106 protein-coding genes and 2 tRNA genes (2 of these 108 running past the window's edge) are annotated in these 115,343 nt (G+C 49.0%); 60 read left to right on the top strand and 48 right to left on the bottom strand.

The window, feature by feature from the left end; all coding sequences use genetic code 11:
- A protein-coding gene (gene ompR, locus Undi14_RS13015) for a two-component system response regulator OmpR (protein ID WP_186885495.1) crosses the window boundary here: on the bottom strand, window positions 1-399 show its 5' portion. Its footprint begins 372 nt before the window's first position; 399 of the gene's 771 nt are visible here — the first part of the coding sequence; it begins with the start codon at window positions 397-399; its stop codon lies off the left edge, out of view.
- A 242-nt stretch (window positions 400-641) separates the two neighbouring features.
- Between ompR and Undi14_RS13010 the strand changes: the two genes are divergently transcribed.
- Entirely contained in the window at window positions 642-974 is a 333-nt protein-coding gene (locus Undi14_RS13010) for a hypothetical protein (RefSeq protein WP_200180707.1), read from the top strand.
- A 27-nt stretch (window positions 975-1,001) separates the two neighbouring features.
- Here the strand turns inward: Undi14_RS13010 and smpB are convergent, their stop codons facing one another.
- The gene (gene smpB, locus Undi14_RS13005) at window positions 1,002-1,451 is read right to left on the bottom strand and encodes an SsrA-binding protein SmpB (protein WP_186885633.1); all 450 of its coding nucleotides are present in this window, start codon (window positions 1,449-1,451) and stop codon (window positions 1,002-1,004) included.
- Between the two features lie 111 nt (window positions 1,452-1,562).
- Between smpB and Undi14_RS13000 the strand changes: the two genes are divergently transcribed.
- Complete coding sequence (locus tag Undi14_RS13000; protein WP_186897266.1) at window positions 1,563-1,994, top strand: type II toxin-antitoxin system RatA family toxin; 432 nt, start codon at window positions 1,563-1,565, stop codon at window positions 1,992-1,994.
- Window positions 1,987-2,289 (top strand): RnfH family protein, encoded by a 303-nt coding sequence (locus tag Undi14_RS12995; RefSeq protein ID WP_200180705.1) that lies wholly within the window; start codon window positions 1,987-1,989, stop codon window positions 2,287-2,289. The genes Undi14_RS13000 and Undi14_RS12995 overlap by 8 nt, the downstream gene beginning before the upstream one ends.
- Before the next feature lie 15 nt (window positions 2,290-2,304).
- On the opposite strand, the gene Undi14_RS12990 is transcribed toward Undi14_RS12995, so the two are convergent.
- Window positions 2,305-2,805 (bottom strand): DUF4124 domain-containing protein, encoded by a 501-nt coding sequence (locus tag Undi14_RS12990; protein WP_200180703.1) that lies wholly within the window; start codon window positions 2,803-2,805, stop codon window positions 2,305-2,307.
- A gap of 105 nt (window positions 2,806-2,910) precedes the next feature.
- Here Undi14_RS12990 and guaB point away from each other — a divergent pair, with 105 nt between their 5' ends.
- From guaB to Undi14_RS12955, 7 genes are read left to right on the top strand one after another with little or no spacing between them, the layout of a single operon-like run.
- Window positions 2,911-4,371, top strand: a complete 1,461-nt coding sequence (gene guaB, locus Undi14_RS12985) for an IMP dehydrogenase (RefSeq protein WP_186897269.1) — start codon at window positions 2,911-2,913, stop codon at window positions 4,369-4,371.
- A gap of 28 nt (window positions 4,372-4,399) precedes the next feature.
- Window positions 4,400-5,446, top strand: a complete 1,047-nt coding sequence (locus Undi14_RS12980) for a GGDEF domain-containing protein (protein WP_200180702.1) — start codon at window positions 4,400-4,402, stop codon at window positions 5,444-5,446.
- Window positions 5,447-5,449: 3 nt separating this feature from the next.
- The gene (gene guaA / locus Undi14_RS12975; protein ID WP_200180701.1) at window positions 5,450-7,042 is read left to right on the top strand and encodes a glutamine-hydrolyzing GMP synthase; all 1,593 of its coding nucleotides are present in this window, start codon (window positions 5,450-5,452) and stop codon (window positions 7,040-7,042) included.
- Window positions 7,043-7,045: 3 nt separating this feature from the next.
- Window positions 7,046-7,681, top strand: a complete 636-nt coding sequence (queE, locus tag Undi14_RS12970; RefSeq protein ID WP_200180700.1) for a 7-carboxy-7-deazaguanine synthase — start codon at window positions 7,046-7,048, stop codon at window positions 7,679-7,681.
- 7 nt (window positions 7,682-7,688) lie between these two features.
- A complete protein-coding gene (gene queD, locus Undi14_RS12965; RefSeq protein WP_186885486.1) occupies window positions 7,689-8,132 on the top strand; it encodes a 6-carboxytetrahydropterin synthase QueD in 444 nt (147 codons plus the stop codon).
- A 23-nt stretch (window positions 8,133-8,155) separates the two neighbouring features.
- The gene (tadA, locus tag Undi14_RS12960) at window positions 8,156-8,671 is read left to right on the top strand and encodes a tRNA adenosine(34) deaminase TadA (protein ID WP_200180890.1); all 516 of its coding nucleotides are present in this window, start codon (window positions 8,156-8,158) and stop codon (window positions 8,669-8,671) included.
- A 9-nt stretch (window positions 8,672-8,680) separates the two neighbouring features.
- Complete coding sequence (locus Undi14_RS12955) at window positions 8,681-9,598, top strand: LD-carboxypeptidase (RefSeq protein WP_200180699.1); 918 nt, start codon at window positions 8,681-8,683, stop codon at window positions 9,596-9,598.
- A gap of 119 nt (window positions 9,599-9,717) precedes the next feature.
- On the opposite strand, the gene Undi14_RS12950 is transcribed toward Undi14_RS12955, so the two are convergent.
- A complete protein-coding gene (locus tag Undi14_RS12950) occupies window positions 9,718-11,382 on the bottom strand; it encodes an MFS transporter (protein ID WP_200180697.1) in 1,665 nt (554 codons plus the stop codon).
- Window positions 11,383-11,820: 438 nt separating this feature from the next.
- Between Undi14_RS12950 and Undi14_RS12945 the strand changes: the two genes are divergently transcribed.
- The 11 genes from Undi14_RS12945 (at window position 11,821) to Undi14_RS12900 (ending at window position 23,874) form a co-directional block, all read left to right on the top strand.
- Window positions 11,821-12,999 carry an acetyl-CoA C-acyltransferase gene (locus Undi14_RS12945; protein WP_186885483.1) on the top strand — a complete coding sequence of 393 codons (1,179 nt, stop codon included), beginning with the start codon at window positions 11,821-11,823 and terminating at the stop codon, window positions 12,997-12,999.
- Between the two features lie 130 nt (window positions 13,000-13,129).
- The gene (locus tag Undi14_RS12940) at window positions 13,130-14,947 is read left to right on the top strand and encodes an acyl-CoA dehydrogenase (protein ID WP_200180695.1); all 1,818 of its coding nucleotides are present in this window, start codon (window positions 13,130-13,132) and stop codon (window positions 14,945-14,947) included.
- A 153-nt stretch (window positions 14,948-15,100) separates the two neighbouring features.
- A complete protein-coding gene (locus Undi14_RS12935; protein WP_186897275.1) occupies window positions 15,101-15,892 on the top strand; it encodes an SDR family oxidoreductase in 792 nt (263 codons plus the stop codon).
- Between the two features lie 2 nt (window positions 15,893-15,894).
- Window positions 15,895-16,359: a PaaI family thioesterase gene (locus Undi14_RS12930; protein ID WP_186897276.1), complete on the top strand. Its 465-nt coding sequence runs from the start codon at window positions 15,895-15,897 to the stop codon at window positions 16,357-16,359.
- A 151-nt stretch (window positions 16,360-16,510) separates the two neighbouring features.
- Window positions 16,511-17,815 (top strand): serine hydrolase, encoded by a 1,305-nt coding sequence (locus Undi14_RS12925; protein ID WP_200180692.1) that lies wholly within the window; start codon window positions 16,511-16,513, stop codon window positions 17,813-17,815.
- 9 nt (window positions 17,816-17,824) lie between these two features.
- Window positions 17,825-18,826 carry an NADP-dependent oxidoreductase gene (locus Undi14_RS12920; protein WP_200180690.1) on the top strand — a complete coding sequence of 334 codons (1,002 nt, stop codon included), beginning with the start codon at window positions 17,825-17,827 and terminating at the stop codon, window positions 18,824-18,826.
- An 82-nt stretch (window positions 18,827-18,908) separates the two neighbouring features.
- Window positions 18,909-19,808 (top strand): SDR family oxidoreductase, encoded by a 900-nt coding sequence (locus tag Undi14_RS12915; protein ID WP_186885477.1) that lies wholly within the window; start codon window positions 18,909-18,911, stop codon window positions 19,806-19,808.
- A 101-nt stretch (window positions 19,809-19,909) separates the two neighbouring features.
- A complete protein-coding gene (locus Undi14_RS12910) occupies window positions 19,910-20,806 on the top strand; it encodes an alpha/beta fold hydrolase (RefSeq protein WP_200180688.1) in 897 nt (298 codons plus the stop codon).
- Window positions 20,807-20,877: 71 nt separating this feature from the next.
- Window positions 20,878-21,312 (top strand): thioesterase family protein, encoded by a 435-nt coding sequence (locus tag Undi14_RS18270; protein ID WP_234030586.1) that lies wholly within the window; start codon window positions 20,878-20,880, stop codon window positions 21,310-21,312.
- 6 nt (window positions 21,313-21,318) lie between these two features.
- Window positions 21,319-21,747 (top strand): GNAT family N-acetyltransferase, encoded by a 429-nt coding sequence (locus Undi14_RS18265; RefSeq protein ID WP_370589951.1) that lies wholly within the window; start codon window positions 21,319-21,321, stop codon window positions 21,745-21,747.
- 381 nt (window positions 21,748-22,128) lie between these two features.
- A complete protein-coding gene (locus Undi14_RS12900) occupies window positions 22,129-23,874 on the top strand; it encodes a methyl-accepting chemotaxis protein (protein WP_200180686.1) in 1,746 nt (581 codons plus the stop codon).
- Window positions 23,875-23,956: 82 nt separating this feature from the next.
- Here the strand turns inward: Undi14_RS12900 and Undi14_RS12895 are convergent, their stop codons facing one another.
- Genes Undi14_RS12895 through Undi14_RS12885 form a run of 3 tightly spaced genes read right to left on the bottom strand, consistent with a single transcriptional unit; the run spans window position 23,957 to window position 26,704 of the window.
- On the bottom strand, window positions 23,957-24,574 hold the full coding sequence (locus tag Undi14_RS12895) for a LysE family translocator (RefSeq protein ID WP_200180685.1): 618 nt from the start codon (window positions 24,572-24,574) through the stop codon (window positions 23,957-23,959).
- 8 nt (window positions 24,575-24,582) lie between these two features.
- Complete coding sequence (locus Undi14_RS12890) at window positions 24,583-25,392, bottom strand: alpha/beta fold hydrolase (protein ID WP_200180684.1); 810 nt, start codon at window positions 25,390-25,392, stop codon at window positions 24,583-24,585.
- A gap of 1 nt (window position 25,393) precedes the next feature.
- Window positions 25,394-26,704, bottom strand: a complete 1,311-nt coding sequence (locus Undi14_RS12885) for an O-acetylhomoserine aminocarboxypropyltransferase (protein ID WP_200180683.1) — start codon at window positions 26,702-26,704, stop codon at window positions 25,394-25,396.
- A gap of 153 nt (window positions 26,705-26,857) precedes the next feature.
- Here Undi14_RS12885 and Undi14_RS12880 point away from each other — a divergent pair, with 153 nt between their 5' ends.
- Together Undi14_RS12880 and Undi14_RS12875 are read left to right on the top strand one after the other, a co-directional pair.
- Window positions 26,858-27,307, top strand: a complete 450-nt coding sequence (locus Undi14_RS12880) for a CBS domain-containing protein (RefSeq protein WP_186885470.1) — start codon at window positions 26,858-26,860, stop codon at window positions 27,305-27,307.
- Window positions 27,308-27,394: 87 nt separating this feature from the next.
- Window positions 27,395-28,387, top strand: a complete 993-nt coding sequence (locus tag Undi14_RS12875; RefSeq protein ID WP_200180681.1) for an NAD(P)/FAD-dependent oxidoreductase — start codon at window positions 27,395-27,397, stop codon at window positions 28,385-28,387.
- Between the two features lie 175 nt (window positions 28,388-28,562).
- Here the strand turns inward: Undi14_RS12875 and Undi14_RS12870 are convergent, their stop codons facing one another.
- From Undi14_RS12870 to Undi14_RS12845, 6 genes are all read right to left on the bottom strand, one after another.
- Window positions 28,563-30,359 carry an ABC transporter ATP-binding protein gene (locus tag Undi14_RS12870; RefSeq protein ID WP_200180679.1) on the bottom strand — a complete coding sequence of 599 codons (1,797 nt, stop codon included), beginning with the start codon at window positions 30,357-30,359 and terminating at the stop codon, window positions 28,563-28,565.
- Window positions 30,360-30,469: 110 nt separating this feature from the next.
- Complete coding sequence (gene lysS / locus Undi14_RS12865) at window positions 30,470-31,999, bottom strand: lysine--tRNA ligase (RefSeq protein ID WP_234030585.1); 1,530 nt, start codon at window positions 31,997-31,999, stop codon at window positions 30,470-30,472.
- A 127-nt stretch (window positions 32,000-32,126) separates the two neighbouring features.
- A protein-coding gene (gene prfB, locus Undi14_RS12860) for a peptide chain release factor 2 (RefSeq protein ID WP_186885467.1) occupies window positions 32,127-33,231 on the bottom strand; the annotation gives its coding sequence in 2 pieces (ribosomal slippage) (window positions 32,127-33,149 and window positions 33,151-33,231; 1,104 coding nt in all).
- A 112-nt stretch (window positions 33,232-33,343) separates the two neighbouring features.
- Window positions 33,344-33,634: a hypothetical protein gene (locus Undi14_RS12855; protein WP_186885466.1), complete on the bottom strand. Its 291-nt coding sequence runs from the start codon at window positions 33,632-33,634 to the stop codon at window positions 33,344-33,346.
- A 159-nt stretch (window positions 33,635-33,793) separates the two neighbouring features.
- Window positions 33,794-36,028 carry a YgiQ family radical SAM protein gene (locus tag Undi14_RS12850; protein WP_234030596.1) on the bottom strand — a complete coding sequence of 745 codons (2,235 nt, stop codon included), beginning with the start codon at window positions 36,026-36,028 and terminating at the stop codon, window positions 33,794-33,796.
- A gap of 176 nt (window positions 36,029-36,204) precedes the next feature.
- Window positions 36,205-36,633: a ribonuclease HI family protein gene (locus Undi14_RS12845; protein WP_200180676.1), complete on the bottom strand. Its 429-nt coding sequence runs from the start codon at window positions 36,631-36,633 to the stop codon at window positions 36,205-36,207.
- Between the two features lie 143 nt (window positions 36,634-36,776).
- On the opposite strand from Undi14_RS12845, the gene Undi14_RS12840 reads away from it, so the two are divergent.
- The 4 genes from Undi14_RS12840 (at window position 36,777) to Undi14_RS12825 (ending at window position 41,885) form a co-directional block, all read left to right on the top strand.
- Window positions 36,777-37,736 (top strand): glyoxylate/hydroxypyruvate reductase A, encoded by a 960-nt coding sequence (locus Undi14_RS12840; RefSeq protein WP_200180675.1) that lies wholly within the window; start codon window positions 36,777-36,779, stop codon window positions 37,734-37,736.
- A 263-nt stretch (window positions 37,737-37,999) separates the two neighbouring features.
- Window positions 38,000-39,391: an MBOAT family protein gene (locus tag Undi14_RS12835; RefSeq protein ID WP_200180674.1), complete on the top strand. Its 1,392-nt coding sequence runs from the start codon at window positions 38,000-38,002 to the stop codon at window positions 39,389-39,391.
- A gap of 8 nt (window positions 39,392-39,399) precedes the next feature.
- Window positions 39,400-40,674 carry a DUF459 domain-containing protein gene (locus Undi14_RS12830; RefSeq protein ID WP_200180672.1) on the top strand — a complete coding sequence of 425 codons (1,275 nt, stop codon included), beginning with the start codon at window positions 39,400-39,402 and terminating at the stop codon, window positions 40,672-40,674.
- Complete coding sequence (locus Undi14_RS12825) at window positions 40,671-41,885, top strand: SGNH/GDSL hydrolase family protein (RefSeq protein WP_200180670.1); 1,215 nt, start codon at window positions 40,671-40,673, stop codon at window positions 41,883-41,885. The genes Undi14_RS12830 and Undi14_RS12825 overlap by 4 nt, the downstream gene beginning before the upstream one ends.
- A gap of 191 nt (window positions 41,886-42,076) precedes the next feature.
- Here the strand turns inward: Undi14_RS12825 and Undi14_RS12820 are convergent, their stop codons facing one another.
- Both Undi14_RS12820 and Undi14_RS12815 read right to left on the bottom strand, forming a co-directional pair.
- Window positions 42,077-42,295 carry a hypothetical protein gene (locus Undi14_RS12820; RefSeq protein WP_200180667.1) on the bottom strand — a complete coding sequence of 73 codons (219 nt, stop codon included), beginning with the start codon at window positions 42,293-42,295 and terminating at the stop codon, window positions 42,077-42,079.
- 41 nt (window positions 42,296-42,336) lie between these two features.
- Complete coding sequence (locus Undi14_RS12815; RefSeq protein ID WP_186885458.1) at window positions 42,337-42,591, bottom strand: hypothetical protein; 255 nt, start codon at window positions 42,589-42,591, stop codon at window positions 42,337-42,339.
- A gap of 700 nt (window positions 42,592-43,291) precedes the next feature.
- On the opposite strand from Undi14_RS12815, the gene Undi14_RS12810 reads away from it, so the two are divergent.
- Window positions 43,292-44,686: a GGDEF domain-containing protein gene (locus Undi14_RS12810; protein ID WP_234030584.1), complete on the top strand. Its 1,395-nt coding sequence runs from the start codon at window positions 43,292-43,294 to the stop codon at window positions 44,684-44,686.
- A gap of 178 nt (window positions 44,687-44,864) precedes the next feature.
- Complete coding sequence (locus Undi14_RS12805; RefSeq protein ID WP_234030583.1) at window positions 44,865-45,383, top strand: hypothetical protein; 519 nt, start codon at window positions 44,865-44,867, stop codon at window positions 45,381-45,383.
- 58 nt (window positions 45,384-45,441) lie between these two features.
- On the opposite strand, the gene Undi14_RS12800 is transcribed toward Undi14_RS12805, so the two are convergent.
- Window positions 45,442-48,579, bottom strand: coding sequence for an EAL domain-containing protein (locus Undi14_RS12800; RefSeq protein ID WP_200180665.1), 3,138 nt, complete (start codon window positions 48,577-48,579; stop codon window positions 45,442-45,444).
- A 721-nt stretch (window positions 48,580-49,300) separates the two neighbouring features.
- On the opposite strand from Undi14_RS12800, the gene Undi14_RS12795 reads away from it, so the two are divergent.
- A complete protein-coding gene (locus tag Undi14_RS12795) occupies window positions 49,301-49,915 on the top strand; it encodes a LysE family transporter (RefSeq protein ID WP_200180664.1) in 615 nt (204 codons plus the stop codon).
- A 68-nt stretch (window positions 49,916-49,983) separates the two neighbouring features.
- Here the strand turns inward: Undi14_RS12795 and Undi14_RS12790 are convergent, their stop codons facing one another.
- Complete coding sequence (locus Undi14_RS12790; RefSeq protein ID WP_200180663.1) at window positions 49,984-50,733, bottom strand: tetratricopeptide repeat protein; 750 nt, start codon at window positions 50,731-50,733, stop codon at window positions 49,984-49,986.
- Between the two features lie 85 nt (window positions 50,734-50,818).
- A complete protein-coding gene (locus Undi14_RS12785) occupies window positions 50,819-52,894 on the bottom strand; it encodes a bifunctional 2',3'-cyclic-nucleotide 2'-phosphodiesterase/3'-nucleotidase (protein WP_200180662.1) in 2,076 nt (691 codons plus the stop codon).
- 468 nt (window positions 52,895-53,362) lie between these two features.
- Here Undi14_RS12785 and Undi14_RS12780 point away from each other — a divergent pair, with 468 nt between their 5' ends.
- Window positions 53,363-54,217, top strand: coding sequence for a patatin-like phospholipase family protein (locus Undi14_RS12780; RefSeq protein WP_200180661.1), 855 nt, complete (start codon window positions 53,363-53,365; stop codon window positions 54,215-54,217).
- Window positions 54,218-54,342: 125 nt separating this feature from the next.
- Here Undi14_RS12780 and Undi14_RS12775 read toward each other — a convergent pair whose 3' ends face one another.
- Window positions 54,343-54,885, bottom strand: coding sequence for a C40 family peptidase (locus Undi14_RS12775; protein ID WP_186885452.1), 543 nt, complete (start codon window positions 54,883-54,885; stop codon window positions 54,343-54,345).
- 176 nt (window positions 54,886-55,061) lie between these two features.
- On the opposite strand from Undi14_RS12775, the gene Undi14_RS12770 reads away from it, so the two are divergent.
- The 4 genes from Undi14_RS12770 to greA all read left to right on the top strand — a co-directional run bounded on the left by Undi14_RS12770 (window position 55,062) and on the right by greA (window position 60,723).
- Window positions 55,062-55,469, top strand: coding sequence for a heme-binding protein (locus Undi14_RS12770; RefSeq protein WP_186885451.1), 408 nt, complete (start codon window positions 55,062-55,064; stop codon window positions 55,467-55,469).
- A gap of 273 nt (window positions 55,470-55,742) precedes the next feature.
- Entirely contained in the window at window positions 55,743-56,897 is a 1,155-nt protein-coding gene (gene carA, locus Undi14_RS12765; RefSeq protein WP_200180886.1) for a glutamine-hydrolyzing carbamoyl-phosphate synthase small subunit, read from the top strand.
- A gap of 5 nt (window positions 56,898-56,902) precedes the next feature.
- A complete protein-coding gene (gene carB / locus Undi14_RS12760) occupies window positions 56,903-60,121 on the top strand; it encodes a carbamoyl-phosphate synthase large subunit (RefSeq protein ID WP_200180660.1) in 3,219 nt (1,072 codons plus the stop codon).
- A gap of 125 nt (window positions 60,122-60,246) precedes the next feature.
- Window positions 60,247-60,723 (top strand): transcription elongation factor GreA, encoded by a 477-nt coding sequence (gene greA, locus Undi14_RS12755; protein ID WP_186885449.1) that lies wholly within the window; start codon window positions 60,247-60,249, stop codon window positions 60,721-60,723.
- 65 nt (window positions 60,724-60,788) lie between these two features.
- Here the strand turns inward: greA and Undi14_RS12750 are convergent, their stop codons facing one another.
- Window positions 60,789-61,262, bottom strand: a complete 474-nt coding sequence (locus tag Undi14_RS12750) for a YhbY family RNA-binding protein (protein WP_200180659.1) — start codon at window positions 61,260-61,262, stop codon at window positions 60,789-60,791.
- 99 nt (window positions 61,263-61,361) lie between these two features.
- Between Undi14_RS12750 and Undi14_RS12745 the strand changes: the two genes are divergently transcribed.
- The 5 genes from Undi14_RS12745 to Undi14_RS12725 all read left to right on the top strand — a co-directional run bounded on the left by Undi14_RS12745 (window position 61,362) and on the right by Undi14_RS12725 (window position 66,501).
- Window positions 61,362-62,006, top strand: a complete 645-nt coding sequence (locus Undi14_RS12745) for an RlmE family RNA methyltransferase (RefSeq protein ID WP_186885447.1) — start codon at window positions 61,362-61,364, stop codon at window positions 62,004-62,006.
- Between the two features lie 121 nt (window positions 62,007-62,127).
- Window positions 62,128-64,017, top strand: a complete 1,890-nt coding sequence (gene ftsH / locus Undi14_RS12740; protein ID WP_186885446.1) for an ATP-dependent zinc metalloprotease FtsH — start codon at window positions 62,128-62,130, stop codon at window positions 64,015-64,017.
- Between the two features lie 61 nt (window positions 64,018-64,078).
- Window positions 64,079-64,921, top strand: a complete 843-nt coding sequence (folP, locus tag Undi14_RS12735; RefSeq protein ID WP_200180657.1) for a dihydropteroate synthase — start codon at window positions 64,079-64,081, stop codon at window positions 64,919-64,921.
- Between the two features lie 61 nt (window positions 64,922-64,982).
- The gene (glmM, locus tag Undi14_RS12730) at window positions 64,983-66,320 is read left to right on the top strand and encodes a phosphoglucosamine mutase (protein ID WP_200180656.1); all 1,338 of its coding nucleotides are present in this window, start codon (window positions 64,983-64,985) and stop codon (window positions 66,318-66,320) included.
- Between the two features lie 104 nt (window positions 66,321-66,424).
- Window positions 66,425-66,501, top strand: a tRNA-Arg gene (locus Undi14_RS12725).
- A gap of 199 nt (window positions 66,502-66,700) precedes the next feature.
- Here the strand turns inward: Undi14_RS12725 and Undi14_RS12720 are convergent.
- From Undi14_RS12720 to Undi14_RS12700, 5 genes are all read right to left on the bottom strand, one after another.
- A complete protein-coding gene (locus Undi14_RS12720; RefSeq protein ID WP_200180655.1) occupies window positions 66,701-67,501 on the bottom strand; it encodes a sulfite exporter TauE/SafE family protein in 801 nt (266 codons plus the stop codon).
- Window positions 67,502-67,519: 18 nt separating this feature from the next.
- Window positions 67,520-68,380 (bottom strand): MBL fold metallo-hydrolase, encoded by an 861-nt coding sequence (locus Undi14_RS12715; protein WP_200180654.1) that lies wholly within the window; start codon window positions 68,378-68,380, stop codon window positions 67,520-67,522.
- A 23-nt stretch (window positions 68,381-68,403) separates the two neighbouring features.
- Entirely contained in the window at window positions 68,404-68,784 is a 381-nt protein-coding gene (locus tag Undi14_RS12710) for a rhodanese-like domain-containing protein (RefSeq protein WP_186885441.1), read from the bottom strand.
- A gap of 185 nt (window positions 68,785-68,969) precedes the next feature.
- Complete coding sequence (locus tag Undi14_RS12705; RefSeq protein WP_370589950.1) at window positions 68,970-69,161, bottom strand: DUF2892 domain-containing protein; 192 nt, start codon at window positions 69,159-69,161, stop codon at window positions 68,970-68,972.
- Window positions 69,162-69,279: 118 nt separating this feature from the next.
- Window positions 69,280-69,642 (bottom strand): ArsR/SmtB family transcription factor, encoded by a 363-nt coding sequence (locus Undi14_RS12700; RefSeq protein WP_370589949.1) that lies wholly within the window; start codon window positions 69,640-69,642, stop codon window positions 69,280-69,282.
- Window positions 69,643-69,769: 127 nt separating this feature from the next.
- Between Undi14_RS12700 and Undi14_RS12695 the strand changes: the two genes are divergently transcribed.
- From Undi14_RS12695 to Undi14_RS12665, 7 genes are read left to right on the top strand one after another with little or no spacing between them, the layout of a single operon-like run.
- Window positions 69,770-70,828: an efflux RND transporter periplasmic adaptor subunit gene (locus Undi14_RS12695; protein WP_200180653.1), complete on the top strand. Its 1,059-nt coding sequence runs from the start codon at window positions 69,770-69,772 to the stop codon at window positions 70,826-70,828.
- Between the two features lie 11 nt (window positions 70,829-70,839).
- A complete protein-coding gene (locus Undi14_RS12690; protein WP_200180651.1) occupies window positions 70,840-74,043 on the top strand; it encodes an efflux RND transporter permease subunit in 3,204 nt (1,067 codons plus the stop codon).
- Window positions 74,044-74,053: 10 nt separating this feature from the next.
- On the top strand, window positions 74,054-74,263 hold the full coding sequence (locus tag Undi14_RS12685; protein WP_200180649.1) for a DUF2892 domain-containing protein: 210 nt from the start codon (window positions 74,054-74,056) through the stop codon (window positions 74,261-74,263).
- A 35-nt stretch (window positions 74,264-74,298) separates the two neighbouring features.
- A complete protein-coding gene (trxC, locus tag Undi14_RS12680) occupies window positions 74,299-74,727 on the top strand; it encodes a thioredoxin TrxC (RefSeq protein ID WP_200180648.1) in 429 nt (142 codons plus the stop codon).
- Between the two features lie 39 nt (window positions 74,728-74,766).
- Entirely contained in the window at window positions 74,767-76,041 is a 1,275-nt protein-coding gene (locus tag Undi14_RS12675) for an NAD(P)/FAD-dependent oxidoreductase (protein ID WP_200180647.1), read from the top strand.
- A gap of 13 nt (window positions 76,042-76,054) precedes the next feature.
- Entirely contained in the window at window positions 76,055-76,381 is a 327-nt protein-coding gene (locus Undi14_RS12670; RefSeq protein ID WP_200180646.1) for a rhodanese-like domain-containing protein, read from the top strand.
- A gap of 9 nt (window positions 76,382-76,390) precedes the next feature.
- Complete coding sequence (locus Undi14_RS12665; protein WP_200180645.1) at window positions 76,391-77,032, top strand: class I SAM-dependent methyltransferase; 642 nt, start codon at window positions 76,391-76,393, stop codon at window positions 77,030-77,032.
- A 119-nt stretch (window positions 77,033-77,151) separates the two neighbouring features.
- Here Undi14_RS12665 and Undi14_RS12660 read toward each other — a convergent pair whose 3' ends face one another.
- The 9 genes from Undi14_RS12660 to Undi14_RS12620 form a co-directional block, all read right to left on the bottom strand.
- Window positions 77,152-77,463 carry a high-potential iron-sulfur protein gene (locus Undi14_RS12660; protein ID WP_186885434.1) on the bottom strand — a complete coding sequence of 104 codons (312 nt, stop codon included), beginning with the start codon at window positions 77,461-77,463 and terminating at the stop codon, window positions 77,152-77,154.
- 190 nt (window positions 77,464-77,653) lie between these two features.
- A complete protein-coding gene (locus Undi14_RS12655; protein ID WP_200180644.1) occupies window positions 77,654-78,004 on the bottom strand; it encodes a TrbG/VirB9 family P-type conjugative transfer protein in 351 nt (116 codons plus the stop codon).
- A 79-nt stretch (window positions 78,005-78,083) separates the two neighbouring features.
- Complete coding sequence (locus Undi14_RS12650; protein ID WP_200180643.1) at window positions 78,084-78,449, bottom strand: hypothetical protein; 366 nt, start codon at window positions 78,447-78,449, stop codon at window positions 78,084-78,086.
- Window positions 78,442-78,957 carry a hypothetical protein gene (locus tag Undi14_RS12645; protein WP_200180642.1) on the bottom strand — a complete coding sequence of 172 codons (516 nt, stop codon included), beginning with the start codon at window positions 78,955-78,957 and terminating at the stop codon, window positions 78,442-78,444. The genes Undi14_RS12650 and Undi14_RS12645 overlap by 8 nt, the downstream gene beginning before the upstream one ends.
- A 5-nt stretch (window positions 78,958-78,962) precedes the next feature.
- A complete protein-coding gene (locus Undi14_RS12640) occupies window positions 78,963-82,049 on the bottom strand; it encodes an efflux RND transporter permease subunit (protein ID WP_200180640.1) in 3,087 nt (1,028 codons plus the stop codon).
- The gene (locus Undi14_RS12635) at window positions 82,039-83,202 is read right to left on the bottom strand and encodes an efflux RND transporter periplasmic adaptor subunit (RefSeq protein WP_200180638.1); all 1,164 of its coding nucleotides are present in this window, start codon (window positions 83,200-83,202) and stop codon (window positions 82,039-82,041) included. The genes Undi14_RS12640 and Undi14_RS12635 overlap by 11 nt, the downstream gene beginning before the upstream one ends.
- Window positions 83,199-84,584: a TolC family protein gene (locus tag Undi14_RS12630; RefSeq protein WP_200180636.1), complete on the bottom strand. Its 1,386-nt coding sequence runs from the start codon at window positions 84,582-84,584 to the stop codon at window positions 83,199-83,201. The genes Undi14_RS12635 and Undi14_RS12630 overlap by 4 nt, the downstream gene beginning before the upstream one ends.
- A 120-nt stretch (window positions 84,585-84,704) precedes the next feature.
- A complete protein-coding gene (locus Undi14_RS12625) occupies window positions 84,705-86,093 on the bottom strand; it encodes a sensor histidine kinase (RefSeq protein WP_200180634.1) in 1,389 nt (462 codons plus the stop codon).
- 5 nt (window positions 86,094-86,098) lie between these two features.
- Window positions 86,099-86,767 (bottom strand): response regulator transcription factor, encoded by a 669-nt coding sequence (locus tag Undi14_RS12620; protein ID WP_200180633.1) that lies wholly within the window; start codon window positions 86,765-86,767, stop codon window positions 86,099-86,101.
- Between the two features lie 187 nt (window positions 86,768-86,954).
- Between Undi14_RS12620 and Undi14_RS12615 the strand changes: the two genes are divergently transcribed.
- From Undi14_RS12615 to Undi14_RS12575, 9 genes are all read left to right on the top strand, one after another.
- Window positions 86,955-87,377, top strand: coding sequence for a DUF2946 domain-containing protein (locus tag Undi14_RS12615; RefSeq protein ID WP_200180632.1), 423 nt, complete (start codon window positions 86,955-86,957; stop codon window positions 87,375-87,377).
- A 300-nt stretch (window positions 87,378-87,677) separates the two neighbouring features.
- Window positions 87,678-89,789 (top strand): TonB-dependent receptor, encoded by a 2,112-nt coding sequence (locus Undi14_RS12610; protein ID WP_200180631.1) that lies wholly within the window; start codon window positions 87,678-87,680, stop codon window positions 89,787-89,789.
- A gap of 83 nt (window positions 89,790-89,872) precedes the next feature.
- On the top strand, window positions 89,873-91,240 hold the full coding sequence (locus tag Undi14_RS12605; RefSeq protein ID WP_200180630.1) for a PepSY domain-containing protein: 1,368 nt from the start codon (window positions 89,873-89,875) through the stop codon (window positions 91,238-91,240).
- Window positions 91,241-91,338: 98 nt separating this feature from the next.
- Window positions 91,339-91,761, top strand: a complete 423-nt coding sequence (locus Undi14_RS12600; protein ID WP_200180629.1) for a DUF2946 domain-containing protein — start codon at window positions 91,339-91,341, stop codon at window positions 91,759-91,761.
- Window positions 91,762-91,941: 180 nt separating this feature from the next.
- On the top strand, window positions 91,942-92,217 hold the full coding sequence (gene cydP, locus Undi14_RS12595; protein ID WP_200180627.1) for a cytochrome oxidase putative small subunit CydP: 276 nt from the start codon (window positions 91,942-91,944) through the stop codon (window positions 92,215-92,217).
- A complete protein-coding gene (locus Undi14_RS12590; protein ID WP_200180626.1) occupies window positions 92,214-93,833 on the top strand; it encodes a cytochrome ubiquinol oxidase subunit I in 1,620 nt (539 codons plus the stop codon). The genes cydP and Undi14_RS12590 overlap by 4 nt, the downstream gene beginning before the upstream one ends.
- 1 nt (window position 93,834) lies before the next feature.
- Window positions 93,835-94,971 carry a cytochrome d ubiquinol oxidase subunit II gene (gene cydB / locus Undi14_RS12585; protein ID WP_200180625.1) on the top strand — a complete coding sequence of 379 codons (1,137 nt, stop codon included), beginning with the start codon at window positions 93,835-93,837 and terminating at the stop codon, window positions 94,969-94,971.
- Between the two features lie 22 nt (window positions 94,972-94,993).
- Window positions 94,994-95,107 carry a cytochrome bd-I oxidase subunit CydX gene (gene cydX / locus Undi14_RS12580; RefSeq protein WP_200180624.1) on the top strand — a complete coding sequence of 38 codons (114 nt, stop codon included), beginning with the start codon at window positions 94,994-94,996 and terminating at the stop codon, window positions 95,105-95,107.
- A 40-nt stretch (window positions 95,108-95,147) separates the two neighbouring features.
- Window positions 95,148-95,762: a Crp/Fnr family transcriptional regulator gene (locus tag Undi14_RS12575; protein WP_200180623.1), complete on the top strand. Its 615-nt coding sequence runs from the start codon at window positions 95,148-95,150 to the stop codon at window positions 95,760-95,762.
- A gap of 149 nt (window positions 95,763-95,911) precedes the next feature.
- Here the strand turns inward: Undi14_RS12575 and Undi14_RS12570 are convergent, their stop codons facing one another.
- The 5 genes from Undi14_RS12570 to Undi14_RS12550 all read right to left on the bottom strand — a co-directional run bounded on the left by Undi14_RS12570 (window position 95,912) and on the right by Undi14_RS12550 (window position 103,185).
- Window positions 95,912-97,918 (bottom strand): bifunctional diguanylate cyclase/phosphodiesterase, encoded by a 2,007-nt coding sequence (locus Undi14_RS12570; protein WP_200180622.1) that lies wholly within the window; start codon window positions 97,916-97,918, stop codon window positions 95,912-95,914.
- A 193-nt stretch (window positions 97,919-98,111) separates the two neighbouring features.
- Complete coding sequence (locus Undi14_RS12565; protein WP_186885415.1) at window positions 98,112-99,443, bottom strand: sigma-54 dependent transcriptional regulator; 1,332 nt, start codon at window positions 99,441-99,443, stop codon at window positions 98,112-98,114.
- Entirely contained in the window at window positions 99,436-101,316 is a 1,881-nt protein-coding gene (locus tag Undi14_RS12560) for an ATP-binding protein (protein WP_200180620.1), read from the bottom strand. The genes Undi14_RS12565 and Undi14_RS12560 overlap by 8 nt, the downstream gene beginning before the upstream one ends.
- A gap of 294 nt (window positions 101,317-101,610) precedes the next feature.
- A complete protein-coding gene (locus Undi14_RS12555) occupies window positions 101,611-102,915 on the bottom strand; it encodes a dicarboxylate/amino acid:cation symporter (RefSeq protein ID WP_200180619.1) in 1,305 nt (434 codons plus the stop codon).
- Window positions 102,916-103,029: 114 nt separating this feature from the next.
- Complete coding sequence (locus tag Undi14_RS12550; RefSeq protein ID WP_200180617.1) at window positions 103,030-103,185, bottom strand: hypothetical protein; 156 nt, start codon at window positions 103,183-103,185, stop codon at window positions 103,030-103,032.
- 766 nt (window positions 103,186-103,951) lie between these two features.
- On the opposite strand from Undi14_RS12550, the gene Undi14_RS12545 reads away from it, so the two are divergent.
- Window positions 103,952-104,197 carry a hypothetical protein gene (locus Undi14_RS12545; protein ID WP_190477961.1) on the top strand — a complete coding sequence of 82 codons (246 nt, stop codon included), beginning with the start codon at window positions 103,952-103,954 and terminating at the stop codon, window positions 104,195-104,197.
- 179 nt (window positions 104,198-104,376) lie between these two features.
- Here the strand turns inward: Undi14_RS12545 and Undi14_RS12540 are convergent.
- Window positions 104,377-104,453, bottom strand: a tRNA-Pro gene (locus tag Undi14_RS12540).
- A gap of 237 nt (window positions 104,454-104,690) precedes the next feature.
- Here Undi14_RS12540 and Undi14_RS12535 point away from each other — a divergent pair.
- Together Undi14_RS12535 and Undi14_RS12530 are read left to right on the top strand one after the other, a co-directional pair.
- Complete coding sequence (locus Undi14_RS12535; protein ID WP_200180616.1) at window positions 104,691-105,815, top strand: M14-type cytosolic carboxypeptidase; 1,125 nt, start codon at window positions 104,691-104,693, stop codon at window positions 105,813-105,815.
- Window positions 105,816-105,950: 135 nt separating this feature from the next.
- Window positions 105,951-106,421 carry a CYTH domain-containing protein gene (locus Undi14_RS12530; protein WP_200180614.1) on the top strand — a complete coding sequence of 157 codons (471 nt, stop codon included), beginning with the start codon at window positions 105,951-105,953 and terminating at the stop codon, window positions 106,419-106,421.
- Window positions 106,422-106,502: 81 nt separating this feature from the next.
- On the opposite strand, the gene Undi14_RS12525 is transcribed toward Undi14_RS12530, so the two are convergent.
- The 6 genes from Undi14_RS12525 to Undi14_RS12500 form a co-directional block, all read right to left on the bottom strand.
- Complete coding sequence (locus tag Undi14_RS12525; RefSeq protein WP_200180612.1) at window positions 106,503-106,955, bottom strand: MaoC family dehydratase; 453 nt, start codon at window positions 106,953-106,955, stop codon at window positions 106,503-106,505.
- 10 nt (window positions 106,956-106,965) lie between these two features.
- Window positions 106,966-107,430 carry a MaoC family dehydratase gene (locus Undi14_RS12520; RefSeq protein WP_186885405.1) on the bottom strand — a complete coding sequence of 155 codons (465 nt, stop codon included), beginning with the start codon at window positions 107,428-107,430 and terminating at the stop codon, window positions 106,966-106,968.
- 218 nt (window positions 107,431-107,648) lie between these two features.
- Complete coding sequence (locus Undi14_RS12515; protein WP_200180610.1) at window positions 107,649-108,788, bottom strand: acyl-CoA dehydrogenase family protein; 1,140 nt, start codon at window positions 108,786-108,788, stop codon at window positions 107,649-107,651.
- Window positions 108,789-108,798: 10 nt separating this feature from the next.
- Window positions 108,799-109,989 (bottom strand): acyl-CoA dehydrogenase family protein, encoded by a 1,191-nt coding sequence (locus Undi14_RS12510; protein WP_200180608.1) that lies wholly within the window; start codon window positions 109,987-109,989, stop codon window positions 108,799-108,801.
- 315 nt (window positions 109,990-110,304) lie between these two features.
- A complete protein-coding gene (locus tag Undi14_RS12505; protein WP_200180606.1) occupies window positions 110,305-111,531 on the bottom strand; it encodes a DUF2863 family protein in 1,227 nt (408 codons plus the stop codon).
- A gap of 66 nt (window positions 111,532-111,597) precedes the next feature.
- Complete coding sequence (locus Undi14_RS12500) at window positions 111,598-112,290, bottom strand: glutathione binding-like protein (protein WP_200180605.1); 693 nt, start codon at window positions 112,288-112,290, stop codon at window positions 111,598-111,600.
- Between the two features lie 194 nt (window positions 112,291-112,484).
- Between Undi14_RS12500 and Undi14_RS12495 the strand changes: the two genes are divergently transcribed.
- Window positions 112,485-113,369 (top strand): DMT family transporter, encoded by an 885-nt coding sequence (locus tag Undi14_RS12495; RefSeq protein WP_200180604.1) that lies wholly within the window; start codon window positions 112,485-112,487, stop codon window positions 113,367-113,369.
- Between the two features lie 108 nt (window positions 113,370-113,477).
- On the opposite strand, the gene Undi14_RS12490 is transcribed toward Undi14_RS12495, so the two are convergent.
- Together Undi14_RS12490 and Undi14_RS12485 are read right to left on the bottom strand one after the other, a co-directional pair.
- Complete coding sequence (locus Undi14_RS12490; protein ID WP_200180603.1) at window positions 113,478-114,737, bottom strand: acyl-CoA dehydrogenase family protein; 1,260 nt, start codon at window positions 114,735-114,737, stop codon at window positions 113,478-113,480.
- 84 nt (window positions 114,738-114,821) lie between these two features.
- Window positions 114,822-115,343 carry the final stretch of a phosphotransferase gene (locus Undi14_RS12485; protein ID WP_186885396.1) on the bottom strand. Its footprint extends 552 nt past the window's final position, so 522 of the gene's 1,074 nt are visible here — the last part of the coding sequence; its start codon lies beyond the right edge, outside the window; its stop codon occupies window positions 114,822-114,824.

The following is a 115,343-nucleotide window of genomic DNA, read 5'->3' as shown; positions in this document are numbered from 1 at the left end:
ATTGATGCGGGCAACCAGTTCACGTGGATTGAATGGTTTCGGCAGGTAATCATCGGCTCCCATTTCCAAGCCGATAATCCTGTCCACTTCCTCGCTTTTTGCCGTCAGCATGATGATAGGCGTTTTGTCGCCTGCACCGCGCAGCCGGCGGCAAATGGCGAGCCCGTCTTCGCCCGGCAGCATTAAATCCAGTACCAGCATATCATAGCGTTCACGCATCCAAAGTTTATTCATGGTCTGCGCATTCTCTGCCCCGACAACATGAAAACCTTGTTCGGTCAGGTAACGCCGCAACAGTTCGCGGAGTCGTAAATCGTCGTCCACAACCAGAATTTTTGCTTTCGGTGCGTTGTTGGCGGGAGTCGGAGTGTTCTCTGTAGGTGTTTGAAGATTTGTCATGTCTGTAATGGTACTGGCATCGTTACCGCCTGGGAACAGTCAGGCAGAGAGGATTACAAAGAGTTACATACTTTACTTCTATGGGAAAGGAATAACAATGTAATTAAATTAAACTACGATGACAATCTGATCATTGGTCATGCGTTTTCTGTTTTTTGCCGTCGTTAGAGTTGACTGGAGCAAGCGCCTGATGCAAAAAATGGTGGTATCAAATTCTATGCTGCAAAAACTGAAAACAGTGAATGAATAAAGCTCTCGCTATATTTTTTGCCATCTTGCTGGTGCTGTTGTCGATAGGTTCCGTGATCGCAATACCGTCGCCTGGCTCCGGAGCCGCAAATCCGAACTCTGGCTTTTCCGCTGGAAAGCATACGCAAGCCAGTGTTGCTGATGTTTCTTTATCTGCGACAACGATGGACAAACACAAAAACTGCGGTTTTAAAAAAATATCCGCTACATCTTCCTGTGAAAGTCCTTTGGCTGATGTCAAGAAAAATAAGCTCAGCGTGGATGAGAGAAAGGTGCTGCGTCGGCAAATTCGTGACGTTGAACAAGAATTTGATGCCGCCAAATAGCCAGCCAGAAAAAACCTTGTGCCGATATTAGCGGCGATGTTGTTTCATTATCTTTTGCTGTTCACGCTGCCAGTCTTTTTCTTTCTCTGATTCTCGCTTGTCGTGTTGCTTTTTACCTTTGGCAAGCCCTATCTGACATTTGATTCTGCCATTGCTGAAGTGCATGTTGAGCGGCACCATCGTATAGCCAGAACGTTCGACTTTGCCGATTAATTTGCTGATCTCTGCTTTGTTCAGCAATAATTTGCGTGTACGCACCGAGTCGGGATGTATGTGTGTTGAGGCGGTTGGCAGTGCACCAATGTGTGCTCCAAACAGAAAAATCTCACCATTACGCACAATCACGTATGCTTCTTTTAATTGAAGACGTCCAGCACGGATTGCTTTGACTTCCCAGCCTTGCAACACCACACCTGCCTCGAATTGTTCCTCGATAAAGTAATCGTGGAAAGCTTTTTTGTTATCAGCAATACTCATGTAATAAGGAAATTGGTTATCTTGCCGTTTCAAAATTTCTTATGATAATTTCGATACGGTGGCGACTCGGTTAAAATGCGAACCTGTGATTCTACCAAATGGTTTCTTTAGATGGCAGTCGTACATAAAACAGTTTTTATCGGATACAGCGCCGCTCAGATGTTTGCGCTGGTTGAGCAGGTCGAAAAATACCCTGAATTTTTGCCTTGGTGTGGCGAGGTTAAGGTAGCAGAGAGATCGGAAACGAATCTGATTGCAACCCTTGCCATTAACTTTCATGGTATCAAACAAAGCTTCACCACAAAAAATATCAATCAGCCGCCGCATTCTATGCAGATGAATCTCGTAGATGGCCCGTTTAGGCAACTGACTGGCGGCTGGAAGTTTACTGAATTGCGCCCGGATGCCTGCAAGATCGAGTTCGACCTCAATTATGATTTTTCCAGTAAGTTATTGGAACACTTGATTGGTCCGGTATTCAGCAAGATTGCAAATAGTTTCGTTGATTCATTTTGCTCCAGAGCGGAGGCGATTTATGCCTGATGAAAATAAAATTCAGGTGCAGGTTTGCTATTCATCCGGTGACGCTGTCAGTTTGCTCAATGTCAGTGTGCCTCTTGGTGCCAGTGTTCGTCAGGCGATCGATTCCAGTTGTATTTTGGAGCGGCATCCTGAGCTGAATCTCAATACCCTCAAAATAGGGGTCTACGGCAAACTGAAAGATGAGAGCGCGGTTCTTCATGAGGGCGACAGGGTGGAAATCTATCGCCCCTTGCTTGCCGATCCTATGGAAGCCAGGCGGCGGCGCGCGCAGAAACAGCAAAAATTGACAGTGTAACGGTCATTACTGAAATTACTGACAGCCAGCCAGTGCTTTTTTTACATCCGCAGCTTCTTTTTCCCGCTGTGCATCTGATAAGTAGTTGCGCTCACCGTTTTTATCGGTAGTCGCTACCCGTTGTCCAGATTCCAGGACTTTCTGATACGACCTTGCGCGTTCACAATTTTTCTGTTTATCAGCATTGGCCTGTTGATCCTCACTTGCTTTCTTGTCTTTTTCAGCTTGTTCAGCGCGGCGTTTATTGAAATCTTCGTTTCTCGCTGACGTTGTCATTGGTTTTTGCTGCGCATTTGCCGCGTCTTTTGATGCGCTCGCGGTATCGCTGGGTTCTGCTGGTTTTGTTGCTGACTGTCCTGGCGATTTAATGATACGGTTTTTTGGGGTCGATGCCGGAGGAGGGGTGTCAGAAAACTGTTTATTGCCCTTTTCATCCACCCATATATATTGAGCAAAAGCGCTTGCGCAGGTGAGCGTGGCAATGATAAATCCACTGATAAGCTTGAGTTTTAACATGAAGTCATTCTTTCAAAGAGGGCAAAAGATGCAAGAGTTTTACACGTAGCGAGACTACTTCGCAAGTTTTCTGTATAATTCACTTTTGCGCCTATAGGAAATAGTATGCGTTTACTTCAAAAAGCACTCACGTTCGATGACGTGCTCCTCGTTCCGGCATATTCGGACATTCTCCCGAAAGATACCTCTCTTGCGACTAAATTGACGCGTAATATTCATTTGAATATACCGTTGGTTTCTGCTGCTATGGATACCGTTACTGAAGCCAGACTGGCGATTGCCATGGCGCAGGAGGGTGGTATCGGTATCATCCATAAAAACCTGACCGCCAAAGAGCAAGCGCGTGAAGTGGCGAAGGTGAAACGTTTTGAATCCGGGGTGTTGCGTGATCCGATCACGATTCCACCTGGTATGAAAATCCGTGAAGTGATTGCCTTGTCTCAACAACACGGTATCAGTGGTTTTCCTGTCGTTGAAGGTAAAGTTGTCGTTGGTATTATCACTAATCGCGATCTGCGTTTTGAGCAGGAGCTGGATGCGGAAGCCCGCACCAAAATGACTCCACGTGAAAAGCTGGTGTGTGTCAATGAGACGGCCGACCTGGCGGAAGCAAAACGGTTGATGAATAAACATCGCCTTGAACGCGTTTTAGTTGTGAATGACGCTTTCGAGTTACGTGGCCTGATTACCGTTAAAGACATTCAGAAGTCGACAGAACATCCATTTGCATCGAAAGATGAGCATGGGAAATTGCGTGTTGGTGCCGCGGTTGGCGTTGGTGTCGATAACGAAGAACGTATCGATCTGCTGGCAAAAGCGGGTGTGGACGTGATTGTTGTCGATACTGCGCACGGCCATTCTAAAGGTGTGCTGGATCGTGTTCGCTGGGTGAAAGACAATTACCCTCATATTGAAGTTATCGGTGGCAACATCGCAACGGCTGCGGCTGCGCTGGCGCTGGTTGAACATGGTGCAGATGCGGTTAAAGTCGGCATCGGCCCTGGCTCTATTTGCACGACGCGTATCGTTGCTGGTGTTGGTGTGCCGCAAATCACAGCGATTGCAAATGTGGCAAATGCACTCAAAGGAACAGGTGTGCCGTGTATTGCTGACGGTGGTGTTCGCTTCTCTGGTGACGTGTCCAAAGCATTGGCGGCAGGTGCGTCAACCGTGATGATGGGTAGTATGTTCGCCGGTACGGAAGAAGCACCGGGTGAGGTGATTCTGTTCCAGGGACGTAGCTATAAATCCTATCGTGGCATGGGTAGTCTGGGTGCTATGGCGGATGGTTCTGCTGACCGTTATTTCCAGGATGCGGCTAATAACGCAGATAAGCTGGTGCCAGAAGGTATTGAAGGTCGTGTTGCATATAAAGGCAGCGTGCTGGCGATTCTGTATCAACTGGTCGGTGGCGTCCGTTCGTCGATGGGATATTGCGGTTGCGCGACGATTGAAGATCTTCGGACTAAAGCTGAGTTTGTTGAAATCACTTCTGCCGGTATGCGTGAGTCGCATGTGCATGACGTGCAGATTACGAAAGAAGCTCCGAATTATCGCGCCGATTAATATCTGAACGATACGCCTGGGGTGTTGCATGTCTTTGAATTCGACAGATTTTGGTTTGACAACGCTTCAGGTTAATTCTGGTTTCAGTAAAATATTAGCTGAAAAATTTGAAGCAAAAATTGCCCGCTTTGAACGTGTGGGCATGGGGCTGTTTGGTGTTGCCAATTGTTTTGTGACATTTGGTCGCGTTGTTGGTCGCTCCGGTCTTACTGAGCGTTCCATCACTGAAATGGAAGCTGCGTTTTCTGACGAATTCCTGTTGAGTGACGAAGTGTTGGTTTTGTCTGACCTTAATGTTCATGGCGAATTCGGGCAGCACCGCTTTGTTGCTGGGCCACCAATGATCCGGTTTTTTGCTTCGTTTCCTGTTTACGGTCAGGATGGCAAACTGGTGGCGTGTTTGCGTTTGCTGGATTATCAGCCACACATTTTTGATGATGAGCAGCGCTTGTTGTTGGCTGATCTCGCGATTATGATCGAGCGGGAATTGGCGTTGAGCGCCGTTTGCCAGAATCAACTTGAATTGATGAAGCAGAACCGGCGCTTAAAGCGGGATACCTTGGTTGATCCCTTGCTCGGCACCTGGAACAAGCCTGCCATCATACGTTCTTTGCGTCTGGAAATGGAACGCTGTGCCAATTCGGGCAAACCAATGTCCTTGTTGTTTTTACTGCCGGATCAGATTGCTGAATTACGGGCAAAACACGGCATGGTTCTGACTGACCAGATCTTGGTGCGAATGGTGAGCCGTATTCGTTCTTGTATTCGTCCATTTGATGCTTTAGGGCGGTTTGATAACGATCAGTTTCTGATTGTGTTGCCTGGAGCATCGCGTTTGGTCGTGATGGCAGTTGCAGAAAGAATCAGGCTGTCAGTCATGATGCATTCCGAATGGATAGAAAACGCGGAAGTTTCATTGACGGTTTGCGTTGGATTGGCATCGACTGATGTGTACCCTGATGCGGATCCGGAAATATTAATCAGCTTAGCTGAAAAAGCCCTGCTCTCGGCAAAGAGAGCAGGAAACAATACTGTTGTACAGGCTACGCCCGGGCAACCTGACATGATGATTTGATTTATGCACTCAAAAATTCTTATTCTCGACTTTGGCTCTCAAGTCACTCAATTGATCGCTCGCCGGGTCCGCGATGCCGGTGTTTTTTCTGAAGTTCATCCTTACGATGTCAGTGACGAATTTATCCGCAATTACGGCGCTGCAGGCATCATCCTGTCAGGTGGCCCTAGCAGTGTAACCGAAGGTGATACGCCACGCGCGCCGATGGCTGTATTCGACGCCGGTGTACCGGTGCTGGGTATCTGCTACGGTATGCAAACCATGGCAGAGCAACTTGGCGGTAAAGTAGAAAATGGTCTGGTACGTGAATTTGGTTACGCTGAAGTTCGTGCCCGCAGCCATACAGCCTTGTTAAACGGTATCAATGATTTCGTGACACCTGAAGGCCACGGCATGCTGAAGGTCTGGATGAGTCACGGCGATAAAGTCAATGAAATGCCACCGGGTTTCAAGCTGATGGCATCGACGGATAACTGCCCGATTGCAGCAATGGCGGACGAAGAGCGCCGTTTTTACGCTGTCCAGTTCCATCCGGAAGTCACGCACACTGTGCAAGGTGAGGCAATTATTGGCCGGTTTGTACATGAAATCTGTGGCTGTAAATCTGACTGGAATATGCCGGATTACATCGCCGAAGCCGTGGCCGCAATCCGCGCTCAGGTTGGTACCGATGAAGTGATCCTCGGCTTGTCCGGCGGCGTTGACAGCAGTGTTGCTGCTGCGCTGATTCATCGCGCTATCGGTGATCAGCTGACTTGCGTGTTTGTTGATCACGGCTTGCTGCGTCTTGATGAGGGCAAGATGGTGATGGACATGTTCGCCAAAAACCTCGGTGTCAAAGTTATCCATGTTGATGCGACTGCGCAGTTCATGGGCCACCTGACCGGTGTTACCGATCCTGAGGCAAAACGTAAAATTATCGGCCGTGAATTCGTTGAAGTGTTCCAGGCAGAATCAGCCAAACTGAGCAATGCCGAGTGGCTGGCGCAAGGCACGATTTATCCTGACGTGATCGAGAGTGCTGGCAAGGGAAAAAAAGGTTCGCATACCATCAAGAGTCACCATAACGTCGGTGGTTTGCCGGATACCCTGAACCTGAAACTGCTGGAACCACTGCGCGAACTGTTCAAAGACGAAGTGCGTAAGCTCGGTGTTGCGCTGGGTCTGCCGCATGGCATGGTATATCGTCATCCGTTCCCTGGACCTGGTCTCGGTGTGCGCATTCTTGGCGAAGTCAAAAAAGAATTTGCCGATCTGCTGCGTAAAGCCGATGCTATATTTATCGAAGAATTACGCACGAACTTCGTTGATCCAAACGCTGAAAAACCAGTCAGCTGGTATGACGCGACTAGTCAGGCATTCGCGGTTTTCCTGCCAGTGAAATCGGTAGGCGTGATGGGCGATGGTCGCACTTACGATTACGTTGTCGCATTGCGTGCGGTACAGACGCAGGATTTCATGACCGCACACTGGGCACATCTGCCGCACGAGTTATTGGGCAAGGTTTCCAACCGGATTATTAATGAAGTGCGTGGCATCAATCGCGTTGTCTACGATATTTCCGGCAAACCACCAGCAACAATTGAGTGGGAATAAGACGTGACCTATAGTGTCAAAGAAATTTTTTACACTTTGCAGGGCGAAGGCAATCATGCTGGTCGTCCAGCAGTGTTTTGCCGTTTTTCCGGTTGCAATTTATGGACAGGCAGAGAAGAAGATCGTGCATCAGCGGTCTGTCAGTTTTGTGATACGGATTTCGTCGGCACTGACGGTGTTGGTGGCGATAAATTTAAATCTGCACAAGATCTGGCTGCAGCGATTAATGCCTTGTGGCCAACTTCATATACCGCCAGCAAATATGTGGTGTTCACTGGCGGCGAACCGTTACTGCAACTCGATGCAGACCTGATTGCGGCGATGCATGCTGTCGGCTTTGAAATTGCGATTGAAACCAATGGCACCTTGTCTGTACCTGAAGGCGTTGACTGGATTTGTGTGAGTCCCAAAATGGGCTCGGAGCTTGTAGTTCGCAAGGGCAATGAAATCAAGGTCGTGATTCCGCAAATCGGGCAGGACATGGCGACATACGCCAATCTTGATTTTGAACATTACTTCGTGCAAGCGATGGATGGGCCATTAAGAGACGATAATCTGCGCCGTGCAATTGATTTCTGCAAACAGCATCCGCAATGGAAGCTGAGTTTGCAGACACATAAACTTCTACAAATTCCTTAAGCTTTACATGTTAACGATTACCCGAAAAATGGAATTCGATGCAGGCCATCGTATTCCCGATCACAGCAGCCAGTGCCGTAATTTGCACGGTCACCGCTATACTTTGCAAATCACGCTGACTGGCGATGTGGTGCAACAGGACGGTGAGTCCGATAACGGCATGATTATGGATTTTGGCGATATCAAGGCGCTGGCAAATCAGCATCTGGTGGGTCTGTGGGATCATTCCTTTATCGTTTATGAAAACGATCATGTGATTAAGAATTTTCTTGCGCAGCTTCCCGATCATAAAACGGTCGTGATTGATCGCGTTCCTACCGTTGAAAACCTCGCGAAGATCGCTTTTGATATTCTCAAAGATGTCTACCATGATCGCTTCGGTCGTAGTCTGAAACTGACCAAAGTGACTCTGTACGAAACGCCTAATTGCTGGGCAGAGATAGACGGCTGATCGTGACTGATGCGTTGACGACCATGCAAGCTGAGTCGGATATTGCATTTATGCGTCTGGCTTACGAGCAGGCAAAGCTCGCATGGGCGGCCGGGGAGGTGCCGGTCGGCGCTGTGGTGGTAAAAGAGGGCGTGGTGATCGCAACGGGCTACAACCGTCCGATTGTGGATCATGACCCTACCGCGCATGCCGAAATCATGGCCTTGCGCGCTGCCGCAGATGTACTCGGAAATTACCGTTTGCCCGGATGCGAGCTATACGTCACTTTGGAGCCTTGCGTGATGTGTGCCGGCGCGATGATGCATGCGAGATTGTCCCGTGTGATTTTCGCTGCACGGGATCCGAAAACCGGGGTCGCCGGATCGTTATTGAATATCTTTGATCAGACGCAGTTAAACCATCACACACAAGTGACGCCAGGCGTGCTCGCTGACGAATGTGCGGCACTGTTGAAAGATTTTTTTGCCAGTCGTCGTCAGGCGGCAGCGGCTCAGAAATTACAAGCGAGGGCGACCGTGTCGCCCTCTGTCCCCGAATAGCGGAACATCATGCAATTCACACTTCCTACATTAAAAGCGCCGGTTGGCATTGCTGTCGTCGCACCAAGTGGCGGGCCACTCGATGATGCTGCGGTTGTCCGCGGTCTCGACACTCTGCAGCGGCAAGGTTTTGTCGTGCAGAGTTATTATCAGCCAGAACAACGATTTCAGCGTTTCGGTGGCAGTGATGAGCAACGTGTCGCGCAGTTACACGCAGCAGCAAGTAACCCTGATGTCAGTATCGTGATGGCGTTGCGCGGCAGCTATGGTTTTTCACGGCTGTTGCCGCATCTGGACCTCGATTTGCTGGCGAATAGCGGCAAGGTGTTTGTCGGTTACAGCGATTTCACCTTAATGCATCAGGCTATGCTGGCGCGCGGAAGACTCAGTATTGCCGGGCCTATGCTGTACGGCGATTTCACCAGTGACAAACTGTCGGAATACACCTTATCGCAATTCATTCAGTGCATTTCTCATCAGCGTCATCAGGTCGGGTTTTCTTGTGCGGAGTCGTCTGCAATTGAAGTGCAGGGGCGTTTGTGGGGCGGCAATCTGGCGATGCTGACCCATATTATAGGAACGCCATACTGGACAGAAGTGGAAGATGGGATATTGTTTCTGGAAGATATAGGCGAACATCCTTACCGCGTAGAGCGCATGCTATTGCAAATGCATTTTGCAGGTATTCTTGAAAAGCAAAAAGCGATCGTATTAGGTGATTTTTCTGGCTATCAGCTGGCCGCGCATGATCGTGGCTATGATTTTTCTGAGATGCTCAACTACGTGCGCAGTGTCGTCGATGTGCCGGTGATTACAGGCTTACCTTTCGGGCATATTCCTGATCGCGCAAGTCTGGTTGTCGGCAGTGCGGCCACATTAAAAGTTGCTGATCAACAGGCACAACTCATCATGGATTATCAGTTGTAATTTTTTGTTTCAGTGCTACTGGAATAAGCCGTGACAGAATAAAAAAGCCGCCCAAATTATTGGGCGGCTTTCTCTTTTTACCGGTAGGTTATCGCGCAATTACTTGCCCGTTTTGAGACTTAATCGTCAGCGTAAATATCGTTATCTTTGGTTTCCTTGATGAACAAGGCGCCAATCACAAACGTCATCAATGCAATTACGATCGGGTACCAGAGGCCGTAGTAAATATCGCCTTTGAATGCCACCAGTGCAAACGCTGTTGTCGGCAGCAAACCACCAAACCAGCCATTACCGATGTGGTAAGGCAAGGACATGGATGTGTAGCGTATGCGTGTCGGGAACATTTCCACCAGCATCGCTGCAATAGGGCCATAGACCATGGTGACATAGATCACCAGAATGACCAGTAACACCAAGACCATCGGCTTATCGATCTGTTTTGGATCGGCTTTTGCAGGGTAGCCAGCAGCTTTGATTGCATCAGCCAATTCTTTGGAGAATGCTTTGTCTTTTGCTGTAGCTTCTTCTTTTGGCAAACTTGCTGCATTGAAAGAAGTAATGACTTTGTCACCAACTTTGACAGTAGCTTGCGTACCTGCAGGGGCAACTTCATTGGAGTAGTTGACCGATGCTGCCGCCAGTTTTGCTTTCACGATGTCGCAGGAAGAAGTGAATTTCTTCGTACCTGTCGGATTGAACTGGAATTGGCAATCGGCAGGATCAGCTGTCACAATCACTGGCGCATTTTTCAATGCAGATTCCAACGCTGGATTTGCGTAGTGTGTCAGCGCGTTGAAAATCGGGAAGTAAGTTACTGCAGCAATCAGGCAACCAGCCAGAATGATAGGCTTACGACCAATTTTATCGGACAGTGAACCGAACACGATAAAGAACGGTGTACCGATGACCAGGGAAGCGGCGATCAACAGATTCGCTGTCGCTCCATCGACCTTCAATGTTTGTTGCAGGAAGAACAGTGCGTAGAACTGACCTGTGTACCAAACCACTGCCTGACCAGCTGTCAGACCAACCAGAGCCAGAATAACGATTTTCAGGTTTTTCCATTGACCGAAAGATTCAGTCAGTGGTGCTTTTGATGTTTTGCCTTCAGCCTTCATTTTCGCGAACGCTGGCGACTCGTTCATGGACAAGCGAATCCAGACGGAAATCGCCAGCAGGAACACAGACACCAAGAACGGAACGCGCCAGCCCCATGAAGCGAATTCTTCTTCGCCGATTGCCTGACGAGTACCGAGAATCACCATCAATGACAGGAATAAGCCAAGTGTTGCTGTGGTTTGTATCCATGCAGTGTAAGCACCGCGTTTGTCATGCGGAGCATGTTCTGCAACGTATGTTGCCGCGCCGCCGTATTCGCCACCGAGTGCCAGACCTTGCAGAATACGCAAAGAGATCAGAATAATCGGTGAGATAATGCCCCAGCTTGCATAGCCCGGCAGCAGACCGACGCAGAAGGTGGAACCGCCCATGATCAGAATCGTGACCAGGAAAGTGTATTTACGGCCTATCATGTCGCCGAGGCGACCGAATACCAGCGCGCCGAAAGGGCGAACGATAAAGCCGGCGGCGAATGCCAGCAAGGCAAAAATGAACGCAGTGTTAGGGTCGGTGCCAGCAAAGAATTGCTTAGCAATGATGGCTGCCAGTGAGCCATACAGATAAAAGTCATACCATTCAAAAACGGTCCCCAGAGAAGATGCAAAAATTACTTTGCGCTCTTCCGCTGTCATTCCGCTTGACGTTGCAATAGGTGCTGTCGCCATGCTTGTCTCCTGATTTATGTTTTATATATAAAGTATGTTGGCAAAGCCTGTCATTGGTGGAAATAGAACTTCTGACATTTTTTGCACAACTTGAGTGTGCAAGCTGAAACTTACGGCATGCTTTCTTCAAACTTACAGAAACTTACAAGAGTGAAAATTTTTTCGATGATTTTTTGCCGGAAAAATAGGAATAAAATAAGCTGAAAATTTTGCGAACGGTCGTACTAAATTATGCTATTCTGCTTCGCAAGCAATCTATTCCGCTTCCGTTTTTATCTGCATTGCTGCGTCTTAATGTGGCTGAACGCAGAGAGGAATGTAGTAACGGGACAGTTTTGCAGGTGCATTACCTGCTCAGGTTGTGCAGATCAGTTTTTCAGTAGTCAGTTTTTAGTAGCACCAAGAATTACTTAAAATTCAACTTACAGGAGACACCCCATGAATGATGCAGTTATTGTTTCTACCGCCCGCACTGGTTTAGCTAAGTCCTGGAAAGGGGCTTTTAATATGACGCATGGCGCCACTCTCGGCGGGCATGTGTTAGCCGCAGCGATTTCCCGCGCCGGTATTGATTCAGCTGAAGTGGAAGATGTCATCATGGGGTGTGCGACACCTGAAGGTGCAACTGGCAGCAATATCGCCCGTCAGATCGCATTGCGTGGCGGTTGCCCTGTCACCACCAGCGGCATGACTGTGAATCGTTTTTGCTCGTCCGGTTTACAAACAATCGCGATGGCAGCGCAGCGCATTATTGCAGGTGAAGGTGATATTTATGCTGCTGGCGGCGTTGAATCTATTTCCTGCGTACAAAATGAAGCGAACACGCACATGCTGGTGGAGCCCTGGCTGAAACAGCACAAACCAGAAGTCTACTGGCCGATGTTGCAGACCGCAGAAACAGTGGCCAAACGTTACAACATTTCCCGCGAACGTCAGGATGAATACGGCGTACAAAGCCAGTTACGTGCAGCAGCAGCGCAAGCGGCCGGCCTGTTCAACGCTGAAATCGTACCGATGACCACAACCATGGGTGTGGCAGATAAAGCAACCGGTATGCTGGTGACACGCGAAGTCACGATCGCGGCTGATGAAGGCATTCGTGCAGATACGACGCTGGAAGCAGTATCAAAAATCCGTTCTGCTGTTCCAGGTGGTGTGATTTCTGCCGGTAATGCAAGCCAGTTTTCCGATGGCGCTTCGGTTGCTATCGTCATGAACAGTAAAGTGGCTGAAGCCAAAGGCTTGCAACCGCTGGGTATTTTCCGTGGTTTCGCTGTCGCTGGTTGCGAACCGGACGAAATGGGTATCGGCCCTGTGTTTGCGATCCCTAAACTGTTGAAAAAAGCCGGACTGAAAGTAGAAGACATCGGTTTGTGGGAATTGAATGAGGCATTCGCGGTACAAGTTTTGTATTGCGCCGACAAGCTAGGTATTCCTATGGACAGATTGAATGTCAACGGCGGTGCGATTGCGGTCGGCCATCCTTACGGTGTGTCCGGCGCGCGTCTGACGGGTCATGCCTTGATCGAAGGTAAGCGCCGTGGCGTGAAGTATGTGGTCGTGACGATGTGTATCGGTGGCGGACAAGGCGCAGCCGGTTTATTTGAAGTCGTCTGATAAAGTCTGGTCTTGGGAGTTCATGTGAGCTGGTGTCGTTGACACTGTCTTGCGTGAACTGTCTTATGGTCTTACTAACTGTCTGATTCAAGGTCTGATCACCATTTTCCGAAACTTCACCGGAACTGCCATGTCATCCAAAATTCTCTCCCGCCGCGACCTCGATTTTTTGCTGTACGAATGGCTGAACGTCGAATCCCTCAATCAACGTCCCCGTTTTGCTGAACACAGCCGTGAAACTTTCAGTGCGGCGCTCGATACCTGCGAACAAATCGCGACCGACTTATTTGCCACCCACAACAAGAAAAGCGACCAGAATGAGCCGCATTTCGATGGCGAAAAAGTGCATATGATTCCCGAAGTCAAAACTGCCCTGAACGCCTTTCGCGATGCGGGCTTACTGGCCGCCGGTCAGGACTTTGATTTCGGCGGTATGCAACTGCCCTGCGTGGTTGAAAAAGCCGGTTTTGCGTATTTCAAGGGTGCCAATGTCGGTACTGCCTCCTATCCGTTTTTAACGATAGGCAACGCGAACACCTTGCTGAAATGCGGCACGCCGGAACAAATCGAGTCGTATGTCAAACCTATGCTGGAAGGGCGTTTCTTCGGCACCATGTGTTTGTCCGAACCGCAGGCCGGTTCCAGCTTATCCGATATCGTCACCCGTGCCGAGCCGCAGGCCGATGGCAGTTTCAGACTGACCGGCAACAAGATGTGGATCTCTGCCGGTGAACATGAGCTGTCAGAAAATATTATTCATCTGGTGCTGGCAAAAGTGCCGGATGACAATGGCAAACTGATTCCCGGTGTCAAAGGTATTTCTTTATTTATCGTTCCTAAGTTCGTGTTGGACGAGCAGGGCAATCCGGGTGAGCGGAATGATGTGGTGCTGGCTGGCCTGAATCACAAAATGGGCTATCGTGGCACCACGAATTGCCTGCTGAATTTTGGTGAAGGCAAATACAAACCGCAGGGCAAAGCCGGTGCTATCGGCTTCCTGGTCGGCACTTTGCATCGCGGGCTTGCGAATATGTTCCACATGATGAACGAAGCCCGTATCGGTGTCGGTCTTGGCGCGGTCATGCTGGGCTATACCGGCTATCTGCACGCACTCGATTACGCCCGTAATCGTCCGCAGGGACGCGCGCCGCTGAACAAAGATCCGGCAGCACCGCAGTTGCCCATCATTCAGCATACGGATGTGAAACGCATGTTGCTGGCGCAAAAATCGTATGTTGAAGGCGGTCTGGCGTTGACGCTGTATTGCGCGCGACTGGTCGATGAAGAGCGCACTGGCACCATGCCGGAAGCGCGGCAAAACGCCAGTCTGTTGCTGGAAATTCTGACGCCTATCGCTAAATCCTGGCCTTCGCAATGGTGTCTGGAAGCGAATAATCTGGCGATACAAGTGCATGGCGGCTACGGCTACACCCGTGAATACAACGTCGAGCAGTTTTATCGCGACAACCGGCTCAATCCGATTCATGAGGGAACGCACGGCATTCAGGGGCTGGATTTACTTGGCCGCAAAGTTGTGATGCAAGATGGCGCTGCGCTCGAAGCACTGGGTACGGCGATACATAAAACCCTGTTAAAAGCCGCAACGCATCCTGAGCTGGCGGCCTACGACAAAGCGCTGGCGCGGGTGCTGCAGCGTCTTGCGCAAGTGACGCAGCAATTGCATGCCTGTGGCGACACCAATAAGACACTGGCAAACGCATCTGCCTATCTGGAAGCTTTCGGTCACACCGTGCTGGCGTGGATATGGCTGGAGCAGGCGTTGCTGAGTCTGCATAAAGAGGATGCGCATGATGCAGATTTTTATGCCGGCAAGCTGCAGGCGTGTAAATATTTCTTCCAGTGGGAATTACCGAAGGTACATCCGCAACTGGATTTACTCGCCAGCATCGATACAACGACCTACGACATGCAAGATAACTGGTTTTAATACTCCCGAGAGTATATTTTAAAGCCCAATGAATATAAGGAGATAAAGGGGATTTTGAAGGATACTCCCCCTTTATCCTCTTTTTTATCTCATTTTTCAGAACAAATTCCGGCATAAATTCGACATAAATTTTGACATAAACGGAGACGACCGATGAGCACAGCACGTACAGTTCAGCAATTATTCAATCTGAGTGGTAAAACCGCTCTGATCACGGGCGGTTCCCGTGGTCTGGGTTTGCAAATGGCGGAAGCGCTGGGTGAGCAGGGCGCCAGCATCGTTTTATCTTCGCGCAAGCAATCCGATCTGGATGAAGCCGTTGCGCATTTACAAAGCCGTGGTATTCAGGCCAGCGCCATCGCTGCAGATTTATCCAAAGAAGAAGCGGTGACGCCGCTGGTGGATGAGGCATTAAAACGTCTTGGGCATATCGATATTCTGATCAACAACGCTGGCGCTACCTGGGGCGCACCGGCGGAAGATTACCCGGTTGATGCCTGGGATAAGGTCATGAATCTGAATATCCGCAGTATTTTTTTACTGTCGCAGGCAGTCGGTAAGCGTTCCATGATTCCACGCAAATCGGGGCGGATTATCAACGTCGCTTCGATTGCCGGTCTGGCGGGCAATGCGCCGGGTACGATGCAGACGATTGCGTATAACACTTCAAAAGCGGCGGTGATCAACTTCACCCGCACGCTGGCCGGTGAATGGGGTGTCCACGGCATTACGGTCAATGCGATTGCACCGGGATTTTTCCCTTCCAAAATGACCAAGGGTTTGCTCGAACATCTGGGCGAAGAAAAAATCGCCAAAGAAGCGCCTTTGCAACGCATTGGTGATGACGAGGATCTGAAAGGTGTTGCCCTGTTGTTCGCTTCGGATGCTGGCAAACATATCACCGGACAGACGCTGGCGGTCGATGGCGGTGTGTCGGCGGTGTAAGTATGAGCAGCGAAACTCCAGCAGTGCAAGCATTGCAGCAGCCGAGCCAGACATTAAATCCTTTTCTGCATGATCTGGGTGTCGAATTTCTGGAAATGGAAGATGGTCACGCCAGGCTTTCGCTCGATCTGACGGAACGCCACATGAACAGCTGGCAGATCACTCACGGCGGCGTCATTATGACGATGCTGGATGTGGTGATGGCGATGGCTGGGCGTTCGCTGCATGAAGATCTGAAAGGCGTCGTCACGGTAGAAATGAAAACCAGTTTTCTGCAGCCGGGCGGTGTCGCCGGCGGTCGTATTGAGGCGCGTGGTAAGGCTTTTTATCAATCGACGACGATGTGCTTTTGCGAGGGCGAAGTCTGGAATGGCGACAGGCTCGTTGCGAAGGCGATGGGAACGTTTAAATATCTGCGCCGCCTGAAGTCGGGTGAGAACATGAAAAAGTTATACGGCAGTGACTAGAAAGGTTTGAGCTGACGAATGTGGTAAGGAGTGACTGGACGAAGAAGCCTGAGCCGCGTGAACGTACTGACTCTCGGCAAAAAAAAAGTAAAAACAAAAGTAAAAAGTAAAAGCAGTGCTTGCAAGTCCAACTAAAAAAACAGGAGACAACATGCAGCAGACTTTCACCACCACAGCGCTGGCAACGATACTTGGCGGACTCTGTATCAGCAGTGCCATCGCCCAGAGCAGCTTGCCCGACTCCGCTGCCACCGACCCGCAAAAGCTGGGCTGGATGCAGGGTTTTCCACCCGCGCCTGACAAGCTCGTTCAGTTCGCTAACGGCAGCAGCTATCAGTTCCCACGTACCCGCTGGTCGTTCTCACATTCCCGTGAGCTGGGGCCCACCGCGAATGTCTGGCATGGTGCCGGGCATGCTGCAGTGTTGCCGCAGGCATTGCAATCACTCGATGATCTGCGTTTTAAAGACGATAAAAATACCGAAATGCGCTGGGTAGATATGCTCACCAATACCTACACCGACAGCGTGCTGGTCATGCATAAAGGGAAGGTGATCTACGAAAAATATTTCGGTATCAGCAAACCTTATCTGCCACATATTGCGATGTCGGTCACCAAATCTTTTGTTGGCACTTTAGCGGCCATGCTGGCAGCCGAAGGAAAAATTAATCCGTCTGATCCGGTGACGAAATATATCCCTGAGCTCAAGGACAGCGCGTATGCCGATGCAACGGTGCGTCAGGTCATGGATATGACAATCGGTGTGCAGTATTCCGAAAATTACGCTGATCCAAAAGCTGAGATATGGGATTACGCGCGCGCCGGTGGTTTGCTGCCGACAGCACCCGGTTACAGCGGGCCTAAGAATTTTTACGATTTCCTGACTAAACTTAAAAAAGAAGGCGAACACGATCAGGCCTTTGCCTATAAGACCGTGAATGCAGAAGTGCTGGCGTGGATAGTACGCCGCGCGTCCGGCCAGTCTTTGTCTGATTTGATGTCGGACCGTCTGTGGCAGAAACTGGGTACCGAAAACGATGCCTATTTTGCGGTCGATAGTCTGGGCACGGAGCAGGGCGGTGGCGGTCTGAATCTGACCCTGCGCGATATGGGGCGTTTCGGTGAAATGATGCGTAATGGCGGTCAGTTTAACGGTCAGCAGATTATCCCGCAGGAAGTGGTCGCTGATATTCGCAAAGGCGGTGATCCTGCAAAGTTTGCTCAGGCAGGCTACAAAAATTTGCCTGGTTATTCTTACCGGAATATGTGGTGGGTAGGACATAACACCCATCAGACCTTTGAAGCGCGCGGCATTCATGGTCAGCGTATTTATATTGATCCGGTGGCTGAAATGGTCATCGTCAAATTTTCATCCCATCCAACCGCTGCGAATGGCGCGAGTGACCCTGTCACTTACCGTGCGTTTCAGGCGCTGGCTAATCATTTAATGAAGTGAGATTAATTTATGTCTTCTACTTATCAACGTATCGTTTTAGCTTCCCGTCCACAAGGTAATGTCAGGGCAGACAATTTCCGTCTTGAGACATTACCGGTACCAGAAATCAAGGATGGCGAAGTCTTAATCCGCAATCATTTCTTATCGCTCGATCCGTATATGCGTGGTCGTATGGAAGAAACGAAAAGCTACGCTGCACCACAGCCTTTAAATGAAACCATGATAGGCGGCACGGTCGGCGAAATCATCGCCAGCAACAATCCGCGCTTCGCTGTTGGCGATAAAGTGCTGGGCATGTTGGGTTGGACTGAAGTGGCCGTGTCCGACGGCGCATTGTTACGCAAACTCGATGCAGCGTCGCCGATTCCTTTATCGGCTTACCTTGGTGCTGTCGGTATGCCGGGCCTTACCGCGTGGTATGGGCTAACACAAATCATGCAACCGAAAGCCGGTGAAACCGTCGTCGTTTCTGCCGCCAGTGGTGCAGTTGGCAGTGTGGTCGGGCAATTGGCGAAGCAAATGGGTTGCCGCGTTGTCGGTATTGCCGGTGGCGCCGAAAAATGTGCTTACGTGGTCAATGAGCTGGGCTTTGATGCTTGCGTGGATTATAAGGCCGGCAATCTGGATGCCGATCTGGCGGCAGCAACGCCGGATGGCACTGATGCCGTTTTTGAAAACGTGGGCGGCGAAGTATTTGATGCGAGTCTGGCGCGCATGAATCCGTTTGGCCGTATTGCGATGTGCGGCATGATTTCTGGCTACAACGGCGAGCCGATTGCAATTAAAAATGCGCGTGCATTTCTGACGATGCGACTGACGATGCGCGGCTTCATCGTGTCGGAACACGTGGATTTATGGCCGCAGGGTCTGAAAGAACTCGGTACGCTGGTGGCGAGTGGAAAGCTGAAATTCCGCGAATCCATCGCTGAAGGAATTGCGCAGGCACCAGAGGCATTTATCGGCCTTCTGAAAGGTCAGAATTTTGGTAAGCAGCTCGTTAAGCTGAGCTGAAAAACAAACTCAAAAATAAATTCAACAACTGTGTGATCAGGGAGTGATATCCCATTTTCATTCGTAAAAATCAGGAGACAAAATGAAAGTATTTAAAGACAGAGTGGCCGTTATTACAGGTGCAGCCAGCGGTTTTGGTCGTGAATTTGCATTGATCGGTGCCCGTCTCGGCATGAAGCTGGTGCTGGCGGATGTGCAGCAAGATGCATTGGATAAGACTAAGGCCGAGCTGGAGCAGCTTGGTGCGCAAGTGATTGCGTTGCGTTGCGACGTCCGTCATGCCGAACAGGTGCAGGCGCTGGCGGATGCGGCGATGGAAAAATTCGGTGCGGTTCATCTGGTCTTTAATAATGCAGGTGTCGGCTCTGGTGGTCTGGTCTGGGAAAATACTCAGGCTGACTGGGAATGGGTATTGGGCGTGAATTTGTGGGGCGTGATTCATGGTGTCCGCATCTTTACCAATCTGATGCTGGAGTGTGCAAAAAAAGATCCGGAATACGAAGGCCATATCGTGAATACCGCATCAATGGCCGGGATGCTGAACGCGCCTACGATGGCTGTCTACAACGTTTCCAAACATGCAGTTGTCTCGCTGACTGAATCCCTGTATCAAGATCTGAAGCTGGTTGCAGCACCGATCGGCGCTTCAGTGTTGTGTCCTTATTTTGTACCGACCGGCATTTCACAATCGCACAGAAATCGTCCGGAAGATGTGCCTGGCGCAGCGCCAACGGCCAGTCAGCGTGCCGCGCAGGCGATGTCTGATAAGGCTGTTAGCTCGGGTAAAGTGACGGCACAGGAAGTCGCAGAAAATACGTTTAAAGCGATCAGCGATGAACAGTTTTACGTGTTCTCGCATCCGGGTGCCTTGAGTAATGTGCAGGAACGCATGGAAGATATCGTCTTGCAACGTAATCCGGGTGACCCATACAAGGCGGCACCGCATATCCGCGATATGCTCAGAGAAAAACTAAAGGTATAAATCAATAAAAAAATGAGTCAGGAAAAGTCGCTGTGAGCACGAAGAGCGCAAACTCAGGTGCTGACAGCGACGCTCTTATTTACAGATGATCCGGAGACACGATGACCGCAACGATAAAGGCAAATCAATTTGCCACTTTAGATAATGGTACCCGCCTGCATTACGCCAGCGCTGGCCAGCAGGGGCAACCGCTGATCTTATTTGTTCATGGCTTTCCTGAGTTCTGGTATGAATGGGCAGCGCAGTTACCCGAATTTGGTCGTGATTATTTTGCAGTCGCACCAGATTTGCGAGGATTTAATTTATCCGATATGCCTGCCGATCTGAGTGCCTACAAAGCAAAACATATTGTCGATGATTTGCGCTTACTGATTCAGCATCTGGGCTATCAGAAAGCCATTGTCGTAGCGCATGACTGGGGTGGTGCTGTCAGCTGGAATATGGCCATCGCCTTACCGGCGATGATAGAAAAACTGATCATCATTAATTCTCCGCATCCTTATCTGTTTATGCAGGCACTGGCGAATGATCCTGCGCAAAAAGCCGCGAGTGAATACATGAACTGGCTGCGCGCAACCGATTCTGAAACCGCGCTGGCAAAAGATGATTTCGCGTTGATGGATGGATTCTTTAACGGCATGGGGCAGGTGCAGGCGACCTGGTTTGATCATGCGACCCGTGCGCTGTATCACGATTGCTGGCGCAAGGGATTGTCAGGCGGAGTAAATTATTATCGTGCTTCGCCGCTGCACCCACCCACCGCTGAAAATCAGGGGCCTTTGCAATTACATCTGAATCCGGATGATTTTAAAGTGAATGTGCCAACCCGCATCATTTGGGGCGAGAACGATAAAGCCTTGCCGAAAACTCTTTTGAATGGTATCGAAGATTTCGTTACCGACGTGCGTATTGAGCGTATTGCAGAGGGTTCGCATTGGATTATTCATGAGCAGCCTGAACGCATCAATCAACTGATACGGCAGTTTCTTGCAGAATGAGTGTGTGCATCCGCGACATCAGCGGATGCACAACAACGATACACCGTAGTGATTTTTAACAGAGATTTATCATGGCAAGATCCGATTTCGCTTTTTTTCATGCCTTACGAGTGCGCTGGTCGGAAGTCGATATGCAGGCGATTGTTTTTAATGGGCATTACCTGACTTATTTCGATGTCGCCTTTACCGAATACTGGCGCGCCACAGGTTTGCCCAGCGCAATCATGCAGGCTAAAGAAGGCAAAGAATTGTTTGCCCGCAAGGCCGGCATAGAATACCTGGCGTCTGCCAGGTTTGATGATGTGCTGGATATAGGCGTGCGCTGTCAGACGATAGGTCGCTCGTCTATCCAGTTTTTGATTGAAATTTTTCGCGGTGAAGAACATCTTATTTCCGGTGAATTAACTTATGTGTACACCGATACCACACTGCGCAAGGGAGTTGCATTTCCGGCAGATTGGCGTGCGATAATCACCAGCTTTGAAAAATTGAAACCAGTAGAGTGACTTGTGATGATGACTCCCGCACGCATTGTTTTAGGTGATTGGACTACCTTGCAAAAAGACGCACAGGCAGTACGTTATTCTGTTTTTGTGATTGAGCAGCATATTCCTGTTGAGCTGGAATGGGATGTGATGGATGCTCAGTGTCTGCATGCTGTTGCTTACGATGAAGAGAATCAGGCGATAGGCACAGGCCGTTTGCTGCCTGACGGTCATATTGGTCGTATGGCTGTATTGGAGTCCGCCCGCAATTCCGGTGTCGGTGCGCAGATACTGCGTATCCTGATGGAGCAGGCAAAACTGCGCGGAGATTCCGGCGTGCGACTGAATGCACAGCAGACAGCTGAGAATTTTTACGCGAGAGAGGGGTTTTCACGCGATGGCGAGGTCTTCATGGAAGCCGGTATTCCGCACGTATCTATGTCTCATCCTTTGTGAACCGAAGAGATAGCGAATTGAGGATTGGAAATTTCCTTGTCTGACCCGGTAGAAAACACATCTTTGTAGCAGGCTCTGGCTGCATCCTTAAAAGCGCATCGTTTATACAGTGCGCTTTTTTATTTGTATTACGTTCACTTTACAAATTTGATGCAGGACAGAGACATCATCCCTGCAAAAATATTTTTGTGCGACGTATTTTCATATTTAAATTGACAAATATTGATATGTTATTAAATATGGTATTAGATTTACAAGTATTGATAAATTACATTTACGCATATGACAGTAGAGGATTAAAAAAACGATTCAGATAGTGAACTATACCGTATCAGACATTGAGTATTTCAGTATTCATTTCATTACCGGGAGACACAAATCATGAGAATTGAAGACACCAAGGTATCAAGTCGCTTAACCGCCGGATTTGGTCTGGTATTGAGTTGTTTGTTAATCGTGCTCGTGTTGGGAATCAGCTATCTGCATCAGATGAATAAGCGGATGGAGCAAATCGTTCACTTTAACGATGAGGAAATACGGTTGGCGCAGAGTATGTATCTGACGGTCACCGAGAGGGCATTGGCGTTGCGGAATTTGTTGCTGCTGACTGAACAAAAAGAGATACAGATAGAAGTTGATCGTATTGCTGCCCAGAATAAAAAATATCATGAAGCAGAGGACAAGCTAGAACTGCTGATGAAGCAGGACAAGGAAACGAATGATGCACAACTTAGTTCAATAAATAAGATTCGGGAACAAGCAAAATTATCTGAGCCTTTCATCGCTAAAAGTCTGCAATTAATTCAGCAAGGTAATAAAGATGATTCTTATAAGCTTCTGCGCTATGAATATCGTCCGGTACAAAAGAAATGGTGGGAACTGATCAATGATTTTATCGTAGATCAGGAAAAGGAGAATAAAGAAGCGGTCGTTAAAGCAGAAACAGATTATCGTGACGCACGAAAAATGCTGATCATATTGGGATTGCTGGCGATCCTGGTTGGCGTGGTCGCTTCGTGGCTGATTATCCGTAGCCTGCTGAGGCAATTAGGCGGCGAGCCACGTTATGCGGTAAAAATTGCAGAAAAAATTGCCGCAGGGGATCTGAGTGTCGAGATACAACTGGCCGCTGGCGACGAGCATAGTCTTATGTACGCAATGCGCGTCATGCGTGATGGTCTCGCTGATATTGTCGGTATGGTGCGCGCCGGTACTGAAACGATAGCATCAGCTTCAAAACAGATCGCCTCAGGAAATCTGGATTTGTCTTCCCGTTCAGAACAACAGGCCAGCTCGCTGGAAGAAACTGCTTCTTCAATGGAGGAGCTGACGTCAACTGTGAAGCAGAACACCGATAGTGCGCGTCAGGCAAATCAACTTGCGGTGTCCGCTTCAGATGTTGCCGTTAAAGGCGGTACCGTTGTTGCCGAGGTCGTCCAGACGATGGGCTCGATCAACGAATCGTCTCGTAAGATTGTCGACATCATCGGGGTAATTGATGGTATTGCTTTTCAGACCAACATTCTTGCACTGAACGCCGCCGTTGAGGCGGCTCGCGCAGGTGAGCAGGGGCGGGGTTTTGCCGTGGTTGCTACGGAGGTGAGAAGTCTTGCTCAGCGTTCTGCTGAAGCTGCCAGAGAGATTAAAAAGTTGATTGACGATTCGGTCAGTAAGGTGGAAATTGGTGCGAAACTGGTTGATCAGGCGGGATCGACCATGGTCGAAATCGTCAATAGTATTCAGCGCGTGACCAGCATAATGAGTGAAATCATGATGGCGACGCAAGAGCAAACCGCAGGCATCGAACAAATCAATGAGGCAATCGTTCAGATGGATGATGTGACGCAGCAAAATGCTGCACTGGTAGAAGAAGCTGCAGCTTCAGCGTCTGCGTTGCAGAATGAGGCGGATCATCTCAGCCAGCTTGTCAGTACGTTTCAGCTCGCTAATATGACAGCGAGCCCGCTTGCGGGCACCGAACCAGTCACAAAGCGTGTAACAACGACTTTGCCTGGTAAAAAAGCTGCTGTGCTGAGGGCGCAGACCTCAAGTATTAAAAGACTCAGGCAAGTGAATGATACTGCTCCTGAGAAAAAAGCGGCATCAGATGCCTGGGAAGAGTTTTGATGGTCGGGAGTCAGCTGAGAAGCGGTTGATTATAAATTGAAATAGATGTCTGAAAAAAAGGGAGAGGGTATTCTCCCTTTTTTCAGACGGCGGCAACCAGCGTGGCAGCACACAATATCAGTACACCTGCGATACGCTCTGTCATTACTGCATATTTTTCTTGTGTCGCCCAATGGCTCGCTTTGCTTGCCAACACACCGTATCCCAGCAAAATAAAAAATTCAGGAATAATGGAGCAGATGGCCAGAATCAGCATTTGCAAACCGACGGCTTCATGCTGATCGATAAATTGCGGCAGGATGGCTACAAAAGTCAGCAAGATCTTGGGATTGGTCAATTGCAGGCTAAGAGCGCTGAAAAAGATGTGGCTTCCTTTTTGTGGCGGCCCATCCAGTCTGGAGATGCTGATGGGTGAGGGTTTTCCCAGTATTGCAGATAAACCCAGATAGGCCAGATAGGCAGCACCAAGATACTTGATTCCCATGAAGAGCTTCGGCGATGTCAGCAGCAGGCTGCCGATACCGGTTGCCGAGAGCGCAAAGTAAATTGCATTTGCGGTCAAAATCCCCAGTGTGACAAACAAGGATGTTTTCCAGCCCCGCGCAATGCCAACCGCCACAACCATCATGACTGCGGGGCCGGGAGAGAGTGACATTGCCGCTTCTGTCGCGGTGAATAATGCCCAGCTTTCAAGATTCATCGCCACACTTAGCTACCTCGCACGAAATCGAATAAGGTATCCAGCACGGCATCGGCCTGTTCTGCCATCAGGTCGTGTCCGCAATTGTCTATAACGGAAGTTTTGTTTTGAGAAATCAAACTACGCAAACCAGCGATCGCCTTTGGTGGGGTCATCTGATCTTTTTTGCCGAGCAGGAATAAGGTCGGACACCTGACTGATTGCGCGGCGATTTCACCGTTGCTATAGGCGTTGCAGGCGAAAAAATCAGTATAAAAAACCAGCTCTGGGTTGATGGCAGAAATGCGTTGCATCAGCCTCTTGCTGCCGCCAAGGACGGAAAATCCAGGTCCAGGGCAGGACGGTTTATGCGCAATGCTGCTGTGTGACCAGATGTTCACCATATCTATCGCAGCCTGCTCGTCGTCGCGTGCCGCATTCAAAAGCAGTTCTGATACCTTCATCGGGTAGGCTGTACCTATCATTGCGAGATGGCTGACTCTGTCAGGCGCCCGATAACTGGCTTCCAGAGCAATCAGCGAGCCCATACTGTGTCCTGCCAGAGCGGCGCGCTCAATACCGGCAGCATCAAGCAAAGCAATCAGCCAGGTCGCCATCTGCTCTACGCTACTCAGCGCCTGGCCTTTGCTGCGGCCATGTCCCGGTAAATCCACAGCGAGGACGTTATAACCATGATGGGCGAAATAGCGGGACTGTAAGGCCCAGACGGAATGATCATTCTGTGCGCCGTGTATGAACACGATGCTTGGCAGAGCAGGATTGAAGGTTTTACCTCCGGTGTAGCAATAGGCGTCTTTTCCTTGAATCTGAAACAGCATCTCAGGCTCCTTTCTGAGCAGCTTTCAAGCCGCGTGTCAGGTCTTCAATCAGGTCTTCGACGTTTTCCAGACCCACAGATAAGCGCAGTGTTCCTTCCGTAATGCCGGATGCCTGCAATTGCTTTGCCGGAACGCGGAAATGCGTGGTGGATGCTGGGTGTATCACCAGTGATTTCGCATCGCCGACGTTCGCCAGATGTGAAAACACATTCAGTGATTCAACGAAACGCTGGCCGGCAGCGCGATCACCTTTCAGATTGAATGAGAAAACCGCTCCGCAACCTTTGGGAAGCAGGGTTTTTGCCAGTTCGTAGTCAGGATGTGTTTCTAATTCCGGATAAGAAACAGCAGCAACAGCAGGATGTTTTACCAGGAAATCAACGATTTTGCGGGTATTGGCAACATGTCTGTCCATGCGCAAGCCCAGTGTTTCTACGCCTTGCAGGATAGCGAATGCATTATGTGGGCTCATGCAGGCGCCGAAGTCGCGCAATCCTTCGCGTCGTGCCCGTAAGGAAAATGCGCCGACAGTCGACTCTTCGGCAAACACCATGCCGTGAAAGCCGTCATAGGGTTCGCAAAGTTCGGCAAAACGTCCGGTTTTGTCATACGCTTTCTGCCAGTCGAATGTGCCGCCATCGACCAGTAAGCCACCAATCGCAGTGCCATGCCCGCACAAAAATTTAGTTGCGGAGTGAAAAACCAGATCAGCGCCATGATCAAACGGACGTAATAAATACGGCGTGGTAAACGTTGAATCCAGCATCAGCGGTAAATCGTGTGCGTGGGCAATTTCTGCGATCAAAGGTATGTTCAGAACATCCAGTCCGGGATTGCCGAGAGTTTCAGCAAACAAGGTTTTAGTATTTGGACGTATCGCCGCCCGCCAAGCGTCCGGGTCACGCGGATCAACGAAGGTGGTTTCTATGCCAAAGCGTTTTAAGGTATAGGCGAGAAGGTTTTGTGAGCCGCCATACAAAGCACGGGAAGCAACGATATGTGATCCGGCACCGGCGATGGTCGTTAAACCCAGATGCAATGCGGCTTGTCCGCTGGCGACGGCTATTCCGGCAACGCCTCCTTCAAGTGCCGCAATCCGCTCTTCCAGTACTGCATTGGTCGGATTTGAGATACGCGAATACACGTGACCGGCGCGCTCCATATTGAACAGCGATGCGGCGTGATCCGAATCTTTAAACGCAAATGAGGATGTCAGATAAATGGGGGTCGCACGTGCGCCTGTTGTTGGGTCGGGCGTCGCACCGGCATGTAAAGAAAGTGTGTCGAATCCGGGATAATGGGGGGCACTCATAAACTCTGGTCTCCGTATTGTGATCAGCCAATGCTACCATTAAGACTGCAAAATGAAATTCCGTTTTCATGTTGAACTTGCTGGATTTTTTGCATGGCTTGCGATACATTGAAAACAGTTTTAAAAAAACAGAATACACAGGAGGGGAGCCCCATGAAAGTTTCGGAAATTCTTCAGGTCAAAGGCAACATCCTTTTCACTATCACACCTGATACGCCGATTGCAGATGCGATCAGTGTCATGGAAGAAAAAGACATCGGTTCTCTGGTCGTAATGGAATATGGTGATCTGGTTGGCATACTGACCTTCCGCGAAGTGATTCGCGCGATTCATACGAATAAGGGTTCGCTGGGAAGCGGTACCGTCCGTAAATATATGGATGACCATCCTATGACGGTCACGCCGGAAACCGAAGTTAACGAAGTACGTCGCATGATGCTGGAAAAACATTCACGCTATCTGCCTGTCATGGATGCAAAAACGCTGATGGGCGTGATTTCGTTTTACGACGTGGCGCGTGCAGTGCTCGAAGCGCAGAGTTTTGAAAATAAAATGCTGAAAGCGTATATCCGCGATTGGCCTGTTGCCGAAAATGAAGAATAGGTAACCGCCTGATGCCGGTTTGATTCGAAATAACGCCCGCAAATAATCAGATGCGGGCGTTTTTTATTGTCTGGAAAAGGGAAAATTATGCATATCGCCATCGTAGGTGCCGGATTATCCGGACTCACCGCAGCTCGTCAATTGCAATCGCAGGGACATCATGTCACCGTGTATGAAAAAAGCCTGGGTGTCAGCGGGCGCATGAGTACGCGACAAACTGAGGTTGGCGGTTTTGATCACGGCGCCCAGTATTTCACTGCGACGTCTGACCGCTTTAAAAAAGAAGTCGCCGATTGGAAAAAGCTGGGCTGGGTTGCCGCCTGGGATGCGCGTCTGGCAACACTGGATGCGGGACATGCTATGCCTGCGGGGCGCAGTTCGACGCGCTATGTTGCCGTGCCTGGTATGAATGCACTTGGTAAGCAACTGGCACATGGTCTGGATGTCCGCAAAGAACAACAAGTACTCGGATTGGAGCAGCATGACAAACAATGGCTACTCAAAATTCAGTCAAATACGGTTGCGATTCCAGCGACGGCGGGCCCATTTGATGCGGTCGTACTGGCAATCCCGGCCGATCAGGCTGTGCCTTTACTTGCTGTTGCGCCTAAATTTGCTAAACAAGCGGCGCAGGCAAAGCTCGCGCCTTGTTGGACGATGATGCTGGGATTTCAGAATTCTCTGGAACTGCCATACGATGGTGCATGGGTCAATCAGTCGCGTCTTGGCTGGATAGCCAGAGATACCTCCAAGCCAGAACACCGCGTAGGCGAACGCTGGGTTGCGCACGCAACACCGGCATGGAGTCTGGAGCATCTGGAGGAAGACCCGGAGCGCGCTAAGGAAAAATTATTAAAAGCCTTCCATGAAGCCACCGGATCGTGGGTGCAGCCTATTTATGCGGTCGTTCATCGCTGGCGTTTTGCGCAGGCAGAGCATCCATTGGCGCAGGATTGCTTATGGGATGCCAAACTGGGAATCGGTGTCTGTGGCGATTGGTTTGCGACCGGACTGGAAGGCAATGGCAGAGTAGAGCATGCTTTCCTCAGTGCGCTCGCGCTGGCAAAAACAATTTCCTGATGTGTTGAGAATGCTGACAACCCCTATTGCAAGGGGTGTCAGCATCGGCAGTCAATCTGGTTCAACGTGATTGCAATGGTTTTGCCGTCGCAGATTAAAAAATCCGGCCGACGGCAAACGCTGCGTACTTTTATATTGCAGAAATATTAAATTTGCGCAGATAGCGTTACGCGCCTTATTGTGTTTGACCTTGTGCGCGTTCGCCTGTTTGCAGACGCCACAGTGCTGCATAGCCAGCATTTAATTTCAGTAAATCGCCATGGGTGCCACTTTCGACAATTCGGCCCGCTTCCAGCAAATAGATGCAATCGGCCTGTCTCACCGTTGACAACCTGTGTGCGATGACGATGGTGGTGCGGTCACGACTGACGACATCGAGACTGCGCTGTATTGCGGCTTCGGTTTCATTGTCAACTGCGCTGGTCGCTTCATCGAGAATCAAGACCGGTGGATTTTTTAAGATTGCCCTTGCCAGTGCCAGCCGTTGGCGCTGGCCGCCGGAAAGTTTCTGCCCGCGCTCGCCGATACGGGTGGCAAAACCCAGAGGTAGCTTGCTGATAAATTCAGTCGCTTCCGCCGCCTGAGCGGCAGCGGCAATCGCTGTTTCTGTCACGTTGTCTGAGCCGTAGGCAATGTTGTCAGCGATGGTGCCATCGGTTAAAAAACTATCTTGTGCAACGTAACCGATCAGACGACGTAAATCTTGCAAATTCACGCTATCGGTCGCAACGCCATCAATAAAAATTTTTCCGCTTTGCGGTGTGTAGAATCGCAATAACAGTTTGACCAGTGTTGACTTTCCGGAACCGGTAGAACCGACGAAGGCGATAGTTTTGCCAGCCGGAATTTCGAGGTTGATATTGTGTAAGGTTTGCTGGTTGCCGTAGGAAAACCCAACTGCGTCGAAACGGATATGTCCCTTTACATCGGCTGCACGCAAGTGTTGTCCTTCGTAGGTGATGTTGATTTTCGTATCGAGCAAATTCATGGCGCGATCAATGGCTGACATCGAGCGTTGATACATATCCGCGACCTCTGCCAAGCTGGTCATCGGCCATAACAGGCGTTGCGTCAGATAGACCAGTACTGAATATGCGCCGACTGCCAGCTCATCATGCAGGGTCAGCCAGCCGCCATACACCAGCGTCGCGGTGAAGCCTGCCAGAATCGCCATCCGGATGACCGGGGTAATGGCAGCGCTGACCGCAATTGCCCGCGCATTGGCTTCACGATAAGTATTGCTGGCTTCGGCAATGTGATTTTTTTCAAAATCTTCGGTGGCAAACGCTTTGATCGTGGCCAGCCCGAGCAGATTATTGTTCAGGCGGGCGCTGACATCACCAGCAGCTTCGCGGACTTCGGCGTAACGCGGGGCCAGCCGTTTCTGGAACCAGAATGCACCAAACAGAATTGCCGGTACTGGCAGCAGGGAAATGATCGCTAGCGAAGGTTGCAGCACAAAGAAGACAGCGCTGACCATCACGGAAGAACAGATCACCTGAATGATCTGGTTCGCGCCACCGTTCAGAAAACGTTCCATCTGATTGATGTCTTCATTCAGCACCGACATCAGATTGCCGGTACGCTGATTTTCAAAATACGCCATCTCCAGTTTTTGTACGTGGTCGTATGTGTCTAACCTTAAATCATGTTGCAGATTCTGCGCCAGCTTGCGCCATTTCAGCGACAGTAAATATTCAAACCAGGATTCACCCATCCATATAAACGCATTGACCACGCCGAGAAACACCAGTTGGTGCCAGGTTTCCGTTATGCCGAAGCCGCCCAGCACACGTTTAGCAAGGAAGCTTTTTTCGCCATTGACGACGATATCGACTGCCACGCCGATCAGCACTTCCGGCAGCACATCAAAAAATTTGTTCAAAATCGAATACAGTGTCGCCAACCGTAGATCAGTTTTATAAGCACTGGCGTAGTGCAGTAATTTTTTAAGCGGATGTATTACTGGCATGGTGTTTGGCTCAATCTGAGTAATTCACGTAAATGAAAGAAACAAAAAAGGGACTGCTAGATACAGTCCCTTTTCGTTACTTACGGTGTGTTTCGCTATCGTACCTGAGATCAGTCTTCGCGGCGCAGATGCGGGAACAGAATCACGTCACGGATATTCGGCGAATCAGTGATCAACATCATCAGACGATCGATACCGATACCGCAGCCACCGGTCGGTGGCAGGCCATATTCGAGGGCGCGGATGTAATCGGCATCGTAGTACATCGCTTCTTCGTCGCCCGCATCTTTGGCTGCAACCTGTGCCTGGAAGCGTGCTGCCTGATCTTCGGCATCGTTCAACTCCGAGAAACCGTTAGCAATTTCGCGGCCAGTCATGAACAACTCGAAACGCTCAGTGATGCCGGGAACAGTATCAGAAGCACGTGCCAGTGGTGACACTTCGACTGGGTAGTCGATAATGTACGTCGGATTCCATAACTGCGCTTCGGCAGTTTCTTCAAACAGCGCCAGTTGCAAGGCACCAAGTCCAGCAGTAGCAAACGGTTTGACACCGAATTTAAGCAATTCAGCCTTGATGAATTCAGCATCGTGCAATTGCTCATGCGTGTATTGCGGTGCATATTTATTGATCGCACCGACGATAGTCAGGCGCTCAAACGGTTTCGACAGATCAAGTTCTTTGCCCTGATAGGTCAGCACTGCTGTGCCGTGTGCATCTTCAGCGGCTTTGCGAATGACTTGTTCAGTAAAGTCCATCAGCCATTTGTAATCGACATAGGCCGCATAGAATTCCATCATCGTGAATTCAGGATTATGACGCGGCGATACGCCTTCGTTACGGAAATTACGGTTAACTTCGAATACGCGGTTAAAGCCGCCGACGACCAGTCGTTTCAGATACAGCTCAGGCGCGATGCGCAGGTACATTTCCATGTCCAGCGCATTGTGATGCGTGATGAAAGGCTTGGCTGCCGCACCGCCGGGAATCACGTGCAGCATCGGCGTTTCGACTTCCATGAATTCATGGCTGGCCATGAAGTTACGGATCGATGTCATTGCAGCGGTACGCGCTTTGAAGGTGCGGCGCGTGTCTTCGCTCATGATCAGGTCAACATAGCGCTGACGGTATTTGGTTTCCTGATTCGCCAGACCGTGGAATTTATCTGGCAGAGGGCGCAGCGACTTGGTCAGCAAACGCAAGGTCGTGACTTTAACGGTCAACTCATCCGTTTTGGTTTTGAACAGCACACCTTCAACACCGAGGATGTCGCCCAGATCGTAATGGCGGAAGGCTTCCATCGCCTCTTCACCGGTTTTATCCAGCGTCACATACAACTGTATGCGGCCATCAGCCTTCAGGCCGGACGCATCTTGCAAGGTCGCGAAAGCGGCTTTCTTACCAGCTTCGCGCTTAAGCATCATGCGGCCAGCAACGCTGACTTCCACATTCATCGCTTCCAGCTCTTCGCGGCCTATCGTGCCATACTGCTCTTGCAGGCTGGCGGCTTTATGTTGCGGGCGGAAGTCGTTAGGGAAGGCAATGCCTTTGGTACGGATAGCATCGAGCTTGGCACGGCGTTCCGCGATGATGGAATTTTCATCGACCGGCAATTCGCTGGCAGCGGTTTGATTATTCATTTCTGACATAAGATTTCTCTCAGATTTCTCTTAGTTGTCCAGGCAGTTTGTCTGCCTGTTTGTTTTGTCGGCGCAATTTCAAATGCCGGAATTGCGCCGTTGTACTTGCTTGTTACGCTCGATTTATTTAAACGCCTTGCTTCAAAGAAGCGGCGATGAATTCATCAATGTCGCCATCGAGTACAGCTTTGGTATTACCTGTTTCAAAACCGGTACGCAGGTCTTTAATGCGAGACTGATCGAGCACGTAAGAGCGAATCTGATGACCCCAGCCGACATCGGTTTTGGAATCTTCCAGATTTTGTTTTTCGCTCATGCGTTTGCGCAATTCGAGTTCAAACAATTTCGCTTTCAGCATTTCCCAGGCTTCCGCACGGTTGCGATGTTGGCTGCGATCGTTCTGACATTGAACAACAATGCCTGATGGGCCGTGTGTCAGACGAACGGCAGAATCAGTTTTGTTAATATGCTGACCACCAGCGCCGGAGGCGCGATAAGTATCGGTGCGCACATCAGCTGGGTTGATGTCGATCTCAAATGAATCGTCGACTTCAGGGTAAACGAACAAGCTTGAAAACGAAGTGTGGCGGCCATTATTTGAGTCAAATGGTGACTTGCGCACCAAGCGATGTACGCCTGTTTCGGTGCGCAGGAAGCCATACGCATAGTCGCCTTCAACTTTCAGGGTAGCCGTCTTGATACCAGCAACGTCACCATCGGATTGTTCAAGAATTTCAACCTTAAAGCCTTTGCGTTCGCAATAACGCAAATACTGGCGCAACAGCATCGATGCCCAATCCTGTGCCTCGGTTCCGCCAGCACCCGCCTGGATATCGATGAAGCAGTTGTTCGGGTCCATGGGGTTGTTGAACATGCGGCGGAATTCCATACCTTCGATCAGGCCGCGCAAATGCTGCGCGTCGGTTTCGATGGATTCCAGCGTATCGTCGTCGTTTTCTTCTTTCGCCATAGCAAACAGATCGTTCGCATCGCGCAAGCCGGATTCCGCTTCGGTCAGCGTATTGACAACGGCTTCAAGGGATTTTTTTTCTTTGCCCAGATCCTGCGCGCGCTTAGGATCGTTCCAGACCGTTGGGTCTTCTAATTCGGCGTTAACTTGTTCGAGTTTCTCTGACTTGATATCGAAGTCAAAGATACCTCCGTAGTTCGGCTTCACGGACCGTCAGGTCGGCAAGCAGGGATGACAGGCTATTGAGGCGTTCGGCTTCCATAATATTAGCTTTTCTTATGCAATCAAACCTTGCATTATACCTTGTACCGCGCCAAGAATACTGAATTTGCCTGCCTGCGGATGTTTATCTGATACGCTTGCGCTCTATTACGTTACCAGACTGAAGTCGTGGTTGTTGGTTTTGCGTGGCGATGACTTTCAAACCATTTTGCCAGATGGTCTTTAAAGCAGCTTGGGCAAATATGATATTGAGTGAGTTTCGACTGGCCGCCGTTCGGAAATGATTCTTCCTCTTCCATAGAAATAGTGGTGTTAATTTTCTCGTATTCTTTTGTTCCCCAGTTTTCATCCCACAGAGATTCTGCGCCACAGACATCGCAGGTAAGCTTGTCAAAGACTTCTTCAGTGTGTTCAAGAATCAGAACCGTTTTCATGTGTTTCATATTTCCTCCGTTGGATGATGTTGGAATCGAAGCAGCGATGAATTGATTCTACATCAGCCAATTGTGGTGAAGTGTCAGAAAAAGAAAAAAGCTGCGGAGCGGGTATGCTCGCAGCTTTGAAATAGACTTGTCCGATTTGCGCCGGATTGTGCCTGATTATTATCGTCTGCCTGATTTTGCTGGGCTGGTTTTCGGTTTTGCTGATTTGTAAGCCAATGGCGGGCGGGCAGCTGTCGATGAGGCTGGCCTGGATGTGGTCGCGGCATTGCCACGCGCAACTGGCTTTTTGCCATAAGTATTGATTTTTGGTGCAGCGACACGTCGCCCATTGGCTACACCGCTTTCATCGACAGTGACAGGGATTGCGGGCTGGCGAGGCGGTATCAGATGACGCGGGCTGCTGCCAATCAGATCGCGCCGTCCCATGCGTACTAACGCTTCGTGGATGATTTCCCAATTTTCTGGCGCATGATAGCGCAACAGTGCCTTATGCAGTTTCCGGATTTTTCCTGAACGCGCTGTTTCCACGACTTCAGAATCCGCAGTGACTTTTTTGAGCGGATTTTTGCGGGTATGGTACATCGTGGTCGCCAGTGCCATCGGCGTTGGCATAAACGTCTGTACCTGATCGAGTTTGAAGTCGTTTTTCTTGAGCCAGATCGCGAGGTTCACCATGTCTTCATCGGTGGAGCCCGGATGTGCAGCAATGAAATAAGGAATCAGATATTGTTCCTTATTTGCTTCACGTGAATATTTTTCAAACATCTGTTTGAATTCATCGTAGCTGCCGATGCCGGGCTTCATCATTTTCGATAAAGTATCCGCCTCAGTATGCTCAGGTGCGATTTTTAATAAACCGCCGACGTGATGCGTTACCAGTTCTTTCACATATTCTGGGGAACGTACGGCGAGGTCATAACGCAGTCCGGAACTGATCAGAATTTTCTTCACGCCCGGTATCGCCCGTGCCTTGCGATAAATCGAGATTAATTTGCTGTGATCGGTGCCGAGGTTTGTACAAATTGATGGATAAACGCAAGAAAGCCGGCGGCAGGATTCTTCGATTTTTTTATCTTTGCAGGCGAGACGATACATATTCGCCGTTGGGCCACCCAGATCAGAGATGGTGCCGGTAAAGCCTTTGACTTTGTCACGGATTTCTTCGATTTCGCGAAGAATAGATGGCTCTGAGCGGCTTTGTATGATGCGACCTTCGTGCTCGGTAATGGAGCAGAACGTGCAACCGCCAAAACAGCCACGCATGATGTTGATGGAAAAACGTATCATTTCCCAGGCTGGAATACGTGCTTTACCATAAGATGGGTGTGGCGCACGTGCATAGGCACGGTCGTAGACACCGTCCATTTCGTCCATCGCCAGCGGCAGCGGGGGCGGATTCAGCCAGACATCACGTTCACCATAGCCTTGTCGCAGCGCTTTGGCATTGCCGGGATTCGCTTCCAGATGAAAGACGCGCGATGCATGTGCGTACATCACAGGGTCATCCTTGACTTCATCGAACGATGGCAGGCGTATCACTGATTTGTGCTGCTTATTCTTGAGCATCAATTGACGTTCTTCACGGCTCATCATACGAACCGCCTGCTGCTTAACAACATCCGTTTTCACTTCCGTTGTTGCCGCGGGATTTGTTGCCGTTGCGCTGTCGCCTTCGCCCGTTGCGCATTTCGCGCCTTCTTGCGGTGTCATCGCGTACGGATCAGTGTGAGCTTCGACTTTTCCCGGCGTATCAATTTTGACGGAATTGATTTCCACCCATTCGTCATCCGGTAACCAGCCGCGTGGCACCATAAACGCCGTACCGCGCAAATCACGTATTTCTTTGATTGGTTCACCTGCTGCCAATCGGTGTGTCAGGTCGATCAGCGCCCGTTCAGCGTTACCGAATAATAGTATGTCTGCCTTAGAGTCAGGCAAGACAGAGCGGCGCACTTTATCTGACCAGTAATCGTAATGGGCGATCCGGCGCAGACTGGCTTCGATACTGCCGATGACGACGTTGGCATCAGGAAAAGCTTCGCGCGCGCGTTGTGCATACACAACCAGCGCACGGTCAGGGCGTTTGCTGCGGTCGCCATCGGGTGTGTAGGCATCTTCCGAACGGATTTTTCTGTCGGCGGTATAGCGATTGACCATAGAATCCATATTGCCGGCAGTGACGCCAAAATATAGATTAGGCTTCCCAAGAGCGCGGAATGCGTCGGCCGAATGCCAATCTGGTTGGCTGATGATGCCGACACGGAAGCCCTGATGTTCAAGTACGCGGCCAATCAAGGCCATGCCAAAGCTTGGGTGATCGATATAGGCATCGCCGGTAACCAGAATGACGTCACAACTGTCCCAGCCGAGCGCATCCATTTCAGCGCGTGACATAGGAAGGAAAGGTGCAGCGTTGTCACCGCCAACTTCAGGGCGGAAACGTGGGCGTGAGAAGAGATTTTTAGGCAAAGGATTCATGGGCGCGATTGTACCGGAAAGCCTGCAACCTTGCCCGCTGGCCGATGAATTTATGCTGAAGAATCAAATGCTTGCGTACTTTAAACGGCGCATCAGGTGCGTAAAAGCTGGTCGGTTTCGATATTTTTATGTCGCGGTACCCATTTCAACTTTAATCGCGGCAAAGATTGCATCAGCTCCAGCGCCTGCTGGCGATAAGTGGATAGCAGTCTGGATGCCTTCGCTTCCACGGCCAGAACATCGTTGATCACAACCAGACTGTCTCCACGCAGTAGTATCGTTTGTGTTTCTGGCTGCGTCACCTGTTGTGTCAGTAGTGTCAAGGCTGCGATCAGTGCCTGATATTCGGCGTCGCTGCTGTCACCGTGACCAATGTTGGCGGTGTGTTGTGTGACTTTGCCATCAGGACTATGCAGTATGCAGGCGATTTTGCAGTTGCCGGGATTCGGTTTTGCAGAGCCGTCAAACCAAGCCAGCCAGTCGGCTTCGCGGGAGTTTTTCAGAGAAGAAGAGGGCGGCATAAAAAGGGCGCTTGAATAACTTAACAGGTCGCTTGAGCACTCATTATATTCTGTGGATAGGGTATTCATGGGAGATTGCGTCATTGCTGGCGCGTCGCGGTATGATCTTGCTTTGTTAAAAATCCAAAAAGAAGCACCATACAATGAAACCAGATCACGTCAGAATGCCGATTCCTTTTGTTGCTGCATCTGACTATACACAGACGAATGCCTGGGTGCAGGCCTTGCAGCAGGCGATGCCAGACGAACGCATCGTTGCGTTTGATCGATTATCCGAAAATGAAAAGCAAAGTGTGACGGTCGCGATTGTGGCGAACCCCGATCCGGCGAATTTACAGCAACTGCCGGAGCTGAGGTGGGTGCATAGCGTCTGGGCTGGCGTAGAGCGTCTGGTCGCTGATCTTGGTCAGAGCAAATTAAAGATCGTGCGCCTGGTCGATCCGCAGCTGGCAGAAACGATGGCGGAAGCAGTGCTCGCATGGACTTTATATCTGCACAGGGAGATGCCAGCCTATGCGCGACAGCAGAAAAATAGCCAATGGCTGGCTCGGGAATATATCCGGCCACAATCTAAAACGATTAGCTTGCTGGGGTTGGGTGCTTTAGGTGAGGCCGCGGCGAAACGCTTGCTGGCAGCGGGTTTTCAGGTGTGCGGCTGGAGTCGCAGTCAGAAAAATATTGCCGGAGTTGATTGTTTTTCAGGGGAAGCTGGTTTGTCAGCGATGTTCGCCCGAACCAATATTCTGGTTTGCCTGTTACCGCTGACACCGGACACCAGAGGCTTGTTGAATGCCGCGCGGCTGGCGCAGTTGCCTAAGGGGGCATCACTCGTGAATTTTGCCCGTGGTGCGATTGTGCAGGATGACGATTTGCAGGATGCACTCAATGCTCAGCATCTGCAGCATGCGGTGCTAGATGTGTTCGAAGCGGAACCGTTGCCTGACGCCAGCTGGCATTGGCAGCATCCACAGGTCACAGTGTTACCGCATATTTCTGCCCCCACAGACAAGCAAACCGCCTCGGCGATTGTTGCGGGTAATATTCGCCGTTATCGTGATGATGGCAGTTTACCGGTATTGGTGGATGTGGCTAAGGGGTATTGAGTAGGCTAACAAGCATATTAAAAGGAGTTGGACGTAAGACTAGTGTTCGTAACTCCTTGTCGCATTATTCACTGCAAATGACTTGCGCAATCGCGATGCAACAAGATTGAAACAGCTTTGCAGGTTTCAGGCACGATTGTTGTGAAATGCATTGCGTAAAAATATTGAGATAATGTAAAGTCTTCCTCTTTGTTTTCCGCTGCTTATTGTCATTGCTGGCGGCTGATTGATTTTCGTTTGCGTATTTTGTCTCCGAACCTAGCATGAGTTACCTGTCGCCCGAATTTGCTGTTTGCTTTTTGTTGTTTCTATTACTTTACTGGGCGCAGGCACGTTGGAGTTCTGCACAAAAAGTCGCTTTGCTGCTCGCGTCCTATGCCGTGTATGCATCGCTGGACTGGCGTTTCAGCGCGACGCTGGCATGCTATACGGCATCGCTATTACTGTTGCTCGCTGCGGCAAAGCGTTGGTCGCAGCACAGAAAAAAACTGGCTGTTGCGGGTGTTACCGCGTCAGTGATCAATCTGGCGGTTTTTAAATATTTTGATTTCTTTCGCGAGGGTTTTCAGCTCGCAGCTGCTGCGTTGCAGTCCGATTGGGTGATTCCTGCACTGGATATTATTCTGCCTGTCGGCATTTCGTTTTATACGTTTCAAGCTATTGCCTATATCGTTGCTGTTGGTCGCAATGAGCGCGATCCTGCCAATCCGCTCGATAGCGCTTTGTATCTCGCATTTTTCCCTACACTGATGGCGGGCCCTATCTGTCGCCCGGATACGTTGCTGGCGCAGATTGAAGAAAAAAACGTGCGTCAGATTCGTCAGCCTGACCGTATTTTCTGGTTATTACTTTCTGCATTGATTAAAAAAGTCTGGCTGGCAAGCTGGATTGCTGCAACCTGGGTCAATCCGCTGTTTGCGAATCCCGATGCCTATCAGGGTGTCGAGCTGTTGTTAGGCATGTACGCATTCGCGATTCAGATTTATTTTGACTTCAGTGGCTATTCCGATCTGGTCATTGCGATGGCGATGCTGCTTGGATACAAGTTAAATCAGAATTTTAATTTGCCTTATCTGGCAGTTAACCTGCGTGAATTCTGGCGGCGCTGGCATATCTCACTCTCGACCTGGATACGGGATTACGTATATATCCCTATGGGTGGAAATCGTGGCGGCTGGTGGGCAACGCAACTGACCATTCTTACTTCCATGCTGATCAGCGGAATATGGCATGGCGCCAGTATTAAATATCTGATCTGGGGCGCATTGCACGGGCTGGGCATGGTTGCACAAAACGTGCTGGAAAAAATCACCGGTCGCAAAGCGGACGGCTTTCTCAGCGGTGTGATTACCTTTCATTTTGTCTGCGTTGCCTGGATATTTTTCCGTGCCGATGGCTGGCAGGAGGCGCTCAATTATCTGTCTGGCTTTACTCGTCACGGCGGCGCGATTGAACTCAATGTGCTTGGCGGATGTGCTTTGTTATTGTTATTTTTCTGGGTGTCATATTACTTTGAGCAAGTACGTGACAGCAGTCTGGGCTTATTAGAAAAAACGCCTTTGATATTAAAACCTGTGCTGCTTGCTTTTCTGGTGTTACTGATTAATTTGCTAGGGCCATCAGGGGTGCCAGCGTTTTTATATTATTCCTATTAAGAGCTTGCATGATGGCGAAGGTTAAAACAAAAGCAAAACTGAAAGCTGAGGCACGGCTGAAAGCAACGAAAGTCGATACTGGTTCGATGCCGACACTGGCGGTCATCGCACTCACGCTGGGTTTGTTGTTCTGGTTGCGGCAAGATGCGCTCGATATTTACTGGCAGCAGACGCGGCACGGAGAATTAGGGCTGACGCATCTGTCGGATGCCGAGTTATGGCACAGCGGAACGGACGTCACCAAAGTCGTATCGCGGACATTGAATCAGCAAATCGGCGCAATGGAGGAAACGCAGGAACGTCTGATGCTCGCGGCCAACGTGTTATGGCTGGGTAAATCAGCGCTGATACAAAAGGATGAACCAGCACCAGCTACGGCACAAAAAACACATACAACGAATGGCCTGACGTTGAAGGCGCACGCGGATGGGATTGCTGCCAGCGTGTCGACGTCGCCCGTTGCCGGTAAAAAAATGAATAAAGAGATTGGCAGTAATGCCGGGCAAAGTCAGAAAGAACCAGATAAGGTCGCCAGCGTCAGCAGCGACGCGCAACTGCATACAACTGAAGCCGTGACTGAAACGGAAGAAAACCGGGCGGTTCCATTGAATCAGTTTGCGTCACTCAATGAAGACGGGCGTATCGTGCTCAGTCCCAGCGACAAAGTCTTGCTGGTCGGTGACTCCATGATGCAGGGCGTGGCGCCGCATGTCGCGCGGGCACTGCAAAATGGGAATGTGAAATCACTGGATCTGAGTCGTCAGAGTACGGGGCTGACTTATCCTGGTTATTTTGACTGGCCAACGACGATTAAGAACACGATCAGCAAAGAGCGCATTTCGGTGCTGGTGGTATTTCTTGGCGCGAACGATACCTGGGATATGGTGTTTGGCAACAAATATGAACGCTTCGGCAGCGAGAAATGGCAATTGACCTACGCGTCCAGAGTGGAAAGTATCGTCAGATATGCGCATGCGCAGCATATACGCGTGATCTGGCTGGGTGCGCCGAATATGGGGCGGGAAAATATCAACCGCGGTGTCAAAGTATTGAATCAGTTGTTTTCTGCGGCGATCAAAGATAGTGCTTCGCGCTATTTATCGACCCGTGAGCTATTAAGCGATAATGCCGAGACCTATCAGAAAGCGATTACGAGGGAGGATGGAAAAAGTGTGACTGTCCGCAACGAAGACGGCATCCATTTCACCCGTGCCGGACAGAAAATTCTGAGTGATCTGATTTTGCGTCAGTTTGCTTTACCAACAGTGAGTAAGCCTTTGTGATCTATCCTTTTTTGTTCCGGCGTCTGGCGTCTGTTCTACTGACGTTCTGTCTTTTTTCATCCGCTGTGGAGGCGACGGTATTGCAGGATTATGGCGATCCGAATGCGGCGCGGCTCTGGCGTCAACTGGCGGCATTGGAACGTGGTGAAAGTAAGGATGTCATTCATATTCTGCAATTAGGCGACTCTCATACCGGCGGCGATTATTTTACCCAGGCGTATCGCGAGCGTTTGCAGCAGCGTTTCGGTAACGCGGGCATAGGCTGGATTACTCCGGGTTATGTTAAAAACCAGCGTTCTGCGCAGGTCTTGATGAAAATGGCAGGGCAGTGGAATACCCGTATCAGCCGTGCGAATCCGGAAAATTTTCCGCTTGGCGGTGTTGCCAGCATGCCGTCTTCCGGCGCTTACATGGAAATTGTACCGAAGCAGCCTTTGAATGGTGTTTACCGTGTCAGCGTCTGGTCGCGCAAAGTGTCTGATCAAGCCGCAGGTGGCTGGAAACTGGCTTTTCCCGATGGCGATATCCGCGATCTGGCACCGCCAGCGGGCAATGATTGGCAGGTCAGCTACGTGATCGGCAGCGGCGCGGAACTGAATAGTTTGTTTCTGCGTTCCGAGGGTAATTCAACCGAGCTGGGCGGCATTGCAATTGATGCGATTGCGCCGGGTGTCAGCGTTGATGCGCTGGGTATCGTCGGGGCAACACAACGTGTGATCAGTCGCTGGCAACCGGAAGCGGTGCGCGATCAGTTGCGCTGGCGTCGTCCGCAATTGCTGATTTTGTCGTATGGAACAAACGAAGCGTTTGACAGTAAACCTGACTTTGACGCTTACCGGCTGGATTTGCAAACGACGATACGACAATTGCGCAGCGCGGCGCCTGAGGCGGCGATTTTATTGATCGGCGCGCCGAATTCAGCGAAAAAGACCGGGCCTGGCGAAAGTGCAGGGTGCCGCTATAAATTGCCAATGGCATTGCGTACCGTGCAGACCATACAGCGTGAAACGGCGGTCGCTGAAAAATTACTGTACTGGGATTGGGCGGCGGCGATGGGCGGTGATTGCGCGATACAACGCTATGCTGAAGCCAACCCGCCACTGGCGCGACCAGATCTGGTGCACTTTACGGAAGATGGTTATGCCCGCAGCGGCAATGCTTTGTATGAAGCGCTGATGCAGAAATATCAGCAACATCGTTCTGCCAGATAAATGCGCTGACAGCATTCAGAAGGCTGCTGTCTGCCCCCATAAATGATTAAAAACAGGGGAGTATCTGCCGATTTAGCCTTAATGTCTCAGTAAATAAAGGGCGTATAAAATATACTCCCCCCAGTATATTTTTCTGATTTTTTAGTATTTTTTGCTTCTGGAGCTTCTGGATGATGAAAATCTGGGCTGAATCAGTCGCGCCATTGTCCTGTTGCGATTCTGTGTTTTGCCTCGCGGATGACTTCTTCATCCGCTTGCGGCTCGGTCTGACAGATCATGTCAAGCTCCAGTACGCCGCCTTCTTCCCCGGTCAGTAAATTCCTGATCGTGGCATATGGTACGATAGCCGCGGTGTCCTGAATATCATGCTCAAAGGTGATCTCGAAATTTCCGGTTTTAAACGTTCTCAAGATGGTTTCCTTTCAGGTGTTAAAGCCTGTCGGCGTTGTCTTCAGGATTGCTGAACCCAGCCGATTTCGATATCGGCGCTGTGCAGATAATACCCTTCGCTCTCTATGCCCGCGATTGCTGCTGCGACATCCAGAGCCACAGGTTTGACCAGCCCCAATGTGTCGAAGCCGCGCTGTATCAGCCGGACATCGGCATAATCAGGGTCTTCCAGATTTAATAGTTTGATGTCGGTATTGGCAGCGACAGACAGGTGCTTTTTGGGCTGAGCGACACTCTGATAAATATCAATTTGCATATTTCCCTCAAAAAAATGATGGGTGGCTGCGTGCATTCAGAAAAGATCAAAAGATCATATCTTGCCAGAACAATTTGAATACTGACGAAAATAAAGGATACAGTTTTATGTCCTTGTTGTGATCATGTCTTTTGTTCGTTTGTGGTTTATCTGACTGATCAGTATCACCGCGTCGCATGTCGCACTTTACCTGAGTTATTTCGGTAACTCGTCATTAAGTAAAATGCAACGCGCGCAGCGTTGTGATGTAGAACGCAGATATTTCTCCTGGCACAATGGTTTGCAATTCATTTCTGCACTTTTGAATATAATTTCCTCCAACCTTCCTTCGTCAGGTACGTCACCTCGTTGACGAAGTGTTTCTTGCCAAATCTTATTGGCGAACGATATAAGCTTGCTTTCGTTTTTCTTCTGAATTGTCGTGGTTTGAGTTGTCAGTACAGGCGGTTAATGCGCTGCTGAATGCCCTCGTTACGCCAGTTGCTTGTTGCTGGATATTTGGTGTTGAACACAGTGTGAATCGTATTAACGTTCATCAGCATTGATCTTCACATGCAATATCACGCATCAAGTGGCTCAAAATTTTTCGTCATTTCTCGGATAATTCAAATTGAATTTCATTTCAAAAAATCAAGTTATCTCAAAATTCCTATCAGACTATGGCGCTTTGCTTTTATTGCTAAGCATAGTCGGTACATGGTTGACTGTTGATTTTTATCAGGAGCGCGAGCAAATTATCGAAGAGTCAAAGAAACTTGCGATCAACAAGAGTCAGTTGGTTGGCAGTTCTGTCGGTGAGTTGTTTCTTGTCACAGATTACGTGCTGCGCGACATCATTGGCAGACTCGATATCGTTAAAGATTTGCAGTTAACTAGCAAGGATAATGAAAGAAATATTCGCCTGACCGCAATTCTTTCGGAAAAACTCGAAACGGTCACAGGTCTCAGGGACTTCGCGGTGTTGGATCGTGACTGCCGCATTGTGGCGACAGCAAAATCACCTTTCATCGGCGTTAACACCGGCCAACATTTTTGCGGAGGTGTGAAGGTGAACCCGGGGCAAAGTACACATATAAAGTATTTATCCGCTGAACAATCGATTTCAGGTCGGTCCGCTGTGTTGATGTCGCGTATCCTGGGGTCTGCCGACGGGATTTTTCTTGGCGGTGTTGTGGCGGTGGTCGATCTGGCATTGGCACAAAAATGGATTGAAGCAATACATACCGAAACAAATGATGTACTCGCCATTATGGATGCTGATGGCCTGCTGCTGGCAAACAAGCCGGCACAACCAGATGCGATAGGGAAACTTGTTCCCGTGCCAATGGCTCAGTTTTTTTACAGCCGGATTAATGACCCCACTTCATTCATCAATAATTCCCCCTACGATGGTCGCCGGCGAATTACCGGAGTGAGTAAAGTGGAGCGCTTTCCCTTCATCACGATTGTTGGCTTTGACTATGACCGTGTGTTGAAGGCTTGGCGTTACAGAATGTGGCAGTTTGCCACTGGATTTCTGCTCTTGTGTATTTTCGCTGTAATCGCTTTGCGCGCGCATCACGAGGCATTGTGTCAACGCGAGAGAATGCGAAAACTCGCCACCACAGATGCACTAACGAATATTGCAAACCGTCGTCACATCATGGATACCGGAAACAGAGAATTTACCCGCGCCAGACGTTATACGCATTCGCTTTCAGTATTGATGCTGGATATTGATAAATTTAAGTTTATTAATGATCGTTGGGGGCATCCGGTTGGTGACCGGGTAATAAAAGAGTTGGCAAACTTGCTGACTATTACCGCCAGAGATCAGGATGTCAGCGGACGTTTGGGGGGCGAGGAATTTACGGTGATACTGCCGCATACTGATACAAGTGGCGCGAAAATCATTGCCGAGCGCTTGCGCGTCGTCGTCGCTGAAGCGCAGGGTGTAAATCTGGATGACAATACCATTGTCCGTTTTACAGCCAGTATTGGCATCGCCACATTGAATGTTGAAGATACATCTTTTGATATGTTATTGCAGCGGGCTGACAGGGCTTTGTACAAAGCAAAAGAAAATGGGCGTAATCGCGTAGAAAGCGATAACTGATTTTGTTTCACTGGATGAGCTGATCGTGGCGACGGGTAGGTAAGTCGGTTTTGCTTTGTCAGTGGTGTTTTTGTTTATCAAACAGATGAGAGGGTGTAGGATGCTGCACGTCGCCTGATGATTGCTTGTTATTGGAAGCAATCGGCATAACACGGTGTTGACAACACGTCGGTTTACCATGAAAACATTCAGCGTTTATTCCATCATAAAACAACTCGTCTTTTTTAGTTTTGCGGCCACTTTAAGTTCATGTGCCAGTTGGCATTCGGCAGATATCGCTGCGCTGCAAACGGAAAATGACTTGATCGCCAAACTGGGCAATCCTACCCATGTGTATCAGGATGGGCAAACGCATTTACTTGAGTACATGCGTGGTCGCAGGGCGCAGGCGACGCACATGGTCAGGGTTGCTGCCGACGGCAAAGTGCTTTCGTATGAACAAGTGCTGACAGACCAGAAGTTTGCCGAAATCAAACCGGGCGTATCTGATAAGGCGGCTGTGTTGAGAATGCTGGGTGCGCCGTATGAAAATGTGTATTACTCCAGAGTCGGGCTGGAAGCGTGGTCGTATCCATACAAGGAAAGTGGTGTGTGGAATTCACTGATGGCAGTCTATTTCGACCACTCTGGCATTGTGCGCAAACTGGAAAATGGCCCAGATCCTGTGTTCGAGCCGCGTGAACACCGGCGTTTCTGATGGCGTTTGGTCAGCGGCAGTATTAAGCGGTGCCGCATCGTCAGGATGTGTATCGACTTTAATCGACGGTAAGCGTGCCGGATCGTTCGGTAAGCAAACGGCTTAGTTCGTCGGCTGGTAACGGATGGCTGAGTAGGTAGCCTTGCACTTCATCGCATCCATATTCGTTCAGACAAGCCAGTTGTTCTTTGGTTTCAACTCCCTCGGCGATGACCGTTAGTTGCAGGTTGTGTCCGAGCTGAATGATGGTCTTGACAATGGCCGCGCCATCGGCACTGGTCAGCATATCGCGCACAAACGACTGATCAATTTTCAGCTTATCGACGGCCAACTGCTTCAGGTAAGACAGACTTGAATAGCCAGTTCCAAAGTCATCGATCGATAATTTGACACCCAGATTTTTTAATCCGTGCAGGATGTTTATGGTGGCGCCGACATCTTGCAATAAAATCGATTCCGTCAGTTCCAGTTCAAGTTGATGCGGTGGTAGGCCAGACTTTGTGAGTGCATTGGCAACCACATCCAGAATTTTGCCGCGTTTGAACTGTAATGCCGACAGATTGACAGCGACGACCGGGGCGTCAGGATGGTCGCGTAACCAACTGACGGCCTGACGGCATGCTTCGTTCAGTACCCATTCGCCGATAGGTACGATGTGACCACTGCGCTCTGCCAGGCTGATGAATTTGCCTGGTGAAATTAAGCCATCCACCGGATGCTGCCAGCGCAGCAGCGCTTCTGCACCGATGATCTTTCCGCTATGAATGTCGGACTGTGGCTGATAATGAATGCGGAATTCCTGATTGCGTAATGCATGTACCAATCCACCGGTCAGCCTGATCTGTTCTGTCAGGCCAGAATTCATCTCATGCGAGAAAAAGCAATAGGTGTTACGTCCGGCTTCTTTGGCGCTGTCGACAGCTGCATGGGTATGTTTGAGCAGCGTGTCGAAATCTTTCCCATCTTCAGGATATAAGCCGATACCGATAGAGCATGAAATATTCAGCGTATTGCCGTCGATATCAACAGGATCGATAAAAATATCGCTGATGGTATTCGCCATTCCAGCCACGCCGATTGCATCGCGTTTGCCGGCCAGAAGAACGACAAACTCATCGCCGCTCAGCCTGCTGATGGTGGCGGTTTCTGGTATGCACTGACGCAGACGCTCCACGACTTTAATCAATACACGATCTCCGGTTGCGTAGCCGAGGCTGTCGTTGATGTGTTTAAAGTGATCAAGATCGAGATACAGCAGCGACACCATTGTGTTTTCATTGTCAGCGATCATTGCTGCATGTTCGAAACGGTCTTGCAGCAGTGTCCGGTTTGGCAGGTGCGTCAAGGAGTCGAAGTTGGCCAGAAAATCCAGTTTCAACTTGGCTTCGGCGTGCGCGGCGCGGGTACGCAAGTTGATAATGCCAAACGCGAGATCGTTAGCGAGTTCCATCAGCAGCCTGATTTCTTCTGCATCAAAAGCGTTTGCTTCACTGGAGTAGAGGGTGAGGGCACCAATGGTATGTTCGTTATGAATCAACGGTAAACCTATGCTTGACCGGTAGCCGCGTTGTATCGCTGCCGTGCGCCATGGCCGCATTCTTTCGTCGGTTAATACATTTTGAATTGTCGTTGGTTCACCGGTTCTGATCGCAGAACCGACCGGCCCGCTACCGAGCGCGTTGCCGCCCCAGGAAATATTGATGCCATCGAGATAGCCATTCTCGTAACCAGACTGTGCAACAGGCTTCACAGTCCGTGCATCGTCATATTCAGCATATCCGACCCACGCCATCAGATAGCCGCCACTTTCGACGCACAAGCGACTGATTTCATTGAGCAAGGTATGCTCGTCTTCAGCCCGTACAAGCGCCATGTTACAGTCGCTGAGCAAGCGCAAATCGCGATTGAGCCGTTTCAATGCCAGCTCGCTGAGTTTGCTGGCGGTGACGTCCTGCACTGTGCCGATTAAGTGCAGGACGTGTCCATCTTCCTGATAAAAAGGTTTGCCACGCTCGTTGACGTATTTTATCTGCCCGTCTTTTAATAGTAAGCGACGGGTAATTTCATACGCGGTCTTGTTTTCAATGGCGTCGTTGTAACGGCGACTGAGCAAGACCCGGTCATCGGGGTGCGTCGCATCGACGAAAGAATGAGCTGAAGGCGTAAAAGTGTCGGGAGTCACTTCGTAAATACGGTACACCTCGTCGGACCAGATCACTTCGCCGGTGCTCCGGTTGATATCCCAGTTACCGATCTGCGCAAGTTGCTGGGCGATTTTCAGATTCACCTCGCTCTGACGTAATTCTGCCTGTGCTGATTGGTGCTGATCTGTGATTTGTTTTAATTTGCTTTGCATTTCTGCCAGTCTGGCAAGCACGGAACCTTGCAGGCTTTCAGTCACAGCCAATGGTTTGCTGAAGTCGCCGTTGCCGATACGTGTAATCTCTTCATGGACCTCGCCAACCGAGCCGCCCATAATGACCCTGAGGGCGCGTGAGGTGCGGTAGAGCATCAGTAGTGATAGCACTGCCAGACCAATAAAGAGAATCCTGATTAACAATGCACGATGTTCTGCGTTGCTGACTGCGTTATTTGTTCGCGCTGTCATCAAACCATAAAAATCATCGATGGGCTTCATGATCGCTGCTTTAGCGTTCAGGTAAGCAAAATCGTGCAACATCTGACTTGCTTTTTCTTTGCCATTCTCAGATTGCCGCAATTGCATTGCTTCTCGTTCAGTTTGTGTCAAACGGTCTGAAAAAACCTTCGCTTTTGACAAAACACTGAGTTCTTGCTCGGTAAAACCTGCTTCTCGCATCAATTCCAGAAGTGGCTTCGTCCGTTTGCTTTCCGCTGTCGGTGGTGTTCCTGTAGCGAGCACCAGATCCCAATAGATGCCTCCATAGTTCACTGGTCTTGGTTTTTTACCATCGCGGATATCCAGTATGTCCTGATAGTACTGCGACTGACGGCGATCACCAGAAACAACATAAAGTTGCGCCATGCGTGTCAGGTCATCAGAAGACTGACGTAACTCATCGGCCAGAAGAAATGAGTTCAGTCGCTGTTCGTTCGCTGCATCGATTGTTTTTTCTGCGATGACGGACAGAGTGAACGTGCAGACCAGGATGACCAGTAACGACAGTGTGTACCAGATGTTGCGTTTAAACGAATTTGAATTGACAGTGGATGGCATGGGCAATCAGTTGATGTCGATTCGATAAAAAACTCAGGATTCGATGAAAATTTGATACCGGAAGGTTGTCGTAAATTTACGTTAAGTAGGAATAGTAGTGGAATCAGAGGGTAAAAAACCTAAGGTGCGGATATTTTTTTGCTGGAAGCCGGAGTCATGATAAATGATGGGGGTTGAAATCATTAATACTAATTTAATAATTTCAACTTGGCTCAAACCCCGGGTTTTCTATTTATTTCAGGGATGACGTGGTTGTGAAGTGATTTTGCAGGAAATATGCAGGAACTTCATTTCTGATGTGCGATTGCGGAGGGGAAGCAGATAAAAAAATAGCCCGCATTAGCGGGCTTAAATCCAAACCTTGACGGTGTTGGAGGAGACAGGTGTAACTATACTGCACTGCAATAAATACGTAAAATCAAATATTTAGATAATAATCATTCATAAAATGCATAACTATCTGATTCACTTTACTTTTCAGGCTGGTATGACAATCGATTGCGTCCGTTTGCCAGAATGAAAGCGGGCCGGTGGCGGTGCGAAGCGGAGTGCTCGTCCGCAACGAGTAATTCATTCTTTTCAACGCTGTTAAAAATGATCACAATCGCTTGTTTGCCTGCAAACAAAGAAATAAAGAAATGCTTGATTGCAAGTCAGGTTTTCTTTTAATGTGTAAAGCAAGACCTGCATTTGGTGTATTTGCTTAATTTAAGGATTTATCATGCTCGGCGTTACTGATTACGGCTCGTTTGTCATTGCATTTATTGTGTTACTGATTATTCCCGGGCCTGGTAATCTGGCTTTGATCACCTCGACCAGCAAAGGTGGTATCAAAGGCGGTCTGGCGGCAACGCTTGGTGTGATATTTGGCGATCAGGTCTTGCTTTGGATGGCAGTGGCTGGTGTTGCTGCAGTGCTGCATTCGTATCCGGCTGCTTTTCAGGCCGTACAGTGGTTAGGTGCGGCGTATTTGATCTGGCTGGGATGCAAGATGTTGCTGGCCAAACCGGGTGTTGCGCCGGTGTTAAACATCAAGCCGCATCATTACATGCAACAGGCGCTGACGATTACCTTGCTCAATCCTAAAGCCATCGTGTTTTATATGGCTTTTTTCCCCTTATTTGTGGATCCGGTGCGCCATCAGGGGCTTATCACGTTCGGGTTTATGGCAATGACCATCGCGATTCTGACGTTCATTTATGGTTTGATTGCGGTGCTGCTGACACATTTTCTGGCTGAACGCCTGCGTGCTAATCCGGCAGTGACCCGTGTATTGGAAAAACTGGCTGGTTTATCACTGATCGGTTTTGGCCTGAAACTTGTTTCTTCGCGTTAGACCTTGTGCCTGCGTAAAAAAAAGCCTGCGAGACGCGGGCTTTTTTTTTGCAGAAAATTTAGCCGCTTTTACTGAAATTTATTCCAGCGCAACATGCGTTCATCAGAGGCCTCTTTCAGCAAGTGACGGGCGCTGAGTTTATCGGGATCGTGGTGCTTTTTATCCCCTTCCAGTTCCATCGCAAGTGCTTGTATCGCCGGAGGAAAATCGCCTTCTGCTGAGCGTTCCAGCCATGTCCTGGCTTGTACGGGATCTTTGGCGATGCCGTCGCCATCGGCGTAGGCATTCGACAGCAGGAACATTGCCTGGGCATTGCCCTGATCGCTGGCGACTTTTAACCAGTGCACCGATTTTTGCAGATCAAGCGGCGTGCCTTCGCCGTATTTTGCCATGCGTGCCAGCATGAAACTTGCCTTGGCATTGTTTTTCGTTGCTGCTGCTTCGTACCATTTCCATGCAACCGCCAGGTTTTGGGGAAGTCCAAGTTTGGCTTTGTAGTTCGCTTCAGCAAATGCGAATTGCGCTTCGGTATCGCCAGCTTTGGCTGCTTTTTCCATCCATTGCGCAGCTTCTGCCTGTTTGTCCTGCTGTACTGCAAGGGCTAAACCGAGTTCTCTTTGTGCTGTGACTATTCCCTGATTCGCCCATCCTCTGAGAGTTTTAATGGAGTCCGGGTGTTGCGCTTGTATCGCGCGCATGCCTGTCGATTCAATTTCCGCGGTGCCGGGATGGTTGTTGACGCCAGGTGTGCACGCAATGAAAAGACTGGTGGTGCAGGTGAGGGCAGCACGGGTGATGATGTTTTTCATGGTATTCATATTATAAAAACCTGCCCCTGTTGCCAGGAGCAGGTTTGCCGCTGAAATGACTACTTACAACTGTTCAATGCGGATTGCCTTGCGATTATTTGCTCAGGTCAATGGCATATTTGGCGAAACCATTGGCATCGAGTGCGCCTTCGGATTTCACCAGGCTCAGGCCAGAATTGGCGGCGATGGCCAGTTTGCCAGGTGCTGAACGCAGAATGACGGGACCAGCAGTCGTGGCTTTAACGAAACTCCAGCTTTTGCCCGAGCCATTTTTTGCCAGAGTCAGTTTGCCTTGTTTTTTCACGTAATCGCTGACCACAGCCTGATTTGCGTCAGGTGATTTGATGATAGTTTTGCTGCCGTCGATACCCGGGACATTACCACCGCCTGCTGCACGATAGTCGTTAGTGGCTACGATGAAATCATCAGTGTCGGCAATAGGCTTACCTGCGTATGTAAGATTCACGATGCGGCTGCCAACGGCTTTCGTTACATCAATCTGATAGGTCAGCGCATTGTTTTCGGCATAGAACACATCGTAGTTATAGATGGTTCCATACGATGGCACCAGATCTTGCTCAGTGGTCAGGGCTGGATTGATTTGCGCGAACTGTTTTGCGACGGTTTCCAGCCATGCTTTCAGATCTGAACCTTTGATCTTGACTGCCTGGATATTATTGTTACCGTACAAATACAGGTCGCCCGGGTTACGGACTTGCAGGCCAACTGGTGCAGCGGCTGTTGCTGTCGGTGCGACATCGGTAAAGTCTGTCGCACCATTGCGGCCAGCTTTAAATGGCGCGCTGCAGGAGATGACAGGGATCGTTTTGTAGCTGGCGATGGTCGCGTCAGTTGAGTTGGTAATGAAATTTTTGACGTAATCGATCTGTGCCTGATTCACGATTTGAATTGCGCTGACATCGCCGACCAAAGCAAAGTAAGCAGACATTTCAAAGTCGGTTGTCGTTCCCAGAGGCTGAGTTGCGTAAGACAGCGCTGCTTTATGCTCAGTATCGACCAGAGGAGCAACAGAAGCATCGGCATCAACAATTGTTGTGCCATCTTTGTATTTAAAGCCGCGCGCTTCGACGTTTGTCTGATCTTTTTGTACTACCCATTTACCACCCTGGTATTTCAATACCATCTGGATGATACCGAGGCGACGCCCCCAGCTTTGTGCCATCACTGTAGGAACGCCATTAACCAGACCTTTGACGGTATCCACCTGGCTTGCTGGCAGCGCAGCTAAGGACGCATCAATTGCTGGGCCGTTGGTTTCTTTGGCTTTTGGGAAGATCAGATGAGAGTGGCCTACCATCAGAGCATCAATGCCTGTGTTGGTGAGATGCAGGCTGGCATTTTCCATTTTTGGGCTATAGACCGAAGCATCCAGACCGCCATGAGATAAGGCGACGACCAGATCAGCACCTTTTGTGCGCATTTCAGGAATGTATTTGTTCGCTGTTTCGACCGCACCATTTACCATGACTTTACCCGCCAGGTATTTTTGATCCCAGTCCATGATCTGCGGTGGAACAAAGCCCATGATGCCGACATTCAGCGTAACACTCAGCGGTGAGCCGTCTGGTGTCGTTGCATTGAATTTTTTAGGAATGATGGAGTAAGGATTGAAGATCGGTTTTTGGCTACTGATACCAACCACGTTGGCGAGAACAACAGGGAAGCTAGGTGCGCCGCAGTTGACTGGTTTTGTAACGTCACTCAGACCAAAATCTGTGTTGGTGATCTGGCTGAGGAAATTCAGACCATAGTTGAATTCGTGATTACCGACACCGGCACCATCATATTTCAGCGCGTTCATCACTTTATGGATGGCCATCGTGCCACTGCAAGGAACTGGTGAGGCCACAGCTTGATAATCACCGAGCAATGTACCCTGAATCACGTCACCATCGTCCAGCAATACGGTATTTGGATTTTCTGCGCGTGCCGAATTGATCAGTGCGGCAGTGCGCTCAAGACCGAGGCTGGTATCCGCTTTTAAGCCGTAGTAGTCATAACTCAGAATGTTTTGATGTAAATCGGTCGTTTCAAGTAACGCGACTTTTAAAACAGTTCCCTCAGGAATCACGCTGACAGTATTTGAGCTGGTGCCGCAGGCTGTTAAGGCTAATGCTGTAAGCGGCGGTAGCCAATGGATTGTTTTCATGTTGTCTTTCTCAATTTTAGGTTCGGAAACGGTTGCCAGCGATTGCGCAATCGATTGCTAATTTCATTAAAAAATATAAATTTTTATTCTTTGTCTTCATTCCCAAAAGACCTGAGGATTATCAGTGGTGAATATGTCAATGATATGACAGTACAATATTTTCTTTTTATTAATGTACAGTTGTTTCTGAAAATCAAGTAAAAACGTGTTCTGATTCGGTCTGTTTTCTCGCTGTCCAGACGTGAGCAGGTGTTTGGAAATATAATTCGGTTCTGCAAACAAGATGTTGTTAAAGCGTTTTGCTTTAATGGTGTTGTCTTGAAGTAATTCCTTATTCAGTTTCTGACCAATCACATGCCAACCTTCTTCGTGTTTTCTGTTTCCGCATTTCAGTTACGATTTTCACAGTTTAAAAAATACACAGCGCTCTTTGCCTCGGTGTCCGCATTGAGTCTGATGAGTGCTTGTATGAGCACGCAGCCATCTGTGGTGCCGACGCCAGTGACGGCGATTCCTGTTGCTAAGGCAAACCGGCCAGTCAGGATAGGTCTGGCGCTGGGTGGCGGGGCGGCGCGCGGGTTTGCTCATATTGGCGTAATTAAAGCACTGGAATCACAGGGGATACAGGCCGACATCGTGGTTGGTACCAGCGCTGGCAGCGTTGTCGGGGCGATGTACGCTGCCGGTAATAATGGTTTTGCGCTGCAGAAGATGGCACTGGAAATGGATGAGGCAACGATTTCTGACTGGTCTTTGCCCTTATTTGCCAAATCCAGCGGTGTGCTAAAAGGGGATGCTTTGCAAGCTTATGTGAATCGCATGGTACATCAGACGCCGATTGAAAAACTTAAAAAGCCGTTTGGTGCAGTGGCGACCGATCTTTCCAGTGGGCAAGCCGTTTTATTTCAGCGCGGGAATACTGGCACGGCGGTACGCGCATCGTCTGCGGTGCCCGCGGTGTTTCAACCAGTACGCATCAATGACCGGCAGTATGTTGATGGTGGTTTAGTGGCTCCTGTGCCGGTACGTTTTGCCAGAGATATGGGAGCCGATCTGGTGATCGCCGTCAATATCTCTCAACAACCCGAAGCGCAAAACGGCAACAGTACAATCGACATTTTGTTGCAGACAGTGACGATCATGGGACAGAGCATTAATCAGTTCGAGCTGAAACAGGCAGATATCGTGATTCGCCCTGAACTGCCAAGCATGAAGGGTAGTGATTTTGCTGGTCGTAATCTGGCGATATTGGCGGGTGAGCGGGCTGCGATGGCAGTGATGCCTGAATTGAAGCAAAAATTAAAGGCGATGCAGGAACGCTGATTAAAAAGGTATTGACCAGAAAAAATACTCCCGGGGAGTATTTTGCAAAGCCTGGTGTCGACGCTGACGCCAGGCTTTTTTATTTGAAAATCAGGGGGAGTATATGCGGAGAGCTGGAATGATAACTATTGCTTGGTGTCGTTGTCATTAATGCGGCGGGCGCCGTTGAAACGATTTTTCCAGTAGGCAATATCCATACTTTCAATCCGCACCTGACCACCAGCGGAAGGGGAGTGTATAAATTTATTGTCCCCGAGGTAGATGCCGACGTGGGAAAAGCCGCGGCGCAGCGTGTTGTAAAACACCAGATCACCAGGCTGAAGATCTTTCTGATCGATATTTTCGCCAACGCGACTGATTTCTGCTGCGGTACGGGGCAGGTTGGCACCTAAGGCATCTTTGAATACCAGGCGTACAAAGCCGCTGCAATCGAGACCGTTTTCCGGCGTGCTGCCACCACGTTTGTAGCGTATGCCCATGAAGTCCATGGCTTTCATGGTCAGATCAGAGGCACGTTGTTTGATTTCTTGCAGTTTGCTGAACGCAGTGGAGGATTCAGGGAAGGGATTATCGCTTGCCTGAGCCTGATGGCAGACGGATAGTTGCAATGCTGCTGCGACGAGCACTAATGTGGCATTTCTTTTTAGTCTGGAAACGTTTATTAGCATCTTGGCACTTATTGAAGAAAACTGGTCAACTTTAAGCGAAGTCTTCAATAATGTAAACCTTTGAGGTGTCATTTCATGGATTGCCCCTTTTAGAAGTGAAAATTGAAAAACACTTTTTACTCCAATGAAATTAGGCATCGCGTACAATCCCCGCTCTACTAAATATGGAGCTGACTATGCAAACCAAACCTATTCTGACGCTGGATGATGTCAAAAAAATCGCGGCAGCAGCCGAGGCAGAAGCCAAAGCAAATAACTGGGCGGTGGTGATCGCGATTGTTGACGATGGTGGGCATCTGATGTGGCTGCAGCGACTGGATGGTGTGGCACCTGTTTCTGCACACATTGCACCTGCCAAGGCAGCGACGGCGGCATTAGGTAAGCGTGAGTCTAAGATATATGAAGACCTGATCAATAACGGACGCTATTCGTTCCTCAGCGCACCGCTGATTGAGGGAATGCTCGAAGGTGGTGTTCCTATTTTTGTTGATGGCCATTGCGTTGGTGCTGTTGGTGTTTCCGGCGTGAAGTCTCAAGAAGATGCGCAAATTGCCAAAGCAGGGATTGCCGCCTTAGGTTTGTAAGTGTTTATCTTCCCGTGTTTTTATTCATGGATGCTTAGTGGGTAAGTTGAAACACGGGAACTCAGGGGTTTGCAAGGGCTTATGATTTGCCTGAGAGGTGGTTTTGAGCTATAATTCGAGGGTTTAACTAATTCTAAATCTCGCCGTAGCGCCTACCCAAATTCTCATCGCTCCATTCTTATTGACAGGCTGCTCGTTTATCGTTCGGCCTGAGATAACGCAACTTGGGGCGTCGCAGCGGCGGTAACAATACAGGAGTTGCCCTTGCTGCCCATTCCGCAGTCCCTTCTTCGTTCCGGTCAGGATCCCGCCATACTTGCTCTTGCCGATGGAACTATTTTCACTGGATATTCTATTGGCGCTGCCGGTCATACTCTTGGTGAAGTTGTTTTTAACACTTCCATGACTGGCTATCAGGAAATCCTCACCGATCCCAGTTACAGCTCTCAAATTGTCACCCTGACGTATCCGCATATTGGTAACACCGGTGTTAATTCTGAAGATGTTGAATCAGACAAAATCCATGCCGCTGGTCTGATTATTAAAGATTTACCGCAACTGGTTTCCAATTTCCGTTCCGAACAATCCCTTTCTGCTTACCTCCAGTCTCAAAACATCGTTGCTATTGCCGGTATTGATACCCGCAAGTTGACACGTATCTTGCGTGAAAAAGGTGCACAGGGTGGTGCGATTCTGGTTGGAGCAGATGCTGAAAAAGCGATCGCGCTGGCGAAATCTTTTCCGGGTTTGTCTGGGATGGATCTGGCGAAAGTTGTTTCTGCCAAGCAGGCTTATGAGTGGACTGAAGCAGAGTGGGTGCTGGGTCAGGGGTATGGCCAGTTGAAAGATCCGAAGTTTCATGTGGTTGCTTTCGACTTTGGCGTCAAGCGCAATATTCTGCGCATGCTGGCCGAGCGCGGCTGCAAGGTTACCGTATTGCCAGCGCAATCCACGGCTGCCGACGTGCTGGCGCTGAATCCTGACGGTGTGTTTTTGTCGAATGGTCCTGGCGACCCTGAGCCTTGCGATTATGCAATTGCTGCTGCCAAAGAGTTGATCGAGAAGGGCATTCCGACCTTTGGTATTTGCCTGGGTCATCAAATCATGGCGCTCGCCTCCGGTGCGAAAACACTGAAAATGAAATTCGGTCACCACGGTGCCAACCACCCGGTGCAGGATCTGGATACCAAACAGGTATTGATCACGTCACAGAATCATGGTTTTGCCGTTGATGCCGCATCTTTGCCAGCAAATTGCCGTGTTACGCACATGTCTTTGTTTGATGGTTCCCTGCAAGGCTTTGCGCGTACTGATAAGCCAGCTTTCTGCTTCCAGGGGCATCCTGAGGCGTCTCCGGGACCGCATGATATTGCGTACCTGTTTGATCGCTTTATCACATTGATGACCACGGCAAAGACAGGAGAATAATAAAAATGCCAAAACGTAACGACATAAAAAGTATTTTGATTATCGGCGCTGGCCCTATCATCATCGGTCAGGCTTGCGAATTCGATTATTCGGGTGCGCAGGCTTGCAAGGCTTTGCGCGAAGAGGGTTATAAAGTCATTCTGGTTAACAGTAATCCTGCCACCATCATGACTGATCCGGAAATGGCCGATGTGACTTACATCGAACCTATTACCTGGCAAGTGGTTGAACGCATCATCGCTAAAGAAAAACCGGATGCGATCCTGCCGACCATGGGTGGTCAGACCGCACTGAATTGCGCGCTGGACTTATGGCGTAATGGCGTGCTCGACAAGTATAAAGTTGAACTGATCGGCGCAACTCCTGAGGCGATCGATAAAGCGGAAGATCGACTGAAATTCAAAAATGCGATGACCAAAATTGGTCTTGGTTCAGCACGTTCCGGCGTCGCACACTCGATGGAAGAAGCCTGGACAGTGCAAAAGGATGTCGGCTTTCCGGTCATTATCCGTCCTTCGTTCACGATGGGTGGTACGGGTGGTGGCATCGCCTACAATCCGGAAGAATTCGAGACTATCTGCAAACGCGGTCTGGAAGCGTCGCCTACCAATGAATTGCTGATCGAGGAATCGCTGATAGGCTGGAAAGAGTATGAAATGGAAGTCGTGCGCGACAAGGCCGACAACTGCATCATCGTCTGCTCCATCGAAAATCTGGACCCTATGGGTGTACATACCGGCGACTCCATTACTGTGGCGCCAGCACAGACTTTGACTGATAAAGAATACCAGATCATGCGTAATGCCTCGTTGGCGGTGTTGCGTGAAATCGGTGTCGATACTGGTGGCTCCAACGTCCAGTTCTCGGTTAATCCGGCTGATGGCCGCATGATCGTTATTGAGATGAATCCGCGTGTATCCCGTTCATCTGCATTGGCATCCAAGGCAACTGGTTTCCCTATCGCCAAAATTGCTGCCAAGCTGGCGGTTGGCTTTACGCTCGATGAATTGCGCAATGAAATTACTGGTGGTGCTACGCCAGCTTCTTTCGAGCCTTCGATTGATTACGTCGTTACCAAGATTCCACGTTTCGCATTTGAAAAATTCCCGCAGGCAGATAATCGCCTGACGACGCAGATGAAATCTGTCGGTGAGGTGATGGCGATCGGTCGCACCTTCCAGGAATCGTTCCAGAAAGCGTTGCGCGGCTTGGAGGTCGGCGTCGATGGCATGAATGAAAAAACCCAGGATCGTGAGACTCTTGAAAAAGAACTTGGTGAGCCTGGTCCAGACCGTATCTGGTATGTTGGCGACGCTTTTGCCCAGGGTTTTACTATGGAAGAAGTGCATCAGCTGACACATATCGACCCATGGTTCCTGGTGCAGATTAAGGATATCGTCGATATCGAATTATGGCTGGATGAACAGTCACTCGACAGCGTGGATAAAGCCCTGATGCGGCAACTGAAGCAAAAAGGTTTCTCTGACCGTCGGCTGGCAAAATTGCTGAAAACAACCGACACTGCGATTCGTGAAAAACGCCGTGCTCTGGGTGTGCGTCCAGTGTATAAGCGCGTTGATACTTGCGCCGGTGAGTTCGCCACGAATACCGCCTACATGTATTCGACTTATGAAGAAGAGTGCGAATCCAATCCGACTGATAAGAAGAAAATCATGGTGCTGGGCGGTGGCCCTAACCGTATCGGTCAGGGTATTGAATTCGATTATTGCTGTGTCCATGCTGCATTTGCGATGCGCGAAGATGGCTATGAAACCATCATGGTCAACTGCAATCCTGAAACAGTTTCGACAGACTATGACACATCTGATCGTCTGTATTTTGAACCGTTGACGCTGGAAGATGTACTGGAAATCGTCGACAAAGAAAAACCAGTTGGCGTGATCGTGCAATACGGTGGTCAGACACCTTTGAAGCTGGCACTGGATTTGGAAGCGAATGGCGTTCCGATCGTCGGCACCTCGCCTGACATGATTGATGCTGCTGAAGATCGCGAACGTTTCCAGAAAATGCTGCAGGAATTGGGCTTGCGCCAGCCGCCTAACCGTACTGCGCGTACTGAGGCAGATGCGCTGGCGCTGGCACAGGAAATTGGTTACCCATTGGTTGTGCGTCCATCGTATGTGTTGGGTGGTCGTGCGATGGAAATCGTGCATGAACAACGTGATCTTGAGCGCTACATGCGTGAAGCCGTAAAAGTATCGCATGACTCTCCGGTATTGCTGGATCGCTTCCTGAATGATGCGATTGAAGTCGACGTCGATTGCTTATCTGATGGTCAGCGTACATTCATTGGCGGCGTGATGGAACATATCGAGCAGGCTGGTGTGCATTCCGGCGACTCGGCATGTTCATTGCCACCATATTCGCTGTCACAAGAAACCATTGCTGAACTCAAACGTCAGACTGCGCTGATGGCCAAGGGCTTGAATGTCGTCGGTTTGATGAATGTGCAGTTTGCGATCCAAAAACAAGACGGTAATGATGTTGTTTTCGTTCTTGAGGTGAATCCACGTGCTTCCCGCACTGTACCTTACGTATCTAAATCAACAGGCTTGCAACTCGCGAAAATCGCTGCGCGTTGCATGGTCGGTCAGTCTCTGGATTCACAGGGCATCGGCGCTGAAGTTGTGCCGCCATACTTCAGTGTTAAAGAAGCCGTATTCCCATTCGTGAAATTCCCGGGTGTTGATACTATTCTTGGCCCAGAAATGAAGTCGACTGGTGAAGTCATGGGTGTTGGTAAAACATTTGGTGAAGCTTTTGTAAAATCCCAGTTGGGTGCCGGTGTTAAGTTGCCGACCTCAGGCAAGGTTTTCCTCAGCGTTAAAAATAGCGATAAACCGCGTGCAGTAAAAGTTGCAAAAGATCTGGTTGAGCTTGGTTTCTCTGTTGTTGCTACTCGCGGCACAGCTGCTGCGATTGCTGCTGAAGGTGTTGCAGTTTCCATCGTCAATAAAGTGGTTGAAGGGCGGCCGCATGTTGTTGATATGATCAAAAACAATGAAATTGCGATGGTCATCAACACAGTTGAAGAAAAGCGGAATGCGATTACTGATTCACGTGCGATTCGTACCTCAGCACTGATTGCGCGTGCGACGACGTTCACAACGATTGCGGGCGCTGAAGCTGCAGTCGAAGGGATGCATCATTTGAATGAATTGCATGTTTATGATTTACAAGGTTTGCATAAGACCTTAAACTGATAAAAATTACAGTATTGGGACTCTGTGTTCTAATACTGCATCTTAGATACAGAGGTCACAAAAGATATCGCTTACGTGATGTCGGATGTGGCCTCTGTATTTTTACTTTTAAAAGTGTGAACAATATGAGTACAGTACCTATTACCAAGTTCGGTGCAGAGTTGTTGAAGCAAGAGTTACACAACCTGAAGACAAAAGAGCGCCCAGATGTGATTAACGCAATTGCGGAAGCGCGCGCACAAGGAGACTTGTCTGAAAATGCCGAGTACGATGCTGCCAAAGAACGTCAGGCTTTTATTGAAGGTCGGATTGCTGAGTTGGAAGGTAAGCTGGGATCAGCGCAAATTATTGACCCGTCTACTTTGGATGCAGAGGGTCGCGTCGTCTTTGGTGCGACCGTACATCTGGAAGATCTGGAAACGGAGCAGAAGGTTAGTTATCAGATCGTCGGTGAAGATGAGGCTGATATTAAATTGAGTAAAGTATCAATTACTTCACCGATAGCCCGTGCTTTGATTGGTAAGTACTCCGGCGATGTCGTTGGCGTACAGGCGCCAGCAGGTGTGCGTGAGTATGAAATTTTAGAAGTCAATTATATCTGATGGTCTTACCCGGTCTCATACATGACCGGGTTATCTCTGCAGGGTAGATAATCCACCCTGTGTAATCATTTACCTAATGCTGATTTTTTTGCGCTGGCTTGACGAGGTTTTGCACGTTTAACATTGCCACCTTGGGTGACGCGCTCATTACCCTTTACCATTACTTTTGAAACCGTTGGTTTTTTTGTGCCGCTTGGGCTAGGTTTGACGATAGTTACTTCACGTAAGCCTCTGCCCTTTTTAATCAGCTTGGTCTCTTTTACGCCTTCTAATTTAGGGCGATAAATAACCAGCAACTTGCCTATGTGTTGGATAGGTGCAGCATTCAGTTCTGTGCAAATCGTATCGTACATTGCGCTACGTGCTTCGCGGTCATCACCGAAAACGCGTACTTTGATTAAGCCATGTGCATTCAGTCCTGCATCAATTTCTTTCAGAACTGCTGGTGACAGTCCTGCGTCGCCGATCAAGACGATAGGTTTTAGTCCGTGAGCTTCGGATCGGAGTTCGCTTCTTTCGGCGGGTGTAAGTTTTAACATAAATTTTCCTTGTGCATTTTATTTTTGGTGCACGATAAATACATCGCCTGGCTCAGCCAGGCTAAACACAGTTTCTTTTAAAAGCAGTATTTTACGCGAATGGCAAAGAATAAATTCAATCAAAATTGGGTTCACGATCATATTAATGATCCTTATGTGAAACTTGCACAAAAAGAGGGCTATCGCGCGCGTGCCGTTTATAAGCTAAAAGAAATAGATGAGGCTGAAAAACTGATTCGTCCTGGCCAGGTTGTCGTCGACTTAGGTGCGACTCCGGGAAGTTGGTCGCAATATGTGAGAAATAAACTCGCCGGAAAAGATGGTGGCGGCATTAATGGGGAAATCTTCGCGCTTGATCTGCTGCCGATGGAGCCTATCGCTGATGTCCAGTTCATACAAGGCGACTTCCGGGAGGATGACGTGCTGGATCAGTTGGAGAGCCGGTTGGTTGGCAGGAAGGTTGATTTGGTTTTATCAGATATGGCGCCAAATTTATCTGGTAATTCAACAGTGGACGCCGCCAGAGTTGAGTACATCATCGAATTAGCGGTCGCTTTCGCTAAGGCGCATCTGAAGCCCGGCGGTTCTTTGCTGGTCAAATGTTTTCATGGACCCAGTTACAATAATATTGTGAATATATTCAAGGACGAGTTTAAGGTTGTCATGAATAAAAAACCGAAGGCAAGTAAAGATAAATCTTCCGAAATATTTTTGTTGGGAAAAGGCTTAAAGCATCCTGATTGAGTATTTTCCTCTTGATAATCCTCAATATCGCCAGCATATGCTGGCTAGCAAGCTCTACCTATTGAGGGTAGAATGACTGATTACAGTGTCAAATGGCGTATGTTGCGTCCAAGGAGTTCTCGTGAATAATATGTTTTCAAAAGCAGCTATATGGGTCGTAGTCGCCTTAGTGCTTTTCACACTTTTCAAGCAGTTTGAGGGGAAAAGTATCGGTGCTGGTATGGCTTCTGTGCCTTATTCCGAGTTTTTGGAAGAGGTCAAAGCAAAGCATATTAAAGAGGCGACAATTGACGATGCTAATCGCACAGTCACCGCTGTCACTACAGATGGCAAAAAAATCAAATCCCAATTAACGATTTTTGATCGCGGTTTGGTTGGCGATCTGGTCAATAATGGCATTAAATTTGATAACAAACCGCCAGAGGAGCAATCTTTCCTCTCGCAAGTGTTCATCTCCTGGTTCCCTATGCTTTTGCTGATCGGCGTATGGATTTTCTTCATGCGTCAGATGCAAGGTGGAGGCAAAGGAGGTGCATTTTCGTTTGGTAAGTCAAAAGCCCGCATGCTTGACGACACAAATAACAATGTGACGTTCAGTGATGTTGCTGGCTGTGATGAAGCAAAAGAAGAAGTCACTGAAGTTGTTGATTTCTTGCGTGATCCCACAAAATTTCAGAAATTAGGTGGACGTATTCCGCGCGGTATTCTGATGGTCGGTCCTCCAGGTACTGGTAAAACTTTATTGGCTCGTGCGATTGCGGGCGAAGCTAAGGTGCCATTTTTCACTATTTCTGGTTCTGATTTCGTTGAAATGTTTGTCGGTGTTGGCGCTTCCCGTGTTCGTGATATGTTTGAAAACGCCAAAAAGCATGCGCCTTGCATTATTTTTATTGATGAAATTGATGCTGTTGGTCGTCATCGCGGTGCTGGCATGGGCGGTGGTAATGATGAGCGTGAACAAACCCTGAACCAGATGCTGGTCGAGATGGATGGTTTCGAGGCAAATTCCGGTGTGATTGTGATTGCTGCAACTAACCGCGCTGACGTACTCGACAAGGCTTTATTGCGTCCGGGTCGCTTTGATCGTCAGGTTTCTGTTGGCTTGCCGGATATTCGCGGTCGCGAACAAATTTTGAATGTTCACATGCGTAAGGTGCCTATCAGTAGTGATGTAAAGGCAGATATCCTTGCACGTGGTACTCCTGGTATGTCAGGCGCTGATCTTGCAAATCTGGTCAATGAAGCGGCGTTGTTTGCTGCGCGCCGGAACAAGCGTCTGGTTGAAATGATCGACTTTGAAGACGCTAAAGATAAGATTTTCATGGGGCCAGAGCGCAAGTCTATGGTGATGCGTGAAGATGAACGCCGGAACACCGCCTATCATGAATCTGGACATGCAGTTGTTGCCAAGCTCATGCCGAAAGCTGATCCTGTCCATAAAGTAACGATTATGCCGCGTGGTTTTGCATTGGGGTTGACCTGGCAGTTACCAGAACATGATCAGATCAGCGGCTATAAAGATAAGATGCTGGAAGAAATCTCTATTTTGTTCGGTGGTCGTATTGCTGAGGAGATTTTTGTCGGCCAGATGTCGACTGGGGCTTCCAACGATTTTTCACGTGCGACTAAGCTGGCTCGTTCCATGGTGACACGTTTTGGTATGTCTGACAGCATGGGTGTGATGGTATATGAAGACAGTCAGCAAGAAGGTTATTTCGGAGGCTCTTCTAAAACTATTTCCGAAGCTACCCAGCAAAAAGTAGATGCTGAAATTCGTTCTATTCTTGATACACAATATGCTCTGGCGCGTAAATTGTTAGAGGAAAACAGAGAAAAGGTCGAAATGATGACCAAAGCTTTGCTGGACTGGGAAACGATTGATGCTGATCAGGTGAATGACATCATGAATGGTCTTGAGCCGCGCCCACCTAAGATTGGTCAGTCTGCTGGTCGTTCGTCTTCGGATAGTACATCGGGAGGTGTTTCTCCTAATGCGGCGGCACCTGCCTGACCTATTGAGTTTTAACGCTATCCAATTAAAAAGGTGAGGAGAAATCCTCGCCTTTATTTTTATGAACAAATTTTTTCAGTGCGGACGTTATCGTTTTCCGCTTCAGGGCAATAAAGTAAAGCCGTTGGTAATGGGGATATTAAATATCACTCCCGACTCGTTTTCTGATGGTGGACGCTATTTATCTTTAGACGGTGCGCTTTCTCGTGCGGAACAGATGATCAATGATGGTGTTGATATCATTGATATCGGAGGTGAATCAACCCGTCCGGGTTCGGTTCCTCTGTCTTTAGATGAAGAGTTAAGCAGAGTAATGCCCGCCATTTTTGCATTACGCGATTGTGGTAAGCCCTTATCTATCGATACGTATAAACCTGAAGTGATGCGTGAAGCATTGCTTGCCGGTGCAGACATGATCAATGACATCAAGGGCTTTAATTCACACGATGCTATTAACGCAGTTGCAGGTACGGATGCAGGCTTATGCGTGATGCACATGCAGAATTTGCCGGCCAATATGCAAAGTCGCCCTGATTATCATGATGTAGTCACGGACGTAGAAGGTTTTTTAAGGCACCGTGTCGATGCATTATTGAGTGCTGGAATAAAACCAGAAAATATTTGTATTGATCCGGGTTTTGGTTTTGGTAAAACGCTGAAACATAACAGTACATTGTTCCGGAGTATTGACGAAATACAGACCAGGCTGGGTTTACCTATGTTGGTTGGCATCTCACGTAAAACGGTGATCGGAGAAATTACCGGAAGACCAGTTGAGCGCCGCCTCGCTGGTAGTCTTGCGGCTGCAATAGCTGCCGCAGATCGTGGTGCAAAAATTGTCCGTGTTCATGACGTTCAGGAAACAGTTGATGCTTTCAATGTGTGGCAGGTATTAGGTAATTAAAAGCATGTCAGATATCCTGTCTGGATATTTTTGAGTAATTCCTGCAAATAAAATAAATAAAATGACTAGAAAATTTTTTGGTACGGATGGCATTCGCGGCAAAGTCGGTGTCGCACCGATTACACCTGATTTTGTTATGCGTCTTGGTTACGCTGCGGGTAAGGTACTTGCTCAAAGTGGTTCTGAGTCACGACCGACGGTTTTGATCGGCAAAGATACGCGTATTTCGGGATATATGCTGGAGGCCTCTCTCGAAGCTGGATTTGCTGCTGCAGGTGTGGACGTCATGCTTTCTGGTCCTATGCCTACACCGGCGATCGCTTATCTGACAAGGGCTTTGCGTTTGTCGGCAGGGGTGGTTATCTCGGCGTCACACAATCCTTTTGACGATAATGGAATTAAGTTTTTCTCTGCCGAGGGAAACAAGTTGCCCGACGATGTTGAATTAGCGATCGAAGCTGAGCTTGAGAAGCCAATGCAAAGTGTCAGTTCTGAATATCTTGGTAAGGCACGACGCTTACGCGATGCGAATGGTCGTTATATTGAGTTTTGTAAAAGTACATTTCCATCAGAACTCGATTTGCGCGGATTGAAGATCGTTGTAGATTGCGCGCATGGTGCGGCGTATGACATTGCGCCTCACGTGTTTCATGAGTTAGGTGCAGAGGTTCTTGCTATTGGTAACGCGCCGAATGGTTTGAATATCAATGATAAAGTGGGTGCGACCGCGCCTGAGGCGCTGGCTATTGCTGTCAGAGCAAATCATGCTGATCTGGGGATTGCTCTGGATGGTGACGCGGATCGCCTGGTCATGGTGGATAGACATGGAGTAATTTACGATGGTGATCAGTTATTGTATTTAATGGTATTGGACAGGCTGGCAGTTGGCCCTGTCGCAGGTGCTGTCGGCACATTAATGACTAACATGGCGGTGGAGATTGCCTTCAAAGAGCTGGGGGTCGGTTTCACCAGAGCAAAGGTCGGAGATCGCTATGTGCTTGAGCAAATGCGAGAGCGTGGCTGGATACTTGGTGGTGAAGGATCCGGACATTTATTGTGCCTGGATAAACACTCAACAGGCGACGGTATTGTGTCTGCATTGCAGGTGTTATCAGCATTGCGTCGCACCGGAAAAAATCTGGACCAATGTTTTGATCAACTTAAATTATTTCCACAGGTATTGTTGAATGTGCGTGTCAGTCCCGGATTTGACTGGCAAAAAAATTCAGCATTGGTTCAGGAAAAAATAAAAGTTGAAACAGAACTAGCAGGGCGCGGGCGTGTATTGATTCGAGCTTCCGGTACTGAGCCAGTTATACGTGTTATGGTGGAGGCTGACGACAATGAATTGGCCACGACTTGCGCACGCCGCTTAGCGGCTTGTGTCGATAAAATCTGAATGAATTTTGTTTTTAGTTGCGCAGTCATTCTTGAAACTGTGGCTGATACCATGTAGTATTCAGCCTTCAGTTTTTATCTCTTCTGATGAAGACATAAGTAAGGCTGTCCATAGCTCAGTTGGATAGAGCACGAGCCTTCTAAGCTCGGGGTCGCAGGTTCGATTCCTGCTGGGCAGGCCACAACTCCCGCATATTTTCCATTCGCTTCGGTAATTCTTTTGCTCGTATAAGCCTCCGTTTGATTGCTGGCGGAAGCAATCTTCATTTGTGAAAGCTCGTTTCGGAATTCGTAATATATTTGATGATTTTGCTGCTACTTCATCAGTAGAGTATATAGACGATGATAAACGAAGATCTCCAATCACAGACCGTCAGTTCTTCAGAGCACCAGTCCGCTGCCTTTGAGCAGCATACTCACTGCAACGAATAGTACAAGCCATGCAAATAGCAGTTGTATTGTTGCCTGATTGAGGCGTTTGGAGATTTGCAGTCCACCCAATAAACCAAATGTGCTGCCGATCGTGAATGGCAATGCAACTGCCCACGGCAGACTGCCATGAAGTGCGGCCGAAGATACGCCGCTGATGGAGACCAGTGTGATCACTGCCAATGAGGTTGCCTGAATACTGCGTATATCGAGATGAGAGTGCCGTATCAGCGACGGGATGATGATAAATCCACCACCGACCCCGACTAAGCCACTCAAATATCCAGAAATAAAACCGGTTCCCGCAATCGCTCTTGCGCAACGCATGGTCCAGTGAAAACGTTGATTGTCCGCGTTTAAACTGCATGCGACATCTTGTTCATTGCGTGAGATTTGTTTACTGCGGAATGATCGGAAAGAAATCAGCAATAAAATACATGCAAAGAGAATCAATAGCGGTTGATTAGGTATTCGCTGTGCTGAAAAAACGCCGACTGGGGCTGCCAGCATGCCAGAAATACCCATTAACACTGCGGCACGGTAGCGGACTATGCCCTTGCGTAAGCCAGTGATGCTGCCGAGAGCAGCTGCAACGCCAACGGCCATCAAACCGACGGGTGCTGCTTGTTGTACCGATAAATGGAGGCCGTAAACAAGCAGTGGAATAGAGAGCATGCCACCACCAGCGCCAGTCAGCGCCAAAACAAAACCGACGACGGTGCCCAGAATGATGGTGATAAAACTCAAGTCCATAGTTGCTGTTGTTGCGCTTCACAACGCATTGATTGGTAACTTCAGATAACTGACGCCGTTACTTTCAACGGGCGGTAATTGCCCTGCGCGTATATTTACCTGCACTGAAGGCAAAATCAGGTTGGGCATATCCAAGGTTTTATCACGTGCTTCACGCATAGTGATAAACGTGAACTGTGAAATGCCATCGTGAACATGAATATTGTTTTTACGCTCTGCCTCTACGGTCGTTACCCACATTGGAGAGCGGTTTTTCGGTGGATAGTCGTGGCAAAGATGCAGACGGGTATCGGCCGGAAGTTGAAAAATCTTTTGTATTGACTGATAAAGTATTGCCGCATCTCCACCGGGAAAGTCGCAACGAGCAGTGCCATAGTCTGGCATAAATAATGTGTCGCCGATAAAAGCATCTTTCCCGGTCAGGTACGTCACACAAGCTGGGGTGTGCCCCGGCGTGTGTATGACGCGCACGGTTAATTCTCCGATCTGAAATTCCTCGCCATCGTGAAACAGATGATCGAATTCCTCTCCTTGCGCACTAATGTCCTCAGCATTGAATATCTTTTTGAAAACACGTTGAACATCGCAAATGTGAGCGCCGATGGCGATTTTCCCTCCGAGTTTCTTTTTCAGATAGGGTGCTGCTGATAAGTGGTCCGCATGCGCATGTGTTTCAAGCAGCCAGTCAACAGTCAACCCCGCTGTTTTCGCATACTGAATCAATTTATCTGCGTTAAGGGTAGAAGTTCGTCCTGACTTAGCATCAAAATCTAAAACACTGTCGACGATTGCTGCTTTTTTTGTCAGTGGATCTGTGATGATATGCGTGACCGTACTCGTCGCTGCATCAAAAAAGGAATCTATGATCGCTTCGTTCATATATTTTCTTTAGCGGCAAATCGTTACTCAAATGTTGGCAGTGCTGGGGAAACAATGCTTTTGCCTGACTGTATCCAGGCATCAAAACCGCCAGCAATCGATTTTACTTGTAAGTAGCCCATTTCATGTAAAGTGCTCGCTGCTAAAGCCGCGCGTCCGCTGGTTTTGCAATAGACAACAATATTCAGATTGCGTGCCGACAGCTCAGGGCTGCCGCTCAGTTTAAACTCAAGTAAGCCGCGCGGAATATTGACTGCACCTTGCAAATGACCGGCTGCGTATTCATCTGGCTCGCGGACGTCGAGCAGAATATCAGCTTCTTTTATTGCATGTTCAGCATCGGCGATGGATATTTCCTGTATCTGAGATTTTGCTGCGGCAACGAGGTCATGTGCTGTTTTCATATGCTTTTTCATTCAAGAATGATTAGTGGTGTCGACATGTCAGGCTTATTTCATCGAGCCTGGATGCATTATTCTGGATAAAAGCAGGCCTTACATGACGAATCTTCGCATCACTACAACTGCCGCAAGAGTAGTGATGGCCTATCGAAATCTTGTAATGGCCTGATATCACATCATCAACGCAATTACTTTGTTTTGCAGGTACGGATGCCAAATGGCAAGTACGCTGGGCAAACACGGAAAATGCCTGTCAGCAGCGGAACAACGCCCAGCCATCCCCATGCACCGATATACCCGGCAAAGTGCGCACCTAATAAAAGTGTGCCAATAAGAATTCTGACTACCCGGTCTGCGGATCCTACGTTTATTTTCAACATGATTTACTCCTTATTTGTTTTTTAGAAAAATCAGAAACACTATAGAACTATTTCAACTATCGTGAATGAACAATTAAATAGTTTTTGCTATGCATTGATCTATTTAAAACAGCTTAGGTCAATTTGACTTACCTGACAGCGCCGCAACTTGCTCTGTCAACTGGGAAGCGACGTTATGGCACACCAGATCACATAGCGCGTAGATGGAAGGATCTGCGATCTTGTAGTACACAGAAGTTTTACGGCTTTCTCTTGCAATAATTCCATGATTTGCTAAGTTTGAAAGATGGCGAGAGACATTCGCCTGAGAACAAGAGCAAATGATGGCCAGTTCTCCTACATTTTTTTCACTCGCTCTCAACGCATTCAGTATTCGTAAGCGGGTTGGTTCTGCGAGCACCGCAAAATACTGAGCAATTTGCGTTAACGCCTGATCCGGTAAGCCCTTCAACAAGGAGCATATTTTTTCATTATTGCTCATCACCATGCTCATTTTAAATAAATAGCAAATATTCAAAAACTGTATTTGCGTAACTGTGCAAATAAGTATATGATCAATTCGTGCTTAATGCAATTACTAATATTATTTTGAATGAGGAAATTTAATCATGACGGGAAAATCATGGATTTATGCTTCCCTTTTGCTTGCTCTGACAGGTATGACTGCACCGGTTCTGGTAGTCGCAGGGAATCTCACGACAGTGCCTGTACGCTCAACGAATGACGCAGTCAGTTTTGTCGCCGATGGTGTGGTGGAGGCCGTCAGGCAAACTGGTATTGCTGCGCAAATCTCCGGTGCAATTATTGATCTTCCTGTCAAAGCTGGCGATACCGTGAAAGCGGGGCAAGTGCTCGTCCGCATGGATGCAAGAGCCGCGAATCAGGAGGCGAAGGCGAGCCGGGCGCAAGTAGATGCGGCGCGCGCCAGTTTAGTTGTTGCTCAAAAAGACTATGAACGGCAAAAACAACTCTTTACTAAAAATTACATTAGTCAGGCTCAGTTAGATCGCGCCGAATCTCAATTTCAGACCGCCAGTGCGCAGGCCAATGCTCTGATCGCCCAAGCTGGCGCTTTACAAACGCAGTCTGGATTTTATGTGTTGGCCGCGCCGTATGCGGGTGTTGTTTCTGATGTTCCCGTGATGTTGGGGGATATGGCAATGCCTGGTCGTTTGTTGATGACAGTTTATGACCCCGTTGCGATGCGCGTTACCGCAACCGTTCCCCAGGAACGTGTTGCAGAGATTGCTGCTGAACAAAAAATTATTGTAGAAATTCCCGGAATGCCTGCTTCTCAGCGCCTTATTCCGGCAAACAAAGTCACCGTCTTGCCGATGGTGGATGCGGCAACGCACACGGTACAGGTCAGATTGGAATTGCCGCAAAAAATATCGGGCTTAAGTCCGGGAATGTTTGCCCGCGTCAGCCTGAAAAGCAAGCCTGTGAACAGTGATGCGAATCGCTTATATGTTCCGTTGAAGTCCGTGTTTCGTCGTGCTGAGCTGAGCGCCGTTTATGTCGTCAATGCGCAAGGAAAGCCCATACTACGGCAGGTAAAGTTAGGTCCGGTGACAGGTAACGAACAAGAGATACTCAGTGGCGTGTCGGCAGGTGAACAAGTCGCAGCAGATCCGCTTGCTGCAGCGCGTATTGCAGCCTCCCGCTAAGGAGATTTCAGATGAATAAAATCTTGGGAATATCCGGGCGCATCGCGGCGTTTTTTCAGACCGCGCAGATCACGCCGTTGCTGGCTTTAGTGGCGTTTCTGCTTGGTTTGTTCGCCGTAATGGTGACGCCACGGGAAGAAGAGCCACAAATTAACGTGACGATGGCGAATGTACTTATTCCTTTTTCCGGTGCGTCAGTAAAAGATGTTGAGCAGATGGTGGCTATCCCGGCGGAGCAAGTGTTGAGCCAGATCGAAAATGTCGAACATGTAACATCGGTCTCGCGTCCTGGTCTGGCGATTATGACAGTTCAGTTTGAGGTCGGCGTTCCGCGTACAGATGCTTTAGTGCGCTTGTATAACACGGTGCACAGCAACCGGGATTGGTTGCCTACCAATCTGGGGACATCTGAGCCATTGATAAAACCTAAAGGCATTGATGATGTTCCTATCGTTTCCCTGACCCTGTGGAGCAAAAATCAGCAAATCGGCGCTTTTGACATTGAACGTATCGCACATAGTATTGAAGCGGATTTAAAGCGGGTTAAAGGAACGCGAGAAGTCATGACCATTGGCGGACCCGGGCGGGCTATTAATGTCGAACTGGAACCTGCAAAACTTTCTGCCAACGGTTTGACAGTCGCCGATTTGCGGAACAGTTTACAGTCGGCCAATTCCGGTATGCCGGGAGGTGAACTGGTTGCAGGTAATCGGTCGATTCAAGTGGATGCAGGAGAATTTTTACGTGATGCAAAGAGCGTCGGTGAACTGGTGGTCGGCGTAAAGGCTGGCAAGCCTGTGTATTTACAAGATGTCGCCAAAATTGAAGACGGGGCTTTACCTGCTGCAAAATTTGTATGGCACGGTGTCGCTGGTAAGGATGCCGCTGAATATCCGGCTGTCACAATTGCGATCACAAAAAAGCCAGGCCAAAATGCGGTCGATGTCGCTACTGCCGTGATTGCGCGAGCCGAAATCTTGCGTAACACCATTATCCCTACGGACGTTGAAATGACGACTACGCGGAATTATGGGCAGACCGCAGACGATAAAGCAAAAAAATTAATTCAAAAATTATTGTTCGCCACCGCTTCCGTCGTTGCTTTGGTCTTTCTTGCTCTGGGACGTCGTGAGGCGGCGATCGTCGGTACGGCGGTCATTCTGACGCTGACGGTCACCTTGTTCGCCTCCTGGGCATGGGGATTCACTCTGAACAGGGTATCTCTGTTTGCCCTGATTTTCTCTATCGGGATACTGGTGGATGATGCGATTGTGGTCGTCGAGAACATACACCGCCATCAGGCCTTATTCCCTGGAAAGACCTTACGGGAAATTATTCCTGGAGCGGTCGATGAAGTGGGCGGGCCGACCATTCTGGCGACGCTGACCGTGATTGCTGCGTTGTTACCGATGGCCTTTGTTACTGGCTTGATGGGCCCTTACATGAGTCCGATACCGATCAATGCGAGCATGGGAATGTTGCTGTCCTTGGCTATCGCTTTCGTCGTTACTCCCTGGCTCGCAAGATTGTGGATGAAGGAGGTGTATCACGGTGGTGACGGTATTGCGACAAAACTGGCTCCTGTGTTCAGTAAGGCCTTCAGACCTTTTCTGGAGGAGAAAACTGGCGCGGGTAATCGACGTAAATTAGGTGTCGGCGTTGCGATTCTGATTGCTCTTTCTGTCCTGCTACCGGTACTGGGTTTAGTGCAATTAAAGATGCTGCCTTTCGATAATAAATCCGAATTTCAGATTGTCGTGGATATGCCAGCAGGTACGCCTGTGGAAAAAACCGCGGCGGTATTGCATGAACTCGGGGCTTATTTGCAAACTGTGCCGGAAGTCACTGATTATCAAGCTTATGCGGGTACGGCTGCGCCGATTAATTTTAATGGCTTGGTACGTCAATACTATTTACGTTCAACCGGTGAGCTTGGTGATATTCAGGTTAACCTCGCCGATAAACATCATCGTACTGAAAAAAGTCATGTCATCGCAACCCGCGTCAGACCGGCATTGCAGGAAATTGGCAAGCGTTACTCCGCGAACGTGAAAATAATTGAAGTACCGCCGGGCCCACCCGTGCTGGCACCTATTGTTGCTGAGATTTACGGCCCCAGTGACGAGGGGCGCAGGCAAGTCGCGAAGTCTGTTCGTACTATCTTTGAAAAGACGAAAGGAGTGGTCGATGTTGATGACACGAGTATCGTAGACGCTCCACGAAAAATCATTCTGATCGACAAACGCAAGGCGTCGCAACTCGGTGTTTCGCAAATGACGATCGTGACCACGTTGCGTGCTGGTCTCGCCGGTGACGCAGCAAGCTATCTTCACGATGAAAGTAAATATCCTGCATCAGTCAATCTGCGTTTACCTGTCAGTGATCAGGGCAATATTGATCAGTTGCTCTCATTAGGTGTGAAAAATGCACAGGGCAATATTGTTCCGATACGCGAACTGGTGACGATCACCGATACGTTAAGAGAGCAGCCCGTCTATCATAAAGACGGGGCAGCCGTGAATTATGTGACTGGCGACATGGCCGGCGCCATCGATAGCCCGCTGTATGGCATGTTCGCGATGCGTTCTGACATTGCTAAAGTGCAGACACCAGGCGGTGCTGCGATAGACGAGTACTTTATCAGTACACCAGCAGACACTTATCGCGGCTTCAGCCTGAAGTGGGACGGTGAATGGCAGGTGACTTATGAGACTTTCCGTGATATGGGCGCAGCCTATGCTGTCGGACTGGTGCTGATTTACCTATTGGTGGTTGCGCAATTCGGCTCTTATCTGACGCCGCTGATTATCATGGCGCCGATTCCTCTCACCATCATCGGCGTGATGCCAGGACATGCGCTGCTTGGTGCGCAATATACGGCGACCAGCATGATAGGCATGATCGCTTTAGCTGGCATCATCGTGCGCAATTCCATCCTGCTGGTTGATTTTATTCATGTTCAGGTGGCAGCGGGAATGACGTTCAAAGAAGCGGTGGTGAGTTCCGCCATCACCCGGGCTCAGCCGATTGCACTGACTGGTTTGGCGGCCATGATGGGAGCATTTTTTATTCTTGACGATCCCATTTTTAACGGGCTCGCCATCTCTCTGATCTTCGGTATTTTTGTTTCAACATTGCTGACCCTCGTGATCATTCCATTGCTGTATTTCACGGCGTATCAGCATCAATATTCATCGCAAACTCAATCTCACTAAGGAGCTTCTTATGAACAGCTGGCAAATAGTACGCGTTATTGCAGGTTTTTTCATCCTGTTAAGTCTGGCGTTGGGAATTCCCGGTAGCCCCATTTTCGTTAATCAGTGGTGGCTGGCTTTTACCGCATTCGTCGGTATTAACTTATTTCAGAGCGGCCTGACCAAATGGTGTCTGATGGAAAGCATCGTCCGCAAACTCGGCATCAAAGCGGGTAACTGAACACGCGATCACATTAATCAGATAAGGAGATTGCCATGCACCTGGTTTGCCCTGTATGCGGTGCTACGAATCGTGTCGCAGATGAACGCTTATCTCAGCATCCAGTCTGTGGTAAGTGCGGTGCTGATCTGATGCCGACTGAACCTGTGCCAATCAGTGGCCAGGCCTTGGCTAAGTTCATCGAAAAGACGGAATTACCGGTATTGATTGATTTCTGGGCAGAGTGGTGTGGCCCCTGCCGGGCGATGGCACCACAATTTGCTGAAGCGGCGAGAAATGCGCCAGATATTCGTTTTATAAAAGTTGATAGCGATGCGGCACCGATGGCTAGTCAACGCTATGGCATTCGTAGTATTCCGACTTTGCTTCTGATGTATCAGGGGCGGGAAATCGGACAGCAGAGCGGAGTGATGCCCGCTTCGCAAATAGTTGCATGGGTGCGCAGCATATTACCGAAGAAGTAATCAGCGCAAATTGATGAACGATACACAGGAGGAGACAGCATGGCACATATCGTTATATTGGGAGCGGGCACCGGCGGCATGCCAGCAGCTTATGAATTGCGGGAAAAACTGGATACTTCGCATCGCATTACCGTGATAAACGCAGTTGATTATTTTCAGTTCGTACCTTCAAATCCTTGGGTTGCTGTTGGTTGGCGTCAGCGAGAGGCAATTACATTTCAGATTCGTCCCTATCTTGAAAAGAAAGGCATAGAATTTATTGCACAAGCTGTTGTGCGTATTGATCCTGAAAAAAACTCACTGATTGTCAATGATGGCACTGTTGTTGAGTATGATTTCTTAGTCATTACCACAGGGCCTAAGCTAGCATTTGATGAAGTGCCAGGCGCAGGTCCAGTGAATGGATTTACTCAGTCTATTTGTTCTGTCGATCACGCAGAACATGCTTACCAGGCATATCAGAAATTTTTAGAAGATCCCGGGCACGCGATTATTGGAGCGATGCCGGGTGCATCGTGTTTCGGTCCTGCTTATGAATTTGCATTTATTTTCAACAAAGATCTGAAGAAGCGCAAATTGCGCAATAAAGTTCCAATGACCTACGTGACAAGTGAACCTTATATCGGCCATCTCGGACTTGGTGGTGTGGGTGACTCCAAGTCGATGTTGGAAAGCGAGTTTCGAAATCACGATATTAAGTGGATTTGTAATGCAAAGACTACTCGCGTTGAGGATGGAAAAATGTTTGTCAGCGAGATGGACGACATGGGCAATCTCAAAAAAGAGCATGAGCTACCGTTTAAATACAGCATGATGTTGCCGGCGTTTCGCGGCGTTGATCCAGTTGCTGCTGTTGAAGGTTTATGTAATCCCCGAGGTTTCGTTCTCATCGATGAAAATCAGCGAAGTAAAAAGTATCCAAATATTTTTTCTGCCGGTGTCTGTGTCGCTATTCCACCGGTAGAAGTGACACCGGTGGCCACAGGCGCACCTAAAACAGGATACATGATAGAAAGCATGATTACCGCGATTGTGCATAACATCGAGGCTGATCTGGCTGGTGCGCCAGCGACTGCCAAAGGATCATGGAACGCGATCTGTCTTGCTGATATGGGCGATACCGGAGCGGCTTTCGTTGCTTTGCCGCAGATCCCCCCACGGAATGTAGCCTGGTTTAAAAAGGGACAATGGGTGCATCTGGCCAAAATCGCTTTTGAAAAATATTTCCTGCATAAAATGAAAGCAGGAACCTCTGAACCGATTTATGAAAAGTATGTCTTGAAGCTTTTAGGCATAGAACGTTTAGATAAATAAAATAGGTAAAACAATGAGTTTGTTAGGAAAATTAATCGGAGCATTTGCCGGTACAGAACAGGAATTACCGGCAAATGCGATATTGATCGACGTCCGTTCTTCAGGTGAATATCAAGCCGGATACATACCTGGTGCTGTTTCTTTACCATTGGGCGAGGTCGGTGACCGTATTCACAGCGTCGTACCAGACAAGGACGCACCCGTCATTGTCTATTGCCAGTCGGGTGCCCGTTCCGCTTCCGCAAAAAATATTCTGGCGAACATGGGCTATACCAACGTCGTCAATGGCGGCGGTGTTGGCAGTCTGGCGCTCCGTTTACAAAAGCAAATTTGCCGTTAGTAATCCACCATGACAACACAAATAACTGCCGCCCGATTCAGCAATCCTGAGGAAACCTGGAGCAAGCGTTTTTCTTGCGACGAATATATTTTTGGAACTGAAGCCAATCATTTCCTGATTCACTGCCAAGATGCGCTCCATCCCGGTATGCGTGCGCTGGTTGTTGCAGACGGGGAAGGGCGTAATAGCGTCTGGCTGGCAGAGCAAGGTTTGATCACAACAGCGTTTGATATTTCACCTGTCGGCGTGAATAAAGCAAGGAAGTTGGCGCAACAAAAAAATGTTGACGTGAATTTTGTCGTTGCTGACTGTGATCACTTTGATTGGGCACCAGCGCATTACGATGCGGTTGTCGCGATTTTCGTCCAGTTCGCTGATCCGGAAATGAGAGCACGTCTGTTTTCGAATATGATCCATGCCCTAAAACCGGGTGGTGTTCTGATTCTTCAGGGGTACAGCCCGGCGCAGCTTGAATACAAGACCGGCGGGCCTCAGGATATTGCCCACCTTTACACAGAAGAATTACTGCGTGATTCTTTTTCTTCGCTGGATATTCGCGAATTGCGTTTTTATGAAGAAGTGTTGAATGAAGGAACGCAACATGCTGGTAGATCAGCTTTGGTTGGTCTGCTGGCTTATAAACCTGAATAAAACAAACTGGCAGGTGTTGATTGATGCAGAGAATCCAACCATGAACCGCAGTCAACTATAACTGTGGTTCTGGCAAGTTTCCGCTGCAGAAGCCGGAAACTTGCTAAATTCAGACGAACTTACGCTTTCTTCGCCCAGGCTGCGCACCAGCCTTTGCCATTAACCAGTTTGTTGCCCATGGCACCGCAGGCACCCCAGCTGTCAGTTGCTTTACCTTGATACAGCATGCAGTTAGAGCAGGTTTTTCCAGCCGCATAGGCAGGGAATTTTTTAGCATCGACTTTCGTCGCATCGTTTTTATAGCCCAATGCAGTTGCGGCAGCATCAGTTTCCGCGATTTTTTGTGCTTGCGCCTGTGTGAGTCCGCTGGCTGAAATTGTCAGCGCAACGACTGGAATAGTTTTGAAAATGAATTGGCGACGTGACGTCATGGCAATGTCCTTTGGCTGGTTCATAGAAAATAAAATTGAAACTACTTTTTAAGTCTATGCTTTCTATCAAAGTCAGATGTGAGTTGTATCAATAAAAGATTGAAATTTGTTTTTCTTATGCTTTTATTTTTAATTTTTTTATCTGAAACATGGTGTCCGGTAAACCAATCTTCATGTCAATTTCAGATCATCAGTTTTTAGCTTTTTCTTTAAAAATCCCGACAGCACGCTCGCCCGCATGGCGTAAAACGATATGACTGAATTTCGCTGGGACAATTAATGTCCTGCCTTCAGAATCAAAGTTAAATTTTGATTCTGTACCGGCTGAATTAATAGAAAATATTTCAGGTGTCAAGGTAGCGGTTTTTAACTTTATCAAGACATCTTCATTGACTTGACTGACTTCGACAGGATACAGATTGCTATCTGCCTCACCTTCGATTTTGTAGACGAAGTTTTCATGTTCTCTGACTGCTTTCTGACATGCGGAGGTAAAAGCCAGCATGCAAGCCAAAGCAATAATTTTCAGTATTTTCTTCAATTGTTTACTCCGCTATCTATCGTTTAAATTTTACTACTCTAATCCATCGTGCCGAAGCAGATGAAATCTGAGCTCGTTTTTATTTTTCCTGAAGAACCTGAACAAATGTTGAAATTTTTCCTTCACTACATTTTTCCGGGATTATTTCAATTTCATCCCCTGCTTTGACTTCGGTATCTTTAGGAACTTCAACGATCATCGTGACAAATTTTCGTATGTGGCGATAATGAACTTTAACGAAATGCCGATTTTGAATGTCATCGTCGGTCAAAGAATCAAGACATGGCAGTATGGCGTCTTCGGGAGGTTTTGTGCTGATAATTGACAGTACCCAGGCACGGCGGGCACCTTGATCCCAATGTATATCCATTGCGAATGCAGAGCTGAATATTCCAGCCATGCAGAAAAAGAAAATGAACAGCTGGCGGCTTATGTGTTTATTCATGATCGATTTTTGCCAGATGTAGCTGGGCTAACAAGAGTTGAGTCTCGGATTGACTTATCGTTGAAATATGTTCATTTCTTTGATTAAAGTAAATGCTGAGATTCACTTTGTAAAAATAGGCTACTCCGGCTTTAAACTCCCGTTTTATCTGATCACCGCCGAATGTCGCTGAGCCTAACTGATGTTTGCCAGGTGAAACTTCAAATGCGATGAAGGTATCTGGAGCAAGAGTTGTAATTTGTTTCTGATCGAGACTGACCCTGGTGGGCAATTGCGCAGCGACGAATCCTGAGCGAATGAGATACAGTGTTGCCTTTTCTGCTGAGGGTGAATGCAATTTCTTTGCTTGCATTTCATCGGCATCGTCAGCCATAGGAACGGAGATGCATTCGCGCCACGAACCAAATATCTTGCATGGGGTGGTTTTATTTGCACTATGTACCGGCAAGATGGATACACAATACAGGCAGATAAAAACGCTGAAAGAATGGAGCAGGGATATCTTCATTTACTTTACTCTTCCTCTCGTGCTTTATCTTTGAAGAGAGAATAGCTCAGCGGCAACAACAGTAAAGTGAAAATAGTTGCCGTAATAATTCCCCCAACAATCACTACCGCAAATGGTCGCTGTGTTTCTGAGCCGATTCCGTGTGATAGTGCGGCAGGCAACAATCCCAGGCCTGCCATCAAGGCTGTCATCAGAATAGGGCGCAAACGCGCAACGGCACCTTCAATCGCGCTAGGGAAAGTAATATCTTTCTTTCTTTCGAAATCAAGAATTTGTTCCAGCATGATGACGCCGTTTTGCACAGAAATACCTGCAACGGCAATAAAGCCGACCGCAGCGGATACTGAAAAGTGCAAGCCTGCGACCGCGAGACCGGCGATGCCACCGACCATGGTAAATGGCACCATGACCAGTACAAGTAAGGCCATTCTGATTGATCTGAACGCCCAGAATAGCAAGGCGAAAATCAGGAAAATAGTCACTGGAACAATGATTGCCAGACGTTTCACTGCACGCTGTTGATTTTCAAACTGACCGCCCCAGGTTATAAAATAGCCAGGTGGTAAATTCACTTGTTCACTGACTTTTTTTTGTGCTTCGGCGACAAAACTACCCTGATCTCTGCCCAGTAAGTTTGCTTTCACAGAGGCATTACGGCCGCCAGCTTCACGGCTGATGCGACCGGCACCTTGTTTCAAAAATATTCTGGCAACGTCAGCCAGATCTATGGTTCCGGCTGCGTTCGGCAAATTGACTTGTAGGGCGCCTATGCTATCAATGGAGTTGCGATAAGCTGCTTTCAGTCGAACGGTAATATCAAACCGTTTATCACCCTCAAAAAAAGTATTCACTGGATAATCCGCGAGCGCAGTCTGAATCGCGTTATTCACATCGACGACATTAATACCTAATCGCGTAATTTTTTCGCGATCTATCACGATGTTGAGTTCAGTTTGCCCGCCGATTTTGACAGCATCGACATCAGCCGCACCTTCTATGCCGCGTAAGATATTGGCAATCTGCTCGCTTTTCTGAGTCAACACATCAAGATCCGGACCGAAGATTTTGATCGCGATTTCTCCTTTGACGCCGGACAAGGACTCTTCAACACTGTCTTGGATCACCTGCGAAAAATTCGTCGGAACGCCAGGTAAGACGCCGATTTTGGCAGTCATATTGGCAATCAGACTCTCTTTATCTTTAAATTTCCATTCACTGTGCGGTTTCAGTTCGGCGAGAATTTCCATATTGTTCGGGCCTTTAGGATCCGTACCATCATCTGGTCTGCCCACGTGAGCTACAACGGATTTCACTTCTGGATAGCTGAGTAAAATCGAACGCACCTGACGCTCAATATCTTTGGTTTTTTCTAAAGCAGTAGATGGTGGCAGGCTGATGGATAGCCAGATATTTCCCTCATCCAGTTTAGGAAGAAATTCACTGCCCAATTGCGGAGCGAGACCTAATGTGACAACAAGAATAGATGTCGAGATTAGAATCACACCATGTTTTTTCTTTACTGCAGAATGGAGCAGTTCCCGGTAAAACTGTTGTGCATTCTCCAACCACTGACTGTGTCGCTCCGCGAGACTGTGTTTTTTCATTGTCAGTGTCAGCAAAGTCGGAATCAGGGTGATCGTCAGAATCAGGGCACCGAGCATGGCAAAGCTTAAGGTCAGCGCGACTGGCGAGAATATTTTTCCTTCTACCCGTTGAAACGTGAAGATGGGAATGAACGCCAGAATAATGATGGCTTTGGCGAACAGAATAGGATGGCCCATTTCAACGACGGTATCTTTGAGAACATGTTTTCGCCATAGAAACAGATTCCCATGCTCTTCATTATGTTTGAGTGCCAGTCTCACCATTAGTGCTTCGACTAATACGACAGCACTGTCGATAATGATGCCGAAATCAACAGCGCCCAGTGAGATCAGATTGGCCGGAATCCCTCGCAGATCAAGCATAATGAACGCGCACATCAGCGATAAGGGAATCACCGTGACGACAATCAGGGCCGCGCGCCAGTTGCGCAGAAATACGATCAGAATCGCGACAACCAACACGGCGCCAACGACCAGATTCTCAAAGACTGTCATGATCGTGTGATGCAGTAAATCAGTGCGATCATAGATCGGGCGTATTTTGACACCCCGTGGTAACTTGGCATTGACGATGTCTATTTTTTTCTTTAACTCATCAATGATTTTCGCTGCATTACCGCCCTTGGTCATCTGTACGATACCCAGAACATAGCTGTCACCCTGGTTATACGAGACGATTCCAGAGCGGGGATGATGCGTAATTTCTACGTCTGCCACATCGGATATCAACACAGTTTTTCCATTCTTTGCATTGATAATGACGCGGCCGATGTCTTCTTTCTTTTCAAACAGACCCTGACCACGGACGACTAAAGCTTCATCGCCACGGCGTATCGTGCCGCCACCGACATTGCTGCTATTGTTGGTCAGTGCCTGACTGACCTGATCGAGTGTGACACCGTAACGTTTTAAGGCATTCGGATCGACCTGCACCTGATATTCTTTGACCGTGCCGCCAAAACTGACCACATCGGCGACGCCAGATACAATCCGTAATTCCGGACGTATCGTCCAGTCTTGCAAACTGCGCGCATCATTTTCAGACATGTCCTTGGGAACTTCCAGCACATACCGATAGATTTCACCGACGGCGGTCGTCAGCGGTGCAATTGTTGCCTGTACGCCTGTGGGCAGTGTGACGCCTTGCAGTCTTTCGAGTACCTGTTGGCGCGCGAAATAGTCGTCGGTGCCATCTTTAAATGTGATGGTCACCACCGACAATCCTGTAATCGAAACGGAGCGCAATTGCGTCTGCCCGGGAACGCCGCTCATTTCGCGTTCTATCGGCAATGTCACTGCACGTTCAACTTCTTCGGCCGCCTGTCCCTGGAATTGCGTGACAATCTGTACCTGTACGTCCTGCACATCTGGAAACGCTTCAATCGGCAAATTGCTCATAGCGCGATAGCCAAAGAAAATTAAGGCGACCGTCAGGACTAAAACAAAAATGCGCTGCGTCAGAACAAAATCAACAAATTTATTGAGCATGTGATGCAACCTCTGCGTTGAGTAACAGCGCTCCTTCTTCAACGACGCGTTGTTTGTTGTTCAGTGCAGCATTCGATGCCACATCGGCATAACTGACATCACGGTCTTTGCGCACAATATTGATTTTTTGTTTTTGAAACTCACCTGGGCGCTTTTCCAGGAAAACGTAGTTATACAGACCTTCAACGATCAGGGCGGCATTCGGTATACGAAACGCTTTCTTGTCGCTATCTGCCAGAAATGACACGCGGGCAAACATTTCCGGACGGAGTTTCCCGTCTTTGTTATTTAATATCCCCCTGATTTGTATCCGTCGTGTGGTCGGATCAAGCGCTAAACCAACACGATCAACAAGTGCATCAAAAATCTGATCGGGATAAGCGTCAAATTCCAGCTGAATCTTTTGTCCGTTCTTGATGTTGCCTATATATCGTTCAGGGACATCTACGAGCACCCATAATCGGTTTAAATCCGTTATCGTCAACAATGGAGCAGCGGCATCGGGGCGTACTTCCAGGCCTGGGTTAATTTGCTTATCTGTCACCAGCCCGCTGATCGGGGCTTTCAGAACGAATTTTCCATTTTCGCTGCCTTGCGCATTCAGGTTGCGCATACGCAAACCGGCGCGTTTTGTTTCTGCTGCAGCCTGCAGATAATCAGCTTCGGCAGATTCAACATCCTTACGCGCAATCACTTCTTGCTCGAGTAATTTTTGTGTTCGATCCAGATTTAGTTTCTTACGCTGCTGATCTGCTTTGGCTTTTGCGAAGTCGGCGTCTGCCGTTGCCATATCCGGCGAGTCCAGTATCAGAAGCGGAGTATCTCTCTTAACGTAATCGCCAATCTCGACGGTAGAGCGGATGACGCGTCCTGCAACAGGCGAGCTGACGCGGCTAGTCACGTTTTCGTCGTAAGCGAGTTTGCCGTTCATCGTGTCCGCTATGGGCAAGCTGACTTCGCTGATGGTTGCTAATTTGATTGAAGCAAGTTGCGGTGCATTTGCCGGGTAGCTTATTTTTCCGATTTCCGCTTTTGCTGTCTGCGGAGTGTCTGTCTTTTTCTCAGTCGCGGTGACCAGTTTTGCGGAATAGATTACAGCGATGCCAGCGAAAGCGAGCGCGATAAGTACAACAGGGATTTGACGTAATTTCATTTGTGTTCCAATTCTTCCAGGCTGATACGCAGTGTCATGCTGGCTTTCGCCAGATCAGCTTTGGCGTTGATCGTATCTAACTCGATTGACCTATAAGTGCGGCGCGCATCCAATACATCCATGACGGGGACGGCGCCATTTTTAAAGGCGAATTCAGTCGCCTCTGCTGATTTACGAGCCGCCGGAAGTAATTCATTTTGAAAGCGCGCCAGCAGTGTTTTTGATGTTTGCAGTGATTCAAACTGCAGGTTCAATTCGTTGCGTGCGGCATCGATGGTTTTTGCTAAATTTTCTTGCGCTGCATCGACGGCGACTTCCGCAGCGCGGATTTCCCCCTGAAATTCGTAGCGACTGAACAAGGGAATTTGTATGGAAATACCATAGCTATTTCCGGAACCCAGTTGATTGGCGGGGCTGGTTGGATAATGCTCGAACTGCAGGCCAACAGTGACATCGCGTGTCCTTGCTGCGACGGCTAATTTACGTGCCGCCAGCGCAGCATCCAATCGGGCTTTCGCCGCCGCAACGTCCGTGCGTTTCTGAATTAATTCGTCGGACAGAACGCTTGCTGGCAACGCATCTTCAGTGTGCCAATCATCGATGACCTGTAGCGACATGAACGGTGCTTTGATTCCTATGAGTAAGGCCAGAGCACTTTGAGCGCGTTTAAGTTCACTGGCTGACTGCAGCAGATCATTTTCTGCGCGCAACGCATCCACACGTACCCGGGCAACATCGGCACCGGCAATATCCCCTGATTTTTTTCGCTTATCCGCCGCATTTAAGGTCGCCTGATAAGAATCAGAATTTTCTTTACTGATACGTAATTTGTGTTGTGCTGCCGCCAGATCAAAATAAGCAGCACCGATCATTTGTTTTAATTGACGCTCGGTGTCGTTAAAGTCCAGCCGACTGGCCTTTTCAAGATGCGTCGCAGCTTCAAGCCGTAATTCACGCTTGCCACCGCGTTCGACAAGCTGATCAATTCTGAGGGTGCTATCGACGGTTTTATTTTTCAGCGAACCTGGACCTATACCTAGTCTGGGATTGATCCCGCTGGTTTGAATTGTCAGATTTGGGTTGGGGGCTGCGCCAGCGATTGTCGTTGCCGCCTCTGCATTGGCGACATTGGTTTTTCCAAGCTTCAAATCATGGTTGTATTGACGCGCTAACTGAATTGCACGTTCCAGACTGAGTGGCGATAAGGCCGCTTCCGGAATGTTTCCGGAAATGTCGATATTGTTATGTGCCTTGTTTGATTGGTACTGAACTGGTTCAATGAGTGACTGAGCATAGCTATGTATTGCTGAGCTACATGCTGCGGCAATGGCTATCCTGACGACCCAATTAAACTTTGCCAGTGTAGGGCAAGGTTTAGTCATTTTTATCCTGCATGATGGGAGTAATACGTTGCCCCATTATGCAAATGCAAACTGTCAAAAACATGACAGTAAGCTGACAAAATCCTGACAAGTAAAAATATAACCGCTATTTTTTAGCCGTCATTCATTATCGCGAATTGCCGGAAAGTGAACCGAAAAAATGGTGCCTCCTGTTTCGGCGTCGCTGATCGTGATTTGCGCATTATGATCTTTGACAATGTCGGCAACGATTGCCAGGCCGATACCATTCCCTTTGACACGTTCACCTGTTCCTTCGTAAATGCGATAGTGACGGTGAAAAATCAATTCTCTCTCTGGCTCTGGTATGCCCGGGCCGTTATCTTCAACGGAAAAAATTACTTGTTCGCCTTTGGTAAAGGTGTTGACTGTGACGACCCCACCCTCTGGGGTATAACTGATCGCGTTATCGATCAGGTTTTCTATCAGATCGCGCAGTAAGAAAGCTTCGCCGGAAATACGCGTCGGAGCAAGCTCAAAACCTAAGTCGATATTTTTTTTATCAGCCGCGCCGAGAAAATGAGGAATGCAATCAGTCACAATCGTATCGAGCGATACAGGCTCCAGTCGTTTTCGTTCAAATTTACTTGGTTCTGCCCGGGCGAGTGACAGCAATTGATTTGTTTGCCGTATCATCCGTTCGGTTGAGATCATCATTAACGAGATGGATCTGGCCGTTGTCATCTCGCTCGCATATTTGTCCTGTAGCCATTCGATTTGCGCCTTTAATCCAGCTAAAGGCGTGCGTAACTGATGCGCAATATTGGCCAGAAACTCTTGTTGGGCATTGGAACCGATTTCTATTTTTTTGAGCAAACGGTTAATGGCGGTCACAACAGCACCAAGTTCTAAAGCGTTTTCTTCAACCGGGATTGCTGACAACGCATCAAAATCGCGTTGATTCAGATCCGCCTGTATTTTCTTCAGTGGTAACAAACCTTTTGTTACCGCGATCCACACCACGCCCAGAAGTAAAAAGGTTAAAGCCCCTTCGATAAATATTAACGCTGTCAGTATTCTGGTGCGGATCGCATTACGCTTTTTTAACGTTTCGCCAGCATAAATGACGACATCCTGATCGCCGGCTGAAAATTTAATATTAATGATACGGATCTCTTCACCACGCATTTTTCCGTTTGAAAAATGAGGCTCGTCGAGATTCTCCGGCTGAGCCAGAGTCGGAAAGTCGGAATCGCCAGCCAGCGTCTGATTGTTTTGATTGCGGATTGCAAAATAGATGGTGTTGATATGATCAACCCTTAGTACCTGCTCTACAGAAGAGGGCAGATCTACGCTGATGCCAGCCTCTGTTTTATTTAACCGTGTCGCCAGTGCCCAGCATGTATCAGCCAGACTTTGGTCAAACGCAAGTTGAGCCGGCTCCCAGGCAAGCCAGTACACAAGACCGCCACCGATGAAATTCACTAATAAAAGGGGAATGATTAACCATCCTAATAGACTGCGACGAATGCTTGGCTGTCCGGAACTCATCAGTTTCACTTTTCCTCTTCCAGCATATAGCCAAAGCCACGAATTGTGCGGATCATCACCTTAGCGTTGTTGAGCTTTAAGCGTATCCGTGAGACATAGACTTCAATTGCGTTGAGCGAAATATCTCCGTCATGCAGCAAGATGGCATCGATGATCTGCTGTTTGGACACGACACGGTTTTCATTTTTAAGCAGATATTCAAGTATTGTCCATTCACGTGCAGATAAATCGATGACCTGAGCATCAACGGCAGCCCGCTTTGTTTGTGAGTCAAGATGAAGCAGACCAAGCCGGATTCCGACAGAAGCAGGGGATGATCGTCGGACCAAGGCCTTTAAACGTGCGACTAATTCCAACGTCGAAAAAGGTTTGACGAGATAATCATCTGCTCCCATTTCAAAGCCTTTGACGCGATCCAGGATCGCATCTCTTGCAGTCAGCATCAGGACGGGAAAATTATTCCGCTGAATTTTCCGTATGTGATGCAGTACATCAAAACCATCCATATCCGGCAAGCCGATGTCCAAAATCATGACCGAGATTTTTTGTTCCTGAGAGATAAAACAGGCGTCTTTACCATTGCGGGCGACATCTACCAACATGCCATGCTCGCGCAACATCTGAGAGATGCCTTCTGCCAGCACCGGATCGTCTTCGACTAAAAGAATATGCATAAATGAAAAGGAAGAATGATTGGCGATTGAGGACGCTTACTGTTTTGGGGCATTATTGCATGAGCGTTGACATAGAGCCGCTCTTAAATACGCTTCAGGCTGCGAAGATGGAAACGCGGCATCGTTGTCGTACTGTTTTGTCGTGTGGACGATGATCTGAGTGATAAGCTGAGTTATAAAATGCGTCATGTTGAATTATAATACTGGCATGAAACTCGGAATAATCAATCGACACTGGTATGAAAAGAGCATCTGGATCGCATGTATTGCGATCTTTTTGAATGCGCTGCTGCCGTCATTGGATTATGCCGTTTCAAAAGTGATCTCCCCACAAGAGATGGTAGAAATATGTTCTGCTGCCGGAACAAAATTTCTTCCGGCCGAGCAAGTTCTGCTCAGTAAGTCTTCTCTGGATACAAAGCACCACCAGTTTAAGCAATGTTCATTTTGTGCGACGCATGCCGGAACATTTGCCTTGCCTGTGGACTTGTCAGTGCAGTGGATTGTGCCTGCTGGTCACGCCTTGTTGCCCTTCCTGTTTTACCATTCCCCTAAGCTTTTATTTTCCTGGTTGCATGCGCATCCGCGCGCTCCTCCTGTTATCGGCTGATTGATTGGCTGATTGTCTTCGCGACTATTATTGAATTCTTTGTCATTCGAACAGATGTCATTCTGTTTCGATCCGTTTGCACATTCATTCTGTCGCCATGACACATCAGCTTTGTTTGCACGCTGCTGATTGTGATGCTGAATGCATTCCGGCGTACATCTTTTCTACCTGATACGCAATTTACGACAGACAGCCGAATTTGTTTGCGCTGAAGCGGGCAATATCTGCTGTACTCGTAAGTTAAAACCCGTCTTACCTTTTCAGGTCAACGGGTGAGCACTATTGTGACCAAGGATTTTTATGTTTTTCTGTACATCGTCTGCTAACCGTTTAATTCATCAAGCTCATTCAGAGCGATTTTCCCTTCCTGTTTTAAGGACTAGTGCGCTTGTTATTGCGAGTTTATTTGCTCCTGTCGGTATTACCACCGCCTCAGCGGAAACTGTCGGCAATAGCGGCGGCGGGCTCAATGATTCAGCAATGGAAATTGGTAAAGTCGAAATCAGCGGCCAAAAAATTGGCCCGATAGCGGCAAAAAGTGTCCTCAGTTCCGTCGATATTCTTGGTTCCGATCTGATACAGACCCAACAGGTAGTGAATACGTGGGAGCTCTTCAGCAAAGCACCTGGTGTGATGATGACCCAGTTCAGGCAAGGGAGTGAATCAGGTAAGCTGTCTTTCCGCGGATTCAATGGTGAAGGTGAAGTGAACGCGGTCAAGCTGCTGATCGATGGTGTGCCTAGTAATGATAATGGCGGCGGCATGCAACTGCTGGACATGTTATTCCCATTAGAAATCAGATCGATTGAAGTCGTACGTGGAACGAATGATCCACGTTATGGACTGCACAATATCGCCGGAAATGCGAACATCGTTACTCGTAGCGGTGGTAACTACAACGAAGCGCGGGTGACCTACGGCAGCTTTGATACAAAAGAAGTTCAGCTCGCTAAAGGATGGGAAAGCAATAACTGGTCGCAGAATTATTTTGCCGGTTATCTGAAATCAGCGGGATATCGTGATAACGCGACCTTTGAAAAATCCACCGTGGGTGGCAAATGGTTTTATACCACTGATGATGCTCGTATGCGATTTGGCATCATTGCGCGTCATACAGAAAGTAATGGAGATGAAGCCGGCTACCTGACGGCAGCAGACGCTTATACTCGTCCGACGATATCGTATCCTTATGCGCAGTCTGAAGGTGGCAATCGTCAGATGAATCAATTAAGCGTCCATATTGATGCTGATCCTACAGATAAAACATCGCTAGCGACAAAGGTGTATCTGAATCAGATAAAAGATCAGCGCTGGTTACGCTATTCCAATACAACATCGCAACAGGAACGTGTTATCGATGAAACGCATATCGGTATCCTGAATTCTGTGACGTATCGCCCAGGTCTTGCATTAACAGATTGGTTGAAAGATCTGGCGATTGAGGCGGGCGTCAATGCCGAACATCAGGATGATAAAAGCCCGCGTTACAGTACGTCGAACAAGGTAAGGGTGACGACGACCCGAGATCAGAAATTTACGCTGAATAATTACGGGGCATATATACAGGCCGCCATTCAGGCAACGGATACCTTAAAAATTATTCCTGCGTATCGCGTGGATAAATTTGATGGTAGTTTTAATGACGTATCCAAAAATGTCCATTACGGCATTCAGGATTATGGGGTGATCGGTCAGCCCAAGCTGAGCATCGTGTACTCGCCATTGCAGTCTGCCAGCGTATATGGAAATTGGGGCAGGACATTCCAGATTGGAGCGGGTGCTGCAGCTTACAAATCGAATAAAAATGATCTGCGCCCATCGATTAATGATGGTTGGGAAGCAGGTGTCAAATTGACGCCTGTCAGTTGGATAAATGGCCGTTTTTCTGTGTGGGAACAAAGTGCATCGGATGAAGTAAAACGTCGCTTGAATGACCCTTCCGGCGATTCTGAAAACGTCGGCAGTACCAGGCGTAGCGGTGTTGACCTGCAGGTGAACATCCGTCCTGACCAATACAGCAGCACATGGTTTTCTTATTCACGCCAACGCTCAAAGATTGTTGTGCCAGACCCAACTGCACCGATAACAGCGGGTAAGGAAATTGACCACGTGCCCGGATATATATTTTCCGCTGGCTACGATGTTCAGGTCACGCCAGCATTGCTGTTATCGGTATCAGGCAACGGGCAGGGCGACTATTATCTGACCACGGCGAACACTGGAAGTAAATATGGTGCTTACGCTTTATTTAATGTCGGTGCCAAATACAAATTCACTCCATCGGTGGAACTGGAATTCCAGGTAAAAAATCTGGCTAATCGTTACTACGAATATGTGTGGATCAACGATCTGACACGTCATTCCCCAGGCGATGGCCGGGCATTCTATCTTTCTGCCAATATGAAGTTTTAAGTGAAATGGTCTGCCTGATCACCGTATAGAAAACACTGATCAGGCAGACCTGACGGCTGCTAACTAATTTTAATAGATACCGCATGAATACATTTTTTTCTGCAACGCGACCTGTCGATGTTTACCGGGCGGCATGGCGTTGGCATTTTTACGCAGGCTTACTGGTGTTGCCGTTCATGCTGATATTGGCTGTAACGGGAGCTATCTATTTATTCCACACCGAGATTGATGATTATATTTATCGCGACATCAAGATCGTTAAAGCGACGGCCGGATCACCGCATTCACATGAAACTATTGTGCAGACGGCGTTAGCGGCCTATCCCGGTCAGGCCTTGCGCTATGTTCCTCCTGCAAGTAAATCTGGCTCTGCTGAGGTGGATATTAAAGGTGCGGGTGGTGATGTGATGGCGATCTATGTTGATCCTTATCGTGGCACGGTGTTGGGGAGTATGCCGAATCGGGGCAGCGTGTCGTGGACAATACGGCGACTGCACAGTCTGGCGTATTTTGGTCCGATCGCCAATGGCATGATTGAAGTGGCTGCGGGGTGGTGTATTTTGCTGGTGATCACTGGCACCTATTTGTGGTGGCCGCGGCAAAACACATCATCATTGGATGGCTTACTCAAGGTGCGTGGTGTGCCGTCTCAGCGCGTGTTTTGGCGTGATGTGCATGCCGTTACCGGAATCATCGCCGGGGTATTTATTCTTTTCCTCGCCGTCACTGGCATGCCGTGGTCGATAGTGTGGGGCGACAAAGTGAATCAGTGGGCTAATGACAGCAACTTTGGTTATCCCGCTGGCGTGCGCGTCAGCGTACCTATGTCGGATGAACATATTAATCATGTTGCCCCTGTTGCGTGGTCACTGGAGCAAGCTAAAGCACCGACTTCTGCTACTCATGTTCATCCTGCAAGCGATGCAGCTATGCATACTCAGATCAGTCTTGATAAAGCGGTTTCTATTTTTGATCAACTGGGTCTTGCAAAAACCTATGCGATCAATTTGCCTGTTACTACGACCGGAGTTTTCACAGGATCCGTCTATCCGAACGACCTTGCAAAGCAAAGAGTCGTTCATCTCGACCAGTTTTCCGGACAGGTGTTACTTGATATGAGTTTTGCGGATTACGGTCCAGTTGGTAAAGGGCTGGAGTGGGGCATCAATGTTCATCTGGGGCAAGAATTTGGTCTGGCGAATCAACTGCTGATGCTGGCGGTTTGTTGTGCAATCGTGCTGCTCTGTATTTCGTCTGCTGTGATGTGGTGGAAGCGGCGTCCCGCAGGGATGATAGGAATTCCACCGTTGCCAGCCAATCGCCGCGCGTTAAAAGTTGTTTTTATATTGCTGATGCTGGGCGGTATCATCTTCCCTCTGGTAGGAATTTCTATGCTGTTGATGTTGGCGCTGGATTACGTATTCGTTATCCGACGCAATACCGTAGATTGATTTCTTTTGATTTGCTGAATGACTGTATGCGCCAGATCAAATAATCCTTCATTTGAGCGCGTACACTATCCTGTGGATTTACTTTTTATTTCATTTTTATGCGAAATCGTCGACGCAGTAAGGGTTTTAGCTGGATCGCCATTCTGGCGATTCTGTTGAATTCCCTGATGCCGTTGGCTTCGCAGGCCATCAGTCATTCATCGGCTAAAAGCAGTATTCAAGCGGGCGAATGGAAAGAAATCTGTGCATCGAATGGATTGAGCTGGATTTTATTTTCCCCTGCCGGGGCCGTACTCGAAAAAACGAGCGTCAAGCCCGCCGATGTCTCTGATACCGCGCATTTCGAGCATTGTGCTTATTGTCTGACGAATGCGGCGACATTCGCCTTACCTCCTGTTCCTGAATTTACTTTCCCTGTCACGATCAGTGAAAGTCAGTTTTTCTCTTTTCAAACGCTGGCTGTCGCAAAAAAAATTGCCTGGCTGGTACCCTCCGTTCGCGCGCCTCCCGCCATCTTCTGATTTCAGATGACGTTCTGTTTCACGGCATTGGTTTTCTGATGCTGTGGAGCACTACCGTCATCTTCAGACAGAAGTAATGCCTCCAGACTTCCATGACGCGCCTGCCATCAATATTGGCTCTCGTCGTGATTGCGGCTGGTAGCTTACTTCCGATTTTTATCTCATTTCCGGAGACAGGCTATGTCTTTGCAAAATACAGCAGGAGTATCAAAGACTGATACTCCTGTGACACCACATCGTTCGCTGCAATTCAAATTAAAGCGGGAAATTATTCTGGTGTTGCTGTTCAAGCTGGTACTGCTTTTTTCAATTAAAGCTGCTTTTTTTCCACAACGTTTGCCAGCTGATGCAGCTGCTCACGGTATGGAGGAGCGCATGTTGCCAGCAACAAAAGATCAGCTAAACAGACCGGGCGATATCAACGGAAATGAAACAGATGCAAAGGAAAAGCAATGATTTCAGAATCTTTGGTGGATTTGTCGCGGCTACAGTTCGCTGCCACCGCCTTATACCATTTTTTATTTGTCCCCCTGACGCTGGGTTTGTCCTTGTTACTGGCCATTATGGAGACCGTCTATGTGATGACGGGCAAAACAATTTATCGTGACATGACCAAATTTTGGGGAAAATTATTCGGCATTAATTTCGCGCTTGGTGTGACCACCGGGTTGACGATGGAATTTCAATTTGGTACCAACTGGGCTTATTACTCGCATTACGTCGGTGATATTTTTGGTGCGCCGTTGGCGATAGAAGGCTTGCTGGCTTTCTTTCTGGAATCCACTTTCGTCGGACTGTTCTTTTTTGGATGGGACAGACTGAGTAAGGTCGGCCATCTCAGCGTGACTTATCTGACTGCGATCGGATCAAATTTGTCTGCATTACTGATATTGATTGCGAATGGCTGGATGCAGAATCCTGTCGGTGCCGAGTTTAATCCTGTGACCCTGCGCATGGAATTAAGCAGTTTCACCGACGTGATTTTTAATCCTGTAGCGCAAGCAAAATTTGTGCATACCATCAGCGCTGGTTATGTCACAGGTTCGATCTTTGTTTTGTCCATCAGCAGTTGGTATCTGCTTAAGAAGAGAGACACCGCATTTGCATTGCGTTCATTTCGCATTGCTGCTGCCTTTGGATTAGCATCGGTTTTATCGGTCATTGTGCTGGGCGATGAGTCTGGTTACACCGCTGCTGAAACCCAGGAAACAAAAATGGCGGCGATGGAAGGTATGTGGAAAACGGAAGAGGCTCCAGCGGGCCTGACGCTGTTTGGTATTCCTGATGAAGTCAATAAAACGAATCATGCAGAGATACGCATACCTTATGTTCTGGGGCTGATCGGCACTCGCAGCGTCGACAAGGTCATTCCCGGTATTGATGCCTTGGAGGTGAAGATTGCGAGTCGCATCGAGCGTGGCACCGTCGCTGTTACCGCGCTGGAGGCTTTGCGTAAAGATCCAAAAAATGCTGAGAAGCTGGCTTACTTTAAAGCGGTACAGGCAGATCTGGGTTATGGCTTACTGTTAAAAAAATATATCTCTGACGTACGTCTGGCAACGCCAGAAATGAAAGCCCAAGCCTTGCGCGATGCTTTCCCTAAAGTGACGCCTATGTTCTGGACTTTCCGCATCATGGTTGCTGTTGCTTTTGCCATGCTGGCGCTGATTGCTGTGGCGTTCTGGTCGGCGGCACGGAATCGCATAGAGTCTCGTCCATGGTTGTTGAAATGGGCCGTATGGAGTGTGCCGTTGCCGTGGATTGCCTGCGAAATGGGATGGTTTGTTGCTGAGTACGGGCGCCAGCCCTGGACAGTGCAGGGGATGTTGCCGACGCATTTGTCGACGTCGGCATTAAGCGGAAACGATGTGCTGTTTTCACTTGGTGGCTTCTTGCTGTTCTATACCTTGTTGCTGATTGCCGAGGTGTATCTGATGCTGAAATACGTGCGGTTTGGACCATCAAGTCTCGGTACCGGGAAATATGCGCTGGAATCAACCAATGCTAACGTTGGCGTAACTGGTGTGACCACACCTGTCTACGCGGCCGCTTTGTCTTCAAAAGAGGTGTGACATGCTTGACTACACATTACTGAAATTAATCTGGTGGTTGCTGGTGTGCGTACTGTTGATCGGCTTTGCCATTATGGACGGGCATGACATGGGTGTCGGCACACTGCTGCCGTTCATCGGTCGCAATGATGATGAACGTCGTGTCATTATCAATACGGTCGGACCACATTGGGATGGTAATCAGGTCTGGTTTATTACAGCTGGTGGCGCGATCTTTGCCGCATGGCCACTGGTCTATGCAACAGCATTTTCCGGGTTTTATTTTGCCCTGATGGCCGTATTGTGGGCCATGTTTTTCCGTCCTGTCGGTTTTGACTATCGCAGCAAGGTAGCCGATCCGCGCTGGCGCGCTGCCTGGGACTGGGGCTTGTTTGTCGGTGGTGCAGTGCCTTCGCTGGTATTTGGGGTGGCGATAGGAAATGTCATTAAAGGTGTTCCATTTCACTTTGAAGACAATATGCTTCCCGTTTATACCGGCAGTTTCTGGGCATTGTTTACGCCATTCACATTGCTGTGCGGCGTTGCCAGTCTGACGCTGCTGGTATTTCACGGCGCGAATTATCTGCAATTACGCACCGAACAACAGATTGCGCAGCGTGCCCGCCGCGTCAGTATGGTCAGCGGCTTAGTACTGGCATTGGTATTGGCGGTGGCGGGTGTCATGGTTTCCGGGATGGAAGGTTACCGGATTACCTCAGACATACTCGTTGGTGAAGGCATTTCACCTCTGACAAAAACGGTGTTGCGTCAGGCTGGCGGATGGTGGAGTAACTATGAACGTTATCCGCTGATCTTTTTGCTGGTCGGCCTTGCCTATGCGGGAATTGCACTTGGATTGATCGCAACGCTGGCACGCCGTGGCGGTATCGCTTTTATCGGCAGTGGTATTGCTTGTGCCGGCATTATTCTGATGGCAGGCTCCGCGATTTTCCCATTTGTGCTGCCATCCAGTTCACATCCTGATCACAGTCTGACGGTTTGGGATTGCGTCTCCAGTCAGCGTACGCTGAACATTATGTTTTGGGTTGCACTGGTGATGACGCCAATCGTCGTTGGCTACACCAGCTGGGCCTACCGCGTCATGCGTGGAAAAGTCACGGTTGCCAATATTCAGGCAAATAGCAAGTCGCTGTATTAAGCGCACTCAGAAAGGAATCATTATGTGGTATTTCAGTTGGATGTTGGGAACGTCGATGGCGGTATTGCTGGCAGTCGTTAATGCTTTGTGGTTCGAGGCGCAAAGTGCCAGAGGTCACGAAGACGACGATAAATAATTCGAGCAAATACATCATTTGTTAATTTTACGGAGATCTTATGCAATCCAGCATAATGAACAGATCTGAGCGGTATTTGTTGCCGCGTCAGGTCTTAACAATGAATGAGTTAAGCGCCTTGTGGCGTATAGAATCTGGGACGGTACGTATCAATAGTGTGGATGAGTCAGACGAAAGCAAAATCAATTTTGTGCGATTGGCGTTACCCGGCGATTTGCTGGGTGTCGAGTGTTTTTCAGGGGTGAGCGAAACACTGCAAGTCCGGGCAATTACGCCGGTAAAATTGCAGCCTGTCGATGTCGCTGATGATAAAGCAATGACAGCTTTACTGATGAAAACCATCGCTACCAACCATATCCGCTGCCGTCAGGTTGTCAGTCTGAGAACCGGTACGGTGGACGAACGTGTCAAACGCTTGCTGCAGATGCTGAGGCCCGATGCCAATCAGGTATTCAGCGAATTTGCCTCGGATACGTTGCCCAGTTTGGGGAATATGGCGGAGATTGTGCATTCAACCCGAGAAACAGTCTGCCGGGTTCTGACCAGCTTACGCGAGGCGAATTCTCTGAAGAATGAGAATCGCAAGCAAATGAAACGAACTGGACCCACGCATCGCCTTCGTCGTATGGTGGGAGAGACTGCACTTTCGCATTAAGAGTCTTTTATGTCTCTGCAAAGCCTGATCTGTAAAGATCAGGCTTTTTTATTTGAAACTGTTTTTTAAAAGCGTAGCTTTAAAAAGCAGGAAGAGCTTAAAGTAAGGCTTAAGGTAGTCAATGAAATGGAATCGTGGCGATTCGATCACTATGCGTTGTTTGTCAGCTTGGGCACGCTAGTCTCTGTCACGGACAATGTTCCTATTTCTGTCGGTTTCCCAAAGAAATAGCCTTGTAACTCGTCGACACCAAGTGTCATTAATTTTTCACGTTGCTGGGCGGACTCTACACCTTCCGCTATCACTTTCAATCCAAATTTTTTGGCAATCAGTAGCGCTCCTTCAACAACCGCCAGAGATTTTTCATCTGCCGACATGACGAAGCTCTTATCGATTTTGATGGCGTCGATCGGGAACTCATGCAAACGTGATAGCGACGAATAGCCAGTGCCAAAATCATCCAGATGTATTTCTACTCCCATCTCATGCAAAGCAAGCAGGCTGATCAGAGCCTGCTGCATATTCTGTTCATCGAAAACACTTTCGGTAACCTCAATCACCAGACGATCGGCACCAAGCCCTGTATTTTTCAGGATAGCTTGTACCTCATTGGCAAACGATGCTTGTATCAATTGCCGGATCGATGTGTTCACTGCCACTTTTGGGGTAATGTGATCATCGTTTTTGTCTTGCCAGGCTTTGGCTGCAGAACATGCTTGCTGGAGTACCCATTTACCGATGTTGATAATATGATCGGACTCCTCGGCCAGAGGAATAAACTCATCGGGAGAAACGGGGCCGATTTCAGCACACGTCCAGCGAAGTAAAGCTTCCAACGCAACAACTTCTGTTGATTTTGCCGCGACAATAGGTTGAAAAAGCAGTTTCAAAGAACCGTCTTTGTGCACATTTGCCAGTGCAATCGATAGCGCCAGCCGGCGCCGCTGAATATCTGCCAGTACCTCAGAATAAAATACAATCCTGCCACGACCTAAACGTTTGGCTTCTGACGCAGCCATATCTGCGCAGCTCACCGCATCAGCAATGTTGGTCAGTTTTTCGCCGCATTTTTCAAAGATGCCGATACTGGCTCCAATATGTAATTGGCGACCATTGATCTGGTAAGGTTGCGACAACATTACCTGCAGATAGTGGCAAGCAGGATGTACGTCTTTTGCAGAGAATGTTTCGCAGATAAAGTGCACTGCAAATTCGTCTCCACCCCAGCGACAAACTGAGTGATGGCAGGCGCCACATTCGGCTGCCAGCTCATCCACCAATTCTTTCAGGCGACGTGCTACGACTTGTAACAACAGATCACCCCAGTCATGGCCTAATCCGTCGTTAATATGTTTAAACCGGTCAAGATCAATGAACAGAAATAACTGGTGATGTGTTACCGGCTTAGGCTGATACGATTGCCCTGCTAATCCACGCCGGTTTAACAAGGATGTCAACGGATCGTGATTTGCCAGGTATTGCAATTCCTTGGTTCTGTCTTCAACGGTTTGTTCCAGCTCTGAATTAATGTTGCTGATTTCTGTATTTTTGACGGATAGCTGAGAGATCAGATCTTCGTTGCTTCTTGCCAGATGCAACGAACGCTCGAGTAGCCTGAAATTATTCTGATGGCTGCTCATCATGACCCATGCAAAAATAAATCCCAGTATTGCAAGAACGGACAAGCTCGGGTCGTCCATCAACAACATTCGCAAGGATGCCGGGATAATCAGCAGCGCGACATAAATTTTGCCTGTGATTTTTAACGATGCCAGCGTACCGGTCGCGCCTCCTGCAAGGGCGGAAATGATAATCAGTATGGCGAATTTATCTTTTGCCTGAAATTCAGGAATGCCTATCCAGGCAACGATCATCCAGTTGATAGCAGCACTTAAAATTGACAAGTGAAGCAGGACTATCTGATGCTTTGGTATGGCTTGCGCTGAGTGCTGTTTGATGGAATGGCAGCAATACACATAAATACCATACCGCACAGCGGAAACACCCAGAGAAATGACAACCCAGAGCCAGAACCAGTGCGAGTGCGTATGGCCGACAATTAAAGTGGCACCGAGAATCGCCGCGGTGTTAACAACCAGACCTCGTGGGTGATTACGCAGAGTTTCATGCCATATCTGAGTCCTGTGCTGCAACATAGTCTTCCATTACACGGTCGGGTAATCTTCCATGATATTAAAAGGCCTTTGCTTGCACTGTTACTTTTTGTTAATGCTTAACGGTGTTTGACAATTAGCGAGGCGGTCAGGCGGGTCTGTCAAGACGTAATTTGAAAGGCCTTAGTAAATGTGAGTGGCCGGATTAGCAGGCGTCGCCTTTGTTTAACTGCTTTTAGTTTCCATCCAGTCCGTATTTTTTTATCTTGTCGTGCAGTGTTGTTTTTGCGACGCCCAGTGCTTCTGCCGTGCGGGCGAGGCTGCGGTGGCGGTGCAGTGCATCGGCGATCAGTGCTCGTTCGAAGGCATCGACGGTCTCGGCTAGTGATATTGCGCCGTCTGTTTGTGGTTGGCCAAAAGGTGGTGAGCCGCTCTCTATACCGAGAACGCAGCGATCAGCAACGTTCCGAAGTTCGCGGATGTTTCCCGGCCAGCCATAACCGACTAATTGGCGAATGCGGTTGGCTGTTGTCTCCGGCACCGCGCGTTGATGGCGTGCGGCACCCAGCAGCAGGAAATGTTCGAAAAGCAGAGGTATGTCTTCACGCCGCTCGCGTAGTGGCGGCAGATCCAGTGTGGCGACGCTGAGCCGGTAATACAGATCGTTACGGAAAGCGCCAGTAGCGGCCAGTTCGACTAAGTCAGTTTTGGTCGCGGCAATGACGCGGCAGTCAATTGCTATCGGTGTGTTCGAGCCCAGACGTTCCAGGGTGCGTTCCTGCAATACGCGAAGCAATTTGATTTGCATGGCGAGCGGCATGCTCTCGATTTCATCAAGGAACAGCGTGCCTCCGCTGGCATGCTCAATTTTACCGATACGTTTTTTTGCAGCACCGGTATAAGCGCCAGCTTCGTGGCCGAAAATTTCGCTGTCAAATAAGGTTTCTGGCAGCCCGCCACAGTTGATAGCGACGAAGTTGCCGTGTCGGCGCGAGCTGGCTTCATGCAGGCAGCGGGCGACGAGTTCTTTACCAGTCCCGGTTTCACCATGAATCAGCACATCAGCGGCACTGTCGGCGAGGCGGGCGACCATGTCGCGGATTTTTTGCATTGATGGCGCGCGGCCTATCATTTTTCCTTCGAGCAGGTCGCGTTGGTCGAGTTGACGCCGCAGATCGCGCACTTCCAGTACAAGGCGACGTTTTTCCAGCGCCCGGCGCACGACCTCGACCAGATATTCCGGAGCGAAAGGTTTCTGGATGAAATCGTGTGCACCATCTTTCATCGCCTGCACGGCCATTAAAATGTCACCATGTCCGGTGATCAGAACTACTGGCAATTCCGGGTCAATGTTGAGCGTCTCACGCAGGAAGCTCATGCCATCCATTTTAGGCAGCCGGATGTCGCTGACGACGACACCGCGAAAGTCACGACCCAGCCGGCGGCGTGCCTGCTCGGCGCTGCTGACACATTCGACGGCAATGCCTTCGAGTTGTAATGCCTGTTCGCAGCCAAGTGCGACGTCAGGGTCATCCTCGATGATCAGTACTTTCAGAACTTCACTCATGTTGCCCAGCCTTGTTTATGAGAGGGATTTCTAATGTGAACAGAGCACCACCTTCGGGATGGTTGGTACCGGTCAGGGTGCCACCGAAATCGCGAATAATGTCGGCAGAAATCGTCAAACCAAGCCCCAGTCCGCCACCGGCCTGTTTCGTGGTGAAAAACGCTTCGAACAAATGGCTCAGGGCCGCGTCGTCCAGCCCTGGTCCGTGGTCGCGCACCGTCAGGCGTGCTTGTTGGCCGATTGATTCACAGCCTAGCTCAATAACGGGCGCGGGTTGACCTTCCATGGCATCAAGTGCGTTACCGATCAGATTGATTAATACTTGCTCCAGTCGGTTAACATCGCATAGCGCGACCGGTTCGGGCAGTGGGCAGTAACGGCGAACCTCGGCGTTGGCATGAATCAAGCGCTGCTCAAGCAGTGCCAACGAATTGTCCAGGGCGTTACATAGTGGAACCGCCTGTAACTGGCCGCTGGACTTGCGGGCAAAGGTACGCAGTTGGCCGGTAATCAGACCCATGCGATCCGTCAGTTGGGCAATTCTTTCGAGATTAGTGCGAACAGTGTTGAGATCGCCGCGATCCAGGAAGCGCACGCCATTGCCTGAGAGTGTGCGCAGGGCAGCCAGTGGTTGGTTAAGTTCATGCGCGATGCCCGTCGATAGTTGCCCGATTACCGCCAGCTTGCCAGCCTGCACAAGTTCATCCTGTGCGGCACGCAATGTGCGTTCAGCGCGTATGCGTTCCGTAATTTCGTCCTGCAACTGGAGATTGGTTGCGGACAGGTCAGCGGTGCGTTCATTTACCTTCCGCTCGAGCTCGTCATGCGCTTGTTGCAGGGCTTCGCGGGCAGCTAGCCTATCCTTCAGATGACGACGACGTTCATTGGCCATCAGACCAAACATAAAGAGTAGTGCGGTGACGACAACTGCAACGGCGGCACGGCTTTGCGCAATATCATCCACCTGTTTCAGATGCGAAAGTACGGTCAGCGTCCAGGGTGTACCGGGCAATGGTCGTGATTGCGCCAGAAAACGCCCGGCCACTGGATAGACCGAGGCGATCTCAGGACTATCCTTCGCAATGCTGACCAGTCTTGCGCCGTGATCGAGTTCGCGCAACTCTTTCAAGCCCAACGGTTTCAGGGCGCGCCGATTGTATTGCTGCGTCTGATCGAAGGCTGTACGGGTCTTTTCTTCCAATGGACGCAGAGTCGTGAATTTCCAGTTGGCGACCGAACCGAGGATGACGACGCCATTTTCATCACTGACCATGGCAGGGGTTTCTACGGTAGTCCATGATTTTTCAAGTTGTTCCAGGCTGACTTTGATGACGGCAACGCCCAGCGTCTCGTTATCGTCACTCAGCTTCGAGGCCAGGTAATAGCCGGGCTCGCCACGGGTTGTCCCGATACCAAAGAAGCGGCCATGACCGCTTTCCATCGCCTCACGAAAATACGGGCGAAACGCAAGCTCTTCGCCGACGAAACTGTCAGCACGACGCCAATTGCTGGAGGCAACGACATGCCCGTTGGTATCGATTAAATAGATAGAAAGCGTGCCTGCACGCTCGTTGAGTTGCTCAAGGTAAGCGTTGACCTGTGGCTCCAGCTTACCCGATTTGTCATGGTTACTCTTTTCCAGCAAGGCCAGAACGTCACGTTCCAGACCCAGCGTGCCGGGAAGAAATGCGTATTTACCGATTTCACGTTCCAGGCTGGCACTGTACAGATCAAGGCGATGCAAACCCGTGGTTTGCAGGTCGGCCAGACCTAGTTGCTGGGCAATGCGATACGCGCCAAATCCACTCATTACCATCAGGATGATGAGCGATATCAGAAGCAACAGGTAGCGTAGGGGACGATGACTGGACATGGTGGCGGGGTGGTTCGGCGGCCTATTATAGAGGAATTTGCGACCACGATTGACAAACAGGCGGCACTCTCTGATCGTTGTTTGTTCTGTGATTAGCTCTATGGCGGAAACTAAAAAACGGAGTCATTTTTCCTGATGCCGGCCAGCCTGATGAGGGTATTGCAGTCGAAACGAACGCAAAAAAGAGGTGTAACTTATCGTCGTTCACTCCCTAAATCAGGTGTTACAGGAGCGATCGATTGTTGCTCTATGGTTCAGTCCAAAGGCCTTACTGAACCATAGAGCAGGTAAAAATCAGGATGCTTTAGTCATCACCAGATCATCTGCGATAGGTAATGCTTCGTCTGCTTCAGCCAGGGAATTGTCGACATTGTCTATTGCATTTTCCCACTTGGCGACGACGGCGGTGGCAATTGCGTTGCCGAGTACGTTGGTCGCAGTACGCCCCATGTCGAGGAAGTGATCAATGCCGAGAACCAGCAGCAAACCCGCCTCCGGCAGGTTGAACATCGGCAGCACGGCGGCGACCACGACCAGCGAGGCGCGCGGTACACCGGCGATGCCCTTGCTGGAGATCATCAGTACCAATAGCATGGCGATCTGCGTGGTGATACTCAGTTCGATACCGTAAGCCTGGGCGACAAACAGCGCTGCGAAGGTGGTATAAATCATTGAACCATCAAGGTTAAACGAGTAACCGAGCGGCAGCACGAAACCAGTGATGCGGTCGCGGATGCCGAATTTTTCAAGTTGCTCCATCAATTTCGGATAGGCCGATTCGCTGCTGGCGGTAGAAAAACCCAACAGCATCGGGCTGCGAATCAGTTTGATCAGGCGGAAAACTTCCTTACCCAGTACGAAGTAACCAGCCAGAATCAGCACCAACCAAAGAGCACCCAGCGTGACATAGAAACTGATCAGCAGCTTTCCGAAAACCATCAACATACCCAGACCTTGCGTCGTGATAATGCCAGCAACAGCACCAAAGACGCCGACGGGCGCAAAACGCATCACGTAATCGGTGACCTTGAGCATGACATGGCCGACTTCTTCCAGTGTTTTGACCAGACTGCGGGCGGATTGATTATGAATATGACCGAGCGCTACACCGAAGAACACCGCAAAGACGAGGATTTGCAGAATTTCGTTCGCAGCCATTGCCTCGAAAATATTTTTCGGGAAAACATGGGTAATGAAATCCTTCAGATTCAGCGCACTGGTTTTTAAACCTACAGAACTGCCGACCTCCGGTAATGGAATACCGAGATTCAGACCAGGATGCAATAAATTAGCGAACACCAGGCCCAGCGCAAGCGAACAAAGCGATGCGCCGACGAACCAGCCCAGAGCTTTGGCACCGATGCGGCCAACTGCATTCGAGTCACCCATGCCAGCCAGACCTGACACCAGAGTGGCGAAAATCAGCGGGGCAATGATCATCTTGATCAGGCGTAGAAAAATATCGGTCAGTATGCTGAAGTAAGAGGCTATTTCCTTGGCTTGGGCAGGGCTTGTAGCGAGGGCGTTGCATGCATAGCCGACAATGATGCCGAATACCATGGCAACCATGATCAGCGTCGTTAATTTGTTCAATTTCATAATGGCTTCCTATTGTTTTGACGTGAAGTGGACTTCAGACGGTCATATTCGGGATCATTGGTGGCGCGATCAGCACTTCGGGGCGATGAATTTCAGCATGTTGCCCACGGCTGATTATTTTGCGTTTGAGCACGATTTCTCCAGTACGACGGACATCGACGACAGTGATGTCGCGTTTTGCCAGTGTATGTGGCCGATGTTGTCGCTGTTGATAAGGGTTTTGCTGTTACCGGACTGGCCGTGCTCCATGTGAGTTCTTACTGCACTCATGGGTTTGTCTCCGTTATTTATTTGTTGGCCGCGCGAGTGCGAGGCTGGTGTTTCTATCGCACAGATCATGCCACTACTAAATAATCTATAAGCTATTGATTGCTATAGGTAATTTTTAGGTGTAAATGCGCGAGAGGATCGGTTTTCCGGAAAATGATTGTTGTTAATATTCGGATTTCCGAACGAATTTCGCCTGAAAAAAGATAGAGGTGTTTGCGGTCGGCTCATCTTCCCGCTTGAGATCATGATAAATAAACACTTAAGCAGTGAAGTAATGTGCGACTACATTCATTGCGCTCTCGAATGATGCTCACGCTGCGTGCTGCACGTACCAGCTGTGACGAGCTCAAGATCGGTTGATCTGCGACGAATGCGCCATCTGCATCAGGCGTGGCGCACTGTGTACTGCGAATCCTGGTAAGCAGATAGGTACTTTTCTTATTGTACGTTTTTTAACTGAGACATTTTGTCTCAAGGTATGAAAATTGTTTTGAAGTAGTATGCCTGAGTGCGTGCAGTAATGCTGCGCTTGCATGGCAGTCGTTAAGGTTTTCTCTTTTTCATCTTTCATCTGCATTCGTTTCTATTCGGCCCTATTCGGCCTATCACTGCGCTTTAGGCGCCTCGTGTTATCGATAAATCGAATGACATTCAAACTGAATTCCTGATGAAATGGGCAAGCAAAAAGTGTAACGGCTAACGCAGCGTTTTAAGGTCGCGCCTTTTACGATAAATACTGTTAAGTAATAGCCTGGAAATACGCAAAATGATGGATTGGACCCCAATAGTCTTAGTGATATTTAAACTTCTCGTGCTTGGTACAGGCATGTTTTTCGCCATCAAATGGCATTACGATCAAGGGCAGAAGCAGAAAGACAGTGCAGCGGAGATGCGCGCAGTGCTGCGCACGGGCGGCAAGGTGGTCGTAGTTTTCATGCTGTTGCTGCTGGGCTTGGGGCTGATTACCTTCGTCCTTAGCCGCCTGATCGGTTTGGACATGACATTCCCATAATGCAAAGAATCGCTGGCCGATATCGATTGATGTGCCAGCATCTTCCTTATGAGGTTATTGAACTAACGGAAGCCTTGGCTAACTTCATTTCGTCAGAAAAAGAAGAAAAATCTGTTGGTGTACATTCCTCAGAAAGAAAAAAGGCCAATCGCATGATTGGCCTAAGTCCTTGATTTTATTGGTCGGGACGGTGTGATTCGAACACACGACCCCGTGCACCCCATGCACGTACGCTACCAGGCTGCGCTACGCCCCGACTCTGAGCCAAAGATTATAGTGCATGAATGGCGTTTTTACCATGCTTGCCGGTGTCGTTTTGCAGAAAATCCCCGAAAGAATTTAACAATTTATTTTGAATATTTGACTAAAATATTTTCATATTTCCTGAAAAGCTGTAAAAATACAGTCACACAGGTCGTATGCGTGAATTCCTGATGTTGTTGACGTGAATTGGCGCTGCGGTGGGGAATAAAACTACACAACATACATATTTATGACCATAAAAATCAGTCAGAATTTCGACGCGGGAGCGATCGAAGTGGTGAGGGCAGAAGAGGCAGATACAATCGAACTGAAGTTGCGTAAAGATTCACATGCCGATATCTGGCAATGGTTTCATTTCCGTTTGCAAGGTGCACGTCATCAGGAAACAGTGATGCGTATTCTGAATGCAGGCGAGGCGACTTATGCTAAGGGCTGGGAAAATTATCGTGCGGTGGCAAGTTACGACCGTGAAACCTGGTTCCGTGTCGATACGGAATTTGATGGTAAGGTGATGACGATACGCCATACGCCTGAATACGACAGTGTGTATTACGCTTATTTCGAGCCATACAGCTGGGAACGTCACCTCGATTTACTGAGTAGTGTTCAGCATTCGCCGCTGGTTGAAGTCGTGGATCTGGGCAATACCGTTGATGGTCGCGACCTGAATGTGGTGGTGGTTGGCGATCCTGCTGCTGAGAAAAAGATCTGGATAATTGCCCGTCAACATCCGGGCGAGACGATGGCGGAGTGGCTGGTCGAAGGACTGCTGGGCGCCTTGCTGGATACGGCTAACCCGATTGCCCGCAGTATTCTGGATAAGGCTGTATTGTATATCGTGCCGAATATGAATCCTGACGGCGCTGCGCGCGGCAATCTGCGTACGAATGCGGCCGGTGCCAATCTGAATCGCGAATGGATGACGCCATCATTGGAAACCAGCCCGGAAGTATTCCACGTAAAAAACAAAATTCATGAAACCGGTTGCGATCTGTTCCTCGATATTCATGGCGACGAGGCTTTGCCGTATGTATTTGTGGCAGGTAGTGAGATGATCGAAGGCTTTACCGAGAAGCAGGCAAAAGAGCAGCAAGTGTTTGTCGATAGCTTCTGCGCTGCCAGCCCTGATTTTCAGACCAAGTTTGGTTACGAGGCGTCGAAATACAATGAAGACATGTTGAAATTGGCTTCTAAGTATATTGGTCACACATTTAAATGCGTGTCACTGACACTGGAATTACCGTTCAAAGACAATGCGAATTTGCCGGATGCAGAAACTGGATGGGATGGTGCCCGCAGTATCAAACTGGGTGAAGCGATGTTGCAACCGATCCTGGTTTCCTTGAATAGCTGATACGGTTAATCAATAAAGAAAAAGACACCGGCAGTATTTGTGCGGTGTCTTTTTTTTCGCGCATTGTCTTCTTCAACGCTAAAAGCAGAGAAAATACTGGTTCGGGGCGATGAACAAGCATAAGGTTAAAAGTATATGGGTATAGAAATAGAGCGTAAGTTTCTCGTCGTTGGCGATGATTGGAAGCAGCAGGGCGTGGCAACTTATTTGCGTCAGGGGTATATCAGTGCGGAGCCGGGACGTATCGTGCGCGTGCGGATTGACGGTGACGCTGCGATGCTGACGATTAAAGGCTTGTCGACCGGGATTGCCTGTGGCGAATGGGAATATGCGATTCCGGTGACGGATGCGCAGACCTTACTTGATCAGGTATGCCAACAACCCTTGATAGAGAAAAACCGTTACCGCATTCCTGCTGGTGATCTGGTCTGGGAAGTCGATGAATTTTTTGGTGACAACGCTGGCTTGGTAGTGGCGGAGGTGGAGTTGCAATCCGAAGATCAGGTGTTTGAACGACCTGCGTGGCTCGGGGAAGAAGTCAGCCATGATCGTCGTTATGCGAACGCGAATTTGCTGAAATATCCCTATTGTTCGTGGGCTAAATAATGTTTCGCTGTTAAAGAAGGCGACCGGTGGCAAATCGTGAACACCGATTTGCCACCCGTACAAATTTAAAATTCTCTGACGTTAGTAACAACGCGCGATTGATTCTGCAACGCAGACAGGTTTGTCGCTGCCTTCCCGTTCTATACTGACTTCCCAGGTCATCTGTGCACCGTCTTTGATGTCGTCGATCTGCAGCAATGTCAGGTGAGCACGCAAACGGCTGCCGACCGGTACTGGTGCTGGAAAGCGTACTTTGTTGAGCCCATAATTCACGCCCATTTTGACGTAACTGAGGTGAAGCGCGTCTGCCATCAGCATGGGTAGCAAAGAGAGGGTCAGGAAACCGTGCGCAATCGGGCCACCAAATGGCGATTCCTTTTTTGCCCGTTCCACGTCTATGTGTATCCACTGATGATCACCAGTGGCGTCGGCAAAGGTGTTCACCCTTTCCTGAGATATGCTGATCCAGTCTGAGCTTGCTACCTGAGTGCCAACGAGCGATTTGAGTTCTGTGAGTGACTTGATTTCACGCATATCATTCTCCTTATGCTTGCGGGCGGCGACCAAACATGCCCATACCTTTGATGGTGCAGACAAGTTGTCCATCCTGATTGACTGCCTTCCATACGGTGTTGACGACGCCTCTGTCCGGGCGCGATGACGATGGCTTTACTGAGACGGTTTCAGCGCTGACGGTCAGTGTATCGCCGGGGCGCACTGGCAGTATCCAGCGCACTTCGTCTACACCGGGTGAACCCATGCTCGACGAATCGGCAATGAAACCATCGACCACCATGCGCATAATCATGCTGCAGGTGTGCCAGCCGCTGGCGATGACGCCGCCGAAAATCGAAGCTTTGGCGGCGTCTTTATCAACGTGAAAAGATTGCGGATCGAATTGCTGCGCAAAGTGGATGATTTCTTCTTCGGTGACAGTGCGTTGTCCCAGTGGAATCACGCTGCCGGGAATGAAATCTTCAAAATACCAGGTGAATTGCTTGGTCGTCATACGGTCTCCTTGATGACATTATTTTTATTGGGTTTTATCTGAATTTCTTTACGTTTTTTGAGCTTTCTCTGAGTATTGATGCGCTTCTCAGCAGATTTTCACTCTGCCAGGCGCATGGATATTCAGGTATTGTCTTTACTATCGCTGCTCAAACGATATTCGCCACACTGGTGTGGCGGACATAGAAAAAAGTCCCGAGCAGGGTCGGGACTTTTTTATCATGCAGCGTTTTTAAAACCAGGCTGTGCAACGAAGCGGGCCAGATGATGATCAGTGTCGCCGAGCGACAGCTCTATCATGGTCAGTCGTTTGAACATGTGCGCGACCGGCAATTCATTGGTCACCCCCATGCCGCCATGTAATTGTACTGCTTGCTGGCCGATATATTTTGCGGCCTGACCGACACGTGCTTTGGCTGCAGACAAAGTGCGGCGACGTTCTTCAGCATTCTCTGACGACACCTTGACTGCCGCCAACGTTGCCATCGAGCGCGCCTGTTCCATTTCCATGAACATGTCTGCCATACGGTGTTGCAGCACCTGGAATTTACCGATAGGGACACCGAATTGCTGGCGTGTTTTCAGATATTCCAGCGTTGCCGAGGTGATGGCTTCCATAATGCCAATGGCTTCTGAACACAGCAAAGAAACACCATAGTCAGACACCGCATCGAGTAATTCCCAGCCGCCATCTTCGCGGCCGAGCAAGGCAATCGCGGGAACCTGAACGTTGGTAAAACTGATGTCCGCCGCACGATAACCATCGATGGTGCGGTAATCCTGACGCGTTACACCTGCGGCATTGGCATCGACAATGAACAACTGTATGCCATTCTTATCGCGTGTGGCACCGCTGGCGCGGGCTGAAACAATCAACTTGTCGGCCTGAGCACCATGCAGCACCACGGTTTTTTTACCGTTCAGCGTATAGCCGTCGGCAGATTTTGTCGCTGTCGTCGCAATATCGGTTAAATCATGGCGCGATTGTTTCTCATGCAGGGCGACTGCGAGTTTGATTTCTCCGGCGGCGACTTGTTCCAATACATCGAAATGTGCTTTCGCCTGTTTCAGAAATTCAGCCGCAAACACGGTAGCAAAATACGGCTCGATGACCAGACCGCGACCAAGTTCCTGCATGACCACCATCATGTCGATCGCCGTACCGTTAAAGCCACTCTGATCTTCTGGGACAGGCAAGGCCGTCGCACCAAGTTCTGCGAGTGCAGACCAGGCTTCTGCTGAAATACCTTCAGAGGAAGCGATGATGTGTTTGCGTTGTTCAAAGCCGTAGTCTTTTTCTACCCAACGACGAACCGCTTCGGCAAATTGTGTCTGTTCCTGTGTTAATGCGAAATCCATGGTGCTCTCCTCACAGTCCTAAAATCATTTGGGTAATGATATTTTTTTGAATTTCGTTAGAGCCGCCATAAATGGAGGTCTTACGGAAGTTGAAGTAGTAAGCGGCGAGGGCGGCGGCATCGTCGTCATCCATGATGCTGTGCTCATTCTCGCCTTCGAGGAATGCCGGATCGAAAGGCTGCGCATACGGGCCGACTGCTTCGACCATTAATTCTGTCAGTCGCTGTTGAATCTCTGTTCCTTTGATTTTCAACAAAGAGGCTTCCGGCCCCGGACGTCCGCTATCCTGAGAAATCACACGCATCACCGTAATTTCCAGCGCCATGATTTCGATTTCCAGAGTCGCGACTTTATTCGCATACACCGGATCATCGATCAGTGGTTGGCCATTTTTATGATGTTCAGCAGCGACACGTTTCAGGAATTGTAATTCGCGTTTTGCACGGCCAACTGCAGCGATATTTGTGCGTTCATGGCCGAGCAGGTATTTGGCGTAAGTCCAGCCTTTGTTTTCTTCGCCGATCAGGTTTTGTACTGGCACTTTGACGTTATCGAAGAACACTTCATTCACTTCATGGTCTTCATCGAGCATGATGATAGGACGCACCGTGATACCCGGGGTTTTCATATCGATCAGCAGGAAAGAAATGCCTTCTTGCTTACGGCCGTTAGGTTCTGTGCGTACCAGACAGAAGATCATGTCGGCATGCTGCGCCAGCGTGGTCCAGGTTTTTTGGCCGTTCACGATGTAATCATCACCGACGCGTTCAGCACGGGTTTTGAGTGAAGCGAGATCGGAGCCTGAACCCGGCTCTGAATAACCCTGACACCACCAGTCATCGCAATTCAGTATGCGCGGCAGGTAATATTCTTTTTGTGCCTGATTACCAAACGCCATGATGACAGGCGCCACCATATTCACGCCGAATGGCAGGATCGCCGGCGTGCCTGCGCGCGCGCATTCTTCCTCGAAAATATGACGTTGCGTCGGCGTCCAGCCGGTACCGCCGTATTCTTTCGGCCAGCCTGTAGCGACCCAGCCTTGTTTGGCCAGTATCTTGTGCCAGCGGACAAAATCTTCTCTGGATAAGCGTTTGTGGTTCAATACTTTTTGCTGCAGGTCAGTTGGGAGGTTTGCTTCCAGATAACTGCGCACCTGATCCCGGAAGGCGAGATCTTCCGGTGTGTAATTCAAATCCATATTGTCTCCTGAGGTTGAATGCCTGGATGATTGACGGTCTGTTTTTACTGCGCGTGTGAGCCTTGTATTTCTTTCTGATTTCCTTCGACAAAACTGACAACAGTTTCAGATTGAAATAAAAAAGCACGACCGTTCAAAACTTATTGTACAACGGATTTAAATTTCGGTGACTGCAAATGTGCTTGCCTGAAAAAATATCACTTCAGGCGAAGCTGGGCAGAGGATTTTGCGAAGTAAACAGACAAAATGTGCGAAATAAGCGGGATAACATCTGACCAGCAAATGTATCGCTGGTCAGATGAGCGTCGGGATGGGTCAGTGGAAGTGTGCCGTGCCGGGAGATGGAGTGTCATCGGGCATTTCAGGGTGTACCAGTTCGGCATCGCGGTCTGCGAATAATGGCGTGCCGCAATCGTCGCAAAATTCCATCGCAAAAATTTCGTCTATCTGAAGAATATTACTAATGCCGCAATCAGTCAGTATGTCCGGGATATCGCCAGTCAGTTTTCCACTTTCGTCAAGGCTGACCGCAGTAAGTTGATCTTCTGCCTGATACAGTGGCCAGACCACGCCATAGATCACTTCGGGAGCATCAGCCAGGCAAAAGCTGATTCTGAACTCGTCAATCTGACCCGGTGTGTCCTGCACCCCACAAGAGGCAATCACAACGCTGAGTTGTGACGCTTCTTTGTTCAACGTCTGCGTCAGATAAAATATGGCTGAGCGTATCGATGCCGGTCGAATTTTGACATCGGCTTCGCGGCAAGCGGTGTAAAACGCCTCTGGTAACAGGAGTTCAATGCCACACCCAGGCAGCACGTGTTTGATGGCGGGGGCAGCCTGTTCCTGCCACGCGAGCAGGGCATTACTTTTTGCAGTTGTGCAGTCATAAGGGGCTTCTAATGCCTGCCACTGAAAAATCGGCGCGTCAGCGGGTGCTACCAATACCCCAAGCACGTAGCGTATATCCGCCAGAAAAGGAACGGTTTGTGCGTGCTCAGTCTCAACCGGATAACTGCTGTCTTTCAAGACAGCCATCGCATGGCGTTCCAGTAGCGCATAAGTCTCGCAGTGATTGCGTGGCAACTGATCGATTGAATATAAATGCGGCAGCAGACGCAGCTTTGTGGACGGCATCAGCATATTGTTTATCAGTTTTCCGGATAGTTGCGACAGTATGTCAGCCGGAATCGCCCCGGATGCGATTTCAAAACGGGTCCATGCCAGCACTGGTGCCGCGATGAGTAGCGTCGTGAATTTTTTTCCTTGTATTTCAACGCTGGAGCAGGTGCTGACCGTTTCCAGTGTTTCAACCAAGACTTCGTAACCGTTGGGATGAGATGCAAATAAATTCTCTGCCGCCGCATCAACGATTTCCTGATGATGCTGTCTCAGATTTTTCGAGACATACAGATCAAGCTTTTCCTGCCAGGTCAGATCCTCGATGCGACTCGCTGATTGTGCGACCGCCAGTGACAAATTCACCAGTCTCTGGCTTTCTGCGGCGAGCTTGATTCTATTTCGTTTTACAGGTCGGCGCATATAAATCCTGGTAAGAAACGGGCGGATTATTATCTTCGCCGCGCTTCCTTCTGTGAGTGGTTAACGTTATTTTTTAGCGTACTGGGTTTTGCCAAATAAGATGTCTTTTGATTTATCAGTTTCTAATGGTTTGCGTAAATTGGCGAGAACCTGCACACCTCTCTGAACCGCAGGGCGGGCGTTGATGACATCAAACCAGCGTTTTGCGTCAGGGAAATCGGCCCAGTCTATTCCCTGATTGACAAAGGAGCGCGCCCAGGCAAACACGGCAATATCGGCTATCGTGTACTCGTCGCCAGCGAGATACTCAGAGCTTGCAAGTTTTTTGTCGATGACGCCATATAGTCGTCTTGCTTCATTGGTGTATCGATCAATTGCGTAGTCAATTTTTTCCGGCGCATAAACGCGGAAATGATGTGTTTGGCCCAGCATAGGGCCAAAGCCACCCATCTGAAACATCAGCCATTGCAGGGTGTCATATTTTTCTCTGTCAGTGTTGCCGAGAAATTTACCGGTTTTCCCGGCGAGATAGAGCAAAATGGCGCCGGATTCAAATAAAGAAATCGGTTGCCCATCGGGGCCGTCGGCATCAACAATGGCCGGAATTTTATTGTTCGGAGAAATCGCGAGAAACTCAGGCTTAAACTGATCGCCAGCACTGATATCAATCGGAATCGCGCGGTACGCCAGACCACATTCTTCCAGCATGATATGGACTTTGTGACCGTTCGGTGTAGGCCAGGAATAAACGTCTATCATCGTGTGCTCCCATTATGGATTTGTCGGACAGGTGTTAAATACTGATCTGATGCGTTTTCTGATGCTTATTATGCAGAGGTTTGTCACTTTGCGCACAGAATCCTCTTTTTCATTGTCTCAGGCTTTATGCCTTACCAGATGCAGAGAATGATGGCATCATGCAACATCCTTGTCTTGCTTGCGTGTACAGATTGATGAAAAACAGTTCGGTTGTACCTTATGTCGCATTGCATTTTGCGATATTTTTGTTCGGCAGTGCGGGTGTATTGAGTAAAGTGCTGGCGGTGTCCTCGTTATTATTGGTGTTTGGTCGGACCTTGTTTGCCAGCCTCAGCCTTATTCCTTTATTGCTGGTTCAACGCGAGTTTTCTTTTCGCGCGGTGCCAAAAACGGTCATCCTGTGCGGCGCTTTGCTGGCGGTGCATTGGCTGAGTTTTTTTGCCGCGATGAAGGTGGCACCAGTCACCTATGGCCTGATGGGGTTCGCCAGTTTTCCGTTGTTCGTGACATGGCTGGAGCCGTGGCTGTTCAAGGAAAAACGAGATGTTAAGGATTGGTATGCGGCACTGGCGGTAGTGGTCGGCATGGTCGTGATGGTCAGCGATATCAGTGGAGCGGGCGACATAGTAAATGCGGCAGCGCAATCGCCAGTGACCGGTTTATTGCTTGGTATTTTTTCTGGATTCAGCTTTGCTTTACTGGTATTGGCAAATCGCTGGCAGGGCGGTCATATTGCACCGTTCCGGCTGGCATTTCTGCAAAATAGCGTCGCCACTCTTACTTTGCTGCCGTTTGTGTTGGTGAATGGTGGACTTAGTCAGATTTCTGCCAATGAATGGTGGGGGCTGGCACTGATGGGTGTTGTGTTTACTGCGATCTCGCACGGTTTGTTCATGTATAGCCTGCGCCATGTTTCTACCCGGTTTGCGAGTTTGATGACCTCGCTGGAACCAGTGTATGGAATAGCCATTGCGTATCTGGTGTTACATGAAACCCCGAACCTGCGGGCTTTGATAGGCTGCGCTATCGTGATTTCAGCGACGGTGGCGGTATCGTATTGGCATGGGAAGGCGCACTGATCCTGCACGAAAAACTCTGGGGCTGATTTCCCGCGGAATCAAAAAAGGCGAAGATATTCTTCGCCTTTTTGTTTAAGTTGAGCAAGATGACGTTGCTCACGGGGCCAATCACGAACGGGTGATAGGCAAGCCCAAATCTTCTTTCAGATCAATGTGCTTCGCCAGTTCCAGTTTCGCAATCGCATTGCGGTGAACTTCATCGGGGCCATCAGCCAGACGCAGAGTACGGTTGCCAGCCCATTGCGCTGCCAGTGGGAAATCGCCGGAAACACCGCCAGCACCGTGTGCCTGTATCGCCCAATCCAGCACTTGCTGTGTGACATTCGGTGCCAGTACCTTGATCATTGCGATTTCTGCCTGCGCATGTTTGTTGCCGACCGTATCCATCAGATACGCCGCCTTCATCGTCAATAAACGCGCTGTATCAATCTGAATACGGGATTCCGCAATGCGCTCACGCCAGATGCTTTGCTCAGAAATCTTTTTACCAAATGCGGTGCGGCTGTTCAGGCGTTTGCACATCAACTCCAGTGCCCGTTCTGCCACACCAATCGCACGCATGCAGTGATGAATACGTCCAGGGCCAAGGCGACCTTGTGCGATTTCAAAACCACGGCCTTCACCGAGCAGGATATTCGACGCCGGCACACGCACATTCTCAAATAGGATTTCACAATGACCATGCGGTGCATCGTCGTAGCCGAAGACAGGAAGAGGGCGTTTCACCGTGATGCCCGGCGTTTTTGCATCAACCAGTATCATCGATTGCTGCGCATGGCGTGCCGCATTGAAATCGGTTTTCCCCATCAGAATATAGACGGAGCAACGCGGATCACCAGCGCCGGATATCCACCATTTATGGCCGTTGATCACATAATGATCGACGTCGCGCTCAATGCGGGTTTCCACATTGGTGGCATCTGATGAAGCAACACCAGGCTCAGTCATCGCAAAAGCCGAGCGGATTTCACCGCGCAGCAGCGGTTCTAACCATTGTTTTTTGTGTTCTTCGGTACCGTAACGTTCTATGGTTTCCATGTTGCCAGTATCCGGCGCGGAGCAATTGAATACTTCCGGCGCCCAACCGACGCGACCCATGATTTCGCATAAAGGTGCGTAATCGAGATTCGATAAACCCTCTGGGGCTCGCGCTGATTTTGGCAGGAAAAGATTCCATAAGCCTTCTGCGCGGGCTTTCGGCTTCAGATCTTCAATAATTTGCGTTGCGATCCAACGGTTGCCTTTTTCCAGTCCATTGCGGTCTATCTCTTCTTTGTAGGCTTGTTCGTTCGGATAAATGTGTTCATCCATGAAGCGCAATAATTTAGCTTGCAGCTCTTTACAGCGATCTGAGTATTCGAATTCCATTTTGTCTCCGGTTTTTGTTTTTACGATGAAAATGAATTGCCTGCTGCTTGTGTTCTTATTAAACGATAAGAACGATAAAAACCATTATGCTTGTTTCTGTACGTAGCTCCAGCCCAGCTCCGCCATAGGTCTTGCCGATTCGCCAGACTTTTTCGCCTGAGCGCTGGATGCCGTACCGTCCACATACCGTTTCATGATGCCTTGCAGAATGCCCGCCATGCGGAACAGATTGTAAGCAAGATAGAAATTGAAATCTTCCGGACGTATGGTTTTACCCGTACGTTCGCAATATTTTGCGATGTATTCCTGTTCGGAAGGAATGCCCAGTGCCTTGTGATCAAGACCTGCAATGCCACGGAACTGCCCCGGTGTCACATGCCAGCTCATGCAGTGATATGAAAAATCTGCGAGTGGATGACCGAGTGTGGAAAGTTCCCAATCCAGTATCGCCAGAATTCGTGGTTCAGTCGGATGGAACATCATATTGTCGAGACGATAATCACCATGCACGATGCTGGTGTCGTCACCGGCTGGAATATTATGCGGCAGCCATTCGATCAGCTTATCCATCGCTTCGATTTTTTCGGTTTCCGATGCACGGTATTG

The sequence above is a fragment of the Undibacterium sp. 14-3-2 genome (assembly GCF_016595265.1).
In the GTDB taxonomy this organism is placed as follows: Bacteria; Pseudomonadota; Gammaproteobacteria; order Burkholderiales; family Burkholderiaceae_D; genus Undibacterium; species Undibacterium aquatile.
This window is presented reverse-complemented; position numbering and strand designations above follow the sequence as displayed.

What these genes read in the sequence shown, in the direction of transcription:
- Undi14_RS12990 (WP_200180703.1), bottom strand. Translation starts at nt 2,805, where the DNA reads ATGTTAAAACTCAAGCTTATCAGTGGATTTATCATTGCCACGCTCACC.
- Undi14_RS12830 (WP_200180672.1), top strand. Translation starts at nt 39,400, where the DNA reads ATGATGGCGAAGGTTAAAACAAAAGCAAAACTGAAAGCTGAGGCACGG.
- Undi14_RS12855 (WP_186885466.1), bottom strand. Translation starts at nt 33,634, where the DNA reads ATGAAACACATGAAAACGGTTCTGATTCTTGAACACACTGAAGAAGTC.
- Undi14_RS12670 (WP_200180646.1), top strand. Translation starts at nt 76,055, where the DNA reads ATGAGTTTGTTAGGAAAATTAATCGGAGCATTTGCCGGTACAGAACAG.
- carB (WP_200180660.1), top strand. Translation starts at nt 56,903, where the DNA reads ATGCCAAAACGTAACGACATAAAAAGTATTTTGATTATCGGCGCTGGC.
- cydX (WP_200180624.1), top strand. Translation starts at nt 94,994, where the DNA reads ATGTGGTATTTCAGTTGGATGTTGGGAACGTCGATGGCGGTATTGCTG.
- Undi14_RS12875 (WP_200180681.1), top strand. Translation starts at nt 27,395, where the DNA reads ATGCATATCGCCATCGTAGGTGCCGGATTATCCGGACTCACCGCAGCT.
- Undi14_RS12940 (WP_200180695.1), top strand. Translation starts at nt 13,130, where the DNA reads ATGTCATCCAAAATTCTCTCCCGCCGCGACCTCGATTTTTTGCTGTAC.
- folP (WP_200180657.1), top strand. Translation starts at nt 64,079, where the DNA reads ATGAACAAATTTTTTCAGTGCGGACGTTATCGTTTTCCGCTTCAGGGC.
- Undi14_RS12690 (WP_200180651.1), top strand. Translation starts at nt 70,840, where the DNA reads ATGAATAAAATCTTGGGAATATCCGGGCGCATCGCGGCGTTTTTTCAG.
- Undi14_RS12605 (WP_200180630.1), top strand. Translation starts at nt 89,873, where the DNA reads ATGAATACATTTTTTTCTGCAACGCGACCTGTCGATGTTTACCGGGCG.
- Undi14_RS12570 (WP_200180622.1), bottom strand. Translation starts at nt 97,918, where the DNA reads ATGTTGCAGCACAGGACTCAGATATGGCATGAAACTCTGCGTAATCAC.
- Undi14_RS12665 (WP_200180645.1), top strand. Translation starts at nt 76,391, where the DNA reads ATGACAACACAAATAACTGCCGCCCGATTCAGCAATCCTGAGGAAACC.
- guaB (WP_186897269.1), top strand. Translation starts at nt 2,911, where the DNA reads ATGCGTTTACTTCAAAAAGCACTCACGTTCGATGACGTGCTCCTCGTT.
- Undi14_RS12565 (WP_186885415.1), bottom strand. Translation starts at nt 99,443, where the DNA reads ATGAGTGAAGTTCTGAAAGTACTGATCATCGAGGATGACCCTGACGTC.
- Undi14_RS12500 (WP_200180605.1), bottom strand. Translation starts at nt 112,290, where the DNA reads ATGATAGACGTTTATTCCTGGCCTACACCGAACGGTCACAAAGTCCAT.
- Undi14_RS12495 (WP_200180604.1), top strand. Translation starts at nt 112,485, where the DNA reads ATGAAAAACAGTTCGGTTGTACCTTATGTCGCATTGCATTTTGCGATA.
- Undi14_RS12510 (WP_200180608.1), bottom strand. Translation starts at nt 109,989, where the DNA reads ATGGATTTGAATTACACACCGGAAGATCTCGCCTTCCGGGATCAGGTG.
- Undi14_RS12630 (WP_200180636.1), bottom strand. Translation starts at nt 84,584, where the DNA reads ATGACTAAACCTTGCCCTACACTGGCAAAGTTTAATTGGGTCGTCAGG.
- queD (WP_186885486.1), top strand. Translation starts at nt 7,689, where the DNA reads ATGTTAACGATTACCCGAAAAATGGAATTCGATGCAGGCCATCGTATT.
- Undi14_RS12915 (WP_186885477.1), top strand. Translation starts at nt 18,909, where the DNA reads ATGAAAGTATTTAAAGACAGAGTGGCCGTTATTACAGGTGCAGCCAGC.
- tadA (WP_200180890.1), top strand. Translation starts at nt 8,156, where the DNA reads ATGCAAGCTGAGTCGGATATTGCATTTATGCGTCTGGCTTACGAGCAG.
- Undi14_RS12700 (WP_370589949.1), bottom strand. Translation starts at nt 69,642, where the DNA reads ATGAGCAATAATGAAAAAATATGCTCCTTGTTGAAGGGCTTACCGGAT.
- Undi14_RS12675 (WP_200180647.1), top strand. Translation starts at nt 74,767, where the DNA reads ATGGCACATATCGTTATATTGGGAGCGGGCACCGGCGGCATGCCAGCA.
- Undi14_RS12535 (WP_200180616.1), top strand. Translation starts at nt 104,691, where the DNA reads ATGACCATAAAAATCAGTCAGAATTTCGACGCGGGAGCGATCGAAGTG.
- Undi14_RS13000 (WP_186897266.1), top strand. Translation starts at nt 1,563, where the DNA reads ATGGCAGTCGTACATAAAACAGTTTTTATCGGATACAGCGCCGCTCAG.
- Undi14_RS12685 (WP_200180649.1), top strand. Translation starts at nt 74,054, where the DNA reads ATGAACAGCTGGCAAATAGTACGCGTTATTGCAGGTTTTTTCATCCTG.
- Undi14_RS12780 (WP_200180661.1), top strand. Translation starts at nt 53,363, where the DNA reads ATGAGCACGCAGCCATCTGTGGTGCCGACGCCAGTGACGGCGATTCCT.
- Undi14_RS12870 (WP_200180679.1), bottom strand. Translation starts at nt 30,359, where the DNA reads ATGCCAGTAATACATCCGCTTAAAAAATTACTGCACTACGCCAGTGCT.
- Undi14_RS12850 (WP_234030596.1), bottom strand. Translation starts at nt 36,028, where the DNA reads ATGTCACGCGCTGAAATGGATGCGCTCGGCTGGGACAGTTGTGACGTC.
- Undi14_RS12520 (WP_186885405.1), bottom strand. Translation starts at nt 107,430, where the DNA reads ATGACGACCAAGCAATTCACCTGGTATTTTGAAGATTTCATTCCCGGC.
- Undi14_RS13010 (WP_200180707.1), top strand. Translation starts at nt 642, where the DNA reads ATGAATAAAGCTCTCGCTATATTTTTTGCCATCTTGCTGGTGCTGTTG.
- Undi14_RS18270 (WP_234030586.1), top strand. Translation starts at nt 20,878, where the DNA reads ATGGCAAGATCCGATTTCGCTTTTTTTCATGCCTTACGAGTGCGCTGG.
- Undi14_RS12920 (WP_200180690.1), top strand. Translation starts at nt 17,825, where the DNA reads ATGTCTTCTACTTATCAACGTATCGTTTTAGCTTCCCGTCCACAAGGT.
- Undi14_RS12575 (WP_200180623.1), top strand. Translation starts at nt 95,148, where the DNA reads ATGCAATCCAGCATAATGAACAGATCTGAGCGGTATTTGTTGCCGCGT.
- Undi14_RS12880 (WP_186885470.1), top strand. Translation starts at nt 26,858, where the DNA reads ATGAAAGTTTCGGAAATTCTTCAGGTCAAAGGCAACATCCTTTTCACT.
- Undi14_RS12525 (WP_200180612.1), bottom strand. Translation starts at nt 106,955, where the DNA reads ATGCGTGAAATCAAGTCACTCACAGAACTCAAATCGCTCGTTGGCACT.
- Undi14_RS12900 (WP_200180686.1), top strand. Translation starts at nt 22,129, where the DNA reads ATGAGAATTGAAGACACCAAGGTATCAAGTCGCTTAACCGCCGGATTT.
- Undi14_RS12590 (WP_200180626.1), top strand. Translation starts at nt 92,214, where the DNA reads ATGATTTCAGAATCTTTGGTGGATTTGTCGCGGCTACAGTTCGCTGCC.
- Undi14_RS12935 (WP_186897275.1), top strand. Translation starts at nt 15,101, where the DNA reads ATGAGCACAGCACGTACAGTTCAGCAATTATTCAATCTGAGTGGTAAA.
- Undi14_RS12705 (WP_370589950.1), bottom strand. Translation starts at nt 69,161, where the DNA reads ATGTTGAAAATAAACGTAGGATCCGCAGACCGGGTAGTCAGAATTCTT.
- glmM (WP_200180656.1), top strand. Translation starts at nt 64,983, where the DNA reads ATGACTAGAAAATTTTTTGGTACGGATGGCATTCGCGGCAAAGTCGGT.
- Undi14_RS12790 (WP_200180663.1), bottom strand. Translation starts at nt 50,733, where the DNA reads ATGAATACCATGAAAAACATCATCACCCGTGCTGCCCTCACCTGCACC.
- Undi14_RS12610 (WP_200180631.1), top strand. Translation starts at nt 87,678, where the DNA reads ATGTTTTTCTGTACATCGTCTGCTAACCGTTTAATTCATCAAGCTCAT.
- lysS (WP_234030585.1), bottom strand. Translation starts at nt 31,999, where the DNA reads ATGAATAATCAAACCGCTGCCAGCGAATTGCCGGTCGATGAAAATTCC.
- Undi14_RS12845 (WP_200180676.1), bottom strand. Translation starts at nt 36,633, where the DNA reads ATGCCGCCCTCTTCTTCTCTGAAAAACTCCCGCGAAGCCGACTGGCTG.
- Undi14_RS12925 (WP_200180692.1), top strand. Translation starts at nt 16,511, where the DNA reads ATGCAGCAGACTTTCACCACCACAGCGCTGGCAACGATACTTGGCGGA.
- Undi14_RS12885 (WP_200180683.1), bottom strand. Translation starts at nt 26,704, where the DNA reads ATGAGTGCCCCCCATTATCCCGGATTCGACACACTTTCTTTACATGCC.
- cydB (WP_200180625.1), top strand. Translation starts at nt 93,835, where the DNA reads ATGCTTGACTACACATTACTGAAATTAATCTGGTGGTTGCTGGTGTGC.
- Undi14_RS12645 (WP_200180642.1), bottom strand. Translation starts at nt 78,957, where the DNA reads ATGAAGATATCCCTGCTCCATTCTTTCAGCGTTTTTATCTGCCTGTAT.
- Undi14_RS12710 (WP_186885441.1), bottom strand. Translation starts at nt 68,784, where the DNA reads ATGAAAACAGCACATGACCTCGTTGCCGCAGCAAAATCTCAGATACAG.
- Undi14_RS12950 (WP_200180697.1), bottom strand. Translation starts at nt 11,382, where the DNA reads ATGGCGACAGCACCTATTGCAACGTCAAGCGGAATGACAGCGGAAGAG.
- Undi14_RS12745 (WP_186885447.1), top strand. Translation starts at nt 61,362, where the DNA reads ATGGCAAAGAATAAATTCAATCAAAATTGGGTTCACGATCATATTAAT.
- Undi14_RS12515 (WP_200180610.1), bottom strand. Translation starts at nt 108,788, where the DNA reads ATGGATTTCGCATTAACACAGGAACAGACACAATTTGCCGAAGCGGTT.
- Undi14_RS12490 (WP_200180603.1), bottom strand. Translation starts at nt 114,737, where the DNA reads ATGGAATTCGAATACTCAGATCGCTGTAAAGAGCTGCAAGCTAAATTA.
- Undi14_RS12530 (WP_200180614.1), top strand. Translation starts at nt 105,951, where the DNA reads ATGGGTATAGAAATAGAGCGTAAGTTTCTCGTCGTTGGCGATGATTGG.
- Undi14_RS12800 (WP_200180665.1), bottom strand. Translation starts at nt 48,579, where the DNA reads ATGCCATCCACTGTCAATTCAAATTCGTTTAAACGCAACATCTGGTAC.
- guaA (WP_200180701.1), top strand. Translation starts at nt 5,450, where the DNA reads ATGCACTCAAAAATTCTTATTCTCGACTTTGGCTCTCAAGTCACTCAA.
- Undi14_RS12650 (WP_200180643.1), bottom strand. Translation starts at nt 78,449, where the DNA reads ATGAATAAACACATAAGCCGCCAGCTGTTCATTTTCTTTTTCTGCATG.
- Undi14_RS12795 (WP_200180664.1), top strand. Translation starts at nt 49,301, where the DNA reads ATGCTCGGCGTTACTGATTACGGCTCGTTTGTCATTGCATTTATTGTG.
- Undi14_RS12750 (WP_200180659.1), bottom strand. Translation starts at nt 61,262, where the DNA reads ATGTTAAAACTTACACCCGCCGAAAGAAGCGAACTCCGATCCGAAGCT.
- Undi14_RS12600 (WP_200180629.1), top strand. Translation starts at nt 91,339, where the DNA reads ATGCGAAATCGTCGACGCAGTAAGGGTTTTAGCTGGATCGCCATTCTG.
- smpB (WP_186885633.1), bottom strand. Translation starts at nt 1,451, where the DNA reads ATGAGTATTGCTGATAACAAAAAAGCTTTCCACGATTACTTTATCGAG.
- Undi14_RS12640 (WP_200180640.1), bottom strand. Translation starts at nt 82,049, where the DNA reads ATGCTCAATAAATTTGTTGATTTTGTTCTGACGCAGCGCATTTTTGTT.
- Undi14_RS12955 (WP_200180699.1), top strand. Translation starts at nt 8,681, where the DNA reads ATGCAATTCACACTTCCTACATTAAAAGCGCCGGTTGGCATTGCTGTC.
- Undi14_RS12980 (WP_200180702.1), top strand. Translation starts at nt 4,400, where the DNA reads ATGTCTTTGAATTCGACAGATTTTGGTTTGACAACGCTTCAGGTTAAT.
- cydP (WP_200180627.1), top strand. Translation starts at nt 91,942, where the DNA reads ATGTCTTTGCAAAATACAGCAGGAGTATCAAAGACTGATACTCCTGTG.
- Undi14_RS12890 (WP_200180684.1), bottom strand. Translation starts at nt 25,392, where the DNA reads ATGCTGTTTCAGATTCAAGGAAAAGACGCCTATTGCTACACCGGAGGT.
- Undi14_RS12695 (WP_200180653.1), top strand. Translation starts at nt 69,770, where the DNA reads ATGACGGGAAAATCATGGATTTATGCTTCCCTTTTGCTTGCTCTGACA.
- Undi14_RS12945 (WP_186885483.1), top strand. Translation starts at nt 11,821, where the DNA reads ATGAATGATGCAGTTATTGTTTCTACCGCCCGCACTGGTTTAGCTAAG.
- Undi14_RS12560 (WP_200180620.1), bottom strand. Translation starts at nt 101,316, where the DNA reads ATGTCCAGTCATCGTCCCCTACGCTACCTGTTGCTTCTGATATCGCTC.
- Undi14_RS12545 (WP_190477961.1), top strand. Translation starts at nt 103,952, where the DNA reads ATGATGGATTGGACCCCAATAGTCTTAGTGATATTTAAACTTCTCGTG.
- Undi14_RS12770 (WP_186885451.1), top strand. Translation starts at nt 55,062, where the DNA reads ATGCAAACCAAACCTATTCTGACGCTGGATGATGTCAAAAAAATCGCG.
- Undi14_RS12720 (WP_200180655.1), bottom strand. Translation starts at nt 67,501, where the DNA reads ATGGACTTGAGTTTTATCACCATCATTCTGGGCACCGTCGTCGGTTTT.
- Undi14_RS12805 (WP_234030583.1), top strand. Translation starts at nt 44,865, where the DNA reads ATGAAAACATTCAGCGTTTATTCCATCATAAAACAACTCGTCTTTTTT.
- Undi14_RS12775 (WP_186885452.1), bottom strand. Translation starts at nt 54,885, where the DNA reads ATGCTAATAAACGTTTCCAGACTAAAAAGAAATGCCACATTAGTGCTC.
- Undi14_RS12835 (WP_200180674.1), top strand. Translation starts at nt 38,000, where the DNA reads ATGAGTTACCTGTCGCCCGAATTTGCTGTTTGCTTTTTGTTGTTTCTA.
- Undi14_RS12785 (WP_200180662.1), bottom strand. Translation starts at nt 52,894, where the DNA reads ATGAAAACAATCCATTGGCTACCGCCGCTTACAGCATTAGCCTTAACA.
- trxC (WP_200180648.1), top strand. Translation starts at nt 74,299, where the DNA reads ATGCACCTGGTTTGCCCTGTATGCGGTGCTACGAATCGTGTCGCAGAT.
- Undi14_RS12550 (WP_200180617.1), bottom strand. Translation starts at nt 103,185, where the DNA reads ATGAGTGCAGTAAGAACTCACATGGAGCACGGCCAGTCCGGTAACAGC.
- Undi14_RS12625 (WP_200180634.1), bottom strand. Translation starts at nt 86,093, where the DNA reads ATGAGTTCCGGACAGCCAAGCATTCGTCGCAGTCTATTAGGATGGTTA.
- Undi14_RS12715 (WP_200180654.1), bottom strand. Translation starts at nt 68,380, where the DNA reads ATGAACGAAGCGATCATAGATTCCTTTTTTGATGCAGCGACGAGTACG.
- Undi14_RS12505 (WP_200180606.1), bottom strand. Translation starts at nt 111,531, where the DNA reads ATGCGCCGACCTGTAAAACGAAATAGAATCAAGCTCGCCGCAGAAAGC.
- Undi14_RS18265 (WP_370589951.1), top strand. Translation starts at nt 21,319, where the DNA reads ATGATGACTCCCGCACGCATTGTTTTAGGTGATTGGACTACCTTGCAA.
- Undi14_RS12635 (WP_200180638.1), bottom strand. Translation starts at nt 83,202, where the DNA reads ATGAAATTACGTCAAATCCCTGTTGTACTTATCGCGCTCGCTTTCGCT.
- Undi14_RS12620 (WP_200180633.1), bottom strand. Translation starts at nt 86,767, where the DNA reads ATGCATATTCTTTTAGTCGAAGACGATCCGGTGCTGGCAGAAGGCATC.
- Undi14_RS12930 (WP_186897276.1), top strand. Translation starts at nt 15,895, where the DNA reads ATGAGCAGCGAAACTCCAGCAGTGCAAGCATTGCAGCAGCCGAGCCAG.
- Undi14_RS12615 (WP_200180632.1), top strand. Translation starts at nt 86,955, where the DNA reads ATGTTGAATTATAATACTGGCATGAAACTCGGAATAATCAATCGACAC.
- Undi14_RS12910 (WP_200180688.1), top strand. Translation starts at nt 19,910, where the DNA reads ATGACCGCAACGATAAAGGCAAATCAATTTGCCACTTTAGATAATGGT.
- Undi14_RS12995 (WP_200180705.1), top strand. Translation starts at nt 1,987, where the DNA reads ATGCCTGATGAAAATAAAATTCAGGTGCAGGTTTGCTATTCATCCGGT.
- Undi14_RS12815 (WP_186885458.1), bottom strand. Translation starts at nt 42,591, where the DNA reads ATGCAAATTGATATTTATCAGAGTGTCGCTCAGCCCAAAAAGCACCTG.
- Undi14_RS12660 (WP_186885434.1), bottom strand. Translation starts at nt 77,463, where the DNA reads ATGACGTCACGTCGCCAATTCATTTTCAAAACTATTCCAGTCGTTGCG.
- Undi14_RS12895 (WP_200180685.1), bottom strand. Translation starts at nt 24,574, where the DNA reads ATGAATCTTGAAAGCTGGGCATTATTCACCGCGACAGAAGCGGCAATG.
- Undi14_RS12840 (WP_200180675.1), top strand. Translation starts at nt 36,777, where the DNA reads ATGAAACCAGATCACGTCAGAATGCCGATTCCTTTTGTTGCTGCATCT.
- Undi14_RS12555 (WP_200180619.1), bottom strand. Translation starts at nt 102,915, where the DNA reads ATGAAATTGAACAAATTAACGACGCTGATCATGGTTGCCATGGTATTC.
- greA (WP_186885449.1), top strand. Translation starts at nt 60,247, where the DNA reads ATGAGTACAGTACCTATTACCAAGTTCGGTGCAGAGTTGTTGAAGCAA.